Here is a 115,343-nt window from a genome sequence, read left to right on the forward strand (position 1 = left end):
GTGACTCCGACTTTCGCCAGAGCCACTGCCCTATTGCCTCACCCATGTCACAAGCCCGTTTCCGTAACAGTTACTTAGGCTTGCCTTGCCTATATTACTGAGCGTACAGAGAATTGCAATACCTAATTCAAGATTTTTTCGAGATTCTCTGCAGAAGGCTTTATTAGCGCCTCACTAACGCTTCTGTTCCTGGCGCAACCACCCACCCTCCACCCGACTGGTCAGCCCCTGTCCCTGCAGCTCCAGCAACAAATGTGTCGTAAGCGCCACGGCCAATCCCGCCTGCGCTGCGACTTCTCCCACCGGCGTTGGCTCCGCAGAATTCAGAGAGTCGTAGACAGCGAGCTCGTTTCGAGAAAGCTTCTGCACCGCCGACTTTTCCCACAACAATTCAAGCTGAGCATCCTCATTCACTGTGCCAACTGACCGATACAGCGACCGCACATTATCGGCACTACACACCAGGACAGCCTCGCCACTGCGGATTAGGTCATGACAGCCAGAGGTAGTTTGCAGCGTCACCGGTCCCGGCACTGCTCCCAAGGGCTTGTTTAGCCTCACTGCCCAGTGCGCTGTGTTGCGCGCCCCTGAACGCCAGCCCGCCTCGACGATTGTGGTTGCTCGCGATAGGGCCGCTACCAGACGATTCCTAGTCAAAAACCGATGCCGCGCAGGTCGCACCCCCAGTGGATACTCCGTAATCAGCGCACCCCGCTCTGCAATCCCGTCGAAGAGTTCTGCATGCGCCCGCGGATAGTCAACCCCTACACCACCGGCTCCGACCACAACCGTAGTGCCGCCAGCGTCGAGCGCAGCTCGATGCGCCGCGGCATCAATACCCAACGCACCACCACTGATGACACTAACCCCCGCATTCGCGAACTGCCCCGCGAATTGGGCCGCCACCTGTGTCCCGTAGCTGCTGGCCATCCGCGTTCCGACAATCGCCACCGCTTCACTGACCACGTCCCGCAAGTCACGGCCACGCACCCACAGCGCAAGTGGTGGTGCATCGGCGCGGTCACGGACTTCGAGCGTCGTAAAGCAGGACAGCAGCTCCCCCGGCCACTCTGGGTGCCCCGGATAAATAAGACGCCACCCCATCGCTGCCGCCAGCTCCAAATCGTGGCCGCTCTGGTCAACGTCGGCTCGCGCCTGCGTCGTATTGAGCAGACCTTCCGGCAGCCCGGCGCGAGCCTTGATCCTCTCTGCTACCTCTACCGGCCCAAACTCCGTCACGAGCCGCACAATCTGCGGATGCGTCGCCTCTATCACACGATTCAGGTAAGCCCACGCGTGAATTTCGTCCATTTTTCCCCCTTGATAATGGTTCGGTTGTATTAGCCGCTCTCGCGGTCATGCAGCTGGCAGGCACGTTGCACGTGCTCGAAGGTAAACGCGTCTACTCCCCCGAGATCTGCGAGCGTCCACGCCACTGCGATTACTTTGTCCACTCCCCGCTGGGTAATCTCTCCGTTCCTCAACTGGAAGTCCAATAACGCCATCGCTTCTTCGTCTAAGCCCGCGTGACGACGGAGAAGCGAGCGTGGCACACTCGCGTTGGTGACGGCTGCTTCGTCGGCAAGCCCCAGGGCCTGCCACCTATGGCGGGCACGGTCACGTGCGGCCTGTACCCGATCGCGAACGGCCGCGGAGGGCTCATTGTGTGCTTTGTTTTTAATTCCCAGCTTGGCCCCGGCAGGACTGAGCGTGACGTTGAGATCCATGCGATCGCGAAGCGGGCCCGATAATGCGCGACCATGCTTGGCTCGCTCGGTACTAGAACAGGTGCATTCGCTGGCATACGCCGCCCCACACCGACAGGGATTGGTCGCCATGACTAGTTGTGTTCTCGCCGGAAAGGTCACTCGATGGTGCGTACGCAGGTGGACGACCACCCCGTTTTCCATCGGCATCCGCAACGCATCCAATACCGCCGGGCGCATGAGGGTGATTTCGTCCAAGAACAGCACCCCATGGTGGGCAAGGCTAATCGCGCCGGGCTTGGGCACAGCACCGCCGCCGACTAGCGCTGCCACAGTCGCGCTGTGATGTGGAGCCACAAACGGCGGATGTTGGACAAGAGTGTCCGCAGTATCGAGCGCTCCGGCCACCGAATGCAGCGCGGTGACCTCCAGCTGCTGCCACTTCTGCAATGGCGGCAGAATTGTGGGCAAGCGCTCAGCGAGCATGGACTTCCCAGTTCCCGGAGAACCCTGCATGAACAGATTGTGCCCACCTGCTGCGGCTACCTCGAGGGCGAAGCGCGCCTCAGGTTGGCCATCGACATCGGCCAGGTCTACCGAGAAGGCTTGTTCGCTGGGGTCGTCGTTAAGCGCGGTCGTCAAACCTGAGCCGGTGAGTACCCAGCCCCATAGCTGTGTGAGGTCGGCTGCGGTGCAGACTGCGATGCCGTCGACGAGCGCGGCCTCGGCGGCGTTGGCGGCGGGGACGACAACCCAACGGGCACCTGCCTCGCGGGCGGCAAGGACCTGCGGCAGCACTCCACGCACCGGGCGAATGGAACCGTCGAGCCCAAGTTCGCCAATGAGAACCGTGTGGCGGAGACGACCTCGGGCCTCCATGTCATCGCTGGTTGCGATAAGGATGGCGCAGACGATGGCGAGGTCAAAGCTAGTGCCGTGCTTGCGGATATGCGCCGGAGACAGACTCACCACGACTTTTGTCTTCGGCCAGGGCAACTGCGAGTTAGCAACCGCCGTGCGCACGCGATGTTTGGCTTCTCCGACGGCGGCATCGCCGAGCCCACCGATATACATTCCTGGCAAGCCACGCCCAACATCGGCTTCCACCTGCACAATAGTTCCTTCAATGCCGCTGAGGCTGACTGCAAGAGCTGTACCGACAGTCATCTAGCAGTCCCACATGATCGCGTCGCTGATTGCGGGAATGTACGTAACTGCAACGACTGGAGGACCGGACGAAGGGCTGGACACTGTGACTTCTGCGCAGTCGATAACTACGGACTCTAACCAGTAGGTAGAACTCTCTGACAGCCACTGTGCCGCCGCCTTGCGCAAATGACGAAGCTTGGCTGCTGTGATGGACTCTCTGCCGTCCCCAAACTGACTACTTCGCGAGCTCCGCCGCGTTTTTACCTCCACAAAATGCAGCCTGCCGTCAACATCTTCAGCAATAAGATCGAGCTCATAGCGCCCCACCCGCTCATTCCGAGCAATAACTTCCCACCCCTGATCCTCCAACATCTCAGCAACGAAATCCTCCCCAAACGCGCCGAGCTGTCTTGTGGTTAGTTCTTCAAAGCTCTGTGTCATAGCCCCGGTCCCCCTGGTTCCCCGTTGAATTGTGCCTTGGCGGTTTACTGCCTAGACTTTTGCCGCCTTGGCGGTTCGGAAACACTCTTGCACAGCGGGCATGACAAAGGCCCTCCGATAAATGCTCAGAGGGCCCTAACTGTGGATAATTTTTCGACTGTGGATAACTGTTAGCAGCTAGCCATAACATGCGATGACAGGCGACGATAACCTACGGCAGTCGCAAGTCCGGCTTATCCAGTTCCTCGATATTGACATCCTTGAAAGTGATAACGCGCACGTAGCGGACAAACCGAGCCGGGCGATGGACATCCCACACCCACGCATCCGACATCCGCAGCTCGAAATAGACCTCGTTTTCGCTGTTGTGCGGAATCAGCTCCACAGCATTAGCAAGGTAGAACCTGCGCTCCGTCTCAACAACGTACGAAAACTGACTAACGACATCGCGGAACTCCTTGTACAGGGATAGTTCAACGTCGGCCTCGTAGTTTTCTAGATCTTCTGCGCTCACGACCGCGACGGCTCCTTCGAGTGTTTACATGTTGCTCTTTTTGTACATGTTGGTCTATTCGGGGTGCTCAAGATACTCCGCGTGTGCCAAGCGCACATTGCGGTATGACCACCGATGCTCCGGGGTTGCGCCATGGCGTGAAATCGCTTCCATATGCGATGACGTGCCGTAGCCCTTATGCCCCGCCAGACCATAATCCGGATACTTCTCCGATAGGTCAACCATAATGCGGTCGCGGGTGACTTTGGCTAAGACACTCGCAGCAGCAATACATCGGCAAGCGGAATCACCACCAATCACGGGCAAATAGGGTGCCGTGAAGCCAGACACTTTGAGTGCGTCGGTAAGCACATAGCCAGGACGCTGTCCCAACCCGGCTACCGCGCGGCGCATTCCAGTGACATTCGCGTCCTGAATGCCGAATTGGTCGATGTAGGACGCGGGAATCGTCGTCACGCAAAAAGAGGTAGCGAAGCGTTGGATGAGCGGAAAGAGCCGTTCACGTGCGGCCGGCGTGAGCTTTTTAGAATCGGTGAGCTTATCCAGCTCTGCGATAGGGCGTTCTGGAAGGCAGCAGGCGGCGATAACTATCGGGCCTGCACAGGCGCCGCGACCAGCCTCGTCGACCCCGGCTACAGGTCCAAAGCCGCGCTTTGCCAGCGCGACCTCTATCGTGCGCGACTGCTTCAGCCTCCGCAGTTTCGGCGCCGGCGGCGTGAGCAGACTGTGCTGACTAGTTGTGCTGGATGTCCGGATCATCGACGCCACCGATGCGGTTAAACGGCAGGATGATTGCCTGCACCTTGCCGACGACGTTATCCAGTGGCACAGTACCCTGCAGCTCGTCGCCCATGTGATAGCGAGAGTCCGCGGAGTTGGTGCGGTTATCACCCATGACCCACAGATGCCCCTCCGGCACTGTTACCGGCCCGAAGTACGGGCCACCACACTGCTCTGAGCCAAGATTATCCACCACCGGCTTGTCTGCTGGAGTTTTAATGAAATCCTGGTCTGTCATCTTGCCGTCAACCATGATGCCGGGATCTCCTGGGCGACACTGCACAGTCTGCCCACCCGTGGCAATCACACGCTTGACCAACGCATTTTCATCAGGGGCGACAAGGCCAATCCAGGAACCAACCGTCTGCAGCGAGTTTGCCACCGGGTTAGTAGAACGCTGTGACACGTAGTTACTATTCCAGGACTCCGGGCCATTAAAGACGACAACATCGCCGGGCTTGGGATCTGAGAACTGGTAGGAAACCTTATCCACCCAAATGCGGTCACCGGTGCACCCGACACATCCGTTGAGCGTCGGCTGCATCGACTCGGATGGAATCACGTAGACACGGCCGATAAAGGACTGCACACCAGCACTGATGAGCAGGGCAATCACGATAATGATTGGAATCTCGATGTACCACGGAGTGTGCTTTTCAGGCTCCTCGTCAAGTTTCCGGAAGCCTTTCAAGCCTTCAGTACGGTCTTCTTTTTGGCCGTCAGTCTGTTCGCGAGAATCGTCGTCGGTCATGGGAAAAGACTATACGCGATAGAAAAATCCCCACCGAGCTCAACACTCGATGGGGATTATTTTGCGCCAAAAGACTAGCGGCGCTCCTTGATGCGTGCAGCCTTACCGCGCAGGTTGCGCAGGTAGTACAGCTTCGCACGGCGAACGTCGCCCTTGAAGACAACGCGAATCTCGTCGATGTTCGGGGAGTGCACCGGGAAGGTACGCTCAACAGCGATACCGAAGGATACCTTGCGGACGGTGAAGGTCTCGCGGACGCCGCCGCCCTGACGACGGATAACGACGCCCTTGAAGACCTGAATACGCTCGGTCTTACCCTCGACAATCTTTACGTCGACCTCGACGGTGTCACCAGCGCGGAACTCCGGAATGTCGTCGCGCAGGTATGCTGCATCAACCTTGTCAAGAATGTTCATGGAAACTTATTCCTTTACTTTTTGCATAGACAGAGGACCCTGGCGGCGCTTTCCCACAGAGGGACGCTCGGCCGGTTCATGCCCGAAACAGGTAAAGCTGCCTATAAAGACAACCTGGAAATTATTACACACCCCCTGGTCAGAAACCAAACTCTTCCATGTTCGGCGGGTCTTGCGGGTCTTGGGGAGCTTCCGAGTCTTGGGGGTCTTGCGGGTTGGGAGTATCGGTGTCTTCTCCCCTGCGCGCTTCCTCGACCAGCTTCCGTGATTGCTCTATCAGCTCCTGGCGATACTCGTTATATTCTGCCAGCGCCTGCGTCATCCGCAGTCCCCGTTTGTCGAAAGTGTAGCGCCCGTGCCCGGCAAGCGGCCCGTCTTCCAGGCTCACCGCCTTTTTGCCCGTGCTTGACGACGTCCACAGTTCCACCCCATCCCGATCACGTGCAACATTCCACAGACCAGCTGTTTTCATGTTGTGGTGCCGGCGGCAGAGGCAGTGGAGGTTCGGCGTTTCTGTTGCCCCGCCCTCCTCTGGGTGCTCTTTGTCGTACGGCTCAATATGGTCAATGTCGCAGAGCTCCGCGGGTACATCACACCCCGGAAAGCGACACGTTCCGTCCCGACCTTTAACGAAGGCTCTCTGACTTTCGGTTGGGGCGTAGCCCTCCGCGGTTTCGTCGGCAAGCATACGAATATGCGTGACCTTATCAATCCACGCCTGCGTAGCTAACTGCGAGATCCAGCCAACGCCGCCAAGCCAGGCGGTGCGGGGACGCTCCTCTGTGGCAGGACAGTATAGGTTGAGTACGATTTTTGCCTCGGCGGTGCCGCGGATGAGGTGTGTCAAAGCTTCGACTCGAGTGCAGCCAGCTGAGCTGGAGATGGACTCGAGGGTGGTTTTGAATTCGAGAGCGCGGGTCTTTTCCAGCTCCATAAAAACTTCCGCGAAGTTGTCGCTCTCTTCAAAACCGATACTCTCTCCTACTATTTCGCGTTCTCCTGCAGGAAGCAGCGGATCGACATCACCCGGAAGGTTTTTGGGGCGAAGCTGAGGTTCAATTTCTTCGATAACCCGTTGCAGGAATTTATGTAGGCTGCGAACTCCCCGGAGTGCCTCGCCATGCTTTCGGGGAATGACAAAGCGGGCAATTTCTTCTTCAACAGCTGCACGCACCTCTGGATCGTGGAGCGGCGCTGTCGCGCGAGCAATGGTGATCAGATGCGCAAAGGGCAAATGAGCTCGAGCTTTAATAAAGGCACCCAGCCGGGGCATACGCGCTAACTGAATGCCGACCTCTACATACTCGAGCGCCTTACCGCGGGAAATACCCAACTCGGGTGCGATTTCAGCAATGTATGCATCCACATCAATCTCAAGCGACTTCGGCGTGCAACCGCAAGCTATACCCAGTTCCAGGCGATTGCGTTGGATACCCGCCACCGCCAACTGGTTCGTGGATGACTCGTGGAAAAACTGCGGCGCTTCAGGCAGCAGAGCCGCTTGGTAAACATCGGACGGTTGTTTGGCCGGACTATCTTTTTCAGACATTGTTCCCCCAAAGCCCCAACCCCGCTCAGTGTCGATAACCAGTGAATACCACTAGCCCAACGCCAAGAAGAGAAGCTCAAGCACTTTGTTCTTGATTCCTCCATTTTAGCACACCCATTCGATTGCGCAACCCCTTTAATAAAACTTTTTCGCTTGTACATTCGAGTGAATTGTTGAGCGTGTTATCAAATGTCACGAGGTGCATCTTCTGGCGAAACTCCGCGCACACTAAGACGGCACGCTACAACCGCTCGCTACAACGTCACGCTGATACAGCACTCCAATAACGACCGCTGCCGACCGTTGCTACAAAGCCCCCCCCCAACTGCTAGATTGTCTCCATGCAGCAGATTCCACGCTTTGACCCCTGGATTGTTCGAGGAACAATCATCGCCCCGTGCGTTCTGGCGATTGCACAGCTTCTGTGGGTAATTGCCATTTCCGACCGACTACCGGAGCAGTTAGCAACGCATTGGAGCGGTAGCGGCACTCCCAACGGTTTCATGCCGCCAATTCAAAGCACATTGATTATGGCCATCATCGTCATCGCATGTGCGCAGATCGGTTGGCTCGGTGCAAAGACCAGCACGCCGCTTGTCGTGCGCAAGCCAATTGCAATAACCAACCTCGCCCTCTGCGGCTTCTTAATCGGCATTGAATTCGCGATTATCATCCCGCAGATCGGCACGACGGACCCTACGACCGCCCGAATCGGCTGGATCTATGCAATAGCCGGCGTCATCATCGGCCTAGTAGCGGCCCTGCTCGTGACGCGCCGCCTCAAGGACTACTCCTCGCTTACCGACGCCACGGTCACCGAGCCGACATCGCCACAGTTGCCCCATCGAGAAGGAGCCCCGACTCCCATCGATGTCAGTGTGGCCATCTCTAAGGGGGTCAAGGTCACCCTCGCAGTCTGGTGCGTGGTGTCTGTAGCGCTCGCAGTGTTCCTGCCAAGCCTCGGCATTGTTTTTCTGCTGTGCACGCCGCTATTCCTCATCGCATATGAAACCGGCATGACACTAGACACGGACCCGAAGACAGATTCCATTACCGTTTTTAACGGCTGTGGACCGCTGAAGATGAAACACCCCATTGAGCTTCGAACCATCAAATATGCGAAGCCGGCCACTTATAACTGGGCCGACGGTGGCGGTATTGGGCTTCGACTTGGCAATGATGGCCGCATCACCGTGGCGGCACGGTCAGGCGAGGCAGTCAAGATTGAGACCTCGGGGTCCGATTACACCATCGTCGTACCGGATGGAATGGCTGCGGCTGTCGCGGGTGAGATCAACAGCCGCATCGACGCTATGCGCTAATAGGCTATGCGCTAATAAATCAAGCGCTAACAGATCAGGAGCTAAAAGCCTGCCCTGCGCAGCGCGTCGGCCATGGAACCGCCCTGCTTCTTGTTCTGGGAACCGCGCTTGCGCCCCTTGCCGCGACCATCACCACGACCATCACGGCGACCGCCGTCACGCTTTGGCTTGGCATCCGAGGCGTCGTCGTCAAGCCTGAGCGATAGACCGATGCGGTTGCGTTCGACATCAACGTCGAGAACCTTCACCTTGACCACCTCGCCCGAGCGGACGACCTCATGTGGGTCGGAGACGAAACCACGGGCCATGTTGGAGACGTGGACGAGGCCGTCCTGGTGGACTCCGACATCGACGAAGGCACCGAAGGCCGCGACGTTGGTGACGGTGCCCTCGAGAATCATGCCGGGCTGAAGATCGGAGACCTTCTCCACGCCTTCCTTGAAGGTGGCGGTGACGAACTCGGGACGCGGATCGCGGCCGGGCTTGTCCAGCTCGGTCAAGATGTCCTGGACTGTGGGAAGTCCGATACCTGCGGACTCGTCGACGAAGTCTGCAGCACGCACCTTGGACAGGACACGGGAGTTGCCGATGAGCTCCTGGACACTAACGCCGGTCGACGCGGCGATGGCATCGACGACGCGGTAGGACTCCGGGTGCACAGCGGAGGCATCGAGCGGGTTGTTAGCGCCGTGGATGCGCAGGAAGCCGGCGCACTGCTCGAAGGCCTTCGGGCCAAGACGCGGAACCTTCAGCAGCTCCTTGCGGGAGGTGAAAGCGCCGTTTTCGTCTCGGTAAGCGACGATGTTGTCCGCAACAGTCGAGGACACGCCAGCAACGCGACCGAGCAGCGGCGCGGAGGCGGTGTTGACCTCGACGCCGACAGCGTTGACGGCATCCTCGACCACGGCATCGAGAGAGTGCTCGAGCTTGGTCTGGGAAACGTCGTGCTGGTACTGGCCGACACCGATGGACTTCGGATCGATTTTGACGAGCTCAGCAAGCGGGTCCTGCAGGCGGCGGGCAATCGATACGGCACCGCGGAGAGATACATCCATGTCCGGGAACTCAGCTGCTGCCAGGGACGATGCGGAGTAGACGGAAGCACCGGCCTCAGAGACCACCACAGGGGTCGGCTTCTTGCCACCGGCCTGAGCAATCAGGTCAGCGATTTCGCGGGCCAGGGTTTCGGTCTCGCGGGAAGCGGTGCCGTTGCCGATGGCCATGAGCTCCACGCGGTGCGTGGCGCAGAGGGTGGCCAGTTGCTCCTTGGCGCCGGACCAGTCATTGCGCGGCTGGTGCGGGTAGACGATGGCAGTGTCGAGCACCTTGCCAGTGGAGTCGACAACGGCGCACTTCACACCATTGCGGTACCCCGGGTCCAAGCCGAGTGTGGCGCGCTGACCAGCGGGGGCAGCCAGCAACAGGTCGCGCAGATTGCGGGCGAAGACATCCACGGCTTCAGCCTCGGCGCGCTCCTTCAGGCGAGTACGCGCGTCGAGAGCAGCGGACACCTCCAACTTGGTACGCCAACCGAAACGAACGGCCTGGTCAATCCACTTTGAGGCACCGCCGTCGGGAAGCTCAAAGGCCTCACGAATCATGTGTTCGTAGGTCTCATCCTCACCCGCATCGATGTTAAGAGTCAGGATGCCCTCGGCCTCACCGCGAAGCACGGCCAGTACACGGTGGCTAGGCATGGTGTCCAGAGGTTCGTTGTGCTCGAAGTAGTCACGGTACTTCGCACCCGCAGTCTCCTTGCCCTCCACCACGGCAGCGGCGGCGGAACCGGAGGACCACACCTGCTCACGGACAGAGCCAACCAAATCAGCATCGGTAGCGAAGCGATCGACCAAGATGGCACGGGCACCGGTCAGAGCGTCCTTCGCATCCTTACCAGCTGCCTCGCCGTACTTAGTGGCTAGAGTCTCGGGGTCCGCGGCGGGGTCGGCCAGTAGCTCCTCCACCAGCGGTTCGTACCCGGCCTCACGTGCAATATCGGCCTTGGTCTTGCGCTTCTTCTTGTACGGCAGGTAGAGATCCTCCAACCGCGCCTTAGTGTCGCAGGCGAGGATGGCGGCCTTCAGGTCGTCGTTAAGCTTTCCCTGCTCTTCGATAGCGGCGAGAATCGTTTGCTTGCGCTCTTCTAGTTCGCGCAGGTAGACGACGCGTTCCTCGATGAAACGCAGCTGTGTGTCATCGAGTCCGCCGGTTACTTCCTTGCGATAGCGGGCGATGAAAGGCACGGTGTTGCCTTCGTCGAGAAGCTTGATAGCGGCGGCGACGGCACTTTCGGCAACGTCCGCACCAGTGGCGGCGAGTTCTCGGGCAATTACTGATGAAATCACCCGGGCAACTTTACTATCGTGGAAGTACCAATTGGCGAACGCCCCACAGAAGGCTCGCAGTAAACACCGGAAAAGGAGCCCCATGAAGCAGAAACTCTGTGCCGAATACCTGCGCATCTCCGATGAGGAGGCAGCGCGGTTAGTTGAGGTCGCAGCACCTGCGGCAACCAGCGACGGCGGCACGGCGGGGCTTGTTAACGACGGCGCGGAGAAGATTATCCTGCAGCACTTCGTCGACGTTCCGGACGAAGACGCCCTGGACATCGACACGGACTGGGAGTCCCTGCTGCGCACGTTGACCGGCAATCCCATCGACGGCCAAGCACTCGGCGACCCGCTGGCGGAGGCCATCCTCGGCGCCGACCGCGTCTGCCGCAAGCCGCTGTCTGCAGTCATCCGCGCCGATCGCGTCGGCGACGTGCACCAGACGCTGGCAAGCATCGATCTTGCCGCCCGCATCACGGACAATGGTTCGCTTATCGACGAAGCCACTGCGACACAGCGGTACCGCGAACTCGTGGCCTTCTACGAGGAGACTAAGGCAGCGCGTAGCGCCGTGCTCGTGGCCATCTCCTAAGAACTAGCAGCGCAACTGCTAAGCCGATAACTCCGGCGATGAGGCCGCCGATAACATCGGTGAGCCAGTGCGCCCCGACCCACACGCGCGACAGTGCCACAGCGCCGATAAGCGCGATGATGGCCAGGTCGAGCAGCTTGCGGGCTGTGCGGCGCAATACGGGGATGGCAAGCTGCATCGCGGCCATGCCACTGGAGGTAACCGCTGCCACATGTGCAGAAGGAAACGCCGCATCGTGCAGGTTGACCAGTGAGAACTCCTCTCCCGGTCGGTCGCGGTCCAAAAACCACTTCATGGCATAAGTCACCGCAATTGACGAACCGAATGACGCCGGCAATAGCAACGCCCACGCACGGAAGCGGAACCACAGGAGTGCCGCAGCAACAAGCGTGACCGGCGCGACGTAAATCGGCCGGATAATCTCGCTCAAAGCCAGCATCACACTATCGACGCGGCCATCCCGCGCCCCATGCAGGTCACTGACCCAACCCGCAAACGACTGATCCATACTCCCCGCCAGCTGCGTCTGAGTGAACCACGCCAGCGCCCCAAGGACAGCTAGCCAACCAATGACGTGCCGAGGTCGCGCAATTCGAACACGTGCCACTAGCAGTTCTCCTCGGTTACTTCCCCAATGACTCCCTGGATTATTTCCCGGTCACGGGCGCTGAGGTCGACGTCGGCAAGCAAATCGGGACGACGTTCGGCCGTGCGGATGAGCGATTGGTCGCGCCGCCAACGGTCCACCAGCGCGTGATTGCCGCTGAGGAGAACGTCCGGCACTGTCAGTCCACGCCACTCGCGCGGCTTGGTGTAGGACGGCCCTTCGAGCAGACCGTCAGAGAAAGAGTCCTCCTCGTGGCTTTTGCGATTGCCCAACACACCCGGGATCAACCGCACGACGGACTCCGCAATCACCAGCACCGCCACTTCCCCGCCGATAAGCACATAGTCGCCAATAGAGACCTCACGTACGCGGTAGCGGTTGGCAGCATCGTCAATAACGCGCTGGTCAATGCCCTCGTAGCGCCCGCACGCGAACACAATGTGCTCCTCGTGTGAGAACTCCTGCGCCATCTGCTGCGTAAACGGCTCGCCCGCCGGGGTCGGGACGATCAGCAGGGGCTTCGCTGAATCTTCTTCGCTTAACGACGGCACTTCCGCTGCAGCATAGGAAGATTCCTCGGCCAAACCCAATTTCTGATCATGGCGGACATTGTCCAAATGTGGCACCGCGGACGTGAGCGACTGCTCCGCTTTCAGCGCCGCTACCTCGTCGAGGGCGGGACCCCAGACATCCGGCTTCATAACCATGCCGGGGCCACCGCCGTAGGGTGAGTCATCCACGGCCTGGTGTACACCTGGCGCCCAGTCGCGCAGGTTGTGTACGCCGACGCTCAAAATGCCCTGCTCAATTGCCTTGCCCAGCAACGCATGACGCAGTGGCTCGAGGTACTCCGGGAAGATTGTGACTACATCGAGACGTAAGCTCACAGCTCCAACAGTCCTTCCGGCGGGGTGATGGTGACAGTAGAATTCTCAAGGTCAACTTCCGGAACGATGTCCTCTACCAGAGGGATGAGTACCTCCCGGGCCCCGTCGTCAAGCGTGACTTCAAGGAGACGATGAGCGGGCGCGCGGACGATAGAAGTGACCTCGCCTATATCCGTGCCGTTATGGACTACGCGCAGGCCTTCAAGTTCAAAGTCATAAAAGTCCTCGTCTTCGAAGACGGGCTCGGCATAAAACTTCATACCCCGATGACGCTCGGCCTCATTGCGGCCCGGAATCTCCTCGAAGCGAATCAGCAAACGCCCCTGGTGCGGGCGTGCCGTTTTCACAGTCAGCTGTTCCTCACGGCCGGCCTGTACACCCAACAGCGTGGCCCCGACTGCGAAACGCCCTTCCGGGTCATCCGTTGTCGCATCGACGACGACTTCCCCGCGCACACCGTGGGGCTTGATCACTCGGCCAATAAGCACCATGTCAGCTACCGACACGCGCACACTCCCTCTCTTATAAAGGCTCTGTAAAACACCCCGCGTAAAGCAAAAAGGCGCCACCCAACACTTCGTCTTGAAGTATAAGGTAGCGCCCGGATTAGCTAAGCGGCGTACTCAGCGTCCTTATTACTCGGCGTCCTCGGAAGCCTCGGACTCAGCAGCCTCAGCCTCGGCAGCCTTTGCGGCCTCCTCAGCTTCCTTAGCAGCCTTAGCTGCTTCCTTGGCCTCGCGGCGCTTAGCGGTGATGGCCTCAGCGGACGGGCCATTGTTGGCCTCTTCCAGAGCCTTGTTGAACAGCTCGAGCTTGGTCGGCTTCGGCTCAGCAACCTTCAGAGTGCCCTCTGCACCCTCGAGACCCTTGAACTTCTGCCAGTCGCCGGTGACCTTCAGCAGAGCCAGAACCGGCTCGGTCGGCTGTGCACCGACGCCCAGCCAGTACTGAACGCGCTCGGAGTCAATCTTGATGATCGACGGCTCTTCCTTCGGCTGGTAGATGCCCAGGTTCTCAATGACCGCACCGTTGCGACGGGTACGAGCATCAGCAACGACGACGCGGTACTGAGCAGTACGAATCTTACCCAGGCGCTGCAGCTTAATCTTGACTGCCATGAGGAGTTCCTCTTTCTTCTATGTCACTGGACAATACTTATGCATCCGAGCTCACGAGTAATTACTAACGAAGTACCTCGGACCGGTTTTGCCCTTGGGATATTTACACTGCGCGTGACCACCGGGCGGCCGTGGCCGGATCCGATGAATTCGCAGTCGTGCCTCAGTTGAGGATTCTCATTGAGACAACTCGAGGTATGTTACCAGCAGTTTTTGGAAATTAACAAAACTGCGCACTCGAAACGCTGCATACCCACTAAAGCTGAACGTCGTTGACAGTGCGGTAACGTAACATTCTATGAAAACCACCGGCACCCAATATAGGTATGACTTGGACGGACTACGGGGCATTTCGATTGCCCTCGTAGTCCTTTTCCATGTTTACGTCGGCCGCGTTTCCGGTGGTGTGGACGTATTCCTCTTGCTCTCCGGGTTTTTCTTCTTCGGCGCGCAGTACCGCAATGCCATCAATCCCCGGCAGTCCATCAATCCATGGTGGAGCATCTGGCGCACGCTGCGTCGCCTAATCCCGACACTAGTGCTGGTCCTCTTTGCGACAACCCTGTTTGTCATTTACTTCATTCCATCGCTTCGCACGATCGACATTGCCCAGCAACTCCGCGCCAGCCTGCTCTACTACCAAAATTATGAACTGGCACTCCAGGGCTCGGACTACGCAGCCGCAGAGAGCGAAACCTCCCCACTGCAGCACCTGTGGTCAATGTCGGTACAGGGCCAGTTTTATCTCGGCTCCATTTTGCTCATCTCCCTACTCGCCTGGATGACGCGCTCACCCCAGATTGTCGGCGCGGTTACCTCACCGGTGGAGGCGAAGCGCACCGACGCTACCGGCGGTAAACTCCGCCGAATCCTCACTCCGTTGCTGGCAGTTATCACTCTCGGCTCGATTGCCTATGCCTTCTATATGCACTCCGAGAACCAGGGGTGGAACTACTACTCCACTGTCAGCCGCCTCTGGGAACTCTGCCTCGGCGCACTACTCGGACTGATTCTTGTCCGGGGATCCATCCCCATGCCCAAGCCACTTCGAGTGCTGTTAGCCAGCATCGGCCTCGCACTGGTAGTCTCCACCGGTTTCATCTTCGACGGCGCCGCACAGTTCCCAGGCCCTTGGACCCTATGGCCCCTCGGTGGTGCTGCGCTGATTATTATCGCCGGCCCTGAGGCGGGCTGGATCTCCAAGTTCCTGGCCAGCCGCCCAATGCGCGAAGTAGGCCAGAGCGCCTACGCGCTCTACCTGTGGCACTGGCCTCTTCTCATCCTGGCCATAAACTACCTCAACCGCGATACTCCGGGGCTGAAGCTTGGCACCGCAGTGATCGTCGTTTCCTTTATTTTGGCCAAACTCACCAACAAGTATGTCGAGCTGCCGCTGGCTCAATCGACTCGCCGACCGACCCGGACTCAGCCCGTCGTCGGCGATGCAATCCACGCAATGAAGCATCGTCGCCCGGCTCGTCGTCTAGCGGTAGTCGGCACTGTTGTCGTCATTGCGTTGGTCGGCATGTCCAGCCTTGTCAACGTGCAACAGGTGCGCGTCGATCGCGCCTCCGCCACCAGCCTAGATCCAGAGGTCTATCCAGGTGCACTCGCGCTTACCGACGGGTACGAGGTCCCCAAGGCAGCCACAAAGCCGAATACCGATTTCATCACGGACCTTTGGCCGGAACCTGCCCTCGATGGCTGCCTTGCGACAGGCGGTGAGGACGTCGGATACTTCCCGCCGAATCGCCGTTGGCGCGATGAGACCCAGCCGTGTGTCTACGGTGATCCAGATGCTAGTGAATCGATTGTCATCGTCGGCGGCTCGCACATGGAACATTGGTTTGCCCCGATTGATGCCTACGGCAAAAACAACGGGTACCGAGTGGTGGTTCTTCTCCGACAAGGCTGTCCAGCGACCTTAGAACCGATCCACGGAGTCGGCGATATCTGCGTGGCCTGGACTTTCGAGGCTCTGCAGAAAATTGACGAGATTCAGCCAAAGATGGTTTTCACCACTTCAACCAGACCCTTGTTCCAGGCGGACCCACCGCAGCCGGGCGACTACACACCGGATGGTTACGTTTCGTTTTTCGCTGCTCTACAAGAACGCGGAATTGATTTCTTCGCCATCCGCGATAACCCATGGGCGCTACGGGAGGACTTGGACCAATTCTCCCCCAGCGTATGCGAAGAAGCGGAAGAAGACTGCACTATCCACCGCAAAACTGCCCTAAATGCAGAAAATCCCGCTGAGGAGATTCTTGCGAACTTCCCCAACGGGCACAGTCTAGATTTCTCCGACATCTTCTGCGGTCCGACCACCTGCCGTAAAGTTATTGGCAATATCTACGTCTACCGCGACAGCAATCACATCACCGATGAACTAGCGGCCACTTTCAGTCCTGAAATGGACCGCCAGATTCAGAAGGCTCTGCGGGACTAGCTACTTCTAGTCCCCGCTACTTCTTGCCCTGTCCGAAGTCGAGATTGTTGAGGTCAAAGTCCTCCATACCTTCTGGCAGCTGATTACCCATCTGCTTCTGCAGCTTCTGCAGTTCAGCCATGCTAGGCATACCCGGCATGCCCTGCATACCTGGCATTCCAGGCATACCGGGCATTCCGCCACCGCGCATTGCCTTCGGCGGCGTTGGACCACGGTTAGCGCCCTTGCGCTTATTCTTGCCCTTGCCCTTTCGACCACGCTTGGCCTTGCGGTTCGATGGGCGACCACCGCCCATACCAAATCGGCCGGCCATCTGCGCCATCATCTTCCGCGCCTCATTGAAACGCTCGATGAGCTGGTTAACCTCTGAAACGGACACACCGGAACCGTTGGCGATACGACGACGTCGTGAAGCATTCAGAATCTTCGGATTCTCGCGCTCTTCCGGAGTCATACCGCGGATAATCGCCTCGATGCGGTCAAGCTGCTTTTCGTCGACCATTTCCGCGGCCTTGGACATTTCCGCGCCGCCGGGGAGCATCTTGAGGATGTTGCCGATTGGGCCCATCTTGCGGACCATCATCATCTGCTCGAGGAAGTCCTCGAGAGTCAGCTCACCGGAACCAATCTTCTGGGCGGACTTGGCAGCCTGCTCATGATCGATTTCCTTGGAAGCGACCTCAACCAACGTCTTTAGGTCACCCATCCCCAGGATGCGGCTGGCCATACGGTCTGGGTGGAAGACGTCAAAGTCCTCCAACTTCTCGCCCGTGGAGGCGAACAGAATCGGCTTACCGGTGACCTCACGGATAGACAGTGCAGCGCCACCGCGCGCGTCGCCATCGAGCTTGGTCAGTACAACGCCGGTGAAGTCAACGCCGTCTCGGAAGGCCTTGGCGGTCTCTACCGCGTCCTGACCAATCATGGAGTCGATGACAAACAGAACTTCATGCGGGTTGATGGCATCGCGAATGTCGCGGGCCTGCTTCATCAGAACCTCATCGATACCCAGGCGACCTGCGGTATCGATAATCACCACATCGTGGCGATGCTGGCGAGCATAAGCGAGGCCACGGAACGCGGCGTCAACTGGATTGTCCTCGCTGGTGCCCATTTCATGGGTGGAATCGAGGCTGGTGCCCGGGAACGGTGCGAAGCACGGCACGCCTGCACGCTCAGCGACAATTTCCAGCTGCTGCACCGCGCCCGGACGCTGCAGGTCACAGGCGACGAGGACCGGGGTGTGCCCCTGATCCGTGAGGTACCTGGCCAATTTACCGGCCAAGGTGGTCTTACCAGCGCCCTGCAGACCGGCCAGCATGATGACCGTTGGTGGCTGCTTCGACATATTCAGCCGTCGAGTCTCGCCACCGAGGATGTTAATCAGTTCCTCATTGACGACCTCAATAATCTGGTTTGCCGGGTTGACAGTCTGGCTGCCAATAATTTCGTTAGCGCGTTCCTTGATGCGCTTGATGAAGGTACGGACAACCTCGAGGGAGACATCGGCTTCCAGAAGAGCCAGCCGAATCTCGCGGGCGGTGGCGTTAATATCCGCCTCAGTCAGGCGGCCCTTCCCGCCCAGCCCCCGCAGGGCACCCGTCAAACGATCGGAAAGAGACTCAAACAAGTTTCCAGCTCCCCTTTTGCCTTGTTTTTTCTTAACTGTTCTACCGTACCCGCTGGATACTCCATTTGGCACATATCTACAGCTTCGCCTATCGACAACGATTGCAGCCCACCCACCCTAAATGCCCCGATTCGGGTGTAAACAATAGGAAGTAAAAAATAGCAATAGGATGAAGCTCTTTTATTCTCAAGGACGTTAGATTACTGTTCGTTATTTTAACGTGACAATTAAACGAGCCTCCAGATATGAATGCCCTACTGCATAAAGAACGTTTATCCAACCCAGCTACCACCAGCTAGGTAACAGAAAGATAACGCCAGTGGCTAGCTTTTACTAAGGGCACCCTTAGTGAGAACCTCCCCCGGAATGGTGTAAGCCAAATAACAAACCGGCGGCATTGCAGCAGGTCAAAGCACGCCACTGCGCACCTGATGTTATTCCTATAACTACCTCCAATACGATTCATATATCAACCAGTTTATGGTTAATCATGAACCTAGTTAACCGCAGTTGGCCTGGTTTTATTTTCCGCCGTGCACGACGAGGGATGAACGGCGAAATCATATTCATTGGTCTCTGACCGTTTGACTCCTTGAGAGGTTTTCATGAAAAAGTTCACCACGGCTATCGCCGCCGCTGCCTTCTCCGCCAGCATGATTGCAAGCGCAGGCACCGCTACTGCACAGATTCCGGACTCAATGCCGACCGAGTGCCCCGCCGGCCAGCACTTTGAGAACGTCGGAGGCACTTTCCAGTGCGTCGCAGACCAGCCTGAGCAGGATTCCACTGACGGAATTCCGGCCCCAATGCCTGACAAGTGCCCAGACGGCCAGCACTTTGAGAACGTCGGCGGAACCTTCCAGTGCGTCGCGGACCAGGAAGCCCCTAAGCCCGAAACACCGGGCGACAATGAGTCCCAGCCGGGCGACCTGGGAAACCCAGGCATTTCTGATAAGCAGTGCCCGGAGGGCGAGCACTTCGACATGAGCAAGCCAGTCCCAGGCAACCCGAACGTCTTCGGTGTCTGCGTCAAGGACGAGGCGAAGCCGGACACTGACAAACCAGGCACGGACAAGCCGGACGCTGACAAGCCAGGCAAGGACGACGAGAAGCCGGGTAAGGACGGCAAGGACGGTAAGCCAGGTAAGGACGGCAAGGACGGTAAGCCAGGTAAGGACGGCAAGGACGGTAAGCCAGGTAAGGACGGCAAGGATGTCAAGGTAAACGTTGACATCAAGATCTCTGCTGAGTGCAAGAACGAAAACAAGTGCACGAAGGAAGAGAAGAAGGCCAAGGAAAAGGCCGAGATGAAGGCTTCCGAGTCCAAGAAGACGACCTCTTCCGAGAACGTAAAGAAGGTTTCGGACTCCAAGAAGTCTGAGCAGAATACCTCTGAGTCCAAGAAGGCTTCTTCGACTCAGAGCACTGGCCTGGCAGCCACCGGCGTTGACGCCACCACCCTGGGTGGAGCCGCTCTGGTTCTCCTGGTCGGCGGTGTCGCCGCTACCCGCATCGCCCGCAAGAACCGCTAAGAAGCTTAGGGTTCTACCCCGGTAACGAAATATAAAATGCTCCTGATGCCTATTTAGCATCGGGAGCATTTTTGTGCGCCATACCTCCGAAAAGTCATAACTCCCATAGCTCGAAGCATAAACCCCACAGGCACCGATTTTTTACCGAACCTCTACGCCCCATCCGCCTTTCACCACCCGACACGATCAGGTACCACGCTTCGCTAGCGAAGACAGGAAAATCTCCTGCTGAGTAAACAGTGGCGAGTTCTAAAGATGCTCCAACCACAACGGGTGTACACACTCAGCGTTGTAAATATAAGTTCCTACTTCCCCTTGCTGGGGTTTGGACAAGTCAACAATTTCTCTTTACCCCCTCCCCAAACCCATACCACCAAAGACTGTAATTAGTTATTAGAATCAAAAGTGTGAACAGTGTTCCCCCTTAAGTCCTTTGATTGCAGGGCTTTCCTATAGACATTGTGAGGTTTCCAAATGAAGAAGCTCTCTTCGACCATGGTGGCCGCTGCCGCTTCAGCCGGCATGCTCATCGGCGTTGGCGCTGCCACCGCACAGATTCCTGACCCCGCCCCGTCGGAATGCCCCGCCGGTCAACATTTTGAAAATGTTGACGGTACTTTCCAGTGTGTAGATGACGCTGCAAACCCGGATCCAGGAGGTTCATCTAACGATGGTATCCCACCGGGCGTTGAGGACACCCAGACCTGTCCCGACGGTTCCCCGCGTGACATGAGCAAGATTGACCCGGCAACCGGAGCTTACGGCGCTTGTGGCACTTCAGATGATTCCGGCCCAACTCCGGAGCCCGATGAAGATGCCCCAGAGAATGACGGAATTCCGCCGGGAGTCGATGACACCGCAACGTGCCCCGACGGTTCCCCGCGTGATATGAGCAAGATCGACCCGGCAACCGGAGTCTACGGCTACTGTCCGACCTCCGATGACGAAACTCCGGGCGACGATGAGAACCCAGGCGATGACACTCCGGGCGACGATGAAAACCCAGGTGACGAACAGCCCGGGGAGGACGAGAATCCTGGGGAGGAAAATCCAGGCGACAAGCCCGACAACCCTAAGAATTACGGTAAGAAAACCGGGACCAAGAACACTGGTCTAGCAGTCACTGGTGTTCAGGCGACTGCCCTCGGCGGTGCCGCTCTTGCACTCCTGGTCGGTGGCGTGGCAGCTACCCGCCTCGCACGCAAGAATTCAAAGGATTCCTAGCACAACTCTCCGCTAGATTCCTAGCACCTCAACACTAAAGGCCCCGGAGCCCCGCGTATCCTCTACAGAAATCTACGCGGTGGCTCCGAGGCCTTTATTTTTGCCGGGGGCAACGGGCGACGCTGTACTCACCAATCGATGGAAAATTCACTCATCGATGTTAGTTACTATTTGCGGCCGCCGAGCAGTGCGTCTACGAAGCTCTCCGGCTCAAACGGCGCCAGGTGGTCAGCACCTTCACCAAGGCCAACCAACTTCACCGGCACACCGAGCTCGTTTTGCACCTGGAATACAATGCCGCCCTTCGCGGTACCGTCCAGCTTGGTCAGGGCAACGCCGGTGATGTCTACTACATCCCGGAACGTACGAGCTTGCAGTAGACCATTTTGGCCAACCGTCGCGTCCAAAACCAGGATGACTTCGTCAACCTGAGCCTTCTTCTCCACCACGCGCTTAATCTTGTCCAGTTGGTCCATCAGACCGACCTTGGTGTGCAGGCGGCCGGCGGTGTCGATGAGCACCACATCAGCGCCGGACTCGATACCGTGAGCAACTGCCTCAAATGCAATAGAAGCAGGATCGGCGCCTTCAGCGCCGCGAACGGTCTCCGCGCCAACGCGTCGCCCCCAGGTTTCTAGCTGGTCGGCTGCAGCAGCACGGAAGGTATCCGCTGCGCCGAGAACAACACGGTGGCCACCGGCGACCAGTACACGAGCCAGCTTGCCCGTCGTCGTGGTCTTACCTGTGCCGTTGACACCGACTACCAGAATCACTGCGGGCTTGCCCTCGTGCGGAAGTGCGCGGATGGAGCGGTCCATCTCAGGCTTGCACTCCTCAATCAACACCTCACGCAGCAGGGCGCGCACTTGCTCTTCCGTGCTCACCTTCTGACTGGCAATACGCTCGCGCAGCTTATCGACGACACGCTGCGTCGCAGCCGCACCGAGGTCAGCCATAACCAGGATGTCTTCAACCTCTTCCCACGCGTCCTCATCAAGGTCACCCGCGCCCAAGATGCCGAGCACAGACTGGCCAATTGCATTCTGCGACCGTGACAGACGACCGCGCAGGCGGCCCAGACGTCCCTCAGCCGGGTCGATGGAGTCAATCTGCTGTTCTGCTTCTGGCTCTGGCGTCGGCTCCGGCGCAGCTTCCGGCTCCGGCTCTGGCGTCGGTTCTGGTTCGGGAGTCGGCTCCGGCTCCAGCTCCGGTTCAGGAGCAGGAACTACCTCTACCTCAGGCTCTGCTTCGGGCTCTGGTTGTGGTTCCGGCTCGGGCTCTGATTCCTCTTCCCCGGCCGTTGGCAAATCGATTGGGATTTCCCGCATTACGCGGTCATAATCCCCCTCCATTTCGGTGGGGTTATCCGGAATAACCAGTCGACCTTCTGGTTTCAGCAGTGAACCGTCCGGCTGATCGGCAGGTATATCAGCCTGCTTTTCCTCTGGCTCCGGGGCCTGCTTTTCAATCGGCTTTTCCGCCGGTTTCGGCATCGGTTTTTCAACCGGCTGCTTCTCGCGGGTATCAGTCCCACCACCGGCCGGAGCGAAGTTAAAACCACTAGTGGCCTGGTAATTTCCAGACTTCTCCTGCTGGGTGAGTTCCTTAGTATCTTCCTTCGCAAAGGAAATGCGCTGGTTCTTCCTGCGGACATAGCCCACAACAAAGAGCAGCGCGATAATAACGACAATCGCGACGACAAGGAGTATCCACTGAGTTGGAGTCATAACTCTCATTATGCAGTATCAACGACTCTTCCTCACTTACTCCGCGCTTACTCCGCTCCTGTCGACGGAGTTGCGGATGCCGGTGACATTCGCTGCGAGATTACTCGAGTCACACCATCGCCCCGCATGGTCACGCCGTAGAGCACATTCGCAACGTCCATTGTTGGCTTCTGGTGCGTAATGACAATCAGCTGACTGGTCGCGCGGAGTTCCTCGAGCAGCGCAATAAGGCGACGCAGGTTAACGTCGTCAAGCGCGGCTTCCACCTCGTCGAGTACGTAAAAGGGACTCGGGCGCGCGCGGAAAATAGCGACGAGCATTGCCAGCGCCGTCAGCGACTTCTCGCCGCCGGAGAGCAACGACAGCCGCTTAACCTTTTTGCCCGGCGGGCGGGCTTCAACCTCGATACCTGTCGTGAGCAGGTTGTCCGGCTCGGTGAGAACCAGTCGTCCGTCGCCGCCCGGGAAAAGCGTTTGAAAGACTGCGGGGAATTCTGCCTCGACATCGTTCCACGCGTCTGTGAAGAGCTGCAGGATCGTGGCATCGACTTCCTCGACAACATCGGTGAGGTCCTGGCGGGCCTTGAGGACATCATCGAGCTGCGTGGATAGGAAAGAGTAGCGCTCCTCCATCGCCTTATACTCCTCCAGCGCCAACGGGTTGACGCGGCCGAGCACACGCAGATCCTTCTCCGCCTGTTTGAGCTGCTTCGTCACGGCTGCGCGGTCGAAGTTCTCATCAGGAGCAAAGTCCGCGAGCAGGTCATCGACAGACAGCCCCAACTGGTCGACGATGCGCTCTGCGGCCTCGGTCACGCGGACCTGCGCCTGCGCACGGGCGATGTCGCCCTGGTGCGCGGAATCCGTTAGCTGTGCCAGCTCACGTTGCGCCGCATTTGCCTCCGTCCGGGCCGCTGATAGTGCCTGCGACACTGTCTTCTTCTGCGCCTCGGCATCGTCGCGATCGGCCTCTGCCCGCGCCAACGACACGTTGACCTTCGCATGCAAATCCTCAGCCAGCTCCGCGACAACTTCTGCCAATTCGCGCTGGGCAACCTTCGCCATCTGCGCCTGCTCATGGCGGGCCTTCGCTACGCGCTCCGATGCAGCCTGGCGACGGAGCCGCTCGGCCTTGCCTCGTACACTCGACAGTCGCTCCTCTGCCGTACGCAGCGACAGACGCGCCTCTGTTTCCATGGCGCGCACAGCCGTCAGCGCCTCCGAGGCACGGTCACGTTCGCTTGTCGACGGTTCCCCCTCCTCGGGGTCACGGTCAACGCGAGCTAAGCGGTCTGCGACCTCCGCCAACTCCTTCTGGAGCTTCGTTACTCGGTCCGCGGCTTCGGCTCCGCGCTGCTCAGCGCGTTCGGCATCATGCACCACGCCGGACAGCTGCGCTGTGGCCCGAGTTCGGGCATCCGTGAGGACCTTCATACGACTCTGGTGTTCACGCAGCGCAGCACGGGCGGCCGCCGCGTCCGTGCGGCGGTCCTCTTCTTCGGCCTGTGCACCGGAGAGCACACCACCGAGGTCACTCAAACGCACCTGTGCTTCTGCTAGTTCTTCGCGAGTCTTAGCAATGTCGGCGGCGATTTCCACACCTGATGCAGTGCCACCAGCACCGCCAGCTACCCAACCAGAGCCACGCAGCACACCATCGCGGTCAACAACGCGCAGTCGAGTATCCTGGGTCACCAGCTCACGGGCGACGTGCTCGTCGTCGCAGGCCACGACGTCAACGAGCAGAGAGGTCAACGAACCCGAAAGCTCCGCGGGCACTGTCACATGATCGAGCAGCCAGGATGCCTGTGCGGGCAGAGTGATGTCCAAGCGCCAAGAGTCGGATGCATCCGCAGAATTGATAACAACGGCACTGCCCTTGCCCGTGGCCACAAGCTCGTCGATAAGCGAATCTCCACTGCCCTCGCTGACCAGTGCTTCGGCGGCCGCGCCGAGGGCGGCAGTGAGCGCTTTTTCCCAGCCAGCGTCGACATCGATGACTTCAGAGAGAACGCCGAGTTCGTGTTTTTCACGTAGCCACGCGGTGCCGTCGTTGGCAGCGGCGGTGCGGGCGGTCTCCAGAGCTTCGATGCGGGCGGACAGACCTGAGACACTGCGTTCGAGGTCGCGCTCGTCAGCGCGGAGTTCTTTCAACCGTGTAGAGGCCAGCTCTGCTTCTCGGTTGGCCTGTTCATAAGCACTCTGCAGCTCGGGACCTTCGAATTCGGCCTCGGCTAGTTCCTGCGCGGCGTTTTCCACGGCTTCGGTGGCATCGGCACGGCGTTCGTCGGCCTCATTGGTTTGCTCGGCAAGGCGTGCAGCTTCGGCTTCGGCGGCTTCCAAGCGGGTGCGCAGAGATTCTTCTGCGGAAATGAGACGAACCACGCCTTCGCGACGGTCGGCGATTGCGCGAACGGCCGCGAGGTGCTCCGCTTCGGCTTCACGGAAAGTCTCCTCGGCGTCGAAGAGCGTTTCGCGGATTTCCTCCAGTTTTTCGCGGGCCTCTGCCTCAGCCTCAGCGAGCGTGGCTTCTTCGGTGGCGGCGTCGTCGGCCCTCTGCTCCAGGAAGTCCGGGTCTGGGCCTACCCACGGAGCGACGGAGTGGTCGGCCGCGCGATCGGCGGCGATGCGGGCCGTCGCTTGGATACGCTCACCGAGTGCGGAGAGACGAAACCACAAATCTCGGGCAGCATCGGCAGCTGGAGTGATGTCCTCCAGTTCGGCTTCGAGTTCTGCAGTGCGCTCAGCGGCAATCTCGGCTCGCTCCGTGGCGGCCTCCACCTTTTCCTCAATGAGCTTGGCTTGACCAGCAATGTCATTGAGGCTGTCCTGCAAATCCACGAAGTCCGCGGCAGCCAAACGCAACTTGGCGTCGCGCAGGTCTGCCTGCACAGTCTGGGCGCGAGAGGCGGCCTCAGCCTGACGCTTCAGCGGTTTGAGCTGACGGGAAAGCTCACCTGTCAGATCCTGCAGACGGTCGAGATTGGCCTGCATCGACTGCAGCTTGCGCTGCGCCTTTTCCTTGCGACGGCGGTGTTTGAGCACGCCTGCGGCTTCTTCGATAAACGCACGACGCTCCTCTGGCCGCGATTCCAGAATCTGCGAAAGCCGACCCTGGCCGACGATGATGTGCATCTCGCGGCCAATGCCGGTGTCGCTGAGGAGCTCTTGGACATCCATGAGGCGGACGCGAGAACCGTTGATTTCGTACTCACTTGCGCCGTCGCGGTACATGCGACGCGTGACAGAGACTTCCTTATATTGAATGGGAAGTGCCCCATCGGAATTGTCGATGGTAAGAGTGACCTCCGCGCGCCCCAAAGGCTTTCGCCCGGAGGTTCCCGCGAAGATGACATCTTCCATTTTGCCGCCACGGAGGGTCTTGGCGGAATGCTCACCCATAACCCACGCGAGGGCATCGACGACATTCGACTTACCAGATCCATTCGGGCCGACAACTGCGCAGATGCCGGGCTCGAATTTCATCGTCGTCGCCGAAGCGAAGGATTTAAAGCCCTTCAGAGTCAGCGATTTCAAATACATGGGGCAATATCTTACCCGTAGTTACGGTTTGGAGCTGAATTACCCCAAGCACGCACCCTGTTACACAAGATTGTTTACACAGCGTTGTTTACACCACTGCCTGCTTAGTTGACGCGTAGGCCGACTCACCGTGCTGAGCGACGTCGATACCAGAATGCTCCTGCTCGCCGTGGATACGCCAACCGACGGTTGCCTTCAGGACTCGGGCAATGATGTACGTCAGCACGCCTGAGAACACCGCTGCGACGACAGCAATAATGACCTGGATGGCAAACAACTTCAGGCCGTCGATGCCACCGCCGGTAAGCAGTCCGCGATCGTTGGCCAGCAGGCCAACACCAATCGTTCCCCACATAGCTGCAACCAGATGCAGACCAACCACATCCAGGGTGTCATCGAAGTTGAATTTGTACTTCAAGCCCACTCCCCAGCAACCCAGCGCACCGCCGATATAGCCCAGAATGATTGAGGTCACTGGGTTCATATCTCCTGCGGCCGGAGTAATAGTCACAAGCCCTGCGATGACACCCGAAGCGGCGCCCAGCGAGGTGGGATGCCCATCACGAATACGCTCGAGTGAAATCCAGCCGAGCATCCCCACGCACGCTGCCACCGTCGTATTCAGCCATGCCAGACCAGCGACACCGTCGGCCGCAAATGCCGAACCGCCGTTGAAGCCGAACCAGCCGAACCACAGCAGTGCAGCACCCAGCATGACGAGTGGCAGATTGTGCGGGCGATGCTGGCTGCCATCGATGGACTTGCGCTTACCGACGATAATCGCCAGCACCAAAGCGGCAGTACCAGCAGCAATGTGCACAACCGTACCGCCAGCGAAGTCAATTGGAGCGATCAATGCTTCACCGTCAGCGGTACCGAACAGCTTTGCCGACAGCCCCTCTGCCGAGTGGCTCAGCAGGCCACCGCCCCAGACCATGAAGGCCATTGGGAAGTACACCAGCGTCGTCCAGAAGCCGACGAAAATCAACCAGGTGGAGAACTTCACGCGTTCGGCCAGCGCCCCAGAGATCAGCGCTACAGAAATCGAGCAGAACGTGAGCTGGAACCCAATGTCGATGATGTTTGGGTAACCGTTCGCACTCGCAATGTAGTTGCCGTCGCCATCCGTGATTGAGTTACGCAGACCGAAGAACTCGAATGGGTTGGCAAAAACACCACCGATCGACTGCGATCCGTAGGACATCGACCAGCCCCACAGCACGTAAATGGCACCGACAACGCCGACAGCACCAAAGCTCATCATCATCATGTTGAGCACCGACTTCTGTCGCGACATGCCGCCATAGAACAGCGCGAGCGCCGGTGTCATCAGCAAAACCAACGAAGCCGAAATCAGCATCCACGCTGAGTTTCCAGACTGTGCAATTACTTCTTCAGGCGTCATATGTGCCTCCCCTGCCTGTCAGTAGGTAGTTATTAACTTAATCCACTCGCCTTTCGTATTTACGTATTCTTTTTCCCGGTTGCGTAGGTTTTTAGCGCTCTGAGACCTCTACAACGCACCAATCGACTACCTCAAGACACGAAAAATCCCCCGCCAACTGCGCAAAAACAATGACATAGAGCGAGGGATAGAACGTATTCGAATTTTTCGGATTCCTACACCGACATGGGGGGGGGGAGGAAGGCAGTTGGCACCCGCTTAACGACGGTCAAACGTGCTCAATGCACCCTTCGGTTCCTGCCATAACGGCACCACTGCCGTCACATCGCCCGGAGTATTCGGCCCCTCAAGCCAAGCGAGCAAACTCTCACAGTCTGCCCGTGGCCCTTCAGCAACAACTAACACCCGACCATCCGGGTAGTTCTGGGCGTAACCAACCAACCCCAACTCCAGAGCCGTCGCGCGGGTGTACCAGCGAAAACCAACACCTTGAACACGACCGTGTACCCACGCGGTGAGGCGGACGTCGTTAAGCAACATCGGACTCACGCACTGTCATCGGGTCGGAACCGTCCCAGCACTCAATCTTGTCGTGGCCGCGGACGTTAGGCAGATCATCGCGGTGGAATACCGGATTAAGCCCCTTGGACTTCTGCTCGGAGTAATTCTTTAGTAGGGCGACAGCTACGCCGCCCAGCGGCAGAATGGCGATGATATTGATGGTGGCCATGAGTGCGGAGAAAGTATCTGCAAGCGACCAGACGAGCGGCACGGAACCGACAGCTCCGCCAATCACGCACAGGATGACCAGGACACGCACGGTGTTCAGGACAGCCTTGCTCTTTGACAGGAACGGGATATTCGCCTCGGCGTAGTAGTAGTTACCCACCAGCGAGGAGAACGCGAGGAAGAAGATGATAACCGTGACCGCGTGGATGGCCCACGTACCCACCTGCGCCGACAGCGCAGCCTGAGTTAACGCGGTGCCCTCCGCATCGCCGCCGAAGGTCGGATCGGACAACAGGATGATAACTGCGGTGATAGTACAGACGACCCAGGTGTCGAAGTAGACGCCCATCGTCTGGATGAGGCCCTGTTTGACCGGGTGCGACACCGACGCCGTCGCCGCCGCATTTGGTGTGGAACCCATACCGGCCTCGTTGGAGAACAGACCACGGCGAATACCCTGCATCATGGCGGTACCGACAGCGGCACCAGCGATCTCACGGATACCGAAGGCGTGCTCGAAGATGAGCTTGATCATGCCCGGCACTTCAGTGATATTGAGAGCCAGCACAATCAGACCGAGGATGATGTAGGCCACGGCCATGATCGGTACGACAATTTGCGTCACCGCCGAAATGCGCTGCACACCACCGAAGATGATGACGCCGGCCAAGATTGCCAGCACAATGCCGACACCGAACTTAAAGATCGGCGTTCCCTGACCAGTCGACTCCGCCACAGCCGCCGTGATTGAGTTGGACTGCACCGCATTGAACACAAAACCGTAGGTCACCGTGATAGCGATGACGAAGAGCGACGCCATCCAGCGCCAGTTCTCTCCCAGCCCCTTGGTGATGTAGTACGCGGGCCCTCCTCGGTAAGAGTCCTTATCCCGCACCTTGTACAGCTGCGCCAGCGTCGACTCCACGAAGCTGGTAGCACCGCCAATCGCAGCGAGCAGCCACATCCAAAACACGGCACCTGGCCCACCCGTAGTGATTGCCACCGCCACACCTGCGACGTTACCGGTACCGACACGCGAGGCAGCAGAGATTGTGAAGGCCTTAAAGGCCGAGATGCCCTTGACCCCCTCGGAGATGTCAGACGGCTTTTCGGTAATTGCCTTGAACATCTCCGGGATGTACCGGAGCTGCACCACAATGGTCCGCCAGCAGAAGTACAGGCCTGCACCGCTGAGTAGCAGAATCATGAACAGCCAGTACTTGTCATTCCAGGCGTTGACCCAATCGGTCGCTTGTTCCATGAAGCTCATAAGGAAATTCTAGCGCTGACAGGTGGGACACAGATAACTCGATCTATTCCCAAATGGCAGACGGACAATTGCGCGCCCACACCTCGAGCACGGCTCCCCCGCTTGGCCATAGGCGTTCAAGCTCCGCTCGAAATAGCCACTTTCGCCGTTGACATGCACATATAACGCATCGAAGCTCGTGCCACCCGCCGCTAGCGCCCGCTGAAGTACCGATTGCCCCTCGCGCAAAAGTTTCGCTAAACGACGGACCGAAAGGTCACACGCCGGCACGCGACCATCGACCTTCGCCGCCCAAAGCATTTCGTCGGCATAGATGTTGCCGATACCCGACACAATGTTCTGGTTGAGCAATACGGCCTTGATCGGTGAACGCGACTTCATCATGCGGTGTGCAAGTGCAACCACATCGACGGTGGGCTCCAATAGATCGGGCGCGATCTTGGCTGCGGGTTCCGGAACCACGCGTCCATGGGATTCGACCATTTCACAGGCCCAGACCCAACCAAAGGTGCGCTGATCGTTGAAGTTGATTAGGTGCCGAGCGCCGTCCGGCAGGGCGATGTCGAAAGCGGCTCGGGTGTGACGGCCAGGCAGCGTATCGGGAGTGTACGGAGCTTCCACGCGCAATTGGCCGCTCATGCCCAGGTGGATGGCGATTGCGGAGTCGTCGTCAAGCGTGAGCCACATGAACTTGCCACGACGATCCGTAGCGACAACCGTCCGCCCGCGCATACGACCGATAAACTCCGCGGCGCCACCGGGTTGGCGCCGCACGGCACGAGCGTTGTAGACGAAGGAATCGTCGATGCGGCCACCGACGACGTAAGTGTCGAGACCGCGGCGTACGGACTCGACTTCAGGAAGCTCGGGCATTAGGCCAGTGCGGTATGCGCCTGATGCGCGGCGTGCATTTCAGCTTCCTTCTTCGTGGCGCCGGTACCGCTGCCCTTAACCACGCCGTCAACCAGCACGTCGACGTAGAAAGTTAGGTCATGGTCGGGGCCGGTGGTGCGCACGGTGTACTCAGCAGCCGGTAGTTGCTTGGCCGCCAGGCGTTCCTGCAGCAGCGTCTTCCAGTCACGGCCGCGGGACTCAGTCGGGGCATCGTCAATCATCTGGTTGAACAGGCGAAGCACGGTCTCGCGGGCAACCTCGAAGCCATGCTGCAGGTAAATAGCACCCAGCAGCGCCTCGGTGGTGTCAGCGAGAATCGAGTGCTTATCCGCGCCACCGGTGGCCTTCTCACCGCGGCCGAGGAGAATGTGCTCTCCCAGCCCGATACTGCGGGCCAGGTCAGCCAGCGCGTACATGTTCACGACACCTGCACGCATCTTGGAAATATCCTGCTCAGCGCGGTCCGGGAAGCGACGGTAGAGTTCTTCAGCAACGCACATGCCCAGCACGGCGTCGCCCAGGAACTCTAGCCGCTCGTTATTGGTCAGCATGCCATTTTCATTCGCGAAACTGCGGTGGGTCAAAGCGAGCTTCAGGGACTCCTCTGGTAGCTCAACACCGAGTTTTTCCAGCAGCGGGGCGTGATCGACGGCCTCGAAAGCCGCCTTTCTAGCCGCCTCACCGGTTAGCCGACGCTTGCGGCTCATCCGTTATATCTCCTTTAAAGTCTTCGTCTAAGTCGTCGTCGATTACTTCTCGTCGCCGAGCGAGCCAAACTTTTCCGCCAGGCCAGCCCAACGCGGATCAATGCGCTCCTCTTCACCCGAGATGCCGTCTGGCTCCGGCACTTCCGAATCCGATTCAGCACAGCTGGAATCGAAATCCAGACAGGTCGGATTGAAGGGCAGATTCAAGCCCGCCTCATCGATGACGGCTTGAGTGATATCCACCGTATTGTCGACGATCTGGCCAACTTCGTCCTCAAGGTCTTCTTCCTCGGCATCGTCGCCTGTGATGAAGTCCTCGTTGTTGGAAAAGACAGCCGAAATGTGGAAGCTGAGCTCCGGATTCAGCGGGGCTAGGCAGCGCACGCACTCGCCAGTGGCCTTGGCAGTCACAGTCGCGTCAACCATGACACCGCTGCCGAGGTTCGTGACAATGCCGTCAACGACAACCTCCTCGCCAGCGGCGATGCCAATCATCTCGACACCAACGCGGACAGGGCTATCGCCTACCTTGCGGAACTGCTCGGGCATGCCACCCTGCAGACATGTCGAAACGTCCAGAACAAATGGGGATGAGTCAGTCATGATAGACCTCAGTCTACCCCGAAGATGCGCTAACGCTCGTACCGGCGGCGTTCCTGCCCCTCGGAGAAGGAAGACGGCGCGCTCTGTGCCCCTGCACCACCGCCGACGGCACCGGCTCCCGAACGCAGTACAGAGCGATTGCGACCGACATTACGCAGGGTCTCTTGGAGAGTCTGTTCAAACTCGGCGAGCTTGGAATCGACGTAGCGGTCACACTCTTCACGGAGGCGAGAGGAATCCGCGTGTGCGTCGGAAAGCAGACGATTCGCCTCGTCGTTGGCTTCGCGGACGACCGTCGACTCAGCGACCAGGCGAGCCTGCTCTTCGCGGCCTTCCGCAACGGAACGCTCGTAGGATTCGTTACCAGCGTGAATCAGGCGATCGGACTCGGCAGAAGCACGATCCACAATGCTGTCGTACTCGTGCTGAGCATCCTCGCGGAGGCGACGGGCGTCGTCCTCAGCGGCCGCGACGGTGCCAGCTGCGTGGGCATTGGCATCCTCGACGGTGTGGTTAGCGCGGGCCTCGGCCTCGTCGACAATGCGATGGGCTTCTTCATCCGCAGTCGAAATGGTGTTGTTCGCCCGGGCTTCAGCATCGTTGATAATCTCATCCCGCTGGTCCAAGACGTCCTGCGCGTCATCGAGCTCAGCCGGGAAAGCATCCCTCAGCTCATCGAGCAACTCGAGAACACGCTGACGCGGAACCATACAATTGGCCGACAGTGGCACGCCGTGTGCCTCTTCTAGGATCTGGACCAGTTCATCAAGAGATTCGAAGACGCGAAACATGACTTACATGCTACTTCAGTCGGCGCTGCAGGGCGTGCAAGACAGGCTCAGGAACTAGCCCTTCCACCGAACCGCCGTAGCGAACAACTTCCTTCATCAGTGTCGACGACACATGACCGTACTTCGGATCAGCTTCCACAAAGAGAGTCTCAATGCCCGTCATGCGCCGATTCATCTGCGCCATGGGCGCCTCGTACTCGTAGTCCGCCGCCGAGCGCAGACCCTTGACCAGGCAGGTGATACCCTGCGCGGAGGTGTAGTCAACCAACAGCTTCGACCAGGAGTCCACCTGCACATTGTCCAAGTGCTGCGTGCACTGCCGAATGAGGTCCATGCGCTCTTCGACGTTGAACATGCCCTGCTTATTCGGGTTGTGGGTAACCAGCACGGTCACCTGATCGAATTGGCGCGCGGCACGCTCAATCACATCGAGGTGACCAGAGGTCATGGGATCGTAGGAACCGGGGCAGCATGCGTGAGTCATAGAGGTCAAACCACCTTTGGCCGTCGTAAAGCGTAAAGAAGAACGTTAAGCGTTGTAGATAGCGGTGTCGAAGCGCGCCAAACCGTGAATGCGACGCTTCAGCTTCTGCTGGAGCTGTTCGTAGCCCTCGGGCCACTGCGTCTCCTCGTCATCGCGGTGACGCTCCACAGTCACGACCGCGCCCGGCGCGAGGAAACTGCGCAGCGCCTCCAGCATCTCTGTAACGGCCTCCCCCGCCAGCTCATAGGGCGGATCCGCAATAACGCGGTCAAAAGGCTCGCCCGGCGCGCCCGCAAGGTACGACGACACTTTCATCGGAGACACGGCCACATCAGGATGCCCCACGGTGCGAATGTTCTTTTCAATAGCGGCAATGGCGTTCGGATCGTTTTCCACCAACACGACGGAACGCGCGCCGCGAGAAGCCGCTTCCAAACCGAGCGCGCCCGAGCCAGCAAACAGGTCGAGAACGCGAGTTCCCTCTAGCCCAAAGCGTGTGGACCAGGAAGAAAAGATGGCTTCCTTCGCGCGGTCACTAGTTGGCCGAGTGGTCTCTCCCTTAGGCGCGACTAGCCTACGACCGCGTGCCTCACCTGCAATAATGCGGGTCATCTACTTCCCTTCGTGCGATGTGTTCTCGTTGCCGTTGTGCTGTGCCGTGGCGCTGTGAGTTGCTGGCGTGATTCGTGCCAGCAGCTGACCGCCTTCGACATCCACAAATTGATCTGCCGCCGCCTCCGCGACCGTGCCCGGGCAGGGCGCTAAAACCGGCGCTTCTAGCTTGACGGCCTCCACGACCGCAATGACCTGACCGGTCGTCACCGAGTCTTTCTCGGCGACCTCCCAGCGGACTACTCCTGCAAAAGGTGCACAGACATCTACCATGCCCAACAGTCTACTTTGGTCTTACTAGGAGCGGTCCAGGTAGTTCGACTGCTCTTCATCGATATCGGATATGAGCTCCCCCACAAGCCTTTCATCACTGTCGAGGAGAGGCGTGGCATCGTGTCGGGTGCGCTCGATGATCTCGCCGTCGGTGGTGAGGTCCACCAGGCCGAGGCCTGTTGCCAGTCCCGATTGGTCATCGCCGAGCAGATCGCCGAAACTACGCGTGGCCAGGTCCAACTCCGCCAGTTGAATGCCGTCGGTGGTGGCGGCAATGCGGTCTAGCCGGGTGCGCTCTGGTGTCTGTGAATGCGTGTGTGTACACAGGAAGCACAGTCCACCACGGTCACCACGGCCGACACGACCGCGCAGCTGGTGGATCTGCGAGATGCCGTAGCTCTCGGCGCGGCGAATCATCATGATCGTGGCCTCTGGTACATCCACGCCGACTTCGATAACTGTGGTGGACACCAGCACATCCAGCTGTCCTGTGGCAAAGGCCTGCATCACGCGGTCTTTGTCCTCCGGTGCCATATTGCCGTGCAACTGACTGATACGTACACCGGGCAGTTTTTTCCTCGCTCGGTCGAACACCGCCTCCACGGACTCGTCGAGGAACTGTTCCTCATCGCGGGTAATGCGGGGACAGACAATGAAGGCGCGGTTGCCCTTGGCCACTTCTTCCCCAATGCGCTCCCAGGTTCGTGCCTCCCAGCGGGGTTTCTCCAGCGTCGGTACGACAAAGGATTGGATTTCCTGACGTCCCCGTGGCAATTCCGTCAACTGCGAAACTGCGAGGTCGCCAAAAATGGTCATCGCTACCGTGCGCGGAATCGGGGTTGCCGACATCACCAACAGATGCGGTGTCATTCCACCCCGTCCCCTGCTTCGCAGCTGATCGCGCTGGCGCACACCAAAGCGGTGCTGCTCATCGACGACCACCAGCCCGAGATCGAAGAACTCCACGCCCTCACTGAGCAGGGCATGCGTGCCGACGACAATGTCAGCCTCCCCGTTGACTGCCTCCAACAGGGTTGCCCGGCGCTCCTTCGTCGACATCGATCCCGTCAACAGTCGTACAGTCACTGCTACTCCGGCTTGCTCCAGCATCGCTGTCAGCGATCGGTAGTGCTGTTGGGCCAGGACTTCCGTCGGCGCCAGCATCGCGCACTGCCTGCTGGAATCGACTGCTTGCAGCATTCCCAGTAGGGCCACCACGGTCTTACCCGAGCCGACTTCACCTGCTAGCAGGCGGTTCATCGGGTTAGACCTCGCTATATCCTGCGCGATATCGGCTGCGACCGCGACCTGACCGTCGGTAAGCGAAAACGGCAACCCCCGGCGTAGCTCGTCGCGAAGTCCCCCGGCGACTTCCATGCAGGCCGGAGCGGTGAGACTCGCTTGAGTACGCTTGCGTGCACCAACGGCGAGCTGGAGCTCAAGCGCTTCGTCGTACTTCAGTCGGGCAAGCGCGATGTCGGGGCCCGCGATGGAGGGAAAGTGTGCGCCACGCAGTGCGGAGTCGAAATCGGTAAGTCCCTCCGGCGTGGCGGGCAATGGGTCTGGCTGCAGCGGTAACCATTCGAGGATGCGCTGCATGTACAGAGCCAGGTGAATACCCGCTACTCCTTTACGGCCACGGTAAATGGGCAGATAGGGGCGCGTGAGCAGCCGCTGCATCTCCGCAATCCCCTTGGCTGTCTTCGTCAGTGTGGCCAGCTTGCCAGTGGCTGCGCCTACCGAACCATCGGCTTTAAGCACCATGCAATCAACATTTTTCAGCTGTAGCTCATTGCGGAACTCGCTGAGCGTGCCAACAATGAGTAGACGCACACCGGGGTGCAGCATATTGCGCAGCCATTCGGCACCGAAAATCGCGGCCGGAAGAATGCGCACGCCGTCGCTGACATAGATTTTCAGTGGCTTGCGTCGGTCGGCGAAGGCGGGCGCTGGCGAAATGCTGTGCACCTCCACGACTGTGGTGATGGTGTCGCCAATGTCGGAAAATGACACATCTAAGCTCTTACCCTGCGCCACGTAGCGCTTCGGGAAATTCGTCAGCGCATCCGAGACGGTCTCCATACCAAAAGCCGTATGCAGCTTCTTTGCAGTCTTTGGCCCCACCACGATATTCAGGGGCGTGCGCGCATAATCCGAGCCGAGCCATCCGAGCATCGCGCTACTCGATTCCTACCTGCACCAGCTCATCGATGCCGGTCGCATCATAGGCTACGACCTCCACAGGCTTGTCCAGCCGCGCCCGCACTTGCGCTATGTCCACGCCCTCAGCTCCGCGCCCGAGCAGCAGAGTCACTAGTTCCCCGCCGCCAGCCAACAGGTCTGAGATGGTCTCTGTGAGCGCGTCAGTCAGGGGCTTATCGACGTCCGCAGCGACTACAGCCGTTCGCGTGCCATTGGCAGCCTCTCCCATCGCATACGCAGCAACCGCCAGCGGCAGCTCAGCCGAATGCACGGCCAAGGCAGCAAGGCCAGCCGGAATGGAGTCTGTGGACACTACCGCGAGAGTCGGATTAGCCGCAGCAGCAGCGAATTCGATATCCGCCAATTCCTGGTCGCTGACCAGCCCATTTGGCAGCAGGATAACCTCGTCCGCGCCCCTCATGGCAGTCAGTGCCTTGGTGACCACATTGTCAGCGAACTCCTGGTCGGCGATGGCTGCGCGATCTGTGGGAGTGGATGTGGGAGTCGGAGCGGGGGTCGGGCTGATAGCAATCGCCCCAGAGGAGGTGATGAGATCATTCAGCGGACCATCCGGCACTACCGCAATGAGGATGCGAGTGGAGTCAGGTGTTGTCTCCGGCTCATCGAGCACCTCGATACGGATGCGTTCCGGACGACCGAAGTCAAGTGCTGCCTCGATAACCGCGCCCGGCTCCACTGTGTGGATATGCACCATGTACTGCGCGGTCTCCGCATTACCAGCATCACCTGCGATGATGAGCGAATTGCCCAGCGGGTTCAACCGCTCTCGCAGCGCTTCCACCGCCTGGGTATCCGCCAAGGAAATCAGGTACATGACCTCCATCTCAACGGTGGCTACGTGTGGCGCGTCGACATGCAAATCGACCGGTGCGGCTGCGCGGCCGCTGACTTCGTCGGCAAGCGCGTCGAGCAGAATGACCAACCCCGCGCCGCCGGCGTCGACCACGCCCGCCTGCTGCAGTGCCGGGAGCTGGCTGGGGGTTTTCGCCAGCGCATCGCGAGCGGCATCCGCGATCGTGTCGGCGAGCTCCTCAATCGAGTCGCCCTCAAATTCCTCCGCGGCAATCGCGGCGTGCCGCAGGACTGTCAGAATCGTGCCCTCCACCGGATTGGCAATCGCTTGGGAAACATGTTGCACAGCTAGCTTTAGCGAGTGTTGTACCGACTCAACGCCAATGCCACTACCGGAGGCAGCCTCAGCCACCGCGCGAAAAACCTGCGAGAGCACAGTGCCCGAATTACCGCGGGCACCGCGCACTGCACCGGCAGCTAGGGCCGCGGTGACTGCGCGAACATCGGAAGCGTCAGCCTTTTGCGCTTCCTCATAGGCCGAACTCAACGTCGCGAGCATATTCGACCCGGTATCGGAATCCGGTACTGGGAAGACATTGAGACTGTTGATCTCATCGCGGCGGGATTGAAGCGCGTCAATCCCCCGGGCAACCCAGCCGACGATGGCGGCAGAACCAATCTGCAAAGACATGAATTCCTATTCTAGCGTCCAGTCGATAGGGGTAGCTCCCTGACGAATCAGCGACTCATTGGCCCGGCTGAACGGACGCGACCCAAAGAACCCACGGGATGCCGACAGCGGTGACGGGTGCGGCGAACAGATGCAGTCCACGCCGGGGAGCCAACGCTGCAAACTCTGCGCGTCGCGTCCCCACAGAATGGCCACGAGAGGCTGATCACGGGCGACCAATGCTTTGATGGCATGCTCCGTGATTGCCTCCCAGCCCTTACCGCGGTGCGAGGCAGCAGCACCCGGACGTACGGTCAACACACGGTTGAACAGAGCTACGCCCTGCCTACTCCACGGAGTGAGGTCACCGTTGGAGGGAGTCGGGAGCCCCAGGTCGGAGGAATACTCCTTAAAAATATTCGCCAACGACCGCGGTACCGGCTTCACATCCGGCTGGACCGAGAAGCTAAGCCCCATCGCATGCCCCGGGGTCGGGTACGGGTCCTGACCGATAATGAGCACCTTGACCTCATCGAATGGATAAGTAAAGGCGCGCAGCACATCGGTGCCCGCGGGCAGGTAACCGTAGCCGGCCGCGTTCTCCTCGCGCAGGAACTGCCCCATCCGGTGGATGTCATCGGCCACTGGCTCCAGCGCCTTCTGCCACCCTTCTTCGACCGGCAACGGATCCATGTCATGCAGCCTTTCTTCTCAAAACCTCTTCGAACTCTTAAAAGGAAACCCAACCGGCATCGCGGGCAGGAGGTTGGCCGTCGATAAGCACCGAATCGAACTTTTCCTTCGACACCGTGCCGATAGCGCGGAACCCCGTCGGAGGCTCCCCCGGCGTCGAACCGATCAGTGTGTGGTCCTCCCCGCCGGTGAGCACCCACTCCCACGGGTCGATGCCCAGGTATTCACCAGCGGCAATCTGCAACTCATCGGGCGCAATGGCACTGCTGTCAACTTCCAAAGTAACCCTGGAGGCCTGCGCAATAGCGCGGAGATCCACGACCAGTCCATCGGAATTGTCCGTCAGTGAACGCACACCTGTGGCTCGCGCCGTAGCACCCCTGCGATATTCAAATTCGGGCGTACAGTGTGCGGCCACCAGCTGCGCAAACTCGCTTGGAATTTTTGCCGGGCTTCCGCAGTGCTGCAGCAGCGCAAGGCCCGCAGCAGAGTAGCCGATGCGTCCCGACGCAATCACCGTATCCCCCGCGCGTGCTGCTGAGCGCAGCAGCGGCCGCCCAAGCCCACCGAGTTCGCCCATCGCACTGATGGAAATCACCAGAGAATCTCCGCTGACCATGTCACCACCGACGAGTTCCGCCGGACATTGCTTGCCTTCCTGCCACAATCCCTCGGCGATACCGGTGACCACACTCACCGGAGTATGCAACGGTGCTGAGATGGCGAAAAGCATGGCCGTTGGACGCGCACCCATCGATTCGATATCGGCGAAATTCTGTACTGCGGCCTTAGCTCCAACTTGCTGAGGTGTCGACCAGTCCAGGCGGAAGTGGCGCCCTTCCACCAACATGTCGGTGGAAGTGACAAAACGGGCGTTGGGGGTTGTCTGCGTCAAGACGGCGGCATCGTCGCCATTGCGTGCCGACGGGGCGATAGCCCGGATGGCCTCAATGACCCCAAACTCGCCAATATCGCCAATGGTCAATTCAGTCACAGTGTCGAGTCACATTCCTAATAGTCGATGGTTAACCGTTAATAGCGGAACCCGTCTCGGTATTGCCCCCAACCAATTGGAGTTGGTACCGGACAACGTAGAATCAGGCCCATGGTAGACGCACCCCCATCGGGAGAAACAGTTCAGTCCAAGGGTAGCCGGACACGCGCGGGCATCGCACTCGCTATCGCCATTATCGCTATCCTCGGCATTATTTTTGCCGCAAAGATTTACCAGGATAATCAGGCGACAAAGCCAGTCGCGATTTCCAATCCGGAGCTTCCCGCCAATGACTCGCCCGAGTGTGCGGAACTGCTCGACCGACTGCCAGATCGCGCCGCAGGTCTGGTTCGCGCCGACATTGCAGAGCCGGCTCCAGAAGGCGCCGCTGTGTACCGAAACTTGGAACAAGACCGCATCACGCTGCGCTGTGGCGCGAACGTACCTAGCCAGTACAACGAACTGGCTAAGACCGAAGAGGTCAAGGGCATTTCGTGGCTGCGCGTGGTCGACAGTACCGACGAGTCTTTGGCGACTTGGTTCACCGTCGGGCGCGAACCGGTTGTTGCGATTACCGCCGAAGGAAATGCAGAGGCGGAGGATGCCCTGAGTGACCTCGCCGAGGCGCTGCGCCCGGACTCCGAGTACAAGAACAAGCCGGAGCGCGGCGGCGTCCCACTGGTAGAACTGGCAGCTCCGGAAGCTGATAAGCGCTGCAGCGGCTTGGAGGCTGCCCTCCCCCGCGAGCTTGGCAACCGTCACCGTCTGAGCGCAGAGGAAATGCCGGCTGACATGCCGAAGGACATGGTCATTTGGGGCGGCACCCCAGCAGATCCGGTGGTGCTGCGCTGTGGTGTCGACGAGCCGGCTGGCTATAGCACCACCACGCAGCAGCTGACGCAGGTTGGCGACATTGTCTGGTTCAACGAACCAACGCTTTCCTCCGGTACCTCCGCCACCTGGTACGCCATGGGCCGGGAGCGCTTCGTCGCCGTTGAAATGCCGATGTCGGAGGCCAGCTCACTAATGCCGGTGCTCTCCTCGGTCATCGCGGACAACCTGGAGAACATCTCGCCGAGCGAAGAAAAGTAAGAACCAACTTCTATCGACGAGCTACCAGCGCCCGCTCAATCAGGGCGCTGAGCAGCTCCTCGTAGGCAACACCGGAAGCCGCAAACATCTGCGGGTACATCGAAATCGGGGTAAAGCCCGGCATGGTGTTGACCTCATTGATAATCGGGCCATTATCCGTGACAAAAAAGTCCACGCGAGTCAGCCCATCAGAGCCTAGTGCCCTGAACGCCCGACGAGCATCCGTGTCCAGTGCCTTCAAAACATCCTCCGGCAGCTCAGCCGGGATCTGCGCCGAGACGACATCATCCAAGTACTTGGTCTCAAAACCGTAGAAGCCCTCGTCGGAGTCCTCCGTGCCACGCAGCAGGGACGGGACAGAGACCTGAAGGCTGCCGTCAGCGCGCTGCAGCACGCCAATCTCCACCTCGGCGCCGTCTACACCGGCCTCTACAATGACCTTCCAGTCGTGCTCTCGGGCCAGCTCTACCGCCGCATCCAGATTCGCCCAATCATCCACGCGGGAAATGCCAATCGACGATCCACCACGGGCAGGTTTAACGAACACCGGCAGGCCAAGGGTCTCCTTGTCCTCGTCGGAAAGCGACTCGCCAACATGCAAAACAACCTGCTTGCCAATAGGAAGCCCCGCTGCCTGCAAGAGATTCTTCGTGCGTTCCTTATCCATTCCCGCAGCGGAAGCGAGCACGCCCGGGCCGACATAAGCAATGCCGGAAAGCTCAAAGAGCCCCTGAATCGTGCCGTCCTCGCCGTGCGGACCGTGGAGGACCGGGAAGATAACGTCGACGGTGTCGAAAACCTCGCCGGCGCGATCACCGGTGACGAAGCGGAATTCACCGCGGCGTGACGGCGAGGTGCTCAGCGCAACCTCCTCGCCCGGGATGACCTCAGGCATCGTACGCCCCTGCGTGCGCAGCGTATCCGTCTCACGCGTCCCGACGGTCCAGACACCATCCTTGGTAATACCAATGGGAACCACTCGGAAGCGGTCCTCATCCAGGTGATCCATAATTGCGCCGGCCGAGACACAGGAGACGCTGTGCTCAGGGCTTGCGCCACCGTAGATGACGGCGACGGAAATGCGATCTGCAGACGAGCTATTCGACGAAGTCATGGTGACTTAGTTTAGCCCCGACCTCGTTGAAGTGGTTACTCCGACTTGCGGCTTCGCCCCATCAGCTTGCGAATTGTCTCATCGACCTTCGCGCCTTCGTGGCAGACGGCGTAAACGGCCTCAGTAATTGGCATTTCCACGCCATTGCGACGAGCGAGGTCACGGACCGAGATTGAAGAAATCACACCCTCAGCCACCTGACCGCGCGTAGCGTGCTGCGCCTGCTCCATCGTGTCACCGCGACCGAGACGGTCACCGAAGGTGCGGTTACGCGACAGCGGCGAGGAACAAGTGGCCACCAAGTCACCGAGGCCCGCCAATCCCGCGAAAGTCTTATCTTCTGCGCCGACGGCATTACCCAGACGAGTGATTTCCGCCAAGCCACGGGTGATAATGGTTGCCAGCGTGTTCTCACCCAATCCTTGACCAGCGGCCATACCGCAGGCCAACGCAATGACGTTCTTGCAGGCACCGCCGATTTCGCAGCCGATCACATCGGTGTTGGTGTACGGGCGGAAGTAATTAGTGGCAACTGCCGCCTGAATCATCTTGGCATTGTTCTCATCAGCGCAAGCAATGACCGTTGCCGCTGGCTGCTCCATCGCAACCTCGCGGGCGAGGTTCGGGCCGGACAGCACCGCAATACGCTCTGCTGGCAGGTCTGTGACCTCCGCAATGACCTCACTCATGCGCAGATGTGTCTCGCGCTCCACACCCTTGGCCAGGCTGAGCAGAATCGTCTCCGGCCCGATGAAGTCCTTCCAGACCTTGAGGTTGTCACGCAGAGTCTGCGAGGGCACGCCCAGCACCACCACATCCGCGCCCTTCAGCGCGGCCTCTGCATCCGAGGTGGCTTCGATGTTGCGCGGCAGCCCCAGACCAGGCAGGTAGTCGTGGTTTTCGCGGCTGATCTGAATACGCTGTGCCTGCTCCGCACGTCGCGACCACAGCCGTACAGGATTGCCCGCATCAGCAAAAACCTTGGCGAGCGTCGTGCCCCACGAGCCCGCACCCATCACTGAAACTTGCACCATCGCCGCGACCTTCCTCCGTTAGCCTCTAATCTCCAACAAGTCTAGCGAGACGTTCTCACACTGCGATACTAAACTAGGTCGGCGACAAAGGATTGAAAGGGAATTCACGATGATGCACGAAGAGGACAAGGACCTCAAGGGCGATACCTCCGTGACCGGTCGCCTGCGCCAGATTCCGACGAAGCCAGGTCAGGATATCACCAAGCCGACCTTCGCGGCCGGCGCGGTTCTATGGCGCGGCGATGTCCATAACCCTGAAATCTGCGTGATTCACCGTCCTTCCTACGACGACTGGTCGCTGCCGAAAGGCAAGCTCGACGCCGGCGAGAACCTCATTGCCACCGCCGTCCGCGAAATCTGGGAAGAGACCGGCTACCGCGTCCGTCTGGGCAAGCTCGTCGGCAACGTCTCTTACCCTGTCGCCGGACGAACGAAGCTGGTCTGGTACTGGACCGCTGAGGTTCTAGACGGCGAATTCGAACAGAACTCCGAGGTCAACGAGCTTCGTTGGGTCTCCTGGGACGAAGCCGAGGAGCTGCTGTCCTACGACCTCGACCGCGACGTGCTGGTCAAGGCCCGCAAGCGCATGAACAAGGAACCGGACACCCGTCTCATTCTGGTTCGCCATGGGCGTGCGCACCGTCGCACCAACTGGAACGGCAATGATGCACTGCGGCCACTGGATAAGAAGGGACGTCGTCAAGCGGAACTGCTCGTCTCTGCCCTGGAAGGCTTCCGCCCCGAGCGGATCTACTCCGCCGAGCCCGTGCGTTGCCAGGACACCGTCGCGCCACTCGCCGCAGAGCTGGGAATGCAGGTCACAGTCGACGAACGGCTTGGCGACGAGCACTGGATTGCCAACCAGGTTGAGTCCAAGAAGGCATTCGAAGACATTGTCGCGCTAGGCGGAGTCAGCGTCATCTGCTCTCAGGGCATCACCATCCCAGACCTGCTTGCCGCCTGGTCCGCTGAGGGCACCCTGCCCTTCGACGAGGAAATCCTGTGCAAGAAGGGCTCTGCCTGGGTGCTGGGCTTCAACGACGGTGTGATGACCACGGCTGATTACTACGCCTCGGCGCTGCCGGTGAAGTAGTTTGTGAGGATTTTGACCTACAGCGTCTTAGGCTTGTGGGCCGGACGACTCTCCTCGTAGGCCACAATGTCCGCTTCGTTGCGCAGGGTCAGGGAGACGTCGTCAAGCCCTTCCATCAGACGCCAGCGGGTGTAGTCGTCGACCTCGAACGGGAAGACCTGCTCACCGGCCTCGACGGTGCGGGTCTCCAGGTTGACGGTGAGCTCCATGCCAGGGTTAGCCTCCAGCAGCTTCCACAGCAGCTCGACATCGGACTGCTGCATCTGTGCGGCGAGCAGCCCCGCCTTGCCGGCATTGCCACGGAAGATATCGGCGAAGCGGGAGGAGATGACGACGCGGAAACCGTAGTCCATCAGGGCCCACACGGCGTGCTCGCGGGAAGAACCGGTACCGAAGTCCGGCCCTGCTACGAGGACGGAGCCCTTTGCGTATTCCGGACGGTTGAGCACGAAGTCGGACTCGTTGTTGCGCCAGTTGCTGAACAGGCCATCCTCGAATCCGGTGCGGGTGACGCGCTTTAGGTAGACAGCCGGGATGATCTGGTCAGTGTCGACGTTGGATCGCTGCAGGGGAACGCCGACGCCGGTGTGAGTATCAAACTTTTCCATAGTGAAAGGTCCTTAGAAGTTCTGCTTGGGTCTGTTGTACAAAGATCGGCAGTGAGAGTCAGTTAGAGATCAGCCGGTGCTGCGAAGTGACCGGCGACGGCAGTGGCTGCGGCGACAGCCGGGCTGACCAGGTGGGTACGACCACCCTTGCCCTGACGGCCCTCGAAGTTGCGGTTGGAGGTCGAAGCGCAACGCTGGCCCGGGGTCAGCTGATCCGGGTTCATGCCCAGGCACATGGAGCAGCCCGGCATACGCCATTCGGCGCCTGCCTCTTCGAAGATCTTGCCCAGTCCCTCTTCCTCAGCCTGCGCACGGACCTTTGCGGAGCCCGGCACGATGAGCATCTGGACGCCGTCGGCAACCTTGCGGTCCTTCAGCACGTCGGCGACGGCGCGCATGTCCTCGATGCGGCCGTTGGTGCAGGAACCTACGAAGACCACGTCGACCTTGACGTCGCGCATCGGGGTGCCCGGCTTCAGATCCATGTACTCCAGTGCGCGTTCGGCCGCGATGCGGTCGGAGTCCTCAGCGATGAACTCCGGATCTGGCACGGTCTCCCCCAGCGGCACGCCCTGGCCAGGGTTAGTACCCCAGGTAACGAATGGAGTCAGCGCGGAACCGTCGATTTCAACGACCTTGTCGAACTTCGCGTCCTCGTCAGTAACCAGGGACTTCCAGTATTCGACTGCCTCGTCCCACTGCTCGCCCTGCGGCGCGTGCGGGCGGTCCTTCAGGTATTCGAAGGTGGTCTCGTCCGGAGCAATCATGCCGGCACGGGCACCGGCTTCGATGGACATGTTGCAAATGGTCATGCGGGCTTCCATCGACAGCTTCTCGATGGCCTCGCCGCGGTACTCAATAACGTGGCCCTGACCACCGCCGGTGCCAATCTTGGCGATAATCGCCAGAATCAAATCCTTGGCGGTAACACCATCCTGCAGTTCGCCGGTGACGTTGACCGCCATGGTCTTGAAAGGCTTCAGCGGCAGGGTCTGGGTAGCCAGAACGTGCTCAACCTCCGAGGTACCGATACCGAAGGCCATAGCACCGAAAGCACCGTGGGTTGCGGTATGCGAGTCACCACAGACGACGGTGGTGCCCGGCTGAGTCAGGCCCAGCTGTGGGCCGACGACGTGCACGATACCCTGTTCGCGGTCGCCCATCGGATGCAGGCGGATACCGAACTCCTCGGCGTTCTTGCGCAGTGTGGCAATCTGGGTACGAGAGGTCGGCTCCTCAATCAGATTGATTTTGCCGCCGGCGACAGTGGTCGGAACGTTGTGGTCCTCGGTTGCGATGGTCAAATCCGGGCGGCGTACCTTGCGCCCTGCCAGACGGAGGCCATCAAAAGCCTGCGGCGAGGTAACCTCGTGGACGAGGTGCAGATCGATATAAATCAGATCTGGTTCGCCGTTGTCGCCTTGCTTGACTACGTGGTCATGCCAGACTTTCTCGGCCAGAGTCTTCGGGCTGGTGTCCGTGGTGCGCATAGTGGGTGAGCCGCCTTCCGGATATATCTCTTTTATCTCAAGGAATGAGATGTTAATATCATGGCATGGGACAGATTAGCACATCCGAGACGCCAGCTCTAAGTGGCATTAAGGTTCTCGACCGTTCGGTACTCATTCTCAAGTCTGTTGCAGAAACTCCACGCACCCTCGCCGAGCTCTGTGACGACACCGGCCTGCCCCGCGCCACCGCCCATCGGCTGGCCACGGCGTTGGAAGTACACCGCCTTGTCACCCGCACTCCGGACGGCCGCTGGACGACGGGCCCCGGCCTCACCGAGATCACGCCTGTCACCACCGACCTGCTTGCCGACGCCGCAGCGCACATCCTGCCGAAGCTAGTAGAGGTAACCGGAGAGTCCGTGCAGCTCTACCGTCTCACCGGCGATACCCGCACCTGTATTGCCTCCATGGAGCCCGCCACCGGACTGCGCAACACCGTGCCAGTTGGCTCTCGCATGCCGCTAACCGCCGGCTCCGCCGCACGTGTTCTCCTGGCCTTTGGCCCGGCCAACCTCGCTGAGCGAATGCTTCCCGACGCCGACTTCAACCAACAGGACCTCGACGACTGCCGACGTCTCGGCTGGTCCGAGTCCATGGGTGAGCGCGACCCCGCACTTGCCTCCGTCTCCGCCCCGGTTTTCGACAGCAACCAGCGCATGATTGCAGTCCTATCCGTCTCCGGCCCCGTGGAGCGCATGACTCCGTCGCCCTACGAATGCTGGGGCGCAAAGGTTCTCGGCGCCGCTGAAGAGATGAGCTCCCGACTGTAATGCCCGCTTACCGTCACCTTGTCCTTCTTCTGTCCATGTTCGCGGCGGTCGGTTCGTCCGTCGTTCACATGGGTGTGCCTTTTCTCATCCCATCCCTACAGGAAAACGGCTTAAGCCTCTCCGCCGCCGGCCTCGTCGCAGCAATGCCGGCGGCCGGTATTGTCTTCACGCTCATCGCCTGGGGCTGGTTTGTCGACCGCTATGGCGAACGCGCAGCTCTGTTCGCCGGCCTGACCTCTACTGCCTTAACGACGGGGCTTGCGGCGCTAGCTTCGTCGTCAAGCCCGGCTCTGCTCGGGGCCACGCTCTTTCTCGCCGGGTGTGCGGCGGCGAGCGTGAATTCGGCATCCGGCCGCGTGGTGTCGGGCTGGTACCCACCGCATCAGCGCGGCACTGCGATGGGCATTCGCCAAATGGCTCAGCCCCTCGGCGCTGCACTATCAGCGGTAACCCTGCACCCTCTCGCGCAGAATTACAGCATCGGAGTCGCACTCGCGATGCCCGCAATCCTGTGCGCCGTGCTGGCGTTGCTTGTACTGATAGGCGTGAAGAATCCCCCTCGCCCTGATGCCTCGAACCCCACCGTCACGGCCAGCCCCTACCGGGACGGCAAGTACCTCGTGCGCATCCACATCGCCTCGGCGCTGCTGTCCTGGCCGCAGTCGATGATGGGTGCCTACATTCTGGTGTGGTTGCTGTCTGTGGGGTACTCCGATGGCACGGCGGGCACAATTGTGATGGTCTCGCAGCTGCTCGGTGCCGGATCGCGAGCACTGATGGGTGTGGTCTCTGACCGAGTGCGATCTCGCATCCGCCCCTACCGCTGGGTCTCGGGTGCGACCTTTGTTTTGGCTGTCGCAATGATGATTGCCAGCTGGGCTGATTGGCGCACGCTTGGAACTTTGCTGGTCTGCGCACTGGCCGTTGCTGTGGTCAGCCCGAATGGACTCGCCTTCACCGCAGTTGCTGAATACGCAGGCCCCTTCTGGTCCGGACGCGCTATGGGTACGCAGAACACGTTCCAGAACATTATCTACGCTGCAACGCCTCCGGTTTCGGGTGCGATTGTGGCCGCTGCGGGCTTCCCCGCGCTGTTTGCCGTCACGGCTCTGTTCCCCGCCGCCGCGCTGGGTATTGCGCCACGAGAAGACCAGAACCGCAACGGGCGGGTGCGGGTCGAGCTTGACTAGCTAGCTCCGCGCCCACCAAACAAATCGAGCCACGCACGCGCACCAGTGCACAGCCAGCAAACACAGCAGCCCAGCGCTGGCCACGTATAGCCACTGCACGCCGGTAATGTCACCCAGGCTGTGCGTACCAAGACTCAGAGTGCCCACGGGGAAGGTTGCACCCCACCAACCAGGGCTGTATCCGGCCCAACTGATTACGGCGCGGGTGAATCGTCGTAAAGCGATGGCGGCGAGGAAGACACCGACAATGAGCACAGCGGTGCCGTAAGCGACAGCGGAGGTTCGGTTGAAAAGCAGCTGCGCAGCGGCCGTGGACTGACCGACCAGCCCGAGCGGAATCCAGGCAGTACCGGCGATGGAATCGGGGATGCGCATGGCGCCAGAGAACAGCGCGACGTAGCAGCGTACGAAAACCGGCAGAACCGTAATCAGCGCCATCCAAAAGAGTATTTGTGCGCAGACGTGATAGAACGTGCCGTAGTCAACGCTCAGCTGTGCGCCACTTGTCGCCGCCACCATCGGGGCGACTAGCGCGAGGCCCCACTGAAAAGTTGGTTCGCCTTCGAATCCTCGCAGTTGGCGAAGGCTGACGTAGATTGCCAGCGGCGCACCGATCCACCAGGACATCAGCTGCCACGATGAGTTACTAGCTAGCGCAGTCGCAGCACTACCGAGAGCCATGATGCCCATCGAGAGCATGCCCCACGGCGCCATCAGCTTCGAGTGGAAAGGCGGGTTTCGAAGGCGCAGCCAGCCGACCACCATAAAGCCGAGAATGCCCACCGCCATGACTAGAAGAAGCTCCGGAATCACCGGCACCTCATGGATGTGCGCAAGTGTGGCGAAGATGGACGTACCCATCAGAGATCCTGCCCACGCGGGCCCGGCGGGTGCCAGCACATCACGGCGAGAAGAGTTGGTCATGCTCATACCGTATTTGTTCTTGCCACAGCTACAGCTATCACCAAACTCTGTGAGGGGTACCATAAATGCATGTACCCCTCCGCTGTGGCCGAACTCGAAGCACTTCTCACCGCCGCCCGTGCAGGCTCGATCTCCAAGGCCGCGCGTGAGCTAGGCATCAATCAGCAGACCATGTCCGCACGCATCGCGCGGGCGGAAAAAGCGCTGGGAATCACCGTCTTCGAACGCTCCCCCTACGGCGTATCTCCCACGGAAAACGGGCAAGTGCTTATCGACGCACTCCCAGACCTCCTCGCCGCCTGCCACAGGTTTTCGGGCATTGCCGCCAGCTTGCGTTCCGACGATGTTCCCCGCCACCTCACCCTTGCGGTGTCCAATACTGTCGCTGAGCTCTACTACCCCGGCTGGGCCGCCGAGTTCCACCGGCAACATCCCGCAGTCAAACTGTCAATGGTGCAGGCAAACTCCCGTGAGGTGCGGCAACTAGTGGCCAACAGTGCGGTGGACTTCGGCCTGGTAGAGGGCGAGGCTGGTCGACACGACCTCGAAGAGCGGATCATCGGCACCGATGAGCTGGTCCTCGCTGTGCCGACGGGGCATCCGTGGACTGAGCGGGCCGAGATATTCATCGAGGAACTGCGCACTACCCCGCTGGTTATTCGCGAACCCGGTTCCGGCAGTAGAAAGGTCGTGGAAGATACACTGGGGAATCTCGCCGAACCCGCGGGAGAATTTGGTTCCCTTTCGGCACAGCGTGCTGGCATGATTGCGCTGGCAGCGCCAACAATCATCGCCCGCGGCGCAATTCGCGATCAGGTAACGCTCGGGCGCATCGTCATCGTCCCCACCCGCACCCGTTTTACTCGCAATCTCAGCGTAGTTATGCGTCGCGGCAGTGAAGCTAGTGGGGACATTTCGGAATTTATCCGCATTGCAAGTCCTATACTTAGCAAGCATGAGCAATCCCAATGATGAACTCTTTTCCTCTGACCGCTATGATGCCGGCATCCAAATTCGCCGCGAGGTGATGGGCGACGAATTCGTCGATGCCGCCCTCTCTCGCAACGCCGGCTCCGACGGAGAGACCCTGCAGAAGCACATCACCGCCACCGTCTGGGGCTCCGTCTGGAGCCGTGAAGGACTGGCCAAGCGTGATCGCTCCCTGCTCAACATTGGAATGCTCGTCGCTCTGCGCGCCACCGAAGAATTGCGCGGCCACATCAAGGGTGCCCTCGCCAACGGCCTGACCCGCACCGAGATCACCGAAGCCATCGTCCACGCTTCCGGCTACTGCGGCGCACCGGCCGCACTGTCCGCGATGAAGGTCGCGCAGGAAGTGCTCGTTGCTGAGCTCGGACCGCTTGACGACGACGATCGGTAGGTAGCCCACGGGCTCGCAGGCCCCGGTCGCCGCGTAAGCACATCAGTGATGCGGCGCAGCAGCCACGACAGCGGCAGGGCAAAGGCAGCGGTGACGATTGCCACTGCCAACATCGAGCCTTGGAAGGTCTGATAGCCCATCAACGTCATCACCCAGTCCATGACCAGCACGTGGACGAGGAAGAACTCGTATGAGACCTCTCCCAACCAAATCATGGCTGGATGACGAAGCCACCTGACCTCCGTACCCAGCGCAATCGGGGCCACGAATGCACCAGCGGACAGGCCATACAGCGTGGTCTTCCACAACGCCTGGTCGACATCATCCGGCACCAAGGTTGCTGGCCCCACGTGGGTGGTTGTGGATAGGAAAAACAGGACTAGCGCTATCAGCCAGCTGGCCGCCAAATTGACGCGCCAGCCAACTTTTCGCCCGTAGGCCAGCAGCATACCGATGGCGAACCAGTCGAAATACGCCATCGGCCACAGCCGTGCCACTACCGGCAGCAGCTCTTCTTGATGCGACAGCACAGTCCAGACCGGGCCAATGAGACCAAAACCAATAATGATGGCCAACGTTGGGCCAGGTCGCAGGCGCCCCTTAGTAATCGTCCAGATGCCAAGTCCCACCAGTGGCAACACCAGGTAGAAGCCGACTTCCACCACCATCGACCACATCTGCGGCAAGCCCGGGTGGATCCAGCCGAATTGGAGCGTCTGAGTAAAAGACATCGACCGCAGCCAGCCCTGCAAACCCCCACCCGATGGTGGCGGGTCATCTGCGGCATGAATGAGGAATGCCGCAGTAACCACAATCCAGTAGGCCGGCAGAACTCTCTTCGCGCGACTGGTGAAGTACTTCCGCAAGTCCGGTCGATTCGCAGGGACGTCGTCAGGCGAACCGAGCCAACGCCCTGTGAGCAGAAACGCACTGAGCACGAAGAAGATGGTGACGCCAATTTCGAATCGACCGTTGAGACGCCCCCCACCAATCGTCCGTGTAATGTCCAGTCCAGAACGCGGCATGCGTAAGCAGGACACCGAACGCACCGATGGCTCGAATGCTGGTCAGCTCCGGAACGTAGGAGGACTTGGCCGAATTCATGCCAATATTTTATGACTGCAAACTACTTGGCGTGCTCGTTTTGGCACAAGCCCGGTCTACAAAATCTTGCTACCTCAGTACACACCCCGGAAACTGTTCTGTGACCAGCGAGGTTCAAATATTGATGCGGAAGGTCTGGTTCCCCTACCGTGCTCAGCAATCCTATCCAGCTAGCGGGGGCATTGTCCCAATCGCGAGTTGGAAATAAAAGTCGAAGTGCTTCTGCTTCTCGTAGAAGCGGAGGAAACACTCATGCTGAAAGCGGGTTACTTTTTGGGTATCCGTATGTCTATATACGGTAACGGGAATTGGGTTCTTGCCGTTTTTAAGACAGATCTAGACGATCATCATGTGAAGAAAGATTATGGTTTTTCCCATATTTTCTCTCGATAAGAACCATCGCTTCGAGAATTTTTACGATAACTCTATTAGTCGAGATGGAAGCGCATTTTTCTTCAGCTCGTCTTAGCTCTGGAAGGGTAGACTTTATCCATACTTTTGCTGCTGGAGCATTGTCTATCTCTTCTTCACGGAGAACTGACTCCAGGATGTCAATGACATCGTGGAGCGACAAGTCCGTTTCAGGAGGAAATTTTGCCATTGCATCTCTCCAGAGTTCGTGTTTCTTTAATGGTGAACCTAGTTGAGGGAAAAGCATGAAGAGAATAGCAGTTGCATCTATCGCTTCCTTTTTTCGCTGTGTTTTGGCCTAAGCGGAGTTGCTGCGGCATCGCCTTCTGCCGAAACAGCAAATGGCATGGCTGCCACTACTCTAGCCGGGAATGACCTATACGGAAGAGTAATCAGTGTGCACTTATCAGCGAACGACTGTGAGACGGCTAAGTTTCGGTACTGGCTTGTAACCGATGCATTTGGCTCAGTTACGTGCATCCCAGACCCTAATAACGATGGAGATTGGTTACTCATCACTACGTAAGCACGTTATACGCGTTATACGCGAGATTCTTCACTCGCGTATCTATGAACTGTGCCAACGAAGTACCCAGTTTCCTGTGCTATCGCTCGGATGGTTAGGCTCCTGGCACGTAGCTCGCGTACGCGTTGGCGTTTTTCAACTGCTCGAGCGAGATAGCTCGCTCTTGGCTCGCTTGTACAATTAGAAATTGCACGGGTAAATACTCCGGTTTTTCAGCAAGTTCCCGAACTGACCACCCCTTTCGTGGATAACCCGGATATCTATTTCTTGGATCCCTACTCATGGCCAGCCTCAATCCATTTGTCGGTTTCAGCTCTTCTTCCTTGACGTTTGCTACGAGATTCTCTCCCTCGTGCGCTTTGGATGGTGCTAAAGGTTTCTTCGTAGATTGCTGAGCCGTCTGCTCACATGCGTGAGCGGTTGACGATCCATCAGTGGATAGATCGGGCAATCTGGTCGACTTCGCGTGTGGAAAGTGGTCCGCTGAAGAGTTCTGGTTCATGGATTGCGCTGCGGTTTGGATAGCGAGACCAAGCCCATCGGGGTCGCCGAGGTGGTGGCGGATTTCGAGATAGGCTCAGGTGCGTGCTGATTCGAATAGTGCGCAGTTGCGGCCTAGCCCGACCAGATTTTGCAGCGGGTTTTCTTCCAGGACTTCGGTGGCATGAAGCCGGTTTCGGTCAGCCAGAAGGCTAGTTCATCAAGTGTGTAGAGTTCGACAGCGCTCAGAATATACTGCGCAAATGCGTGCACCGGCTGCAATCTCAGAGTCGAAGGTCGGACAAGAAGTACTCCTCGCTGAGCTCAGCTCATTTGAAGACAGCAATGAGTAGTGAGTCCACGGACTCGTAAGTTGACCTTCACATGCACGGTGCTACAGAAAAATCATCCGTGAAATTCACCGTCGGGGAACGCGTCAGCCCACGTGCTTTCATCCCTGCCAAGCGCATCAATAATCTTTTCAATGAGCCCGGCATGAGCCTTGATGTCGAGCGCAGGTGGATCCGGCATCGTAATACAGTCTCTCGGATTGAACGTATCGAGATACTTCTCAGCCCACGAGATCCACGGGCTGTCAGGCTCAATTCGCTTCACATATTCGAGATAGGAACACACCGCTTCAAACTTTTTTAACTCCTGAGAGCGCTGATACAACGCGTTGAAATAGAAATCCTTCGCGACAGTCTTCGCAGCGATTGGCTTAGCGAACTCATATTGCTTCGCTCGGAGCGCCCTCTCTCTGCCCGCAATCTCATAATCTGTCTTCTTCCAGAATTCTCGAATTTGATGCCACTTGAAATAGGCCTCAATGCCGTCGGCAAACGCTTCTGAGTTCTTCTTCGAATCACGAGCGGACATCCCTCGAAATTCAAGGACAAGTTGACCATTCGGGATTTTTTCCCAGAAGCGCCTCATCTTTTCGCCCTCGTGCCAACGGTTGTGATAATCGATTTCATCTTGTGTTGGCTCACGCTGCACACGGTTATATCTCTCGCGGAACTTGAGATCTTGAAGATCGAAATCAAAGCCGAGCTTAACTGCACGAAGCACTTTCTCTTTAGACCATGAGTCGTACCAAGTCTCTAGTTCTATCCGGCCACCGTTCAGTTCAATCTCTGTGAAGAGCACATGCAAAACTCGCTTAATCCGCAATTGCACATCGGAACTAAACTGCCTCTTGTAGTATCCAAACGCTTCGACAGCTTTCTTATTGTATTTCGCCACGCGTTTATCGCCACGTAAAATCTCCCTCCACCCAACCAGTTTCATTGGCTCAATAGAGATAACAGCGGCCTTGAATCGGGGCTTCTCCTGGCCATATACGTAGGTACTTCCTGCGTAGTCAAAAACGTGGCCATCTTCCAACCAAGACCTATCACGGGATAGTTTCGCCGCCGCCGGTAACCAGAAGTCGCGAATCTCACCGGCCGAGGCCACGATTGTGAAAACGTCGAGGTCTGACTCTCCAATACCATGGCGTATTCGAGCCATGTAAGGAGTTAAATCAACTTCAGGCTCGTCGGGTTTTGGCGTTGGTTTTGGTTTTCTCAATGTGGAGGGTACCGGTGGCTCCTTCGCCGCCGTGTTCTTCCGCCGCTTCTTATTGACTACAAGCGCTTCGGTACCGGCGTAAACCCTCTCACCACGTTTTGTAGCTACAGCCTTCCACTTATCACCGTGACCTGAAATCTTGACTAACTTGTGCCCCTCTAGCATGCGCGCTGTATTCTTATAAAATTCATGCGGAGGGTCACCGGCGCAACCATCCACGATCCATCCAAGAATCTTCTTCTGTCTGCTGGTTAGCTCTTTCGCAGCCATACCTCTATTGTCACCCACCCCAATAGCAGCGAAAAAGAGTTTCTTGCTGCTAACCCTGTAATTGTCATGGAATAGGGTTGAAGGACATTTGAAAAGGCAAAATCCCGATTCGCATTCAGCCGAATCGGGATCCCGTGTCGCAAATTCCGTTTTCATGAACTGTCTAGGTCAGAAAAGCGAAACTGCCACTTTGTACCCCGTACGGGATTTGAACCCGTGTTACCGCCGTGAGAGGGCGGCGTCCTAGGCCGCTAGACGAACGGGGCTTAGAACTTTTCATCCGCGCGCTGCGGACTTGTTAAACAATACACTAGACGTGGATAGTAACTGCAAATCCGCAGGTTAAGGCATTAAATCCCTAGCGTTTTCGCATTGTTGGCCAGCTCGTTTGCAAGCTCCGCTTCATCCATTTTTCGCAAGGCCGCAACCTCGGCGACAGTTTCCCGCAACGCAGCGACTACCTCTGCAGCGACCGCTTCCACCGCGTCACCGCTTCCAGGCTCGCGCGGAAGGTCTGTCTCCAGCAAGAGCCTATCGACGGGCACCTGCGACACATAGGCCCGTCCGCGCTTTGTCCGCAACATGAGCGGGTTGACGGAGATATAACCACCGGCGCGGATCAGCCGCGTCAGTTCATCGCTAGTGCCACCGAAGCGGTGAAAGATGGGCACGAAGGTCTCGCCTGGTGCGACGCTGGAGCTGGTGTCCAAACGTGGTTCGATTAGGCCAAGCACCACACCAGCACTCCGAACCGTGTGAATGGACAGGATATGTGACAGGCTCGAGGCTTGGACAGCATCCAGGATGCTGGTAAAGACATGGATTTGAGTCTCGGCAGAAACGTCGTCAAGCCTGCGGGGCGCGAAGTCCAAGCCAATCTCGCCGATGAAGCGAGCGCGAGGGAGGGCCGCGCGAAAAATCTCGAGCTCTCGCTCATAGTTGCCATCGATGTACCACGGGTGATAGCCCACGGCGGCCATGGGCAAGCTTTCACTCTCTAGCTCGACAAAGCCGGAGGGCCGGACCGTCTGCGCGATAATCTCTACACCCTCCCGTGCAAGATCAGCCTTAAAACGCTCGCGCGAATCCTGTGGCAGGAAGTCGTAGTGAAAGTGGGTATCGATGAGCCGCATCATTTTTCCGTTGGTGGCTGGTTTTCGTCGGCCGGACCGCCGATGCGCGGGGCCAGCGGGGTTTCCTCGAACCCGAGCAAACGGCGAATGACCTTTCCGGCCAGCATCTGCCCCATGATTGGCGGTATGTAGCTCATAGTACCGAGGGTTTCCGCTTTGGTGCCGCTGCCTTTATCTGTAATTCGCACTGGTTCTTCAGAGGAGTACAGCACCTCAAGACCGCGAATGCGTCGGCGGATACACACCTGACGGACGACCTTCGCCAGCGGACAGACCTTAGTCTTATTGATTTTCGAGAAAGTCAGCCGAGCTGGGTCGAGCTTATTTCCGCCACCCATAGCGGAAATGAGGTGGATGCGATTTTCCGCGCACCACTGCGCGATCTCAATCTTGCCGGTGACATCGTCGATAGCGTCGATGATGTAATCCGGACGCGGGAACTGCTCGAAGGCCTCCGCCAGGTTTTCGCGTGTAAGAAAAATCTGACGGGCATAGGTCGTACAATCCGGGTTGATATCGGCAACCATCGCCTCCATAACCTCGGCTTTGACCCGGCCAATCGTGGAGACAAAAGCCAGCGCCTGACGGTTGAGATTGCTCGGCTCCACGACATCACCGTCGATCAAGATGAGGTTGCCCACGCCGCCTCGGGCGAGAGCTTCGGCACAACTCGACCCCACGCCTCCGAGTCCGACAACCATGACGGTAGATTCAGCCAACGTTTCTAGCCCCTCCTCCCCTAGGAGAAGCTTCAGTCGTGCGAAACGTTCACTGGTCATAGTCGCCCCTGGTCATAGTCGCCTCGATGCTTAAAAAACAAAAACTCCCCAGCCGACTGACTGGGGAGTAACTTTGTACCCCGTACGGGATTTGAACCCGTGTTACCGCCGTGAGAGGGCGGCGTCCTAGGCCGCTAGACGAACGGGGCTTAGAACTGAATCCAACTCAACTGAGTGAGCGAATTCCGCTGGCCTACCAGGACTCGAACCTAGAATGACGGTACCAGAAACCGTAGTGTTGCCAATTACACCATAGGCCAATAAAGACTGGCGCTTTCACGCTGCCTTTGTACCCCGTACGGGATTTGAACCCGTGTTACCGCCGTGAGAGGGCGGCGTCCTAGGCCGCTAGACGAACGGGGCTTAGAACTTTGCAGTTAGTGAATACATTCAACAATGAACTTCTTCACTGCTGGCCTACCAGGACTCGAACCTAGAATGACGGTACCAGAAACCGTAGTGTTGCCAATTACACCATAGGCCATCGCTGCTGAACGCAACGAGGAATAATATAGCCAATTCGCGCCAACAAGAGCAAATCACCTGGTCAAAGGCTCGTTTAAATTCGCGAGTTCCCCACAGCCCACCTCAGCAGTGCGCATAACTAATGCGTAACTAATGCAGTGCATATAACTAACGCAGTCCCAGATCGAAAGCCCATTCGATCGCAGCTCAAAGCTGATCCGCCCTTCAGGAGACACTTCGTGGTGAAGCGGCTGGTAAACAGCCGACACACACCAAAAAACCAGACCTGAAAGGCAGGCATCATGACTTCCCCAACAACGACGGCAACAACCGCCCCCATCACGCTCGAGCTGGAGTTCTCCGACATCACGGAGCAAATGAACGGCACCATCGGTCGCGTCATCGGCACTGTCACTATCCGTCAGTTCGCAAAAATCATCTCGGCCCTCAACCTCGACGCCAACCCACGCGTGTCCCGCACCGGCCGCATCACCGATGCCATCATGGAAACCATCGACACCACGCCGGAGCTCTTCGCCTACAAGTCCAAGGGTGTGCTCCTGGCCTCCACTCAGTTCACCAGTGAAGACAATCTCTACCGCTTCACCTTCAGCAACCGTCGCATCGAAGGCATCCTCGACGGCGGTCACAACTCGCTGGCTATCGCACTGTTCGTTCTGGGCAAGCTCACTCCACCACCTAGCCGCAAAATCAAGACGTGGTCCGAAATGAAGGAGGTCTGGTCGGAGCGTACGGAAGAAATTGAGGAATTGCTTGCCGACGAAAGCCTCACCGAGCTCGATGCCCGTGTTCCGGTAGAGGTACTCGTGCCAGGTGCTCGGGACGAGGACACTGTGCAGGAATTCTCCGATGCACTGCTCGATATCTGTGCCGCCCGCAACAACAATGCGGAGCTCAAGGCGGAAGCAAAGCTCAATCGCGCCGGCTACTTTGACGATCTGAAGCATGCCCTGCCTCAGGGAATTAGCGACAACGTGCAGTGGCGCACCAACGATACTGGTCGACTAAAGGTGGGCGATGTCATCGCTATGGCGTGGATTCCACTGTCTTGTATTGACCTGCCGAAGGATGCCGACGGCAAGCAGATTGAAGCACCGACCCCCACCAGCCTCTACTCCGGCAAGGCCAAGCTGCTTGACCGCTTCGAGGATGTCATGAGCTCACCGGAGGTCACTAAGCCCAGCACTGAAAGCATCAATGAGCGCACCGAAGAGGTCGTTCTCTACAACGAGAAGGTCCGCAGCGCATTGAACCTCACGCGTGACTTCATCGATATTTTCGAGCGCATCAACGCAGAGCTACCCGATCTCTACAACAAGAGCGGCGGTAAATTCGGCGGCATTGATGCTGTTGACAAGGCCAATAAGAAGAATCCGCGGACCGGCAAGACTCCACAGAAGTACTCGAAGTTCTACCGCCAGCCCATCGGCTACGCGATTCCAGACGGGTTCATCTACCCGCTCGTGTACGCCTTTGCCGCACTACTCAAGCGAAACGAGGACGGCACGGTCCACTGGGGAACCGACTGGCACGAGTTCTTCAACAACCACATGGGGTCGCTGGTCAAGGACTACCGCGAAACCTCCATGAATATGCTGAACCGCGACCCGCAGAAGGTGGGCAAGGAAGCGGGCTCTTACACGAACCTGCTTCGCTCAGCCCAGCTCGCGCTCTTTACTGAGCAGCAGTAAAAGGAGTGACCTCGAGCGCCTTGCGCAGTCGGCCCAGGCTGCGGCTGCGACCAAGCAGCTCCATGGACTCGAACAGCGGCGGCGAAACCTGAGCGCCAGTCACGGCCACGCGCACCGGGCCAAAAGCCTTGCGTGGCTTCAGCTCCAGGTCCTCGATGAGGGCCTTCTGAAGTGCAGCTTCAAGCTTCTCGGTGACGAAGTCCTCTTCGCTGAGCGGCTCCACAGCTGCAATGGTGGCCTCCAGGACAGCGACGGCGTCTTCCTTGAAGTTACGGCGTGCCGAGCGCTCATCGAAGGTGAACCCGTCCTCTTCCACAACCAGGAACTTCGAGAGGTCCCAGGCGTCGGAAAGCGTCTTCACACGGGTCTGCAGCAGCGTTGCCAGGAAAGCGAACTTATCCGCCGGGTAGTCGGCCGGGAAGTCAAAGTGGCTTTCCAGGTACGTGCGCAGACGCTGCTCGAAGTCCTTCGGATCGAGCATGCGGATGTGGTCCGCGTTGATAGCGTCGGCCTTCTTCTGATCGAAGCGAGCCGGGTTGGACAGCACATCGTGGATATCGAAGGCCTTGACCATCTCGTCCATCGTGAAGATGTCCTGGTCGCCGTCCATAGACCACCCCAGCAGTGCCAGGTAGTTCAGCAGACCCTCGCGGATGAAACCGTTATCGCGGTGGATGAAGAGATTGGACTGCGGGTCACGCTTGGACAGCTTCTTATTACCCTCGCCCATAACGAACGGCAGGTGACCGAACTCCGGGGTGAACTTGGCGACACCGATGCGCTTCAGCGACTCGTAGAGAGCGATCTGGCGCGGCGTCGATGGCAGCAGGTCCTCACCACGCAGGACGTGAGTAATCTCCATCAGAGCGTCATCGACCGGGTTAACCAGGGTGTAGAGCGGTTCACCGTTGGAGCGGGCAATAACGAAGTCCGGAACCAGGCCGGCCTTGAACTCGATACGACCGCGAACGAGGTCATCGAAGACAATGTCCTCGTCCGGCATACGCAGGCGAATCACCGGCTTGCGCCCCTCTGCACGGAAGGCTTCCTTCTGCTCCTCGGTGAGGTTGCGGTCATAGTTGTCGTAGCCCAGCTTCGGGTCACGGCCGGCGGCCTTGTGGCGCTCCTCAACCTCTTCAGCGGTGGAAAAGGCCTCGTACGCTTCACCGGCGTCAATGAGACGCTGCAATACATCGGCGTAGATGTCCTTGCGCTGCGACTGGCGGTACGGGCCGTGCGGACCGCCGACATCGATGCCCTCGTCCCAGTCAATACCGAGCCAATTCAGGGCCTCGATGATTGCCTGATAAGACTCTTCGGAGTCGCGAGCGGCATCGGTATCTTCGATGCGGAAGACCAGCTTGCCACCAGTGTGACGGGCATATGCCCAGTTGAACAGGGCAGTGCGGATGAGGCCAACGTGCGGGGTACCGGTTGGCGACGGGCAAAAGCGTACGCGAACATCTGACATGCTTTCCCACGATACCCGCCCTCCCACCTGCAGGCATGCATAGGGTTTGCATAGGGTTACAGAGTCCACTCCCCAGCCACTTCGCCTGCATATCCTGCGGCGCGCAGCCGCTCAACCCAGCTGCGCAGTGGCGCCTCACCGGTGCCCGGCGCGCCGCGGCCTGGGAAATCGGCAATCTGGACGTGCGCCGGCAGGCTCACTCTTCCGGTCTCCACATCAGTGAGCCAGGCATCCACGTCGACTCCATTAGCCGCAAAATGGTAAAAGTCCGCGAGCACACCAGCACCAGTCTGTTGCGCTAGCTCGTCGGCTTGCCAGGGATCTGTAATGGGATAATCGCTCATCCCGGACAGTGGCTCAATCAATGCGCGAACTCCGCTGAGCTCCAGCTGCGCGGTAATCTCAGTCAGCCTTTGCACCTGCAAGTTCGTTAGCTCCCCCGAGCGCCCCAGCAGCACGTTCGAGCATTTCAGCCCAGTCGCCCGCGCAATCTGGCTCACTGCCTCCAGATGCCCCGCGGGCAGCCCATCCGTATCGAGCACTCCTCGCTGCCCCGCTGCCATGTCCCCTCCCCACAGATTCATGGCATAAAGACCGAGGCTGTCGTCAAAGAGGTCACAAAAAGCGGAAACCTCATCGGGTGCGGGCACTGCGAGGTCAAATGGCCACCAGAATTCCACGGCCGCGTAGCCGTCGTCACGCGCGGCGTTGACGGCGTCGTGCGGGGACATGTGTGCGTAGACCGTAGAACAGTTAATAATAGTGCTCATGACCAAAACGGTAGTAGTAACTGGTGGCGGCGCGGGCATTGGTCGCGAAATTGCTCTGGCTTTCGCCGCCGATGGCTGGCACGTGCATATCTGCGGCAGGCGTATCGACGCGCTCGAGGCCGTTGCCGCCGAAGCGGACAACATCACTTACTCCAAGTGTGACATCACTGACCCCGAGCAGGTCCGTGCGATGTTTGAGGACGCGCAGGTGGCTACGGGAACCATTGATGTTGCGGTACTCAATGCGGGGCTGCCCGGCACGCCCGCAGAGTTCGGAGAGACCGACATTGAGGACTTTCGCGCGGTCATCGATACGAATGTGGTCGGCTCGTACCTATGCGCACGCGAGGCGTTCGCTCGGATGAAGCCGGGGCGTGATGGGAAGGCGGACCAAGCAGGCGGCCGAATCCTGGTCAACTGCTCTATCGCGGCGCAGGTGCCGAGAGCCCATACGGCGGCGTACGCGACGTCGAAAAGCGCGCTTGCCGGAATGACCCATGTGCTTGCCCTGGACGGACGCGAGTATGGCATTACGGCAACGCGCATTGACATTGGCAATGCGCAGACTGACCTGTTGGGGACGTTCACAGGCAGCGAGCCAATGTTCGATGCCAAGCAGGCTGCGGAGACCTTCCTCTACGCCGCGAATCTGCCGGCGAGTGCAGTCATTGATCAGCTGACGATTACCGCTGCGGGTATGCCCTTTTTGGGTAGGGGTTAGCCTGCCCCTTAAACTGGAGCACAACTGGGTTTAGATTGAGGAGGCGGGTTAGGGCTATGTCCATGGAAAACCACCCCTCTCTGGGCGGCGGAAACGAGGAAGAAAAGCAGGAGAATTCTCACCCGTCGAACGAGCCTGCAGCGACTCCGAAGCGTTCGACGCGCTGGGATACGTCCCGCCCAACTACCGCTCCGGACTTTTTGCTCTCCCGGGCACACGGCTCCATCCGCACGCAAGGCATTGAGGAGCAGCTTTCCGACCCCTGGCTTGCGGCCGAGGGACTGCACTCGGGCATTCACAAGATGGTGGTCGGCGCATTGCCCTTCGACTTGGACAAGCCCGCCGCCCTGACCGTTCCCCGGGAAGTCATCCGCTCCTCGCAGCCGCTGGAGCCACCCGCGCACTACCGTTGGAACGCACCGAAGCCCCACGCCAACATCGTCGCTTACGATCCCCCGCTCGACGAGCACGCTGAGCGCATCGCCGCAGCCATCCGCACAATCGAGTACTCGGCGCTGGAAAAGGTCGTGCTCGCGCGCGCTGTGGAACTCGAAATCGATCCCCCGATTGACCCGCTCCTACTCGCATCGCGGCTTATCGACGGATCCCCCAACCGCGATGGCTTTGTCGTGGATCTCTCCCCCGCCGGTTCCGATTATGAGGGCAAGTTGCTCATCGGTTCCTCCCCGGAGATGCTGGTCCGCCGTACGGGCGACATCGTTGAGGCGTTTCCCTTGGCCGGGTCGCTGCCGAGGTCCCGGAATGAAGAGGTGGACCGGGCGTCGGCTCGTCGTTTAGCGGACTCGCGCAAGAACCTGGACGAGCATGCCTTCGTCGTCGACGACATCGCCGACAACTTGGCGCCACTGTGCAGTTCGCTGGATGTTCCGGACAGCCCCGAGCTGATGAGCACCGCCGAGATGTGGCACTTGGCCACGCATATCCGCGGTCGGTTGAAGGATCCGTCGCTGTCCGCGCTGGATTTGGCGCTGGTGGTGCACCCGACACCAGCCATTTGTGGCACGCCGACGGAATCCGCCTTCGGCGTTATTCAGGCCGTAGAGACCAACCGCGGCTTCTACTCGGGCGCTGTCGGCTGGTGCGATGAGAATGGCGACGGCGAGTTCGTGGTCTCCATTCGCTGTGCCGAGATCGACACTGAGGGGTCCGTGGCACGGCTATGGGCCGGAGGCGGCATTGTGTCGCACTCCGACCCAGAAGAAGAAGTCACGGAGACCAGCGCCAAGATGGGCACTGTGCTCCGCGCTTTTGGAGTTAAGGGCGCTTAAGCCAGGGCGCGTAAGCCCTAGCAGCTTAAGCCCGCTCCACCGGGTTGGCCAGCTTGCCGATACCCGGGATCTCAATCTCGATGCGGTCACCCGGGAACATCGCAGCGGTACCGGCCGGGGAGCCGGTGCAGATGACATCACCCGGCAGCAGCGTAATCGAGGCAGTGATGAACTCGATGATTTCCGGGATGGACATAATCATCTGGTTGGAGTTGGAGTCCTGCTTGGTCTCGGTAACACCCTCGTGAGTCAGGTGTGCCTTGATTGGCAGCTCGTTGTAGTCCAGCTCCGTCTGGATCCACGGACCAAGCGGGCAGAAGGTATCGATGCCCTTTGCGCGCGCCCACTGACCATCGGCAAACTGCAGGTCACGGGAAGAAACATCATTGACGATGGTGTATCCGAAGATCACATCGTGAGCGTTTTCCTTCTTGACGTTCTTGCACGGCTTACCAATAACCAGTGCCAGCTCGCCCTCAAACTCGACGTTGGTGGCGAAATCCGGAATGCGAATCGGCGCTTCCGGGCCAATGACGGCCGTCGGCGGCTTAATGAACATCGTCGGCGGCAGCGATTCTGCCGACTTCTTGAACACCTCGGCGACGTGGTCAGCGTAGTTACGACCAATAGCGATGACCTTCGACGGCAGCATTGGGGCGAGCAGACGTACGTCGGCAAGCGGCCAGGAACGGCCTGTCTTATTCAGCTGACCGAAAGGGTGGCCTTCGATTTCGTGCAAAGTAACTTCATTGCCTTCGCCCTCAACGAGCGCGAAGCACATGCCCTCTGGGTGGGCGATTCGAGCAATACGCATAAAAATAGGGTACACGTCACATTGCGATAATTATGCAACGACCCCCACTCTCTATACTCTGCGCTCTAAACTCCGCGGGATTCCTGCGCAAGCCACACCAGCGCACAGGCCAGCGCATCGTTGAACGCGTGATGGGCCTTAAAACGGGGAATGCCGTACTTGTCGCACAGTGACCACAACCGCAGCTCATCACGGACCGGCTCGCGGTTGGCTCGCAGAATCGCGTCGTACTCGCGTGTCATAGTGTCCGCCACCGGCACATCAAAGCGCGCATCGAAGTACTTCCGGCACAACGGATCTAAGAACCCAACTTCCATCCGCGCGTAGTGCGCCAGCAACTTCCGTCCCCGTAGAGCTTCTAACAGCTTGCCGACGGCCACCTCTGCCTCTACCCCGGTTGCGACCATGTCGTCGGTAAGCCCATGCACCGTCGCCGACTCGCCGACGCTCACCTCCTCGCGCTCTGGGCGAATGAGAAGGTGTCCCGATTCTTCCAGTACGATGTCGCGGCCTTCGACGGCAACCCAACCGATGGAAAGCAGCTGATCCTTGGAAGGATCCAGACCGGTGGTTTCCACATCGACCGCGAGCCAAGCATTGTCGCGGATAGGTGCGTCCAAGAGTTTCTTGCGGGGTTTGAAAAACTTCAACATTGCGCGCTCACGACATCGCCCGGATGGGATACTTCGCCCCGAGACTCTGCTGCAACTTGCGGATAACTCCAAACGCATCGCGCAGGTGCTCGCGTTCCAGGCTGGAGAGACGCTTCGGGTAGATGTGGTTATTCGGCTGCTCGCCAGCGTTGAACTGGGCCTGCTGGTGATGAAGCTGCACCGTGCACAGGAACTCGAACGCATCCGCCAGATCCTGCGCACCCTGGCGGCTCACGCTTCCGGCACCTGCACTAGCCGCCAAGCGTTCACGCGTCGACAGCTGCGGCAGGCCAGCTGCCACAGTAAATAGCCGCGCCATCTGCACCACAGCAGCAGTTCCCCCCTTCTTGATGTCCAGGGTCTCTGCGTGATCGCCGCCCTTTTCCAGCACTAGGCCCCGGAAGAAGCCGAGCGGCGGCTCCCGCCAGGCCGCGAGCTTGGCCAAGTGCGCATGCAGGCGCTGCGACCCCTGAGCCAGCGGCAGGTAGGCCGCACGAAGGCTCTCTACCAGTTGCACGTCGCCCGCTACCCCACGCATGTCGAAGAAGGTCTGTGCATGTAACAGGGCCTCTGCCTCCGGTGCCGTAATCCACCCGTGGAAAGTGCGCAGCCACTGCGACTTGGTCATCCGCCACGCAGGATTGCTGGCCATCATGTCCCCTGGACAGAGCGGATAACCGACTCGGTCGAGGTTGGTGCAAATCTCGTCGCTAAGCGCGGCGAAATAGTCAGCATGAGCGTCGGCGTCGTAATCGTCGGCGAGGACCAGCGCATTGTCCTGATCGGACGCGAGCCCCATCTCTCCGCGCCCATGCGAGCCCAGTACTGCAAAGGCATAGCTAACCGGTGGCGGCCCAAGCTTTTCCTCCGCAAGCGCCACCAGGCGTCGGGTGACAGCATCGGCCACGGCGGTCAGCAGCTTGGCGACCTCCTCCCCCGAATCACCTCGGTCAATGAAGCGGCCGACGATTCGCCGTGCGTTCTGAGCAATCTCCGCAATCTCGGAGATATCGCTCTTTCGCGACAGCGTCGCCGTCGCGTACACGGGATCGGTGTGCAGACTGCGCAGGAGGTCGCCAATGACAATCATGCCGACCACCCGCGTCCCATCGTGCACCGGCAGATGATGGTAACCGCGCTCGGCCATCAGCAGCATGGCCTCGAAGACCAGCAGGTCGGGACTGATGGTTTCCGGGTTCCCGGTCATCACTTCGCTTACGAGACTCTCCGCCGGCTTGGCTTCTGCCAGCACTCGACGACGGAGGTCACGGTCAGTGATGATGCCGACGAGCGGGCTCTGGTTGGCGCCTGCAGACTCCATTACGAGCAAACTGGAGACATTCCGCTCCGTCATAATCTGCGCCGCCTCTTGTACTGTCGCATCAGCGCTGCAAGTAACCAGCGATGTTTCCATCAGGTCCGCAACCCGTGTGCGCAATGACTCCGATGCCGCAGTACTCCGCAGCTTCGATGCCACTGCGCGAATGCGCGCGTTCTCACCGCCGTAATAGCGCCGGACCTCTACGAACTGGTCATTGAGCTGGTCAAAGACCTCCTTGGAGATCACCAGGAATACGCAGTCCTCCACTGCCGTCATCGTGTACAGCGAGGGGTCACTGCTGAGAAGCGTCGAATAGCCGAAGTGATCGCCCACATCGCGCCTGTCCAACAGCGTGCCCGCTGGATCAAAGAGATCCACCATGCCCGAGCGGATAATGAAACAACTGTTATTATCCGCACCCGCCCGGATAACCTCAGTGCCGCGACGCGCATACCGCATGGTCAAAAGCGGTGGAATGGTCGCGCGCTCTTCATCGTTGAGGTCCGAAAAGGGGCGAGTATGGCTGAGGAAGTCTGCGATTTCCGCAAGCTCGACGGTCATGGGGTCAATTATCCCCTATTTTTGCTCCCAATAGGACTGATTTGCGGGAATACTCGACCTTATGACCAATTCCACACACAGCGCTTCAATAAATCCCGAATGGCCGCTCGACGCCCACATCCTCGGCAGGATGGACAAGCTCGCGGCACTCGTCGCGACGCTTGACGACGACACCTTCAACGCAACCCTCCCCATCCCAGCCATTAACTCCCTGGCCGTGCTGTTACGACATGTGACCGGATCCGCGAGGTACTGGCTCGAGCGCGTCTGCCTTGGGCGTGATTATGTCCGTGATCGCGATGGGGAGTTTTCTGCTCATTGCAGTGTTTCGGAAGGGCTGGAGATTTACCACCGTGACCGCGCGGCCATTGAATCCGCGCTGGTGGAGTTGCAAGGCGTGGACCGCGCTGGTGCTCCTGCTGTTATTCCTACCGATAAGGACCGTTGGTGGTGCGGCAGCATCGAAGGCGTGATTGTGCATGTCTTCCACGAGGCGGCTCAGCACCTGGGACATGCGGAGATTACGAGGGATGCGCTAGTGGCAGGACTGGGAGGGGATGATTCCGATAACGGCGCAGGAAGCTCATCCCCATACCCCCTTGACACCATCATCGATGTACTTCGCCAGGTCGGACATGCGTCGGACTTCATCGAGCACACCGCCGACGGTAAGACTCACATCACTACCGTCGATGGCAAAACTGTGATTGCCTAGCCCTCTCCCCCCCCTATTTTTTACTGCGCTACTTCAAAGCAGCAGCAATGCGGTCGCCAACCTCAGCGGTCTTGATCGGGCCACTACCGCGAGTAGCCATGTCAGCTTCCACAGCAGCCTCGATGCGCTGGGCGTCTTCCTCACGACCCAGGTGGCGCAGCATCATGGCACCCGACAGAATGGCTGCCGTCGGGTCCGCGATCCCCTTGCCAGCAATGTCTGGCGCGGAGCCGTGAACGGGCTCGAACATGGACGGGTTGGCATTGGAGGCGTCAATGTTGCCGGACGCCGCCAGGCCGATACCGCCCGACACTGCACCAGCCTCATCAGTAATGATGTCGCCAAAGAGGTTGTCGGTGACGATGACGTCGAAACGCGAAGGATTAGTGACGAGGTAGATCGTCGCAGCGTCGATATGCGAGTAATCGACATCTACCTCTGGGTATTCCTTAGCGACCTCATCGACCGTGCGCTGCCACATACCGCCACCGTGCACCAACACATTGGTCTTGTGGACAAGGGTCAGCTTCTTACGACGGGTCATAGCCAGCTCGAAGGCATAGCGGACGACGCGCTCAGCACCGAAGCGGGTATTGACGGAGGTCTCGTTGGCAACCTCGTGTGGCGTGCCAACGCGAATTGCACCGCCGTTACCTGTGTAGGCACCTTCGGTTCCCTCGCGGACGACCACGAAATCAATTTCGCCCGGGTTCTTCAGCGGTGACTCGACACCCGGGAAGAGCTTGGAAGGACGCAGGTTGACATGGTGATCCAGCGCGAAGCGCATTTTCAGCAGCAGGCCGCGCTCGAGAACACCCGGAGGTACGTTCGCCGGGTCACCGATGGCACCGAGCAGGATTGCGTCGTGCTCACGCAGGGAGTCAAGGTCAGCGTCGGTAAGCAGTTCGCCATTGCGCAAGTAGCGACGCGAGCCGAGGTCGTACTCGGTAGTGTCGAACTCGCCGATAGCAGCCTTGAGCACCTTCAGCGCCTCTGCCGTAACTTCCGTGCCGATGCCATCACCCGGGATGACGGCGATCTTCAGCTTTCCTACCTCAGTCATTTTTGAGATACCCTTCTCACTATATGGACACAAATGAGTGTAGCAGAACCTAGCGCTCACTCCCCGTCACTGTCTGCGCGATTTTTAACATCTCCATCGTTTTCACAATCCACCCCGCCTACTGCTCTCTCCTTTTCCAAATCCCGCCGCACCTTATCCACTAGGCCGCGGAGACTGTCATGCAATTTGCGACGTTTCTCATTGTGCTCAGCCAGCGCAGCGGTCTTCTTTTCAGTCTGCGAGGCAAAGGTGTAACGACCATGCCCAGTGTGCTCTTTCTCCGACTGCGCAAACGGCCCTTCATCACAAGAGAGGAACGTCCAAGCTTCGATCCCATCATCACCTCGAACAACTCGCCACATACCGGCAGTTTTGAGGTTGTGGTGCCTTCGACAGAGACAATGGAGATTATCTGTGTGCGTGACCCCTTCCTTTTGCCGCTCACCACCGGAAAGGCTGTGATCAAATTCCACAATATGGTCGATATCGCACTTTTCCGCGGGGACATCGCATCCAGGAAAACTACACACACCGTCACGGGCACGCACGAATGCACGCTGAGACTCGGAGGGCCGATACCCCTCAACCGCACTATCCCCCAGCACCCGCAATGTCGATACCCGCTTCAGCCAAGACTCGGCCACCAGCGAAGAAAGCCAACCTGCGCCAGCGAGCCACACTGGAGTGTTTTCCGGTTCGCCATCCTCCCCGGGAGAGAGCACTCGGAAGAGTTCCAGATTCACCTCCACCTCACAAGTACCGCGTAACGCATGCATGAAAGCTGCCGCGCGACTCACTTTCATCTTCTTAGCCACTGCGTCGATAATTGCAAGGGCTTCCACTGCATGATGCCGCTCGAGTACAGTAGTCAGTGTCGTAACTCCAGCGTCACCATGTTCATCAACTGCGATAAACTCCTTAGCCGTCATACGATCGCCGAAGTAGTCGAGAGCCGCAGCTTGAACCTCCCGTACCTCCTCCGACTCCACGGGATTATCCGCCGACCCTCCATCCGCCTCGACCTGGTATGCCGCCGCATCAATTGCAGCATCTACGGTCGCCTCCACATTCCGGGCCAGGACCCTATCAGCCTGCAACCCAGCGACATCCACATCACGTGGCCGCACTTCCGGAGCACACTCACCAATCACTCGCTGCACCCGCGTTGCCATCGCACGCACGCCACGGAGTGCCTCCCCGTCGCGCCTAGGCTTAACGACGTCCACGAGACCCGACTCCACTGCGTCAACCTTGTCATCGGCTACAGGTCGGGTATGTTTACCAAGCATTGCTAAATGCCTCATCGACAAATGCCCGCGCTCCTGACACATTTCCGCTAGTTGCGGCATACGTCCAAGCATGTAGCCAATTTCCATATATTTGTTCACTTCGGCGCGTGAGATTCCAAGCACCACCGACCAATAAGCCAAATGAGCTTCGACATCGCCATCATCTGGTGGTGCGACCCGCTGAGCGATAACCATCTCCAGACGATTAATCTCGCGCATCACTTCAGCGAGCGAATGAGCCCTCACCTCATGGCTGAACCGAAATTCCCCACACGATTCCAACTCTGACATTGCACTGTCCCCTCCCTAACGAGGTCCCCTAACGAACAGTTCTTTATCAATTCGCCCACACCATATCCCCCACCCCGGATTCAAACCGCTGCGCACCCCAAAAATCTCCACATTACTCGAACACTATTTCGAACTAAAGCCGAAAGAAAATCCCGCCCTACGACGCAAACTTCGTCGTAAAGCGGGAACCGCACTAGAAACCTAGTCGACCGGCTTCATGGAACCGTTTTCGAGGAAACGACGGTGGAAGTCATAAGAAGTACCCAGGTCATGCGGAGTATGCAGGTACGGGGTGACCCTCTCAGCACGCTCAACGTATTCGAGCAGCGCCTCCTTGTACATCGGGTGCGCACACTTCTCAATGACAACACGGGAACGCTGACGCGGCGCCAGCCCACGGAGGTCAGCCAGACCCTGCTCAGTGATGATGACCATCACGTCATGCTCAGTGTGGTCAACGTGAGAGACCATCGGCACGATTGCGGAAATGTCGCCATTCTTAGCCAGCGACGGGGACACAAACGTAGAGATGTAGGCGTTTCGGGTGAAGTCACCGGAACCGCCAATGCCGTTCATCATGCGGGAGCCAGCCACGTGAGTGGAGTTGACGTTGCCGTAGATGTCAGCCTCAATCATGCCGTTGGTGGTAATCAGCCCCATGCGGCGGACCAGACCCGGGTTGTTGGAGATGTCCTGCGGACGCAGAACAATCTTCTCGCGGTAGTCAGCAGCATTCTCATTCATACGAGCTGCGTACTCCGGGGACAGCGAGAATGCGGTACCGGAAGCCACGGTCAGCTTGCCAGCATCCATCAGGTCGACCATGCCGTCCTGGATAACCTCAGTGAAGGAGGTCAGGTTCTCATACTTGGAGTCGAGCAGGCCTGCGAGCACAGCGTTCGGAATGTTACCGACACCCGACTGCATCGGCAGCAGGTTCTCCGGCAGACGACCGGCCTTGACCTCCCCATCGAGGAAGTCGAGCAGGTAGCCGGCAATGGCCTTAGAGTCATCGTCCAGCGGCTTGAACGGCGAGTTACGGTCCTCGGCGTTCGTCTCGACGACAGCGACAACCTTATCGACATCGATCTGAACATCCGGAGTGCCGATGCGGTCCCCCGGGTTCACAATCGGAATCTCCTTACGGTTCGGAGGCAGCCCAACACTGTAGATGTCGTGCATACCCTCGAGATCCTCGGACTGCCAGGAGTTGACCTCAATAATGATCTTCTCTGCAGCATTCAAGTAAGAAATGCTGTTACCAACCGAAGAGGAAAGAATCAGGGATCCATCGGCCTTAATGCGAACAGCTTCGACCACAGCAACATTGACCGGGCCAAAGAAGCCCTGCTCAGTCATCGGGCCAGAGTGCGACAGGTGAATATCACTATAGAAGGCATCGCCTGCATTAATACGGTTACGCATTCCCGGGTCGGACTGGTACGGCATACGCCACTCAACACCATTGGCCTTCGCCAGCGCACCATCAAGTTCCGGAGCGGTAGACGCGCCGGTCAAGACCTTAATCTTGAACTCGTCGCCACGCTCGTGAGCGGCCTCCATGCGCTCAGCGAGAGCCGGCGGGACAACCTTCGGGTAGCCAGCACCGGTAAATCCGGCAAAGCCCACCATGTCTCCGTGGTTAATGAACTGCGCCGCCTCCTGCGCGGTCATCACCTTGGATTTGAGACCAGCATGGGCAATACGATCTGACATGAATTCACCTTTCTATATCCCCCAACGCGACTATCGGGGGTAGTGCCTCGAACACCAAAGCACACCCCCAACCCTATCAACGAAGCGGTTAGTGCCTTTCATTCAGATGCCCGAAAGCGCCCCCATTTTAGGCACACTTCACGCGACACTAAAGCCGACTACAACACCGTTTTATGCCCTACGTCACAACTGTCTGACAATAAGCCGTACGACACATTTACGACCCCTCGCCTAGCTCAATTCGCGCAGTAGTTATTGATAATCATTTTCAGTACGCTAATCTTGTCGGGTGACTTCTACCGAATTTTCTGATAGCACCACCGAGACCACTCCCGTCACCGTCCTGTCCGGATTCCTGGGCGCCGGCAAGACCACCCTCCTCAACAACCTCCTGGCAAACTCACAGGGGCGCAAAATCGCGGTCATCGTCAACGACTTCTCGGAAGTCAACGTCGACGCCGCCCTCATCGAGCAAGGCACATATCTCGAGCGCGGCGAGGACCGTTTCATCGAAATGTCCAACGGCTGCATCTGCTGCACGCTGCGAGATGACCTCGTTGAAAACGTCGGCAAGCTCGCGCGCAGCGGCAAGTTCGAGCACATCGTCATCGAATCCACCGGCATCTCCGAGCCCATGCCAGTCGCCGCTACCTTCGAGTGGGAATTCGACGACGGCCGTCGCCTCGCCGACATCGCCCCCATCGACACGATGGTCACGCTCGTCGACGCCTCTACATTCCTCGACAGTCTCCGCCAGGGACGCGCACTGCCTGACGACGAACGCACGGTCGCCGACCTCCTCGTCGACCAGGTGGAATTCGCCGATCTCATCCTCATCACCAAATCCGACCTCGCCGGCGAAAAGCTCACCGGCGGTACCGAGGAAACGATCCGCGCAATGAACCCCCGCGCACGCATCGTCCGCGTGACTAACGGCGAAATCGCCACCTCTGCCATTCTCGACGCATCGCTTTACGACGAAGGTACCGCGGCCACTTTCCACGGATATGCAGAAGAACTTGCGAATCCCCACACGCCGGAGACTGAAGAATACGGCATTTCTTCGGTTGTTTTCCGAGGCAATCGACCCTTCGACCGCGAACGACTAATCAAGGCTCTCCGCGGCACAAAGGGGCTCGTACGATCCAAGGGGCACTGCTGGATTTCCGACCGCCTCGAAGTCGCCCACGTGTGGAGTCAGGCGGGGCCGAACCTGAAAATCACCCCTGCCGTCATGTGGGCGCAGACCGATGTCCCACCATCCAATGAGGTCGTACTCATCGGTGTGAAATTTAACCCAGAGGCCACACTGCAAGCGTTCGAGGATGCCATGCTGACCGACGAAGAAGTGCGGGAATTGCTGTAACAAAGCCCCTGGAAGAGCGCCGATAAACGACCCGCTGAAGCGATCAGAGTGTCATAAATCACTTCTCAACCTGCGGGTGTGGCAACACACTGTTAGCGCATGCTAGGTTAGGCGACAAAACTAAAGTCGAACAGTCTATCTAGGAGATGACATGTCTGATCGCATCGCACATGCCGGTTTGCGCGGCAAGGTAATGACCGCCGACGAGGCTGCACAGTTTATCAATCATGGTGATGCCCTCGGCATCTCTGGCTTCACCGGTGCTGGCTACCCGAAGGCTCTGCCGACTGCGCTGGCAAACCGCGGCAAGGAACTCCACGCCAAGGGTGAAGAGTTCGCTGTCGACATCTACACTGGCGCTTCCACTGCCCCGGACTGTGACGGCGTGATGGCAGAAGCTGACATCATCCGCTACCGCATGCCGTACCAGGGCGATCCGGCACTGCGTAAGTCCATCAACTCGGGCAAGGCGAAGTACCAGGACATCCATCTCTCCCACTCCGCGCTGTACATCGAGCAGGGCTTCCTGCCGATTGACGCCGCAATTGTTGAGGTCACTCGTATTACGGAAGATGGACACCTCGTTCCGTCGTCAAGCGTTGGCAACAACGTCGAGTGGATGGACAACGCTGACAAGATCATCATTGAGGTCAACTCGTGGCAGTCCGAGGAACTCGAGGGCATGCACGACATCTACCGCATTCAGCACCTGCCTAACCGCACGCCGGTGCCGATCAACGCTCCGGGTGACCGCATTGGCACCCCTTACATCGACATCAACCTGGACAAGGTTGTCGCAGTTGTCGAGACCAACGCGCCGGACCGCAACTCCCCGTTCAAGCCGTTGGATGAGACCTCGAAGGCCATTGCCGGCCACTTCCTCGACTTCCTCGAGGGCGAAGTTCGCGCGGGTCGCCTGGCTTACGACCAGTACATCATGCAGTCGGGCGTCGGTAACGTTCCGAACGCCGTGATGGCGGGTCTGTTGGACTCCAAGTTTGAGAACATCAAGGCCTACACCGAGGTTATTCAGGACGGCATGATTGACCTGATTGACGCAGGTAAGATGACCGTCGCTTCGGCTACCTCCTTCTCCCTGTCTCCGGAAGCTGCCGAGCGTATGAACAACGAGGCTGCTCGCTACCGCGAGAACATCATTCTGCGCCCGCAGCAGATTTCTAACCACCCGGAGGTTGTCCGTCGCGTCGGCCTGATCGCCACCAACGGCATGATTGAGGCCGACATCTACGGCAACGTCAACTCCACCCACATCAACGGCTCCCGAATGATGAACGGCATCGGTGGTTCCGGTGACTTCACCCGTAACGCCTTCGTTTCTTCGTTCATCTCGCCGTCGCTGGCGAAGGACGGTGCGATTTCGACTATCGTTCCGTTCGCTTCGCACATTGACCACACCGAGCACGACGCCATGGTCATCATCACCGAGCGTGGATTCGCTGACCTGCGTGGCCTGGCACCACGTGACCGCGTGGCGAAGTTGATTTCCGTTGCACACCCGGAGTACCAGCCACTGCTGGAGGAGTACTACGAGCGCGCGCTGAAGACCGCTCCGGGCATGTCTACCCCGCACGATCTGCGTACTGCTTTCGACTTCCACGTCAACATGATTGAGAAGGGCTCGATGAAGGGCTAGGCAGTAGGGCTACGGCTGCATAGATCAGCTGGGAAACAAAAATCCCCTCCATGCGGAGGGGATTTTTCATGCAGTAGAAGCTGCGCTAGAGACTAGCTCTAAAACGTCTAGGCGCTCAGAACTAGTCCAGCTCAAGCTGCAGAGCGTGGGTAGCGGAGATCTCCTCGGTAATCTTTTCGACGAGCTCCTCCGGAACCTCCTTGGAAACGCGCAGCACCAGGATGGCAGTCTGATCTGCTTCCTGCGGAGACAGAGCAGCAGCCTCGATGTTGATGCCGGACTCACCCAGGGTGGTAGCAACGCAACCCAGAGCGCCCGGAACGTCCTTGTACAGCAGGAAGAGGTTACGGCCCTGAGCACGCATGTCGATGCCGCGGCCATTGATACGGACAATCTTCTCGACGCGGTTCAGGCCAGTGAGAGCACCAACGACGGTAGCGGTGGAGCCATCAGCACCGATGACCTTGACTTCGAGAACGGAGCGGTGGGAGACGGACTCCGGCTCGGTCTCGACAGTGAAGGTCACACCACGCTCTTCTGCGATACGCGGAGCGTTGACGAAAGTGACCGGCTCTTCCACCATGAGGGAGAACAGTCCACGGATTGCTGCCATACCCAGAACGTTAACGTCCTCAGTGTGCAGCTCACCGCGAGCGGTGACCTCAACAGCGGCCGGAGCGCCCTCGAGCAGACCGCCAGCAACCAGCCCCAGCTCACGAGCCAGCTCGAGCCACAGGGCCACCTCTTCACCGACAGCGCCACCGGAAACGTTGACAGCATCCGGGACGAACTCGCCAGCCAGTGCCAGCAGCACGGACTTAGCGACATCGGTACCCGCACGGTCCTGAGCCTCAACGGTGGAGGCACCCAGGTGCGGAGCACAAACAGTTTCCGGCAGACCAAACAGCGGGGAATCCGTGCACGGCTCGGTCGCGTATACGTCGAAGCCAGCACCGCGGATGTTGCCTGCCTTGATCGCGTCGGCAAGCGCCTGCTCGTCGACGAGACCGCCGCGGGCAGCGTTGATGATGATCTGGCCCTTCTTGGCCTTGCCCAGGAGCTCAGCATCGAACATGCCAGCGGTTTCCTTGGTCTTCGGCAGGTGGATGGTCACGAAATCAGCGCGAGCCATCAGGTCTTCCAGCTCAACCAGCTCAACACCGAGCTGAGCAGCACGAGCCGGGTTCGCGTACGGATCGTACGCAATGATGTTGGTCTCGAAAGCAGCGAGACGCTGCGCAAACAGCTGGCCGATGTGACCGAAACCGACGATACCGACGGTCTTGCCGAAGATTTCGACACCCTTGAAGGAAGAGCGCTTCCACTCTCCCTCACGCAGGGACGCGTCCGCAGCCGGCAACTGGCGAGCGGTGGCCAGCAGCAGTGCGATTGCGTGCTCACATGCAGAGTGAATATTAGAGGTCGGAGCGTTGACAACCATGACGCCGCGCTTGGTAGCGGTATCGATGTCGACGTTATCCAGGCCAACGCCGGCGCGACCGACGATCTTCAGATTCGGAGCAGCCTCGAGGACTTCCTGATCCACGGTGGTAGCGGAGCGGACGAGAAGTGCGTCAGCATCACCAACCGCAGCCAGGAGCTCAGCGCGGTTCGGGCCATCTACCCAACGGACCTCAACGGAATCCCCCAATGCGTCCACAGTGGACTGTGCCAGCTTGTCGGCGATGAGGACAACGGGGCGAGCGTTCTGGCTCACAAGCATCTCCTGGTTTGTCTCGAAAAGTTTATGCAGTATGTGCGGTGTCACTTAAGAAAACTACTAAAGCGTGCACGCGCATTACGTCTCATCATAAACTCTGGGGGTGAGACACGGGGGGACTTACCTAAGCAAAACGGCGCTTACTACCCTTTGTTTAGGGAGTAAGCGCCGTTGCCCCCGACATTCAAGTCGGCAAATATTTCGCGTTATATTTTTATTTCTGCTGGTCTATAACCTACTGGTACGTAACCAACCACGGACGCGGCTCGATGTTCATGGTCTCCTCAGGAGTAAACATCGGCTGATCCTCGTCGATGAAGTTCTTCCACGCCTCGAAAATCTCCGGCTGCAAATCCTGCAACATGACGTTCCAGGTCTCAAACTTCTCCTGCGCGGTGCCATGGCCGTCGGCATGCAGAACGAATGCGAGCTCCGGGTGCGACAGATCCAGCGTCTCGCGGTCGCGAATCATCTGTAGCTGGAACTGGTGCAGCATCAGCATCTTCTGCGGAAGGTTGTTCTTACGAGTCAGCTCAGCCAGCCAATCAGCAACGCGGTTGACTTCTTCAGCCTTAACGTGACCAACCTGAGTCGCCGGAACCTGCCCCGGTTCCATCTTCCACTCCGGGTCCAGCGCCAGACCGACGTTTGGCATCTTCAGCAGTTCTTCGTAGAACTTGGCCTGGTCCAGGAAGTCTGCACTACCCGGCTGCAGGTCGATGATGACGTAGCCGCCGGCCTTGGTCATGGCCTCGACGTACGGCTTCAGAGTCTCAACCGGAGCTGGCTCGGAGTAGTCACCGCGTGGACCCGGGTCAGCCTGCGCGACCGAAGCGATAATCTCGAAGGCCGGCAGTACCGGGTCATCAGCGAACTTCTCGTACTGCTTCACGTAGTCCTTCGCACGTGCGACGGCATCCTCCGGATCATCCTCACCCATCACACCCAATGGAGCGACACCAGGGTGACCATACGTTGCAATCAGATGACGACCGGGGAACAGCAGTGTGCCTCCACCTGGCAGCTCCTTGACCTTGTCATCTTTGGCAAGCTCGATGGACTGATCAAACTTGTCCTTATCGCCGAAAACCTTACCCAGAGCAATCAGGGACTCGCCGTCGCGAGCAGCGGAAATCGACTCAGAGGTAGCACGCGCGTCGCCCACCGGCAACCAACTGACCTTCAGGCCAGCGGCGCGGGCCGTAGCAATGGAGGCCAAACCGGTACCCGGTGCGGCCAGTGCCAATGTGTCCTTGACCTCCTTCGGAGATCCCTTCGGCAGGGTGACGCTCTCCTGTCCCTTGTCGTCCTGCCCATCGCTGGCGCGATCCTGAGCCTCTTGGTTGGCTGCCCCATCCTTCGTTGCATCGCCCTCGACGACAGTTGGCTTCTCCGGATCCATCTCAACGACAGCGCGAGTCGGCTTCGACTCCGTCTCCTTGAGAACCTTAAACTCGGTACCGACGAGCTCCTTAAGGCCATCGGTCGTACCCGGATCCGCAATGATCTGACGGCCCTCTTCGCCAGTCAGGTCAACTGCCCCCACAGTAAGGACTGTCTTTGCGCCCAGGCGGTCAATCTCTTTTTCCACATCGGCGATATCGGCGCCAGTATCACGGCCACGAGCATCCTTCTTCGGGCTCTTGGCAGTAGTGTCATCTTCCGCATCTTCGGCAGAACCAGCCACTAGCATCGGCAGACCAGCAGCAACCGCGATGCCTGCCGCCCTACGCTGCTCAGCAGAGCCAGCCGAGGAAACGACAACCGCTTCCGAACTGTCGATCAGACTTTCCGACGCTGCGATGTCGTCGCTAAGCACCGTCGATTCAGCGTCCACCTTCTTCGTGGAAACAGCGCTGTCGGAATTTCCACACGCGACCAAGGCGCTTGACCCCAACGCCAGGCTGACCGTCAGGGCAACGGTTGCCGTCACGCGCCGCGTCATTGCGGATACTCGCACATTTACCTCCGTGAAATGATTTGATTTCAACGATTAGACTATCGAACGTCTTTGTTGAGGGAGACCTTTCACCCCAGATTAGAACCCCGGATAGGACTGGGGCTACACCCGTTTGGCAGTAGTTGCTTTTAGCTCAGACGTTTATTCCACACGTCTACCCCACACGGTTCAGTGAAAGAAAACTAGTAAAAGAGATACGAAAAGGGCCTCATCACGGCGGTGAAGCTCAGTGATGAAGCCCTACTTCGCGAACAAGCGAGGGATTCGCTTAAGCAACAAACTTAGGCAGTCTCAGCGCGAGCGTCGACCTTAACCCAGCTCATCAGGTCGCGCAGCTTGGAGCCGACCTCTTCAATCTGGTGGTTGTTGTAGGAAGCGCGCAGGTCCTCGAGCTCCTTGTTGCCGCCCTCGACGTTGGCAATCAGGCGCTTGGTGAAGGTGCCGTCCTGAATGTCAGACAAAATCTCGCGCATGTGCTGCTTGGTATCAGCGGTAATAACGCGCGGGCCAGACAGGTAGCCACCGAACTCAGCGGTGTCGGAGACCGAGTAGTTCATGTTGGCAATACCGCCCTCGAACATCAGGTCAACAATCAGCTTCAGCTCGTGCAGGCACTCGAAGTATGCCATCTCCGGCTCGTAGCCAGCTTCAACCAGAACCTCGAAACCGACCTTGACCAGTTCCTCGGTGCCACCACAGAGAACAGCCTGCTCACCGAAGAGGTCGGTCACAGTCTCTGCCTCGAAGGTGGTCGGGATAACGCCAGCGCGGGCGCCACCGATAGCTGCAGCGTAGGACAGAGCCAGGTCGCGGCCCTCGCCCTTCGGGTCCTGGTCAACGGCAATCAGGCACGGAACGCCCTTGCCATCGACGAACTGACGACGAACCAGGTGCCCCGGGCCCTTCGGAGCAACCATACCGACGGTGATGTTGTCAGCCGGCTTGATGAGGTCGAAGTGGATGTTCAGACCGTGGCCGAAGAACAGCGCGTCGCCGTCCTTCAGGTTCGGCTCGATGTCCTCGCTGTAAACCTTTGCCTGGGTGGTGTCCGGAACCAGCACCATAATGACGTCTGCCCATGCAGCGGCATCTGCGTTGGACTTAACCTCGAAGCCAGCTTCCTGAGCCTTCACAGCGGACTTGGAGCCTTCACGCAGACCGATAACAACCTCGACACCGGACTCGCGCAGGTTCTGAGCGTGAGCGTGGCCCTGGGAACCGTAGCCCAGGATGGCAACCTTACGTCCCTGGATGATGGACAGATCAGCATCGTCGTCGTACAGCAGTTCAATAGCCATTAAAGTTAGCCTCTTTTCGAATCGGATTCGTTAAAAATCTTAGCGTTTAGTTGTTAGCGGGCCTGGAGCATCGGCTTCGGCCCACGTGCCATTGCGACGGTACCGGACTGAATGAGCTCACGGATACCAAACGGCTCGAGGACCTCCAGCAGGGCTACAAGCTTCGAGCGCTCACCCGTCGCCTCAATGATGACAGACTCTTGAGAAACGTCCACCACACGGGCACGGAAGAGATTGGCGGCATCGACTACCTGCGGACGATTGGTGTTGTCGCAGGAAACCTTCACCATCAGCAGTCCGCGCGACACCATGGTCTCTGGGGGCTGGCGGACCACTTTCAGCACGGGCACCAGCTTGTTCAGCTGCTTAGTAATCTGTTCGATCGGCAGCGTCTCCGTCTCAACCACGACGGTGATGCGGTTGACTCCCTCGGTCTCAGTTTCACCCGAGGTAATCGACTGGATGCTGAAACCTCGGCGGGTGAACATGCCCGCAATGCGGACCAGAATACCCGGCTCATCGAGGGTCAACACGGATAGAGTGTGCAGTTCAGCCATTTTGGGACTCACTTCCTGTTGCTTCGGATCCCGATTAGCGGGTCTTCATGGACGGGTGGTTAGCGTCGGGCTGCTTCGCGGCGTCCTCGGAGTTGTCCACAACAGTGCCGTGGATGTCAGCCGGGGCCTCAGCTGCTGAATTCTCATCGTTGAACAGCGGGCGCAGACCGCGGGCGTATTCGACCTCATCATTGGACTTGCCAGCTGCCACCATCGGCCACACCTGAGCATCCTCACCGACAATGAAGTCAATAACCACCGGTCGGTCATTAATCTCGCGTGCCTTCTTAATCGCCGCCGCGACATCTTCCTTCTTGGTCACGCGGATCGCCACGCAGCCAAGCCCCTCGGAGAGCTGGACGAAGTCCGGCAGGTAGGAGTTGTCCTCCGGGCGCAGCTTGGTGTTGGAGTAGCGCTGATCGTAGAACAGCGTCTGCCACTGACGAACCATGCCCAGATTACCGTTGTTAATCAAGGCAACCTTGATGGGAAAACCTTCCATTGCACAGGTGGTCAGCTCTTGATTGGTCATCTGGAAGCAACCATCACCGTCGATGGCCCAGACTTCCTTTTCTGGAGCAGCCGCCTTGGCACCCATCGCAGCCGGGATTGAGTAGCCCATCGTGCCGGCACCACCGGAGTTAAGCCAGGTGCGCGGGTTCTCGTACTGGACGAACTGCGCTGCCCACATCTGGTGCTGGCCGACGCCAGCGGCATAGATGGCCTCTGGACCAACGATGTCGGACAGAGTCTGAATTACAAACTGCGGAGCGATTGCACCATCAGCGGGCTCTTCCCACCCGAGGGGGAACTCGTCGCGGAGACCGTCGAGAAGCTTCAGCCAGTCGGCAATCTGCGGGCGACTAAGACCGAGCTTGGTGTAGGACTCGCTAAGTGCGGCAAGGACCTCGCGGGCATCGCCGACGATGGGAACATCAACTTCGCGGAGCTTGCCAATCTCTGCCGGGTCAATGTCGGCGTGGATTACCTTCGCGTTCGGCGCGAAGGAATTCAGATCACCGGTAACACGGTCGTCGAAACGCGCGCCAATAGTGATGAGCAGGTCGGACTTCTGCAGAGCAGCGACGGCTGACACCTTGCCGTGCATGCCCGGCATACCCATGTGCAGCGGGTGCGAGTCCGGGAATGCGCCGCGAGCCATCAGCGTGGTCACGACCGGAACCCCAGTCTGCTCGGCGAACTCGACCAGCTCCTTGGAAGCATCGGCCTTAATGACGCCACCACCGATGTAGAGCACCGGACGCTTTGCCGCAGCAATCATCTCAGCGGCTTCGTCGATCTGTCGCTGGTGCGGGGTTGTCACCGGACGGTAACCCGGCAGGTTGATCTCCGGTGGCCAGGTGAAGTCGATCATCGTGTTCTGGAGGTCCTTCGGGACATCGACCAGAACCGGACCTGGACGACCAGAAGAAGCCAGGTGGAATGCCTCAGCGAGCGCGCGCGGGATGTCCTCAGCTTCGGTGACCATGAAGTTGTGCTTCGTAATCGGCATGGTCACACCGCGGATGTCAGCCTCCTGGAAAGCGTCAGTACCCAGCAGCGGGCGACCGACCTGACCAGTGATAGCGACAACCGGAACGGAGTCCATCTGAGCATCCGCGAGCGGGGTCACCAGGTTAGTAGCACCCGGGCCGGAAGTCGCGATACAGACACCAACCTTGCCGGAAACCTGCGCGTAACCAGTGGCAGCGTGGCCAGCTCCCTGCTCGTGGCGCACCAGGACGTGACGAAGCTTCTCCGAGTCATAAATCGGATCGTAGAGCGGAAGCACTGCACCACCGGGAATACCGAAGGCTACCTCGACACCAAGCTCTTCAAGGGATCGGACAATGGCTTGTGCACCAGAAATTCGCTCGGGGGCGCTGGTGCGCGCCTTAGCCGCGAATTGGGCGGGCGATGGGGTGTGCTGCTCGTGCGCGTTCACGATTTCGCTCCTGGATCATGGTGGGCAACTACTCAACACACATTCACGCAAAGAAGCTACGAATGTGGCGTTGGCTACAACCCTAACGTCCACATAGTGAGAAGTCAATCCCGTCAATTGGACACGCCATCCGTATCACACCCCGAGCACCCACCCGATTCCAACGAGAACCCCGCCCCAACTTTGGGAATCACTCTACCCAGAAACTCCCCGACCACGACCCCGGGGACACCCAAGCCTGCACACCCAAGCCTGCACACCCGAGCCCTACACGCCCGAGCCCCGCAAGCCCCAAGTCCAAAGCTCGTCTTTATGCATAATTCTTTACCTTTAAACTCAGCGCATATTAAGGCGAACGACCTACGGTGGATGGCATGGAATTCTTGCAATACATGTTGTTACGGACATGGCAATGGGTGGCCAATAACGGCCTTGCCATCGCATGTCTGGCCATTCTGCTAATTCTTGTTCCCCGTATCCGACGTTTCGTTCTGGCAATTGCGGACGGAAACATCTCCTCTTCAGAGGAGCAGTCCAAGGGACGGCGCGCACTGATTGGCGCTGTGGTTTACATCGTCGAAGTCATTGCATACTTCGTCTTAATCATCGCGATTCTGTCGAAATTCGGAATCTCACTGACCGCCGCCGCTATCCCCGCGACGGTCGTTTCCGCCGCTGTTGGTTTTGGCGCACAGGGAGTCATCGCCGACTTCCTTGGCGGACTGTTCATCATTGCCGAGAAGCAGTACGGCATTGGCGACTGGGTTGAGTTCCACGCCCCTTCGGGGACCGTGCAGGGTGACGTGGTCAATATGACATTGCGCGCCACCACCATCCGAACCCTTAACGGCGAGGAAATCATCGTTCCGAACTCCGAGGCACGTATGTGTATCAACTACTCCTCACAGTGGTCCCGTGCTGTCGTTGAAGTTCCCGTACCGATGACCGCCGGTGGCTCCATTAAGGATTTGGAAGAGCGCACTGTCGCCGCCGCCAAGCGTGCAATCACACTGGACTCCGTCAAGGACGCAGTTCTCTCCGAGATCAAGCTGCAGTCCTCCACGGAACTCAACCCGCCAACGGTTATGGGCCTGCCGTGGACCGTCACTATGCGCTTGATTGTCGACTGCAAACCGGGCGACCAATGGCTCATCGAGCGCGCCATCCGCGCCGCAGTCATCGACACTTGGTGGGATGACTACGGCGAGCGCGCCCAACAGACTCCGTTTGCCCCCGCCGAAGAAATCACCGGCCACGTCCGTGATGACACGATGATCGAACAGCTTAGACAGGCCGATGCTAAGCAAGAGAAAAAACAACAGCTTGACGACGGCGACAGTGCTCCAACCGAAATTGTCGAAGCGGTAGCGAACACTACTGTCCAGCCGGATACCGCAGAAACCAAGCTGATGGAAACTCAGACCGTCGACAAGCAAGTCGGGAACGAGCGATCCGACCTGCCACATGCAGGTGCCAACCTCGATGATGCCCGACGCGAGCAGGAAGACAGCGGAAGCAACAATGTCATCCGCAAACTGGCTAGCCACCCTGACTGGAAGACACTCACGACGCGCCAGAAGGTTCGTCGAATCCTCTCCGCAGGTGGACGCGCTCGCGTTTCGACGATTGTGCTCTTGGTAGCCTTACTGATCCTCTTCATTTTGAACCTGATGACAGTCGAAACTGAGGACGGCCCATCTGGATGGTTGGCACCGAGCAGGTGGAGCGATCGGGTAACGACACAGGAAGAGGACCCGGAAGAGTCGTCAGCTCCGCAGTCATCGAACCAGCCGACTAGCACTACACAGAGTGTGCAGCCCACCGAGACTTCGCAGCAGACTCAGACGCCACAGAATCAGCCGTCCGAGACTTCACAGCAGCCTCAGAGCACGCAGAACCGCGCACCTTCGACCGCCACCTCCACCGAGCCGGACTCTGACCAGAGCAACACCGACAACGAGAGCTCTGGCGGATCACAGTCGACAGACTCCACTAACAACGCGGAACCGAACTCCGCTGATACGCAATAACGCGCAACCGCCCACCGTGCATTGGCGAATCCGAACTACCCGCTACAATCAAAGGCCATGACTGACTCGACTCCACAGCCAAAAATTGCGACGCAGCGATTTCGCCCACAGAAGACGCATCTGTTCATCGTTGCGTTCATGCTCGTGCTGTGTGTAATTGCCACCGGTTTTGCCCCGTGGCTGGCCGTTACCTTCCTGGCACCGTTGATTTATACGCTTTGGATTTTCCGAGTACGCACCACTGTGGGACCACGCGGTATCACCGCGGTGTACCTATTGGCCAAGCGCCGCTCGGTGCCCTGGAGCGAATTTGCGGGCATCTTCTTCAACAAGGGCGGTCGCGCCTTTGCAGTGACCAAGTCCGATGAGCGCATCGCCCTGCCGGCCATCTCTTTTAATTCGCTACCGGAGTTGAAGGAAGCCACCGGCGGTCTGATTCCAGATCCGATTGCTTCGGCTCGCATGGCGGAAAATGACAAGGTCGAGGTTTTCGACCGCGATGGCTACTCGGTAATGAAGAAGGTCAGTGAGGTTGAGGCCGATGCCAAGGCTAAAAGCGCTAAAGCCAAAGGTGCCAAGCCTAAAAGTGACACCACTGCCGAGTAACATATAAGCAGTCCACAAAGCCCCTAAATCTCATTATGCGGACACTAGTGACCACGAAATGAGACATTAGGGGCTTTTTGTGATTAATATGGATAATTAATTACCTTGCACCCTATCTAGGAAGGGCAGCCCCCATGATTCCCCTTCGCTCTAAAGTCACCACTGCCGGCCGTAATGCTGCAGGTGCGCGTTCCCTATGGCGCGCAACTGGCATGACCGATAGCGACTTCGGCAAGCCGATTATCGCAATTGCAAACTCTTACACTCAGTTCGTTCCGGGGCACGTGCACCTGAAGGACGTTGGCGACATCGTCGCAGAAGCTGTGACCGCAGCAGGCGGTGTCCCCCGTGAGTTCAACACCATTGCTGTCGATGACGGAATTGCGATGGGGCACGACGGCATGCTCTACTCGCTGCCGTCCCGTGAGATTATTGCTGACTCTGTGGAGTACATGGTCAACGCTCACACCGCTGACGCATTGGTCTGTATTTCCAACTGTGACAAGATCACGCCGGGCATGCTCAATGCGGCTCTGCGTCTGAATATCCCGGTGGTCTTCGTTTCCGGCGGGCCGATGGAATCGGGATCTTCGGTTGTTATCGATGGCGTCGTCAAGCCCGGCTCTGACCTCATCTCGGCTATTTCTGCATCCGCGAACGACAAGGTCGATGACAAGAATCTGCTCGACATCGAGCGCTCGGCGTGCCCGACCTGCGGATCGTGCTCGGGTATGTTCACCGCAAACTCGATGAACTGCCTGACCGAGGCCCTCGGCCTGTCCCTGCCGGGCAACGGTTCTACCTTGGCGACTCAGCAGGCCCGTCGCGATTTGTTCACCCGCGCCGGTGAACTGATTGTGGACTTGGCGAAGAGCTACTACCACGATGGTGACGAGTCCGTGCTGCCGCGCAACATCGCCAACCGCGATGCCTTTGTCAACGCAATGACGCTCGACGTTGCCATGGGCGGTTCCACCAACACCGTGCTGCACATTCTCGCTGCCGCACAGGAGGGCGAGATCGACTTCAATCTCTCTGACATCGACGCCATTTCCCGCCGCGTGCCTTGTCTGTCCAAGGTGGCACCGAACTCGGACTACTACATGGAGGACGTCCACCGCGCCGGCGGTATTCCAGCCATCCTCGGCGAACTGCGCCGCGCGGGCCTGCTGCAAATGAATGTCCGCTCCGTTCACTCCCCATCTCTGGAGGAACACCTGGACAACTGGGATATCCGCGGCGGCAAGGCCACTGACGAGGCGATTGAGCTGTTCCACGCAGCCCCTGGCGGTGTCCGCACCACCGAGCCGTTCTCCACGTCCAACCGCTGGGAGAGCCTAGATACGGACTCCGTAAATGGTTGCATTCGCGACTTCGACCACGCCTACACGAAGGAAGGCGGTCTGTGTGTCCTGCGCGGCAACATCGCCGAAGACGGTGCTGTCCTGAAGACCGCGGGTATCGGCGAGGATCAGTTCCACTTCGAAGGCACCGCTCGTGTCGTAGAGAGCCAGGAAGAGGCTGTCTCGGTCATCTTGAACCGCACCTTGCAGCCGGGCGAAGTTCTCTTTGTCATCTACGAGGGTCCTTCCGGTGGCCCGGGCATGCAGGAGATGCTGCACCCGACCGCATTCATCAAGGGCGCTGGCCTGGGTAAGGTCTGTGCACTGGTCACCGATGGTCGCTTCTCCGGCGGTTCCTCCGGACTGTCTATCGGCCACGTTTCCCCGGAGGCCGCTGCCGGCGGTGCAATCGGTCTCGTCCGCAACGGCGACCCGGTGTACATCGATGTCGCTGAACGACGCCTCGAAATTCAGGTGTCCGACGAGGAGCTGGCCGCTCGCCGCGATGAGGAGCTCAAGCGCGACAAGCCGTTTACTCCGCACAAGCCGCGTCCGCGCAAGGTGTCCAAGGCGCTGCGCGCATACGCCAAGATGGCGTCCAGTGCGGATAAGGGCGCGGTCCGCATTGTCGACTAGCTAGATCAAACCCGCTTAAAGGCCTGTGCTTACCGCACGGGCCTTTGGCGTTTCTAGGGTAGCTTTGCGCCCAGTCTTCCGCGTGGGCTTCACCAAATCCCGGCACTCGACGTCGGCAATCCCCTCAGCGACGTCCTCGGTGTGTGCATTTTTGCCACCCTCGGTAATGGCCGCCATTACATATCCGGGGCCAAAAACAACGGAAGAGTGCCACGAACGCCGGTTGGACCAGCCCATCTTCGCGCCTTCAGAACCGGGCAGGCCGGCAAGACCAAAATTCTGTCGATAGCCATCGGCAGCAATCGGCGACCAGTGTCGCATCGCCTCAAGCACCTCAGAATTAGGATGCTTCAGACGGAGCTGGGAAATAAAAGACACCACATCTTCCGCGGTGGTCCTCGATACTCCCCACTTTTCTCCGCCGGAGGTGTTGAACAGGCCGTACTCGGTCGCAACGGAATCGACCGATTCCGGGTACTTCCGGTAGAAGTCGGCTGCCAAATCGTCGTCGGAACGCGAAATCATCTTTTCGACGCGCTCGGCATCGTCGGCAGTGCCGTGTTCGAGCACATACTGACCGATATACAACTTAATCAGGGATAGCGCCGGCAGCGGGCGTTGCGATGCCTGGCTGCTGTACCCCACGCCCACCGGTTCGTAGCTCACCGCCATTTGCGTGCGTGGGTCAACCTCAATCAACCCTTCGGCGTTGAGGTCCATGCGTGGCAGACTCACCTGATGTGTCGGCCAGACGCTTGCCGACGAGACGGAGGCTGCAACCTCACTGTGCTCGTCGGCAGCAGCTGTCGACGGTGAGTGGATCGACGTTGTCGCGCCTATCGAAGACATGAAAAAGACCACCGCGAGGGTGGTCTTTAGTGCGTGTCTCGACTTTGGCATAGGGGGCATTGTACCCCGCCCCTAACCGAGAACCTAGTTTAGGCCGCTCGACTGTTTGTGTAGCTGCGAACTGCCTTAGCCAACAAACGGCAGCGTGCTGGTCGTCAGCCACCACAGGCCAATTGCTGCAGCGATGGACAGAATTCCGAAGATCCAAGACGATGCCAGTGGGCGACGAGCCCAGCCGCGTCCGAAGTCGATACCGATGCGGCCCGGACCGGTGAACTGCAAGCCAAGTGCCATGGCGGTCATCAACAGTTGTAGCTGAAGGTTGCTGGAATCCTGGCCGACGATATTCACGCCATTGGCAGAGGTAGCCACATCAAACATGCTGAGGTAGGCGGACAATGCCAGCGCCAATGCTGCGGCCAGCGGTGTCGCAAGCCCTAAGATGAGCAGGGCACCCGCGATGAGCTGAACCGTTGGGATGGCAGTGGCCATCACAGGGCCGAGGGCGAAGTTGTTCTGGCTAAACTGTGTCTCCAGCGCAGTGGTGCCACCGGAGTTACCCCAGCCGAGCAGCGTTGTCAGGCCATGGACCAACAACAGCGCACCCAATCCAAGACGCAGCAGCAGAAGGCCGAAATCGGTGGTGCCGCGACGGTGCTCCGGTTCGTTGTCGTCGTAAAAGTCCGTGTCTTCATCGTCGTCAGCAGCGGCGGTAGTCGTAGCAGCAGTTGCCCCGGCGGCCCCTACGCCTGCTCCTGCAACACCAGCGGCACCAGCGGTATCGCGAGAGGCAGCCGGTTCAGCGAAATCCGATTCATCGAAATACTGAGTCTCAGCTGCGGAATTGCGTGCAGAGCCATAGGTTGACTCCGCCTCATCGTCGAATGCTGACTGTGCTTCCGACTTATTTGCGGCAGTTCCCGCTGCGGACGCTGCTGCTGCTTCAGAAGCCGAGAAGGCTTGCGTCGGCTGACTGAAATCCTCATCTGAATCAACGCGCTCGCTACGGGCCGGCTGCTCAAAGATTTCGGTCGCCTCCGACTCCGGGGCTACCTCCGACTCTTTATCGGCCGCGGGTGCCAATTCAGTTTCGGCCTGTTCATCCCGCGGCGAAGGCTTACCGGCAGGGCTAATCACCTGAGGTGCCGTGCGGCCTGCAGCGGCGTAGGCGTCGTAGCGCTTCTTCGGGGCTTCCTGAACTTCAGGCTCCGGCTCGGGGCTCGGCTCAGTCACTGTTTCTGTTTCAGACTCGGTTTCCACCTCGGCTTCAGCACCGCTATCGGTCTCGGCTTCCGGCGGCAGGTTTTCTTGGTCTACCTCCGCCTCCGACTCCTCCTCTACGCGCTTTTCCGGCACACCCGGAAAAATCTGCGTTGCGGTGTTGTCGCTGTCGTCACGGTTTGTTTCTTCGTTCATTGGCTCAGCGAGCTTGCGGTAGGTCGGGACGTCGAGATCGTCATCGAATCCGTCCTCCACATTCTCGAGGGCGCGGTCGTTCGGGTACTTCTCTGAGTCGCTCACATCGTCCACATTAAATCTACTGCCTCACTTTTGGTCGCAGGCGTGGCCGTGAAACGAGGCTGTATTGTGTATGCCTATGGGATTCCACCTCGTCCACACCAGCAGTGCACAGGCTCGCGCTCGCGGGCGGCGTCGTCGTGCTGCGCTCGCCGCTGGTGTCATCGGGATGGTCTCTCTTTCCGGCTGCATGAGTGCCTCGAACGCGCTTGAGTTGCCGTTTACGGAAGACAAGTCAGAGCCGACGGGCATTGCCATGCCGAAGTTTTCCTCCCCTGATTTGCCCTCTACCCCGGTCCCAACCACGGAAAGCAAAGCCAAAGACAAAGGTCCCTGCGACCTCGACGATGTCACTCTCGCGGCCTGCCTACCGCTTACCACCGCGCTAGCCTCAACCGGCCCTGGGGAGGCTCTCGTCGCCACCGACGACGGTGCACTCACCGTTGTCGCACCGGGTAAGACACCGCGTGAGGTCGCACGGCTCGGCGCCCCTGCAAAACAACTGCTGCCCAGTCCCTCGGTTGAAGAGGACCGTCAGGTCTTTGTTTTGCGTAACGACGACACCATTGCGCGCGTCACCCTCGTGGAGGGCAGCACCGCTGATGTGCGCGAACTTCCGGACCTCAGCGAGCCCGGCATTCTCGGAATCTATTTTGACCGAACTTCGGACACCCTGTCCCCGCGCAAATTGCTCGTGGGAGATCCAGGCATTGAGTTTCAGCAGTTCTGCCATGGTCCGGACGGAATGCCGCCGTTGGCAACCGCCATTCTCGACGGCACCCCACAGCTGGTTCAGCTCACCGGCCCTGTGATTAACCCCCTCGGCGGTGTGGACCTGAACGATTCCATCGGTGGATGCGCAGTGATGGGTGACCGCGTGGTCATTGCCATCCCAGACGCGCAGAAGGTCATCTCCATGCCGGTGGGTCCGAAGTCAAGTGGGCCCGACGCGGCGTGGGAGGTCAAGGGTTCCCCTGAAGTGCTTGTCGACGGCGACTTCGGCCACATCTCGTATGTAGCGGCTGTCGCAGCGAATCAGGGTATTGAAGTTTGGGGTGCCACGACCAACAAAACCGCCGGGGCACAACCGTCGGAGTCCGACGAACGCGTCGTCAGACTGCCGAGCGATGGTGCCGCCGGCGGTTCCCCGGATTAGCTTTCAGGGAGGCTAGCTCAGCTTCTTCGCAATCAGCTGGTTGACCTGAGCCGGGTCTGCCTTGCCGCGGGTGGCCTTCATGACCTGCCCCACGATGGCACCGACGACCTTCTTGTTGCCAGCTCGGTACTTCTCGACGATGTCCGGGTTAGCAGCCAGTGCATCGTCGACGGCCTTCTCAATAGCACCGTCGTCGCGAACGACCTCCAGGCCACGGGCAGCAACGACCTCATCAACATCGCCCTCGCCTGCGAGCACGCCGTCGACGGCCTTACGGGCCAGCTTGTTGGTCAGCTTGCCCTCTTCAATCAGTGCAATCACACGTGCAACCTGTGCCGGGGTAATCGCGAGCTCAGCCAGCTCCACGCCTGCCTCGTTGGCCTTCTGTGCCAGGTAAGCGACCCACCAGGAACGAGCCTCAGCCGGGCCGGCACCAGCCTCAACGGTGTCGACAATCAGGTCGAGAGCGCCGGCGTTAACCAAGTCGCGCATTTCCTCGTCCTTCAGACCCCACTCTTCCTGAATACGGGCACGACGCACCCACGGCAGCTCCGGCAGAGTTGCGCGGATTTCCTCCACCCACTCACGCGGCGCAATCACAGGTGGCAGATCCGGGTCGTTGAAGTAGCGGTAATCCGACTGCGATTCCTTCGGGCGGCCCTTGGAGGTCGTGCCGTCGGTCTCCTGGTAGTGGCGGGTTTCCTGAACGATCTCCTCGCCATTAGTAATCGCAGCAGCCTGGCGCTGCATCTCGTAGCGAACAGCCTGTTCAACCGACTTCAGGGAGTTGATGTTCTTAGTCTCGGTACGAGTGCCGAACTCCTCCTGGCCGATTGGGCGCAGGGAAACGTTGGAGTCCACACGCATCGAGCCCTGGTCCATGCGGGCATCGGAGACACCGAGGGACTTCACCAGGTCACGCAGCGCAGAAACGTACGCACGAGCAACCTCTGGGGCACGCTCCCCTGCACCGAGAATTGGCTTAGTAACGATCTCAATCAGCGGAATACCTGCGCGGTTGCAGTCCACCAGCGAACGCGTGGCGCCGTGAATACGACCATCGGCACCGCCCAAGTGCGTCAGCTTGCCGGTGTCTTCTTCCATGTGAGCGCGCTCGATTTCGACACGGAACTCCGTGCCGTCGTCAAGCTGAACGTCAAGATATCCGTCGTAGGCGATTGGTTCGTCGTACTGCGAAATCTGGTAGTTCTTCGGCTGGTCCGGGTAGAAGTAGTTCTTGCGCGCGAAGCGGGAGGACTCAGCAATCTCGCAGTTCAGCGCCAGGCCAATCTTGATGGCCCACTCAACGCCCTGACGGTTAACCACAGGCAGCGCGCCAGGTAGGCCGAGGCTGCAGGGATCGACGTTGCTATTCGGCTCGGCACCAAAGTGCGCCGAGGAGGAGGAGAACATCTTGGTATTCGTCGAGAGCTCGACGTGAACCTCCATGCCCATTACCGGGTCAAAACGTTCGAGGACCTCATCAAAGTCCATCAAGTCATCAGCGTATGCAGCGGTCATGTTTGTAGAGTCTACTAGCGATGGCCCCGCAGGCGTGCCCTAGGGTATAAGTCGTGCCCGGAGTTAACGAACACCCACCGATTCCACCGACGTCAGCACGCGATACGCCAACGTTCCGCGACGCCGCTGACCGCCACCGCGCAGGCGCTACTTTCGACAACGACCTGCAGGAAAGCGCCGACGGAGCCACGGGCTACCACCGCGTGCGCCCCGGATATCCTCCAACCGTCATCGAAGCGCTTACCCGTCTCGCACCGCACCCACAGGTAGTCGCCGATATCGGCGCCGGCACTGGGAAGCTCACCGCCTCGCTTGCCGACGTCTACCGCGATGCCACCCTGCTGGCACTCGATCCCTCCACCGCGATGCGGCAAGCACTGATGCACAATGTGCCAGCGGCGGAATGCCTGGAAGGCACTGCGGAGCGCACGGGACTGGAGTCCAACAGCGTCGATGTAGCAACATGTGCGCAGACATGGCACTGGGTGGACCCGACAGCTGCAAGTAAAGAACTCACTCGGGTGCTACGCGCGGATAGCGTGGCTATGTTGGTGTGGAACACCTTGGATGTTTCCGTACCGTGGGTGCATCGGCTCAGCCGCATAATGCACGCCGGCGACGTGTTGCGTCCCGGCTTCTACCCCGAGGTTGGCCCGGAGCTGGAGCTAGTCGATGAGGTGCGTCTGGCCTGGGAGCAGACACTGACCATCGAGGACATCGTGCTGCTGGCACGAACCCGTTCCTATTGGCTTCGTTCCAAGCCCGCCACTCGCGCCAAGGTGGAGGCGAACTTGCATTGGTATCTCCACGAACACTTGGGGCACACATACGAAGAAGGCATCGCCCTTCCCTACCGGTGCGATGCCTTCTATTTTCGAGCTGCCTAAATTTTCGAGCTGCCTAGTCGCGCTAGTTACTTTTCTTTCTTCGGCTTAGGGTGAGCCACGCGCTTGAATGCATTCTTAGTCTGTCCGGCAAGCTTCTTCGGCGCAGTGGCTGTGGCCTCGCCTGGGAAGGAGTCCCTCGCGGTCTCGCGAGGATTGTCATCATCGGAGGCTTCCTCGATTTCGGAAAGTTTCTCCAGGCGCTCATTATCCTTTTCTACGATGCGCTCGGCGTCATCCTCGGTGAATTCAACATTATCGTCGCTGACCAGTTCCTCGACGATGTCGTCGCGGACGCTCTCCTGAAGATCGACGTTGGAAATGTTGGAGTTGGCCAAAGCGCGGTCGAGCTTCTTCTGATCGGCGGTGGTGAACTTCTTGTTCGGGTGCATCTTCCGGCGTGCGAGCTTACGGATACGGCCGCGACGCTTCGACTCCTCCATCAGCTTGTTACGTCCAGCCAGGTACGCACCACACAGAATCACGATAAGAGCGATACCGACGTAGCCAAGGGCCGGGTAGATGGAGCCAACCAGGGCCTTGAACCCAAAGAAACTTAGGCCAAAACCAATCAGCACCGTCACGATGAATACCAGGCGGAAACGCTGCGGGGTATTGCGTGTTAGGCGGCGGCCCAGCGCGTAGAACATGCCAATGGCCGTGTTGAAAATCATGGCGTAGATGATGATTGCCATCACGGTACCCAGGACCGGGTGGATGTCATTGACGATTGCCAGGGTCGGCATATCTTCGTGGCCAACATCCTTGACCTTGAAGAAGAGGGCAAAGGTCACCAGCGTCAGCAGACCTGCATAGATGCTCCCGCCCATGAGACCACCGATGCCAGCTTCACGCGGGTTCAGGTAGCTACCGCCGATGACAATCGACATCGATACGGCCACCATCACACAGAAACCGACATAGTTCAGGGCAGAAATAGACCAGTGTGGCAGCGATGTCGACAGTTCATTGGTGTACTGCGCGGCCTCCGACATCGACGTGTCGGTGGTGAACAAAGTGTAGATACCGGCTCCAAGCAGGAACACGATAATGAATGGAGTGATCATGCCAATCACGCGGCTGACCTTGTCGGCATCCAGCATGCCTACACCCAAAGTCAGGGCAACCATGATGACGGCGCCAATCCACACCTCAAGTCCGAACTGCTGGTTCAAGTTCGCACCGGCACCGGCGAACATGACGAAGCCGGTACAGAACAGCGTGATCATCACGGCGATATCCAAAATCTTCGAAACCCAACTGCGGGTGATTACGTCGAAGACCTCGGAGTGCTCATCAGCCTGCAAGTAGCTGGCAATTGACAGCACTGCCAGGCCACTGGCAATCATCACGACGGAGGCAAGTACCACGCCCCACAAGCCGTTAGTGCCAAATGCCACGAAGTACTGCATCATTTCCTGGCCGGATGCGAATCCGGCACCGACAGTTAGGCCGACAAAGGCCATCGCGATTGTTGTGGCTCTTTTCCACATAACGAGAAAATCCTAAATATAAGTCTATTTTTCAAAAACCGGAACCTTACAAAGCATACTGCCCGAGCTGGTGATTGATACACCAGCTCGGGCAGTATGCCTATTTTGTTACGAAGATGTGCCTAAATGTTTAGCAACGCGTGCTTAACCGACGCGTTTAACCAAACAGCGCAGCAGCTGCGCGGTAACGGCCATCCGGCACAACCTTCAACTCAGCAACCGCATCGTCGATGTCGATACGCTCGATGTTCTCACCGTGCAGAGCGACGATCTTGCCGAAGTCCCCCTCGTGTACTGCTCGGGTGGCGTGGACACCGTAGCGGGTAGCAAGCACGCGGTCGTACGCAGTCGGCGTACCGCCACGCTGAATGTGACCCAGCACCGTGGTGCGAACGTCGTACCCGGTGCGCTTCTTAATCTCCGCACCAATAACCTGACCAATGCCGTTGAAGGTTTGGTGGCCGAACTGGTCGACACCGCCCTCTTCGTACTCCATGGTGCCCGGCTTCGGGGTGGCGCCCTCAGCGACGACGATAATGCCGTACTTCTCACCCATCTGGAAACGGCGCTCCATCGACTTCACAATCTCGTTGATGTCGAATGGCTTTTCCGGAATGACAATGTGGTGAGCACCGCCGGCCATACCCGCATGCAAAGCGATCCAGCCCACGTGTCGACCCATGACCTCAACAATCATGACGCGCTGGTGGGATTCCGCAGTGGTGTGCAGACGGTCAACCGCGTCGGTGGCAACAGCCACAGCCGTGTCGAAACCGAAGGTGTAGTCCGTACCGTTGACGTCATTATCAATAGTCTTCGGAACACCGACGACCGGCACCCCATTGTCCGAAAGCCACTTGCCGGCCTTCAGCGTACCTTCGCCACCGATTGGGATCAGGGCATCGATGCCCGCATCAGAGAGATTTTCCTTGATGCGGTCGAGGTTAGACATGAGAATGTCCGGATGCACGCGGCCGGTGCCCAGCATCGTGCCGCCACGCAGCAGCATACGGTCAATCCGCTCATCGTCGTAAAGCTGGACCCTACGGTCTTCCATAAGACCAATCCAACCGTCCTCAAAACCGACGACGGTTGAGCCGTACTCGCTCGAGCTGGTACGGACAATTGCACGGATAACGGCATTCAGACCGGGACAATCTCCACCGGAGGTAAGGGTCGCAATTCGCATGATGCCCACCTTAGTCGCGTTAGTCAGTTCGTGCTTGACGGCCTTGGTCGAAACTACTTCTGCAGGTACTCCTGCCCTGGTAGCTCAGACGGTAGCTCCATCTTCGTCGTCACCTCCGACGCCGGCACAAGACCATATTCCTCGAGCGCCTTGCGCACGTACTCTGCGGCATCGACGTTCAGCGGAGACTCCGTCCACAATGCAATCGGCAGGTTAATAAAGCGGTTCTCCTTGACCGCCTCGAGATCCTTCGTTGCCGGATTCGTGCGCAAAACCTTGATTTTCTCTTCGAAGGTCTGACCTGGGTAGTCCACAAGCGCGATGAAGTCAGGATTCATCTCCGCGACATGCTCCCAGGAGGTCGTAGTCCAAGTGTCCTTAATCGACTCGGTCGCATTAATTGCACCGGCCTTTTCCAGGATGCCCTGCGGTGCGCCAAAGGAACCCGAGGTAATTGGTGCTTCACCGACAGAATCAAAGAGGAAGCCCACTGGCTTCTTATCTCCCTTTGGCGCGGCATCCAGGGCTTGCAGTCGGTTATCAATATCTGCAATAACCTTGTCGCCCTCACCGTCGTGTCCGGTCAAGGTAGCGATATTCTTCAAATCAATTTTGACAGCTTCCCACGGATCCACCAGACCACGAGTATGCCCCGGGTCGCCACTGCCTTCCTTGCCCGCCGAGGCTGCGTCACCAGTACGGCAAGATTCCGTCAGGGTGTAGGCACCGATACCGTGCTCGGAAAGCGATTCCGGGGTAATGCCCTTGTCTTCACTAAAGCCATAGCCCCAGCCCGCCAGCATCACATCCGGTTCGGCCGCAATGACCTGCTCCAGATTCGGGTATTCCTTCGCAACTTCTGGCTTCTGCGCAATTGCATCGCCATAAGCTGCGGTCAACACCGGCAGATGCGAGGCCATAGAGCTCACCGCTGTGATCTCATCCGCAGCACCGACAGCCAGCGCCAGCGAAGCAATATTGCCGTCATTAATCAGCAGCTTTTTAGCTACACCCGGGTAGTTGACTTCTTCACCGCAGTTGGTGAGGGTAAGGCCTGACGACGAGGCCTGCGTTCCCTCATCAGAGCCACAGGCGGCGGCTCCGAATGCCAGAGCAGCCACAGCGATACCGGCTGCTGAGGCACGAAGGGGACGTCGGAAAGCATGTGCGTTATTCAAGGGAGTACTCCTAGTTGATGGTGGCAGCATTCAGCTCGCTATCGATTGCGAGATGACGGCGGCCAGAGGGGGAATTGAGCTGACAGGATTCAACCTGAAAGATTTGGGCGACAAAGTCGCGGGTAAGCACTTCTGCGGGAATGCCGTCGGCCGCGATACCGCCGTCCGCGACCACGATGACGCGGTCGAAGTGGTTCATCACCAGGTCCAAGTCGTGGATCGCGGCAATGACACACGCTCCGCTGGAGCGGGCCAGGCGGAGGACGGATTGTTGATGGCGCACGTCGAGGTGGTTAGTGGGCTCGTCGAGAAGCATGATTGGCGAGTCCTGGGCGATGGCACGCGCCAGACACACGCGACGACGTTGCCCACCCGAGAGTTGCCCACACAGGCGTTGCGCGACCGTTTCCAGACCTACGAGCTCCAGCGCACGGTCGACGTGGGAATTGTCCTCGGCAGTGTTGCCACCAAAAAGGCGCTGGTAGGGCAAGCGCCCCAGGGAGACAAAGTCGCGCACGCGCATTTCGGCGGGTGGAACCTCGTTTTGCGCGACGAAAGCCAAATCGCGGGCGCGGTGCTTCGAGCTGATTGAGCTCATCGATTTGCCGTTAATCTCGACCTCGCCCGTGGCCGGTTTCGTGATTCCACCGAGCGCACGCAGCAACGTGGATTTACCCGCGCCGTTAACACCAATGATGGCGGTCATGGGTTCTGCACCGAAGTTGAGGTTGACTCCGCTGACAATCGTGCGCCCAGCGATATCACAGCGCACATCTTTAGCGGCGAGTACAGATTTTTGTGGGGCGCTCATCTATTCGGCACCTCCGTAGCTGTAGTGCGAGCGGCTCATGAGGTAGAGGAAAAGTGGTGCGCCAACCAATCCCGTGACTACTCCCAGCGGCATTTCCTGGCTTCCGCCCACTACGCGCGCGATGATGTCCACCCAGATGAGAAACAGTCCACCCATGAGGGCAGCAACCGGTAGGACAACGCGGTGCGTGGCCCCTACCAAGATGCGGGTCAAGTGTGGAATCACCAGGCCGACAAACCCGATGCCGCCAGAGACCGCAACGAGCGTGCCAACGAGGACAGCCTGGAGCACAAATACCTGTGTGCGTAGCCGAGAAACATCAATACCTACGGCCGCTGCGGTGCTCTCACCAGTTGCCAGCGCATCCAGATGACGGGCTTTGACCAGGAAAAACAACAGTACTGCGATGAGGACAATGAGCGGGAAGAGCGTCTTCAGCCATGTCGCACCGGCAACAGAGCCCAGCATCCAAAACATCACGGACTGCGCGGCCCTCGGGTCTGGCCCAGCGAAGACCATGAAGCTACTCAGCGCGGAAAACGCAGCGGAGAGCACAACGCCAGAGAGCACCAAACGCAGCGGGGTTAGTCCTCCCCCGGCCCTGGCGAAGGCGCCGACTGCGAGGGTGGCCATGACTGCACCGAGGAGTGCGCCGAATGTCAGCGGCGCGATGGGGCTACCGGAGAAAGCACCAAAGATGATCACCGCGGTCGCACCGGCTCCGGCACCCGCGGAAATACCTAGCAGATACGGGTCTGCCAACGGGTTACGGACCAATGTTTGCATAGCCACACCGGAGACAGCTAGCCCCGCCCCTACAATCGCTGCGAGAATTCCCCGGGGAGCGCGGAGATTCCAGATGATGGTGTCCGAACTGGCGGGCACAGACTCATCGAGCCCAGTGCCGAAAAGGTGATGCGAAATGACCTGTATCGTGGTGGACCAGGTGATATCCGCCGAGCCGAAGACCACCGCAGCGACCAGACTGATGGCAATGGCTATGACAATGACCAGCCCATAAATCCACGGCATAAACCGCGGCGGGTTTTTAATTCTGACTCTCTCCATGCTTGCGTTCCTGCGCATGTATGAAATTTCCCCCGACACGACAACAACCGCCGCTCTCCCACTTCGGTGAGAAAACGACGGTTGAAGAAAACCGACTAACGCTTATTGAGCGATTTTATGCAATCGGGCCACGAACCTTTTCGTAGGCCGCGCCGACCTTGTACAGACGATCATCACCGTGGCGCGGAGCCATAATCTGCAGGCCCACCGGCAGGCCGGTGTCTTCAGCCAGGCCCGACGGCACGGACATGCCACACATGCCAGCCAGGTTGAGCGGCAGAGTACACAGGTCGAACATGTACATGCTCAGCGGGTCGTCAACCTTCTCGCCCAACTTAAACGCAGTGGTCGGAGTGGTCGGCGAGATCAGGACATCCACCTGTTCGAAGGCCCGCTCGAAGTCCTGCTGAATCAGGGTACGGACGCGCTGTGCCTGGATGTAGTAGGCGTCGTAGTAACCGACCGATAGCGCGTAGGTACCGATGATGATGCGTCGCTTAACCTCATCGCCGAAACCAGCGGCACGGGTCATAGCCATGACCTCATCGGCCGAGTGCGAACCGTCATCACCAACACGCTGGCCGTAACGCATGCCGTCGAAACGAGCCAGGTTGGAGCTGACCTCACACGGCAGAATCAGGTAGTACGCGCTCAGTGCGTGGTCGAAGTTCGGGCAATCGACCTCGACCACCTCTGCGCCAGCTTCCTTAAGCTTGTCGACGGCCTCGTGGAAGCTGTCCAGTACGCCGGCCTGGTAACCCTCGGTGCGGTCGAACTGCTTGACGATGCCGACCTTAACCCCCGTGAGGTCACCGGTAGCACCTTCCTTGGCAGCAGCAACCACATCGGCAATCGGCTGCTCCGTGGAAGTCGAGTCATTCTCGTCGTGACCAGCAATGATTTCGTGCAGCAGCGCGGTGTCCAGAACGGTTCGCGCGGTCGGCCCACCCTGATCCAACGAGGAGGCACAAGCGACCAGGCCATAGCGGGATACCGTGCCATAGGTCGGCTTCACACCGACCGTTGCGGTCAGAGCTGCTGGCTGACGAATCGAGCCACCGGTGTCAGTACCGATAGCCAGCGGAGCCATACCGGAGGCCAGCGCCGCGGAAGAGCCACCGCCGGAACCGCCTGCGGTGCGCTCAACATCCCACGGGTTGTGAGTCGGGCCGTAAGCGGAGTTTTCAGTCGACGAGCCCATGGCGAACTCATCCATGTTGGTCTTACCCAGGATTGGGATGCCAGCTGCACGCAGCTTGGCAGTAACCGTTGCGTCGTAAGGGCTCATGTAGCCCTCGAGCATCTTGGAAGCGCAGGTGGTCGGCGCATCGGTGGTAGTGAAGACATCCTTCAGCGCCAGCGGAACACCGGCCAGCGCGGAGGCCGGCTCCTCGCCAGCATCCAGCGACTCATCGACCTTGCGAGCTGCAGCCAGGGCCTCTTCGGCACCGACGTGCAGGAATGCGTGAATGTCCTCATCAATTGCCGCGATACGGTCGAGGAACGCCTGGGTGACCTCTACCGAGGTCAGCTCACGAGCGTGAATCTTCTGTGCGAGCTCGAAAGCGCTCAGCCCCAGAATCGGGTCCTCAGCAACAGCGGCATGCAGATTCGGGTTAGCTGCAGTCATTTCTTCCACGTACTCCTACTCGCCAAGAATCTGGGGAACTTCAAAGCGCTGGCGGTCCTGCGACGGCGCCTGGTCCAGCGCCTGCTCCGCAGTCAGCGTCGGCTTGACGACGTCCTCGCGCATCACACCGGACAGCGAAGAGGGGTGACTCATCGGTTCAACGTCATCCGCAGCCACCTTTTGAACGGCCTGGACGTGGTTAATAATGCCGCCGATCTGACCGGCGAACTCGTCGAGTTCCGCGTCAGTCAGAGCCAGACGGGACAATCGCGCTAGGTGGGCGACCTCATCGCGTGAGATAGCTGGCACGCTAGTACCCCTTTCATTTCTTCGTACGAAGCTAGTGCACAGAAGTTTAGTTGAAACTGATTTTGAACCGCGCGAGCGGGCTGTACTTGCCAACAGTAGTCGTTATCGTTGAGTCGTTGTCCGCAGGGTCTTACATTTCAGAGGTTTACCCTGTAACCTAAATCACTACTTCTATAGTTACACCGCAAGAATCACTCTCAATTATTCGAAAGGTTGTACACACAGCCATGAGTTACCTCCTTCGCATCCAGCTTCCCGACGAACCAGGCTCGCTTGGCTACGTCGCGGCTGCCCTGGGCGAAGTAGAAGGTGATATTCGCAGTGTCGACGTCGTAGATTACGGCGCTAATGGCGTTGTTGTCGACGACATCGTGGTTGACCTGCCTATGGGCCTGCTCCCAGACACACTGATTACAGCGGCTCAGTCCATTAGCGGAGTGGAAGTCGATTCAATTAGACCTTTCTCCGGCTCGGTTGACCGCCGCGGACAGATTGCGCTGCTGGCCAAGTTCTCACAGCACACGAAGAACTTGGATCGTACCCTCGGAGATGTCGTCGACGGCCTGCCTCAGACTATGACTGCAGGCTGGGCTATCGTCCTCGGCGAACAGAGCGATGGCCACTGGGTGCGTCGCGCTTCCTCTACCGCTGCTCCAGAGGATAACGGCCGGACTCTGCCGGAAGCCCCGATTGACTCGCCACGAAACCTGGATCCGGACGAAGAAACGTGGCTGCCGGAGGACTGGACGGTTATGGACTCCTCCATTGCCGCTACTCCAATGGGCGAGGGTCTGGTTCTCGTTATTGGCCGGCCCGGCGGGCCGGACTTCCTGCCAAGTGAGGTTGAGCACTTGGGACGTATTGGCACGATTGTCGGCGCGATTATCGACTAGCAGCGACTAGTGGGCTGCTCCCTTCTGTGGGCTGCTCCCTTCTGCTCGAAGCTCTTACCCTATGGCTCCTCCCCTATGGAGCGCAGTGATTCACGCTTAGCGGTAAAGTCTGGAAATGATACCAGTCAAAAAGGAGCTTCTTTGATGTCGAACTTGAGTGACCTCGTCGGATCCCACGTTCGTGCCGAATCCGGCCGTGTCCCCCAGTCGTCCACTGAGATGGAATTCTGGTCCGGTCTGTCACGGGTTGTTGTCGATGACCTAGCGGACAACTGGCAGCGCACCACCGAGGCATACGCTGCTACCCGCCAGCAGCACTACTTCTCCGCCGAGTTCCTCATGGGTCGCGCCCTGCTGAACAACCTGCTCAATGCAGGCCTGGTGGATGAGGCCTCCGCTGCGGTGGAAAAGTACGGCAAGAATCTGACAGACGTGCTCGAGGCCGAACACGACGCCGCTCTCGGTAACGGTGGCCTGGGGCGTCTGGCCGCCTGCTTCCTGGATTCCTGTGCCACGCAGAATCTGCCGGTGACCGGTTATGGCATCCTCTACCGCTACGGTCTGTTCAAGCAGAGCTTTGAAAACGGCTTCCAGGATGAGCACCCGGATCCGTGGATGGAAGAGGGCTACCCCTTCGTCATTCGTCGCGAGGAACTGTCCAAGATTGTCACCTTTGATGACCTGGTCGTGCGCGCTGTTCCATATGACATGCCAATTACCGGCTATGGCACCGATAACGTCGGCACGCTGCGCCTGTGGCACTCGGAGCCAATGCGTGAGTTCGACTATGACGCCTTCAACTCGCAGCGTTTCACCGACGCCATTGTCGAACGGGAGCGCGTCCATGACCTGTGCCGCGTGCTCTACCCGAATGACTCGACCTATGACGGCAAGGTCCTGCGCGTTCGCCAGCAGTACTTCTTCGTCTCGGCTTCGCTGCAGACGATGATTGATTCTTACATCGAGAATCACGGCGAGGACCTGCGCGATTTCCACAAGTACAACTCCATTCAGCTCAATGACACCCACCCGGTGCTCGCGATCCCAGAGCTGATGCGTCTACTCCTGGATGAACACGATATGAGCTGGGACGACGCCTGGAACGTCGTTTCCAACACTTTCGCCTACACCAACCACACCGTTCTGGCAGAAGCGTTGGAGACCTGGGAATACTCCATTTTTGACCGTCTCTTCGGCCGCGTTCTGGAGATCACCCGTGAGATCGACCGCCGGTTCCGCGAAGACCTGGCAGAGCGCGGTTTCGACCAGGGCAAGATTGACTACATGGCGCCGATTTCCCACGGCCGCATCCACATGGCGTGGATCGCCTGCTACGCCGCGTACTCCATCAACGGTGTTGCCGCTCTGCACACGGAAATCATTAAGCGCGAAACGTTGAAGGACTGGCACGATATCTGGCCGGAGCGCTTCAACAACAAGACCAACGGAGTCACCCCGCGCCGCTGGCTCAACCAGTGCAACCCGCGCCTGTCGGCACTGCTGACTCGCCTGTCGGGTTCGGATGCCTGGGTCACCGACCTGGACAAGCTCGCTGAGCTCGAAAAGTTTGCTGACGACGAGGCCGTGTTGCGTGAGATTCTCGACATCAAGCACGAGAACAAGAAGGACTTCGCCACCTGGCTGGAGCACCGTCAGGGTATTTCGGTGAACCCGGACGCCATCTTCGATACCCAGATTAAGCGTCTGCACGAGTACAAGCGCCAGCTTCTCAACGCGCTCTACATCCTGGATCTCTACTACCGCATCAAGGAAGACCCAGCGCTGGACGTGCCACCGCGCGTGTTCATCTTCGGTGCCAAGGCCGCCCCAGGCTACGTTCGCGCGAAGGCCATCATTAAATTCATCAACGCTATCGCGGACAAGGTCAATAACGATCCGGACATGGACGGTCGCCTGCAGGTCGCTTTCGTTGAGAATTACAACGTCACCCCGGCAGAGCACATCATCCCGGCCACCGACGTCTCCGAGCAGATTTCCACTGCCGGTAAGGAGGCTTCGGGTACCTCGAACATGAAGTTCATGATGAACGGCGCACTGACGCTGGGCACCATGGACGGCGCAAACGTCGAAATCGTCGACGCCGCCGGCGAAGAGAACGCCTACATCTTCGGTGCGCTGGAAGAGGAACTGCCGGAGCTGCGCCGCACCTACAGCCCGCGTGGCACTTACGAAACGGTGCCGGGGCTCAAGCGCGCTGTCGATTCGCTTGTCGACGGCACTTTTGCTGACGGTGGCAGCGGAATGTTCCACGACCTGCACTTCTCGCTGCTGGAGTCCAACGGGTACGAGCCAGCCGATGTCTACTACGTCCTCGGCGACTTCGCTGACTACCGCGAGACCCGCGACCGCATGGCCGAGGACTACCGCGACGAGCTGGCGTGGGCCAAGAAGTGCTTCCTGAACATCATCCGTTCGGGCCGCTTCTCCTCCGACCGCACTATCCGCGATTACGCCAATGAGGTCTGGAAGCTGGAAGAGACCAAGATTTAGGCCCGGCTGGGTCAAATCCTGGCTGGGCTAGCCCCAGCTAGGCCTGACCAGTTTCCAGCAACCGCTTGAACCCATCCTCATCCAGGATGGACAAGCCCAGTTCCTCGGCCTTTGTGGCCTTGGAGCCGGCGTTTTCGCCAACCACCACGTAGTCGGTCTTCTTCGACACCGACCCTGCGGCCTTACCGCCACGGGAGATAATGGCTTCCTTCGCGCTGTCGCGAGTGAAGTCCTCCAAAGAGCCGGTGACTACCACGGTCAATCCCTCTAGCACCTGATCTGGACGATCGGCGACCTCATCGGCCATACGCACACCGGCAGCTTCCCAGCGCTCGACAACCTCGCGGTGCCAGTCCACCTCGAACCAGTCAGCCACGGAATCGCCGATGATCTCGCCAATGCCATCGATGGCCGAAATCTCCTCGCGGCTCGCAGCTCGCAGTGCCTCCATCGAGCCGAACTTCTGCGCCAAGGTCCGCGCCACTGTTGGACCCACATGACGAATGGACAGGCTGACCAATACGCGCCACAGCTCTTTATCCTTAGCTGCCTCGATATTGGCCAACAGCTTCTTACCATTGGCATTCAGCGTTTTCCGCGAAGCCGTAGTGTAGACCTCAGTGCCGAGCAAATCTTCCTCGGTGAGGTCGAAGAGGCGGGACTCGTCGTCAAGCACGCCGCGATGAATCAAATCGGCAGCGCCCCTCTCCCCCAGGTTTTCGATATCAAACCCGGAGCGGGAGGCGAGGAATTCAATTCGACGACGCAGCTGACCTGGGCAGTAGCGGGTATTGGGGCAACGCCAATCGGCATCGCTGTCCTTTGCCGGAGCCAAACGAGTACCGCACTCGGGGCAGAGAGTCGGGTAAATGTACTTTCGCTCGCTACCATCTCGGAGATCGGCCACGGGGCCGAGTACCTCTGGAATCACGTCACCGGCCTTGCGGATGGTCACGCGGTCACCGATGAGCACTCCCTTTCGGTGCACCTCGGAAGGGTTGTGCAGCGTCGCCATTTCGACAGTTGACCCGGCCACGAAGACCGGCTTCATCACGGCATATGGCGTCGCACGACCAGTTCGGCCAATGGAGACTCTAATGTCCAGCAGATCAGTCGTGACCTCTTCCGGCGGATACTTGTAGGCAATCGCCCAGCGCGGCGCCCGCGAGGTCGCGCCCAGCGCGCGCTGCTCGGAAAGGGAATCAACCTTGACCACAAGCCCGTCCATCTCGTGGATGGCGTCGTGGCGGTGCTCGCCCCAGTACTGCATCTGCTTAACGACGTCATCCGCGGAATGAACCTGCTTTGAATACGGCGACACGTGAAAACCCCACTCGTCCAAGGCACGATAGGCCTCGTGCTGAGACTGTGGACGCCAGCCCTCGATATGACCAATTCCATGGCAAATCATGGACAAGCGACGCTTCGCCACTTCTGCAACATCCTTCTGTCGCAGGGAACCGGCGGCGGCGTTACGGGGGTTGGCAAACGGCTTCTGACCCGCTTCGACGCGATCGGCGTTGATGCGTTCGAACTCTTCCAACGAGATAAAGACTTCACCACGTACCTCAAGCACGTCGGGGATGTTCTCGCCGCTGATTTCATGCGGAATATCTTCGATGGTGCGCGCATTGGCGGTGACGTTCTCCCCCACGCGGCCGTCTCCGCGGGTGGCCGCCCGGACAAGGCGGCCATTCTCATAGACCAGGTCGATAGACAGGCCATCGATTTTCAGCTCGGTCAGATACGTGCTGGCCGGGGTGCGAGCCAGCCAGCCGCGCAACTCCTGCTCATCGAAAACATTGTCCAAGCTGTAGAGGCGTTCGAGGTGCTCAACGGGCTCGAACACTTCCCCGTCGGCAGGCGTGTCGACCTGCGCACCGACCTGCTGCGTGGGGCTGTCCGGCACCACCAGATCGGGCCACTGCTCCTCTAACCGCTGCAGTTGACGGAACATCTCGTCATACTCAGCATCGGAGATAACCGGCTGCGCGGTGTAGTACAGCGCAGCGTTCTCACGAATGCGAGTTGCTAGATCTTGCCACTTCTCCCGGACGTCCGCCGGCGCTGGCTCGGAGGCGGGGGCGCTGGAAAACGAAGACAAATCGGAGGTTGACAGGTCGGAGTTCTCATCGGTCGAGGAAGTCACGTCGCTCATTCTATGTCATTGCCCGGATGCGCCGGGGGACACGGAAATTCTCTTGACCTTGTTCCTGCCCCTCAGCGAATCCGCACTCTCCGCTACAGTTGAGACATGCATAATTTCGATCCGCGACGCATGCTCGCGTTTGATCTGGAGACTACCGGCACGGATCCTCGCACCTGCAAGATTGTCACTTCCGCACTGGTCCGACTAACTGAGCAGGGCAAAGATTCCACCATCATGCTCGCTAATCCCGGTGTCGAAATTCCGCAAGCTGCGTCTGATGTGCATGGCATCACCACTGAAAAAGCTCGCGCGGAGGGGCGCCCGCACGATGAAGTGCTAGCGGATACCATTGCCGGCCTTCGAGCTGCCTGGCGCGATGGTCTGACCGTAGTGGCCTATAACGCGGCTTATGATCTGACGGTACTGCGCTCGAAGGATCCCAGTTTTACTGTTGACGGCCTCGTCGTCGACCCCTTTGTGCTGGATAATTACTTCGACCCGGAACGTCGTGAAAAACGCACTTTGACTGATGTCTCCCGCCATTATCAGGTGCGCCTGGACGGGGCACATGATGCCACCGAAGATGCTCTGGCGGCTGCGCGCATCGCATGGGTGATGGCGCGCCACTACCGGGAGCTAACCGAAAAATCAGGGGAAGAGCTGATGGAGCTGCAGGCCGTCGCGTACTACCAGTACAAGAAGAACCTGCAGCAGTACCTGACCGAAAAGGGTAAGGATACGTCGGACTTCACCTTCGGGTGGCCGATGGACTGAGCAGCGACCCCTTCACCCTCCCCGGCTCTCCCAATATCCAGATTTTTGTGATTATCCAACGGAAACCGAATATCCAAATTTCGGCGGGATATCCAAGTTATCCAAGTCGATGTGGATTATCCATTGCTATTATTGATGCGTGACCACTCGCAGCGACAAGGCCATCTCCATCCCACGCAATCCTTTCCACCCCACATTCGGCCGATCCCCGGCCATCATCGGTGGGCGCGATGTCGAGCTGGACTCGTTTGAGCTGGCTCTGGCGGAAGGCCCCGGTAATCCCTGGCGAACCGCGCTAATTTCCGGTACCCGCGGAATCGGCAAGACGGTACTTCTCAACGAGTTTGAAGCCGCAGCAAAGCAACTGGGATGGATTGTGCTGCGTGCTCACATCGGCTCTGAAATGATTTCTGAACTCACCGATGTCACCATTCCGCGCGCTTTCAGTGCCATTGACAGTGCACCGACGGGCAAGGGCCGTCACCTCACCGGCCTGTCCATCGCCGGCATTGGCGGGTTTAAGACGGAAGTCAGCACTTCTCAGCCCGAGCCCGGCAGGAATCTGCTCAGCCAACTTCAGGATCTCTCGGCTCTCCTCATGCCACAGGGATCCGGCATCTTGCTCACTCTCGACGAGGTGCAAAGTGCAGACCCCGCACAGCTCAACGAAATTGCCCATGCAATCCAGGACCTAAATCGCGACGATGCGGAGATTGCCTTTGTCGCAGCCGGGCTGCCCAGCGGTATCGAAGACTTGCTCCAGCTAGAGGGCGCAACATTCTTACGCCGTGCCGAACGCGTGACTCTGGGTCGATTGGACGTGGATACCACCAAGGACATCATTCGCAGAACTGCAGAACTCGGCGAACGCGCGATGACCGAGGATGCCGTCGAGCTGGCCGCTGAACTCAGCCACGGCTACCCGTATCTCATACAGACCATTGGCTCAGTCGCTTGGGCTAAGGCCAGGTTGGCCCACTCGGACACCATTACCGCTCAGCATGCCTCGGATGCCACAGCGGAATCCATCCGCCGCATCGGGCTGCAAGTTCATGCGCCCAGCCTGCGGAAAGTGCCACCTCGCCAGATTGATTTTCTCAAAGCGATGGCGAGCCTCTCCGCCAATGGAAAGCCCGTGGCCACGAGCGCCATCGCAGAGACCATGGGACGCAAACTCTCTGGCATCTCACAGCTTCGCCATGACCTGATTTACCGCGAGTTGATTGTGTCAGCGTCGACGGGATACGTGGAATTCACACTTCCCTACTTCGCCGACTACCTCAATACGCTGGTGGAATAAGGTCACTATTCGTCGCGAGCCAAGTCACCGGCTGCCCGACGAAGAAGCCCCGTGGCATTGCGGCCTGCGCCGAGTTGCGCCTGTGCTTCTTCATTGGAGCTGGCAGCAAAGCCGCCCATCGGCGCCAGATTCAGGCTCTCAGCAATCTGTAGGCGCGAATAGCCCAGCTCATCCCAGAACAGCGCTGCTTGCTCAGCGAGTGCTCGAGCCGGTGTCGCCACCGGGACGCCCGTGTGCTCTTCTCGCTCCGTGACCGTCACTGGCACAATACCCAGCTCCAGGGACATATCGGCACCGACCACGGCAGCCGCAAAATCCAGTTGCTGCGTGGTGGTCAGTTCTTTGCGAGGTAGCCACACTCCGGCCGCACCGGAATCCGCCAAGGCCTGAACAGCCAGGCCATCGGGGCTCGACAGCGCGATGGTCACTTCGATTTCGTCGTCACGCAGCGGCCCCGTGACTTCGAGGAAGATCTCCGCGATCTCGCGGTGCCCCTGGGCGGGGAGATAACCCGCGTTGCCCATCAGCATGGACGGAGCCTTGATTTTGCCCTGTGCGACTGCGCCGAGTGCGGGTTCTGCCAGAAGTACCTCGATGTCGCTGTCGAAACGCTGACGGACATCGACGATGCGGGAAGCCAATCCCGCGGCCAGCGACTGCGCGAAGTACTTCACGGCGCCGCGGTCAACGGCGATGAGATGGCCTGCGGCATTTTCCACCGAAGTCGCCATCGTCCATGGGCCGAGAGAGGTCAGGCGAATCTTCTGCGGGGTGCGTCCCCACGCTTCCTCGCACGCGTCGATGTCGCGGTGGAGATAATCAGTGGCCAAGGCACTCGCGCGACCACGACTGTCGGCGACTTTCCAGGAGCGCGCTCCCCTATCCACGACGAGGTCAGCCATGAGGGCGGCCGTGCGCCCCACGGCATCGGCGCCGAGCCCACGGGCGGGCAACGTCGGTAGCGTGACGTGACCTTCCAGACATTCGCCAATGACAATCTCTGCCGCCTCGTGTGGATTGCGGCCCGGCATCGGGCCAAGGCCGACAAATGAGGTCACGACAAGTCCTCTTCACGGGCGGTCGAGACAATCGTGCCAGAACCGAGCACGTAGTCGCCCGCAGTGTCAGTGTGGTACAAAACAGCGGCCTGACCAGGCGCGACACCACGAAGCGGATCGCTCAGGTGCAGCCGGAAGGCGCCACCGCGTCCGGTGACGTCATCGTCAGGTCCTGCCAGCACTTCAATGCGGCAGTCGATGGGGCGACCGTGCGCACGCACCTGCACCTGCAGCTTGCCGGCCTCCGAGGCAGCGAGTACCTCATCCGGGTTGGCCAGCCAGATGGCACGGTCGGCCTCGAGCACGTTGACATTCAAGTCCGCAGCCGTGCCGATTGTCACCGTGCCGGTCTCTGCATCAATGCCGGTGACATAGCGCGGCTTGCCATCCGGCATCGGCCCCGCCAGGCCAATCCCCTTGCGCTGACCAATGGTGAAACCGTAGACACCGTCGTGCTCAGCGACGGTGTCGCCAGTTTCCTTATCCACAATGGTGCCCGGGCGACGGCCAATCTTCGCGCCCAGGAACGCCTTGGTATTGCCATCCGGGATGAAGCAGATGTCGTAAGAGTCCGGCTTGTTGGCAGTGCCTAGTCCCATCCCGCGGGCTTCTTCACGAATCTCTGGCTTCTCGGTGTTTCCTACCGGGAACATCGAGCGCTGCAGCTGCTCGCGATCCAGCACGCCCAGGACATAGGACTGGTCCTTCTTCGCATCGCGGCCGCGGCGCAACAGGCCGTCGTCGCCAAGCAAAGCGTAGTGCCCCGTGACCACAGCGTCGAAGCCGAGCGCGATGCCGCGCTCTAGTAGAGCGGCGAACTTGATGCGTTCATTGCAGCGCAGGCATGGGTTCGGCGTCTCGCCGCGCTCGTAGGAGTCGTAGAAGTCATCCATGACCTCTTCCTTGAAGCGCTCGGAGAAATCCCAGACGTAGAAAGGAATGCCCAGCTCATCGCAGACGCGGCGGGCATCGCCGGAGTCCTCTAGCGAACAGCAGCCGCGGGATCCAGCGCGAACGGACTGCGGATCTTTCGACAGCGCCAAGTGCACGCCGACGACCTCGTGACCTGCGGCCAATGCACGCGCCGCAGCCACGGAAGAATCCACACCACCGCTCATTGCTGCAAGAACTCGCATTGCGTTGCAACCTTTCCCCTCTAGATTTTGTGCACGTGTCACCGTACCACCACGGGGCAAAAACTAAGCCATGCCCGCACGCCGCGCCCGCTCGACCGTTTCCGGCAGCGCCGAAATGACGGCGTCGGCATCCGCCTGCGTCGAGGTGTACCCCAGCGTAAAACGAATCGACGACCGCGCTTCCGGCTCCGAAACGCCCATCGCCATCAGCACGTGCGAGGGACGGTTAACGCCCGCGCTACATGCCGATCCCGTAGAGCAGTCAATTCCCGCCGCATCGAACAGCATAATCAAACTATCGGCCTCCGCGCCCGGGAAGCTAGCGTAGACGTGCCCCGGCAAAGCGAGCTCGCTGGTGTGGATAATCGCACCGTCGATGTGCACGATTGCCCTGATGAGCTGCTGCGTCAGACCGCGGATTCGTTCATTGTCCGTCGCCATCGCGTCCACCGCCGCGCGCAGTCCTGCCGCCATGCCCGCCGCCGACGCCACGTCCTGCGTGCCCGAACGCAGTCCGCGTTCCTGCCCGCCGCCGTTGTTATGCGGGGTAAGTTTCGCTTCACGACGAACAAGCAGCGCCCCAATCCCACGGGGACCGCCGAACTTGTGCGCGGAGATGGCCATTGTAGTGGCGCCACTTGCGTGGAAATCAATTGGCAGATGTCCGGCTGCCTGCACAGCATCGATATGGAAAGGCACGCGAGCCTCCTTCGCCCGCTTGGCAATCTCCTCCACCGGCTGGATGGTGCCGGTCTCATTGTTCGCCCACATGCACGTCACCAGCGCGGTGTTCTGCCGACTAATCTCCGGGAACTGCACCATGTCAACGCGACCATCAGCACCTACAGGAGCCTCAACAATCTTGGCCCAGTGTTCCTTTTCCAGATGGTGACATGTCTTCAACACTGCATCGTGCTCGATTGGTGGAACCACAATGTCCGAGCCAGAGGCCTTGAAGTACAGGCCTGAAATCGCTAGATTGTCGGCCTCAGTTCCACCGGAAGTAAAAACTACCTCGATGGGATCGGCACCGAGCAGCTCTGCAATTTCTTCTCGGGACTCTTCCAGAACCTTTTTCGCAATGCGTGCGGTGGCGTACTGCCCCGAGGGGTTGGCCAGACCTAGGTTCTCGACCATTGCCGTGCGCGCTTCTGGGCGCAATGGTGTAGTCGCGGCATGATCCACAAAGTGACGGGTCTTCGCAGCAGACTTCATTTCACTCTTCTCGTCCGGAGCGGCAACGATGTGGTCATTAAGCATGCAGGCAGTATAACGCTGCGTGCGCCTTATGCTCACTATCCGCCATAGTTAAACCTCACTGTCTGCACGAACAGATGAGTAGGACCAAAAAAATGCTCGGAGCGGGAACAGACAGGAAATCTGTGCCCACCCCGAGCGGGTAGTTGCTAGCCGAGTTGACTCTCGGCCAGCAGCCTTACGCAACTAGCAGCCTTAAGGCAAGTGCGTATTACTTCAGGTTCTCGATAGCCTGCGGGACAACGTCGAACAGGTCACCGACGACACCGAAGTCAGCAATCTCGAACAGCGGAGCCTCTTCGTCCTTGTTGACCACAACGATGGTCTTGGAGGTCTGCATACCTGCCTTGTGCTGGATAGCACCGGAAATACCCAGAGCAACGTAGAGGTCCGGGGAAACGGTCTTACCGGTCTGGCCAACCTGGAACTGACCCGGGTAGTAGCCAGCGTCAACAGCAGCACGGGAAGCACCAACAGCTGCGCCGAGAACGTCTGCCAGCGGCTCAACAACGTTCTTGAAGCCATCCTCGGATGCGACACCGCGGCCACCGGAAACAACCAGCTTAGCCTCGGTCAGCTCCGGACGGTCGCCGCCCTCAGCCGGCGCAAAGGAAACGATCTCGACAGCGTTGTTGCCGATCTCTGGGAATGCAATCTCGGTAACGTCAGCGGAACCGGACTTCTCCTCCGGGTCAACGGAGCCCGGACGCAGAGCGTAGACCGGGGATGCGCCGTAGCCGACACCGTCAACGATGTACTCGCCACCGAAGATGGAGTACTTAACGGAAGCGTCATCGTTGATAGCAACAACGTCGGACAGCAGACCGGAACCGGTCAGCGCAGCGACGCGGCCAGCGATTTCCTTGCCGGTTGCGGAAGCGGAAACCAGCACCGGAACCTCACGCTCGGAGGCCAGGCCGACGAGAACGTCAACCTCAGGGGTGATCAGGTACTTGTCGGCATCGTCGGACTCAGCAGCGAGAATCTCGCCAGCGCCGTAGGAGGCCAGGGTGTCTGCGAAGCCAGCAGCGGTACCCGGGGTACCCACGACAACTGCGGCCGGGGTGCCGAATGCGGAAGCAGCGGTCAGCAGTTCAGCGGTGGTGTTCTTCAGCTCGCCATTTGCGTGCTCGACGAGAACGAGGACGTCGGTCATAGTGATCTTTCTCCTACTTGTATCTCTATTTGTCTTCTATTCGCGTCAAGCGCCTTAGATGAACTTCTGGGCCTTGAGGTACTCGGCCAGCTTGGCGCCGCCGTCTCCCTCATCGTTAATGCGCTCACCAGCGGTCTTAGCCGGCTTCGGAGTGGAGCCAGTGACACCGGTAGCAGCGTTTTCGAGACCAACCTGCTCTGCCTCAGCAGCAACATCGTCCAGAGTCAGCTCGGTGACCGGCTTCTTCTTAGCGGCCATGATGCCCTTGAAGGATGCGAAGCGCGGGCTATTAGCCTTCTCAGTGACGGAGACGACTGCCGGCAGGGATGCCTTGAGCTGGTAGATACCGTCTTCGACCTCACGCTCACCGGTGATGGAGTCACCTTCGATAGCGACAGAGCGCAGGTGAGTCAGAACCGGCAGGTCGCGGTAGACACCGAGGATAGCCGGGACGGAGCCGGTGCCACCGTCAGTGGAGGCATTGCCGGTGACGATGAGGTCAACATCCTCGAGAGTGTCGATGACGTTGGACAGAGCCCATGCGGTCTGAACAGCGTCGGAACCTTCAAGTGCGTCGTCCGAAAGAATGACGGCGTCGTCTGCACCCATGGACAGAGCCTTGCGCAGTGCCTCGATGGCACGATCCGGGCCAACAGTTGCGACGGTAACGTTTCCGCCGTGCTCTTCCTTCAGCTGCAGGGCAGCCTCAACAGCGTTCTCATTAATTTCGTCGAGAACTGCGTCTGCAGACTCACGATCGAGGACAAACTTGTCATCGGTGAGCTTACGCTCGGACCAGGTGTCCGGAACCTGCTTGACCAGAACCACGATGTTCGGCATTTTTCTGTCGTCCTTACTGGTTGATTACTGGTGAACGTTTATCTGACCTTACTTCGCAAGCCGCCTCACAATAAAGTGAACCAGGCCACGCTCTAGGTCGTCTGTGTTGAAGATAACAGAACCTGTCGCCAATGCGAAGGTGATCCAGATAACAATGTCGTTATTTTTTTAAATTTTTTTCTACACCACGAGCACAGCCCGCCCGCCAACATGCTATTTCCGCATGTCAGACGTTAATAGTACGCAATCAACTGCAGCTGTCTCCGCAGTATTCGCCAACAGCAAACACCGATCCCCAACGGGCTACCCCCACCAGTTTTCCGTCGTAAAGCGGTCCTTAACCGATCTCCCGGGGCTGACAGATAAACGCCGTCGCGCTCCTTCCGATGCGCGTGACCACCACCGCCAATGCCCTGGAGCCCTTAAGTTTCCACTGCTTGCGCAACGCGTCGGGGTTGACGTCTACGCCGCGCACGAGAATTTCCACCGATCCGCAATCCAACGCTGCCAGTGCCTTGCGAACCTGCTTCAACCCCACTTGCTCAATAACTTCGAACCCGGCAATCCCCTGCGGCAAAACATCGCCACTGACGTGCGCAATCCGCTCATCGAGCTGCCACAGCCCATGCGCCGCCGCAAAATGCCGCACCAGCCCGGCGCGCACAATCGCCCCATCCGGATCAATGATGTACCGACCGGCAGCGCGCACATCGACGTCGTCAGGCATGGTGTCGTCGTAGGTCTGCACGTCCACCGCCGACAACTCTAACGGCCTGTGCTTATCGACGGTCCGGATAACCATCGCCGATCGCGTTACGGATTGCCCATCGGTAACTCCGGCCAACCCCGGCGTATATAGACATGCCTCCTTGACCGCACCGTCCACCGAAGTGACAGCCACTTCCCCGCTCCACTCGCTGAAGTCGAGGCCCGGCGCACATTTGATAGCTAGTTCTTTGTCGGGCCAGGCGGCTATGAGCGCCGGCAGCGATGGGAGCAAGTCCTCCGGGTTGGTGATCCTGCGACCACCGGAGCGGCGTGCAGGGTCAGCGACAATGACGGGTGCGTCAAAGGTCGGTTGCAAAGCATCGGCCTGCGCGAAAATGTTCTTGCCGACGTTATGCCGCGCCATGGCCAGCCGCGCAAGGTCGAGATCAGACCCGACAACGGTCAGGCCCTCGTGGTCAATTGCTGCCACCTCAGTACCAATGGAGCAGGTCACATCGGCCACTGATTCGACACCGAGATGCGCAAGCCTACGAGCGCGAGCCAGCGCGACGACAAAGGGCGTGGCCTGTTGCGCTGCTTCGGAAGAGAAGATCCAGTCCCCTGGCAGTTTGCTGACCGCAGAACGCCGAGCTGCCGCGACTTCAATGACCGCGCGACCAAACTCGCCACAGTGTTGGCGTAGATGCGCGGAGTCTGCAATCAGAGACTTTTTAGTGAGCGCGAGCTGGTCGGCCTCATCTAGCCACTCCGGGTGAGCAGCAACAGCGGCCACCTCTGCAGCGGACAGGGACACTCGTTATCTCCTTCCAACTAGGGATCAGCCGGTTAACGGGGGTTGAGTAGTCGGCTAACGGTTCATACCTTTGCGCAAATGCCCCATGTGGGTGGCAACGGCAAAGTACTCATCCATAAAAGGTTCCCCGAGGAAGTCACTACTGGTGCGTCGCACCGGAGTGTTTCTGGCCGCCTCGAGAGCCTCCGCCACAGTACTGACACCGTCCAAGCGAGTCAGTTGCGCCCAGGTCGGAGGCATGAGGCCAAGTAGCCCACGGCGCCATCCATCCAAAATCGTAGTCGGTCGGAACCAACCTGAAGATGATGCCTCAGAGGTGTCACCGTCGGCTCTTTGACCGTCGGGAAGCGCGGCGAGGAAGAAATAGGTGTCGTAACGAATGGGGTTGGATTCGGGTGTCACCCAGTTAGCCCAAGGACTGACGAGTTCGGCATCGAGCGCCAGATTTTCATTGCTAAGAAAATCCGTCAATGACAACTCGTGGGCTTCCAACTGTCGTCGCTGACGGTGGAAGCGGTGGGCATCTGCGACAATCTCACCGCCAGCATCGCGAACCAACAGAGTGCCTGTTTCCTCAAAGGTCTCACGCACGGCCGCGCAGGTGAGCGCGTGCGCCCGCACGCGGTCGACGTTAAAAGCCTGCGCGATCCGCGACTCGGGGTCGGCTTCCGACGGCTCGGTCACGGCCATGCCCTCATTCGCGACAGCGGGGAAATCACGCCGGTCTACTCCACCGCCGGGGAACACGGTCATGTTGGCCGCAAAACGCATTGAGGA

The 115,343-nt window shown here is 59.0% G+C and carries 97 protein-coding genes and 5 tRNA genes (1 of these 102 only partly in view); 26 read left to right on the top strand and 76 right to left on the bottom strand.

Going from position 1 to position 115,343, the window contains the following annotated elements; genetic code table 11:
- Window positions 1–174 precede the first annotated feature (174 nt).
- The 8 genes from dprA to QKE19_RS00545 all read right to left on the bottom strand — a co-directional run bounded on the left by dprA (window position 175) and on the right by QKE19_RS00545 (window position 7,306).
- Window positions 175–1,311, bottom strand: coding sequence for a DNA-processing protein DprA (dprA, locus tag QKE19_RS00510; RefSeq protein WP_049189671.1), 1,137 nt, complete (start codon window positions 1,309–1,311; stop codon window positions 175–177).
- 29 nt (window positions 1,312–1,340) lie between these two features.
- Window positions 1,341–2,873, bottom strand: coding sequence for a YifB family Mg chelatase-like AAA ATPase (locus tag QKE19_RS00515; RefSeq protein ID WP_284807126.1), 1,533 nt, complete (start codon window positions 2,871–2,873; stop codon window positions 1,341–1,343).
- Complete coding sequence (locus tag QKE19_RS00520) at window positions 2,874–3,296, bottom strand: YraN family protein (protein WP_065421646.1); 423 nt, start codon at window positions 3,294–3,296, stop codon at window positions 2,874–2,876.
- A 211-nt stretch (window positions 3,297–3,507) separates the two neighbouring features.
- Window positions 3,508–3,810 (bottom strand): DUF2469 domain-containing protein, encoded by a 303-nt coding sequence (locus QKE19_RS00525; protein ID WP_005509529.1) that lies wholly within the window; start codon window positions 3,808–3,810, stop codon window positions 3,508–3,510.
- A 54-nt stretch (window positions 3,811–3,864) separates the two neighbouring features.
- Window positions 3,865–4,569, bottom strand: coding sequence for a ribonuclease HII (locus tag QKE19_RS00530; protein ID WP_224783775.1), 705 nt, complete (start codon window positions 4,567–4,569; stop codon window positions 3,865–3,867).
- Window positions 4,544–5,341, bottom strand: coding sequence for a signal peptidase I (gene lepB / locus QKE19_RS00535; protein ID WP_048735525.1), 798 nt, complete (start codon window positions 5,339–5,341; stop codon window positions 4,544–4,546). Before lepB ends, QKE19_RS00530 begins: the two co-directional genes overlap by 26 nt.
- A 74-nt stretch (window positions 5,342–5,415) precedes the next feature.
- Complete coding sequence (rplS, locus tag QKE19_RS00540) at window positions 5,416–5,757, bottom strand: 50S ribosomal protein L19 (protein ID WP_048761860.1); 342 nt, start codon at window positions 5,755–5,757, stop codon at window positions 5,416–5,418.
- Window positions 5,758–5,896: 139 nt separating this feature from the next.
- A complete protein-coding gene (locus QKE19_RS00545) occupies window positions 5,897–7,306 on the bottom strand; it encodes an HNH endonuclease signature motif containing protein (RefSeq protein WP_049170763.1) in 1,410 nt (469 codons plus the stop codon).
- A gap of 341 nt (window positions 7,307–7,647) precedes the next feature.
- On the opposite strand from QKE19_RS00545, the gene QKE19_RS00550 reads away from it, so the two are divergent.
- The gene (locus QKE19_RS00550) at window positions 7,648–8,628 is read left to right on the top strand and encodes a DUF1648 domain-containing protein (RefSeq protein WP_347890102.1); all 981 of its coding nucleotides are present in this window, start codon (window positions 7,648–7,650) and stop codon (window positions 8,626–8,628) included.
- Window positions 8,629–8,669: 41 nt separating this feature from the next.
- On the opposite strand, the gene QKE19_RS00555 is transcribed toward QKE19_RS00550, so the two are convergent.
- Window positions 8,670–10,973, bottom strand: a complete 2,304-nt coding sequence (locus QKE19_RS00555) for a Tex family protein (protein WP_347890104.1) — start codon at window positions 10,971–10,973, stop codon at window positions 8,670–8,672.
- Between the two features lie 82 nt (window positions 10,974–11,055).
- Here QKE19_RS00555 and QKE19_RS00560 point away from each other — a divergent pair, with 82 nt between their 5' ends.
- Complete coding sequence (locus tag QKE19_RS00560) at window positions 11,056–11,550, top strand: DUF1877 family protein (RefSeq protein WP_016422552.1); 495 nt, start codon at window positions 11,056–11,058, stop codon at window positions 11,548–11,550.
- Here QKE19_RS00560 and QKE19_RS00565 read toward each other — a convergent pair.
- The 4 genes from QKE19_RS00565 to rpsP all read right to left on the bottom strand — a co-directional run bounded on the left by QKE19_RS00565 (window position 11,510) and on the right by rpsP (window position 14,162).
- Window positions 11,510–12,157, bottom strand: coding sequence for a phosphatase PAP2 family protein (locus QKE19_RS00565; RefSeq protein WP_070439622.1), 648 nt, complete (start codon window positions 12,155–12,157; stop codon window positions 11,510–11,512). The genes QKE19_RS00560 and QKE19_RS00565 overlap by 41 nt on opposite strands.
- Complete coding sequence (trmD, locus tag QKE19_RS00570; RefSeq protein WP_187405330.1) at window positions 12,157–13,044, bottom strand: tRNA (guanosine(37)-N1)-methyltransferase TrmD; 888 nt, start codon at window positions 13,042–13,044, stop codon at window positions 12,157–12,159. Before trmD ends, QKE19_RS00565 begins: the two co-directional genes overlap by 1 nt.
- On the bottom strand, window positions 13,041–13,535 hold the full coding sequence (gene rimM, locus QKE19_RS00575; RefSeq protein ID WP_049171609.1) for a ribosome maturation factor RimM: 495 nt from the start codon (window positions 13,533–13,535) through the stop codon (window positions 13,041–13,043). Before rimM ends, trmD begins: the two co-directional genes overlap by 4 nt.
- Before the next feature lie 144 nt (window positions 13,536–13,679).
- Window positions 13,680–14,162: a 30S ribosomal protein S16 gene (rpsP, locus tag QKE19_RS00580; protein ID WP_038628648.1), complete on the bottom strand. Its 483-nt coding sequence runs from the start codon at window positions 14,160–14,162 to the stop codon at window positions 13,680–13,682.
- Between the two features lie 298 nt (window positions 14,163–14,460).
- Here rpsP and QKE19_RS00585 point away from each other — a divergent pair, with 298 nt between their 5' ends.
- Window positions 14,461–16,611: an acyltransferase family protein gene (locus tag QKE19_RS00585; protein WP_347890108.1), complete on the top strand. Its 2,151-nt coding sequence runs from the start codon at window positions 14,461–14,463 to the stop codon at window positions 16,609–16,611.
- Window positions 16,612–16,627: 16 nt separating this feature from the next.
- Here QKE19_RS00585 and ffh read toward each other — a convergent pair whose 3' ends face one another.
- Window positions 16,628–18,241: a signal recognition particle protein gene (gene ffh, locus QKE19_RS00590; RefSeq protein WP_048735500.1), complete on the bottom strand. Its 1,614-nt coding sequence runs from the start codon at window positions 18,239–18,241 to the stop codon at window positions 16,628–16,630.
- A gap of 605 nt (window positions 18,242–18,846) precedes the next feature.
- Here ffh and QKE19_RS00595 point away from each other — a divergent pair.
- Entirely contained in the window at window positions 18,847–19,773 is a 927-nt protein-coding gene (locus QKE19_RS00595; protein WP_187401194.1) for a hypothetical protein, read from the top strand.
- Between the two features lie 474 nt (window positions 19,774–20,247).
- Complete coding sequence (locus QKE19_RS00600; protein WP_070767140.1) at window positions 20,248–20,997, top strand: intestinal mucin; 750 nt, start codon at window positions 20,248–20,250, stop codon at window positions 20,995–20,997.
- A gap of 167 nt (window positions 20,998–21,164) precedes the next feature.
- Here the strand turns inward: QKE19_RS00600 and ftsY are convergent, their stop codons facing one another.
- From ftsY to QKE19_RS00680, 16 genes are all read right to left on the bottom strand, one after another.
- The gene (gene ftsY / locus QKE19_RS00605; protein WP_049171536.1) at window positions 21,165–22,724 is read right to left on the bottom strand and encodes a signal recognition particle-docking protein FtsY; all 1,560 of its coding nucleotides are present in this window, start codon (window positions 22,722–22,724) and stop codon (window positions 21,165–21,167) included.
- Window positions 22,725–22,771: 47 nt separating this feature from the next.
- On the bottom strand, window positions 22,772–26,266 hold the full coding sequence (smc, locus tag QKE19_RS00610) for a chromosome segregation protein SMC (protein ID WP_187405518.1): 3,495 nt from the start codon (window positions 26,264–26,266) through the stop codon (window positions 22,772–22,774).
- Between the two features lie 88 nt (window positions 26,267–26,354).
- Window positions 26,355–27,671 carry an ammonium transporter gene (locus QKE19_RS00615; protein WP_347890112.1) on the bottom strand — a complete coding sequence of 439 codons (1,317 nt, stop codon included), beginning with the start codon at window positions 27,669–27,671 and terminating at the stop codon, window positions 26,355–26,357.
- A 258-nt stretch (window positions 27,672–27,929) separates the two neighbouring features.
- Window positions 27,930–28,211: an acylphosphatase gene (locus QKE19_RS00620; RefSeq protein ID WP_049171546.1), complete on the bottom strand. Its 282-nt coding sequence runs from the start codon at window positions 28,209–28,211 to the stop codon at window positions 27,930–27,932.
- Window positions 28,201–29,661, bottom strand: coding sequence for an alanine/glycine:cation symporter family protein (locus QKE19_RS00625; RefSeq protein WP_347890177.1), 1,461 nt, complete (start codon window positions 29,659–29,661; stop codon window positions 28,201–28,203). The genes QKE19_RS00620 and QKE19_RS00625 overlap by 11 nt, the downstream gene beginning before the upstream one ends.
- 18 nt (window positions 29,662–29,679) lie before the next feature.
- Window positions 29,680–30,543, bottom strand: a complete 864-nt coding sequence (mutM, locus tag QKE19_RS00630) for a bifunctional DNA-formamidopyrimidine glycosylase/DNA-(apurinic or apyrimidinic site) lyase (RefSeq protein WP_347890114.1) — start codon at window positions 30,541–30,543, stop codon at window positions 29,680–29,682.
- Window positions 30,543–31,271 (bottom strand): ribonuclease III, encoded by a 729-nt coding sequence (gene rnc, locus QKE19_RS00635; protein WP_038628630.1) that lies wholly within the window; start codon window positions 31,269–31,271, stop codon window positions 30,543–30,545. Before rnc ends, mutM begins: the two co-directional genes overlap by 1 nt.
- A 42-nt stretch (window positions 31,272–31,313) precedes the next feature.
- Window positions 31,314–31,874 (bottom strand): YceD family protein, encoded by a 561-nt coding sequence (locus QKE19_RS00640; protein ID WP_048735478.1) that lies wholly within the window; start codon window positions 31,872–31,874, stop codon window positions 31,314–31,316.
- Window positions 31,875–31,903: 29 nt separating this feature from the next.
- Window positions 31,904–32,665 (bottom strand): DivIVA domain-containing protein, encoded by a 762-nt coding sequence (locus QKE19_RS00645; RefSeq protein WP_049171555.1) that lies wholly within the window; start codon window positions 32,663–32,665, stop codon window positions 31,904–31,906.
- Between the two features lie 10 nt (window positions 32,666–32,675).
- Window positions 32,676–33,149 carry a pantetheine-phosphate adenylyltransferase gene (gene coaD / locus QKE19_RS00650; RefSeq protein ID WP_016422540.1) on the bottom strand — a complete coding sequence of 158 codons (474 nt, stop codon included), beginning with the start codon at window positions 33,147–33,149 and terminating at the stop codon, window positions 32,676–32,678.
- A 45-nt stretch (window positions 33,150–33,194) separates the two neighbouring features.
- The gene (gene rsmD, locus QKE19_RS00655) at window positions 33,195–33,761 is read right to left on the bottom strand and encodes a 16S rRNA (guanine(966)-N(2))-methyltransferase RsmD (RefSeq protein ID WP_048735471.1); all 567 of its coding nucleotides are present in this window, start codon (window positions 33,759–33,761) and stop codon (window positions 33,195–33,197) included.
- Window positions 33,762–34,034 (bottom strand): acetyl-CoA carboxylase biotin carboxyl carrier protein subunit, encoded by a 273-nt coding sequence (locus tag QKE19_RS00660; RefSeq protein WP_224433157.1) that lies wholly within the window; start codon window positions 34,032–34,034, stop codon window positions 33,762–33,764.
- A gap of 24 nt (window positions 34,035–34,058) precedes the next feature.
- Window positions 34,059–36,209, bottom strand: coding sequence for an ATP-dependent DNA helicase RecG (locus QKE19_RS00665; protein WP_347890119.1), 2,151 nt, complete (start codon window positions 36,207–36,209; stop codon window positions 34,059–34,061).
- A gap of 4 nt (window positions 36,210–36,213) precedes the next feature.
- Window positions 36,214–37,740, bottom strand: coding sequence for a DAK2 domain-containing protein (locus QKE19_RS00670; protein WP_048735464.1), 1,527 nt, complete (start codon window positions 37,738–37,740; stop codon window positions 36,214–36,216).
- A gap of 6 nt (window positions 37,741–37,746) precedes the next feature.
- Window positions 37,747–38,412, bottom strand: coding sequence for a uracil-DNA glycosylase (locus tag QKE19_RS00675; protein ID WP_048735462.1), 666 nt, complete (start codon window positions 38,410–38,412; stop codon window positions 37,747–37,749).
- 37 nt (window positions 38,413–38,449) lie between these two features.
- A complete protein-coding gene (locus QKE19_RS00680) occupies window positions 38,450–39,406 on the bottom strand; it encodes a thiamine-phosphate kinase (RefSeq protein ID WP_049189538.1) in 957 nt (318 codons plus the stop codon).
- A 111-nt stretch (window positions 39,407–39,517) separates the two neighbouring features.
- On the opposite strand from QKE19_RS00680, the gene QKE19_RS00685 reads away from it, so the two are divergent.
- Window positions 39,518–40,498, top strand: coding sequence for a DUF3515 domain-containing protein (locus tag QKE19_RS00685; RefSeq protein WP_070429308.1), 981 nt, complete (start codon window positions 39,518–39,520; stop codon window positions 40,496–40,498).
- A gap of 10 nt (window positions 40,499–40,508) precedes the next feature.
- On the opposite strand, the gene QKE19_RS00690 is transcribed toward QKE19_RS00685, so the two are convergent.
- Together QKE19_RS00690 and QKE19_RS00695 are read right to left on the bottom strand one after the other, a co-directional pair.
- Window positions 40,509–41,612 (bottom strand): D-alanine--D-alanine ligase family protein, encoded by a 1,104-nt coding sequence (locus QKE19_RS00690; protein WP_049171570.1) that lies wholly within the window; start codon window positions 41,610–41,612, stop codon window positions 40,509–40,511.
- A gap of 35 nt (window positions 41,613–41,647) precedes the next feature.
- On the bottom strand, window positions 41,648–42,646 hold the full coding sequence (locus QKE19_RS00695) for an NAD(P)H-dependent glycerol-3-phosphate dehydrogenase (protein WP_049189540.1): 999 nt from the start codon (window positions 42,644–42,646) through the stop codon (window positions 41,648–41,650).
- A 112-nt stretch (window positions 42,647–42,758) separates the two neighbouring features.
- Between QKE19_RS00695 and QKE19_RS00700 the strand changes: the two genes are divergently transcribed.
- Window positions 42,759–43,739, top strand: a complete 981-nt coding sequence (locus QKE19_RS00700; protein WP_347890178.1) for an NUDIX hydrolase — start codon at window positions 42,759–42,761, stop codon at window positions 43,737–43,739.
- Between the two features lie 17 nt (window positions 43,740–43,756).
- Here QKE19_RS00700 and leuD read toward each other — a convergent pair whose 3' ends face one another.
- Entirely contained in the window at window positions 43,757–44,347 is a 591-nt protein-coding gene (gene leuD, locus QKE19_RS00705; protein WP_049189541.1) for a 3-isopropylmalate dehydratase small subunit, read from the bottom strand.
- Window positions 44,348–44,409: 62 nt separating this feature from the next.
- Window positions 44,410–45,837, bottom strand: coding sequence for a 3-isopropylmalate dehydratase large subunit (leuC, locus tag QKE19_RS00710; protein ID WP_049189542.1), 1,428 nt, complete (start codon window positions 45,835–45,837; stop codon window positions 44,410–44,412).
- A 65-nt stretch (window positions 45,838–45,902) separates the two neighbouring features.
- On the opposite strand from leuC, the gene QKE19_RS00715 reads away from it, so the two are divergent.
- Both QKE19_RS00715 and QKE19_RS00720 read left to right on the top strand, forming a co-directional pair.
- The gene (locus tag QKE19_RS00715) at window positions 45,903–46,628 is read left to right on the top strand and encodes an IclR family transcriptional regulator (protein ID WP_049171587.1); all 726 of its coding nucleotides are present in this window, start codon (window positions 45,903–45,905) and stop codon (window positions 46,626–46,628) included.
- Window positions 46,628–47,818: an MFS transporter gene (locus QKE19_RS00720; protein WP_049189543.1), complete on the top strand. Its 1,191-nt coding sequence runs from the start codon at window positions 46,628–46,630 to the stop codon at window positions 47,816–47,818. The genes QKE19_RS00715 and QKE19_RS00720 overlap by 1 nt, the downstream gene beginning before the upstream one ends.
- Here the strand turns inward: QKE19_RS00720 and QKE19_RS00725 are convergent, their stop codons facing one another.
- Window positions 47,819–48,742, bottom strand: a complete 924-nt coding sequence (locus QKE19_RS00725; RefSeq protein WP_224433164.1) for a TDT family transporter — start codon at window positions 48,740–48,742, stop codon at window positions 47,819–47,821.
- 69 nt (window positions 48,743–48,811) lie between these two features.
- Here QKE19_RS00725 and QKE19_RS00730 point away from each other — a divergent pair, with 69 nt between their 5' ends.
- Window positions 48,812–49,714, top strand: a complete 903-nt coding sequence (locus tag QKE19_RS00730) for a LysR family transcriptional regulator (protein ID WP_070546711.1) — start codon at window positions 48,812–48,814, stop codon at window positions 49,712–49,714.
- The gene (locus QKE19_RS00735) at window positions 49,698–50,123 is read left to right on the top strand and encodes a carboxymuconolactone decarboxylase family protein (RefSeq protein ID WP_070546713.1); all 426 of its coding nucleotides are present in this window, start codon (window positions 49,698–49,700) and stop codon (window positions 50,121–50,123) included. The genes QKE19_RS00730 and QKE19_RS00735 overlap by 17 nt, the downstream gene beginning before the upstream one ends.
- Here the strand turns inward: QKE19_RS00735 and QKE19_RS00740 are convergent.
- From QKE19_RS00740 to QKE19_RS00785, 10 genes are all read right to left on the bottom strand, one after another.
- Window positions 50,030–51,148 carry an acyltransferase gene (locus QKE19_RS00740; protein WP_224784311.1) on the bottom strand — a complete coding sequence of 373 codons (1,119 nt, stop codon included), beginning with the start codon at window positions 51,146–51,148 and terminating at the stop codon, window positions 50,030–50,032. The two genes, QKE19_RS00735 and QKE19_RS00740, sit on opposite strands and share 94 nt — an antisense overlap.
- A 404-nt stretch (window positions 51,149–51,552) precedes the next feature.
- Window positions 51,553–51,885, bottom strand: a complete 333-nt coding sequence (locus QKE19_RS00745) for a hypothetical protein (RefSeq protein WP_126107984.1) — start codon at window positions 51,883–51,885, stop codon at window positions 51,553–51,555.
- A 1,164-nt stretch (window positions 51,886–53,049) separates the two neighbouring features.
- Window positions 53,050–54,486, bottom strand: coding sequence for a hypothetical protein (locus QKE19_RS00750; RefSeq protein WP_049171601.1), 1,437 nt, complete (start codon window positions 54,484–54,486; stop codon window positions 53,050–53,052).
- Between the two features lie 193 nt (window positions 54,487–54,679).
- A tRNA-Glu gene (locus tag QKE19_RS00755) sits at window positions 54,680–54,752 on the bottom strand.
- Window positions 54,753–54,836: 84 nt separating this feature from the next.
- Window positions 54,837–55,622, bottom strand: coding sequence for a TatD family hydrolase (locus QKE19_RS00760; protein WP_347890124.1), 786 nt, complete (start codon window positions 55,620–55,622; stop codon window positions 54,837–54,839).
- Window positions 55,619–56,398 carry a ThiF family adenylyltransferase gene (locus tag QKE19_RS00765; protein ID WP_070603775.1) on the bottom strand — a complete coding sequence of 260 codons (780 nt, stop codon included), beginning with the start codon at window positions 56,396–56,398 and terminating at the stop codon, window positions 55,619–55,621. Before QKE19_RS00765 ends, QKE19_RS00760 begins: the two co-directional genes overlap by 4 nt.
- Window positions 56,399–56,474: 76 nt before the next feature.
- Window positions 56,475–56,547 (bottom strand) — tRNA-Glu (locus QKE19_RS00770).
- A gap of 39 nt (window positions 56,548–56,586) precedes the next feature.
- Window positions 56,587–56,658, bottom strand: a tRNA-Gln gene (locus QKE19_RS00775).
- A 30-nt stretch (window positions 56,659–56,688) separates the two neighbouring features.
- Window positions 56,689–56,761 (bottom strand) — tRNA-Glu (locus QKE19_RS00780).
- Between the two features lie 49 nt (window positions 56,762–56,810).
- A tRNA-Gln gene (locus tag QKE19_RS00785) sits at window positions 56,811–56,882 on the bottom strand.
- Between the two features lie 283 nt (window positions 56,883–57,165).
- Here QKE19_RS00785 and QKE19_RS00790 point away from each other — a divergent pair.
- On the top strand, window positions 57,166–58,575 hold the full coding sequence (locus QKE19_RS00790; RefSeq protein WP_255468815.1) for a hypothetical protein: 1,410 nt from the start codon (window positions 57,166–57,168) through the stop codon (window positions 58,573–58,575).
- Here the strand turns inward: QKE19_RS00790 and gltX are convergent.
- Together gltX and QKE19_RS00800 are read right to left on the bottom strand one after the other, a co-directional pair.
- Window positions 58,559–60,046: a glutamate--tRNA ligase gene (gene gltX, locus QKE19_RS00795; protein ID WP_101687602.1), complete on the bottom strand. Its 1,488-nt coding sequence runs from the start codon at window positions 60,044–60,046 to the stop codon at window positions 58,559–58,561. The two genes, QKE19_RS00790 and gltX, sit on opposite strands and share 17 nt — an antisense overlap.
- 56 nt (window positions 60,047–60,102) lie before the next feature.
- Window positions 60,103–60,816 carry a TIM barrel protein gene (locus tag QKE19_RS00800; RefSeq protein ID WP_258225176.1) on the bottom strand — a complete coding sequence of 238 codons (714 nt, stop codon included), beginning with the start codon at window positions 60,814–60,816 and terminating at the stop codon, window positions 60,103–60,105.
- Here QKE19_RS00800 and QKE19_RS00805 point away from each other — a divergent pair.
- Together QKE19_RS00805 and QKE19_RS00810 are read left to right on the top strand one after the other, a co-directional pair.
- On the top strand, window positions 60,815–61,537 hold the full coding sequence (locus QKE19_RS00805) for an SDR family oxidoreductase (RefSeq protein ID WP_070437845.1): 723 nt from the start codon (window positions 60,815–60,817) through the stop codon (window positions 61,535–61,537). The two genes, QKE19_RS00800 and QKE19_RS00805, sit on opposite strands and share 2 nt — an antisense overlap.
- 56 nt (window positions 61,538–61,593) lie before the next feature.
- Complete coding sequence (locus QKE19_RS00810; protein ID WP_070566860.1) at window positions 61,594–62,826, top strand: isochorismate synthase; 1,233 nt, start codon at window positions 61,594–61,596, stop codon at window positions 62,824–62,826.
- Between the two features lie 25 nt (window positions 62,827–62,851).
- Here the strand turns inward: QKE19_RS00810 and QKE19_RS00815 are convergent, their stop codons facing one another.
- The 3 genes from QKE19_RS00815 to QKE19_RS00825 all read right to left on the bottom strand — a co-directional run bounded on the left by QKE19_RS00815 (window position 62,852) and on the right by QKE19_RS00825 (window position 66,175).
- The gene (locus QKE19_RS00815) at window positions 62,852–63,640 is read right to left on the bottom strand and encodes a fumarylacetoacetate hydrolase family protein (protein ID WP_005509430.1); all 789 of its coding nucleotides are present in this window, start codon (window positions 63,638–63,640) and stop codon (window positions 62,852–62,854) included.
- Between the two features lie 65 nt (window positions 63,641–63,705).
- The gene (locus QKE19_RS00820; protein WP_048735364.1) at window positions 63,706–64,293 is read right to left on the bottom strand and encodes a 3'-5' exonuclease; all 588 of its coding nucleotides are present in this window, start codon (window positions 64,291–64,293) and stop codon (window positions 63,706–63,708) included.
- Window positions 64,294–64,300: 7 nt separating this feature from the next.
- A complete protein-coding gene (locus QKE19_RS00825) occupies window positions 64,301–66,175 on the bottom strand; it encodes a DUF294 nucleotidyltransferase-like domain-containing protein (protein WP_347890125.1) in 1,875 nt (624 codons plus the stop codon).
- A 61-nt stretch (window positions 66,176–66,236) separates the two neighbouring features.
- On the opposite strand from QKE19_RS00825, the gene QKE19_RS00830 reads away from it, so the two are divergent.
- Entirely contained in the window at window positions 66,237–66,890 is a 654-nt protein-coding gene (locus QKE19_RS00830) for a DUF664 domain-containing protein (RefSeq protein ID WP_049172112.1), read from the top strand.
- A 28-nt stretch (window positions 66,891–66,918) separates the two neighbouring features.
- Here the strand turns inward: QKE19_RS00830 and QKE19_RS00835 are convergent, their stop codons facing one another.
- From QKE19_RS00835 to QKE19_RS00845, 3 genes are all read right to left on the bottom strand, one after another.
- Window positions 66,919–67,935, bottom strand: a complete 1,017-nt coding sequence (locus QKE19_RS00835) for a 3-isopropylmalate dehydrogenase (protein ID WP_141744336.1) — start codon at window positions 67,933–67,935, stop codon at window positions 66,919–66,921.
- A gap of 74 nt (window positions 67,936–68,009) precedes the next feature.
- Window positions 68,010–69,533, bottom strand: a complete 1,524-nt coding sequence (locus tag QKE19_RS00840) for an HNH endonuclease signature motif containing protein (RefSeq protein ID WP_070652914.1) — start codon at window positions 69,531–69,533, stop codon at window positions 68,010–68,012.
- A 201-nt stretch (window positions 69,534–69,734) separates the two neighbouring features.
- The gene (locus tag QKE19_RS00845) at window positions 69,735–71,249 is read right to left on the bottom strand and encodes an acetyl-CoA hydrolase/transferase family protein (protein WP_070605060.1); all 1,515 of its coding nucleotides are present in this window, start codon (window positions 71,247–71,249) and stop codon (window positions 69,735–69,737) included.
- Between the two features lie 289 nt (window positions 71,250–71,538).
- Between QKE19_RS00845 and QKE19_RS00850 the strand changes: the two genes are divergently transcribed.
- Entirely contained in the window at window positions 71,539–72,615 is a 1,077-nt protein-coding gene (locus tag QKE19_RS00850) for a GTP-binding protein (RefSeq protein WP_049172106.1), read from the top strand.
- Window positions 72,616–72,766: 151 nt separating this feature from the next.
- On the top strand, window positions 72,767–74,269 hold the full coding sequence (locus QKE19_RS00855; protein WP_049172105.1) for an acetyl-CoA hydrolase/transferase family protein: 1,503 nt from the start codon (window positions 72,767–72,769) through the stop codon (window positions 74,267–74,269).
- A gap of 121 nt (window positions 74,270–74,390) precedes the next feature.
- Here QKE19_RS00855 and serA read toward each other — a convergent pair whose 3' ends face one another.
- From serA to QKE19_RS00880, 5 genes are all read right to left on the bottom strand, one after another.
- On the bottom strand, window positions 74,391–75,986 hold the full coding sequence (gene serA / locus QKE19_RS00860) for a phosphoglycerate dehydrogenase (protein WP_049194134.1): 1,596 nt from the start codon (window positions 75,984–75,986) through the stop codon (window positions 74,391–74,393).
- Window positions 75,987–76,224: 238 nt separating this feature from the next.
- On the bottom strand, window positions 76,225–77,949 hold the full coding sequence (locus QKE19_RS00865) for a hypothetical protein (protein WP_049172104.1): 1,725 nt from the start codon (window positions 77,947–77,949) through the stop codon (window positions 76,225–76,227).
- 281 nt (window positions 77,950–78,230) lie between these two features.
- Window positions 78,231–79,247 (bottom strand): ketol-acid reductoisomerase, encoded by a 1,017-nt coding sequence (ilvC, locus tag QKE19_RS00870; RefSeq protein WP_038628558.1) that lies wholly within the window; start codon window positions 79,245–79,247, stop codon window positions 78,231–78,233.
- A gap of 53 nt (window positions 79,248–79,300) precedes the next feature.
- On the bottom strand, window positions 79,301–79,804 hold the full coding sequence (gene ilvN, locus QKE19_RS00875; RefSeq protein WP_048735338.1) for an acetolactate synthase small subunit: 504 nt from the start codon (window positions 79,802–79,804) through the stop codon (window positions 79,301–79,303).
- Between the two features lie 34 nt (window positions 79,805–79,838).
- A complete protein-coding gene (locus tag QKE19_RS00880; protein WP_049172103.1) occupies window positions 79,839–81,749 on the bottom strand; it encodes an acetolactate synthase large subunit in 1,911 nt (636 codons plus the stop codon).
- Between the two features lie 374 nt (window positions 81,750–82,123).
- Between QKE19_RS00880 and QKE19_RS00885 the strand changes: the two genes are divergently transcribed.
- From QKE19_RS00885 to ilvD, 3 genes are all read left to right on the top strand, one after another.
- Window positions 82,124–83,779, top strand: a complete 1,656-nt coding sequence (locus QKE19_RS00885; RefSeq protein ID WP_070546847.1) for a mechanosensitive ion channel family protein — start codon at window positions 82,124–82,126, stop codon at window positions 83,777–83,779.
- 57 nt (window positions 83,780–83,836) lie between these two features.
- A complete protein-coding gene (locus QKE19_RS00890; protein ID WP_070437865.1) occupies window positions 83,837–84,385 on the top strand; it encodes a PH domain-containing protein in 549 nt (182 codons plus the stop codon).
- 134 nt (window positions 84,386–84,519) lie between these two features.
- Window positions 84,520–86,364 carry a dihydroxy-acid dehydratase gene (gene ilvD / locus QKE19_RS00895; protein ID WP_070546729.1) on the top strand — a complete coding sequence of 615 codons (1,845 nt, stop codon included), beginning with the start codon at window positions 84,520–84,522 and terminating at the stop codon, window positions 86,362–86,364.
- A 15-nt stretch (window positions 86,365–86,379) separates the two neighbouring features.
- Here the strand turns inward: ilvD and QKE19_RS00900 are convergent, their stop codons facing one another.
- Together QKE19_RS00900 and QKE19_RS00905 are read right to left on the bottom strand one after the other, a co-directional pair.
- Window positions 86,380–87,264 carry a hypothetical protein gene (locus QKE19_RS00900; protein ID WP_239271932.1) on the bottom strand — a complete coding sequence of 295 codons (885 nt, stop codon included), beginning with the start codon at window positions 87,262–87,264 and terminating at the stop codon, window positions 86,380–86,382.
- A gap of 75 nt (window positions 87,265–87,339) precedes the next feature.
- The gene (locus QKE19_RS00905) at window positions 87,340–88,734 is read right to left on the bottom strand and encodes a DoxX family membrane protein (RefSeq protein ID WP_239271930.1); all 1,395 of its coding nucleotides are present in this window, start codon (window positions 88,732–88,734) and stop codon (window positions 87,340–87,342) included.
- Window positions 88,735–88,810: 76 nt separating this feature from the next.
- Here QKE19_RS00905 and QKE19_RS00910 point away from each other — a divergent pair, with 76 nt between their 5' ends.
- Window positions 88,811–89,887 carry a glucose dehydrogenase gene (locus tag QKE19_RS00910; protein WP_224433177.1) on the top strand — a complete coding sequence of 359 codons (1,077 nt, stop codon included), beginning with the start codon at window positions 88,811–88,813 and terminating at the stop codon, window positions 89,885–89,887.
- Window positions 89,888–89,899: 12 nt separating this feature from the next.
- On the opposite strand, the gene gatB is transcribed toward QKE19_RS00910, so the two are convergent.
- Complete coding sequence (gene gatB / locus QKE19_RS00915) at window positions 89,900–91,408, bottom strand: Asp-tRNA(Asn)/Glu-tRNA(Gln) amidotransferase subunit GatB (protein ID WP_016422487.1); 1,509 nt, start codon at window positions 91,406–91,408, stop codon at window positions 89,900–89,902.
- A gap of 53 nt (window positions 91,409–91,461) precedes the next feature.
- Here gatB and QKE19_RS00920 point away from each other — a divergent pair, with 53 nt between their 5' ends.
- Window positions 91,462–92,295 (top strand): class I SAM-dependent methyltransferase, encoded by an 834-nt coding sequence (locus tag QKE19_RS00920; RefSeq protein WP_049194081.1) that lies wholly within the window; start codon window positions 91,462–91,464, stop codon window positions 92,293–92,295.
- Between the two features lie 26 nt (window positions 92,296–92,321).
- Here the strand turns inward: QKE19_RS00920 and QKE19_RS00925 are convergent, their stop codons facing one another.
- The 7 genes from QKE19_RS00925 to gatC all read right to left on the bottom strand — a co-directional run bounded on the left by QKE19_RS00925 (window position 92,322) and on the right by gatC (window position 99,970).
- The gene (locus QKE19_RS00925) at window positions 92,322–93,785 is read right to left on the bottom strand and encodes a membrane protein (RefSeq protein ID WP_049172094.1); all 1,464 of its coding nucleotides are present in this window, start codon (window positions 93,783–93,785) and stop codon (window positions 92,322–92,324) included.
- A gap of 157 nt (window positions 93,786–93,942) precedes the next feature.
- The gene (locus QKE19_RS00930) at window positions 93,943–94,974 is read right to left on the bottom strand and encodes an ATP-dependent 6-phosphofructokinase (protein ID WP_038628534.1); all 1,032 of its coding nucleotides are present in this window, start codon (window positions 94,972–94,974) and stop codon (window positions 93,943–93,945) included.
- A 53-nt stretch (window positions 94,975–95,027) separates the two neighbouring features.
- A complete protein-coding gene (locus tag QKE19_RS00935) occupies window positions 95,028–96,152 on the bottom strand; it encodes an ABC transporter substrate-binding protein (protein WP_347890127.1) in 1,125 nt (374 codons plus the stop codon).
- A 10-nt stretch (window positions 96,153–96,162) separates the two neighbouring features.
- Window positions 96,163–96,963, bottom strand: a complete 801-nt coding sequence (locus QKE19_RS00940) for an ABC transporter ATP-binding protein (RefSeq protein ID WP_347890128.1) — start codon at window positions 96,961–96,963, stop codon at window positions 96,163–96,165.
- On the bottom strand, window positions 96,964–97,995 hold the full coding sequence (locus tag QKE19_RS00945; RefSeq protein WP_347890180.1) for an iron ABC transporter permease: 1,032 nt from the start codon (window positions 97,993–97,995) through the stop codon (window positions 96,964–96,966).
- Between the two features lie 151 nt (window positions 97,996–98,146).
- Window positions 98,147–99,661 carry an Asp-tRNA(Asn)/Glu-tRNA(Gln) amidotransferase subunit GatA gene (gatA, locus tag QKE19_RS00950; protein WP_347890129.1) on the bottom strand — a complete coding sequence of 505 codons (1,515 nt, stop codon included), beginning with the start codon at window positions 99,659–99,661 and terminating at the stop codon, window positions 98,147–98,149.
- Window positions 99,662–99,676: 15 nt separating this feature from the next.
- Window positions 99,677–99,970 (bottom strand): Asp-tRNA(Asn)/Glu-tRNA(Gln) amidotransferase subunit GatC, encoded by a 294-nt coding sequence (gene gatC, locus QKE19_RS00955; RefSeq protein ID WP_347890130.1) that lies wholly within the window; start codon window positions 99,968–99,970, stop codon window positions 99,677–99,679.
- 227 nt (window positions 99,971–100,197) lie between these two features.
- Between gatC and QKE19_RS00960 the strand changes: the two genes are divergently transcribed.
- Window positions 100,198–100,863 carry an amino acid-binding ACT domain protein gene (locus QKE19_RS00960; protein WP_347890131.1) on the top strand — a complete coding sequence of 222 codons (666 nt, stop codon included), beginning with the start codon at window positions 100,198–100,200 and terminating at the stop codon, window positions 100,861–100,863.
- 144 nt (window positions 100,864–101,007) lie between these two features.
- Window positions 101,008–103,374, top strand: a complete 2,367-nt coding sequence (locus tag QKE19_RS00965) for a glycogen/starch/alpha-glucan phosphorylase (RefSeq protein ID WP_049172083.1) — start codon at window positions 101,008–101,010, stop codon at window positions 103,372–103,374.
- A 37-nt stretch (window positions 103,375–103,411) separates the two neighbouring features.
- Here the strand turns inward: QKE19_RS00965 and ligA are convergent, their stop codons facing one another.
- Window positions 103,412–105,532 (bottom strand): NAD-dependent DNA ligase LigA, encoded by a 2,121-nt coding sequence (ligA, locus tag QKE19_RS00970; protein WP_141751997.1) that lies wholly within the window; start codon window positions 105,530–105,532, stop codon window positions 103,412–103,414.
- 96 nt (window positions 105,533–105,628) lie between these two features.
- Here ligA and QKE19_RS00975 point away from each other — a divergent pair, with 96 nt between their 5' ends.
- Both QKE19_RS00975 and QKE19_RS00980 read left to right on the top strand, forming a co-directional pair.
- Window positions 105,629–106,297: a 3'-5' exonuclease gene (locus QKE19_RS00975; RefSeq protein WP_070603742.1), complete on the top strand. Its 669-nt coding sequence runs from the start codon at window positions 105,629–105,631 to the stop codon at window positions 106,295–106,297.
- Between the two features lie 139 nt (window positions 106,298–106,436).
- Window positions 106,437–107,597: an ATP-binding protein gene (locus QKE19_RS00980; protein ID WP_070603740.1), complete on the top strand. Its 1,161-nt coding sequence runs from the start codon at window positions 106,437–106,439 to the stop codon at window positions 107,595–107,597.
- Between the two features lie 5 nt (window positions 107,598–107,602).
- Here QKE19_RS00980 and QKE19_RS00985 read toward each other — a convergent pair whose 3' ends face one another.
- From QKE19_RS00985 to QKE19_RS01015, 7 genes are all read right to left on the bottom strand, one after another.
- On the bottom strand, window positions 107,603–108,655 hold the full coding sequence (locus QKE19_RS00985; RefSeq protein ID WP_347890132.1) for a methionine synthase: 1,053 nt from the start codon (window positions 108,653–108,655) through the stop codon (window positions 107,603–107,605).
- Window positions 108,652–109,791: a tRNA 2-thiouridine(34) synthase MnmA gene (mnmA, locus tag QKE19_RS00990; protein WP_048735286.1), complete on the bottom strand. Its 1,140-nt coding sequence runs from the start codon at window positions 109,789–109,791 to the stop codon at window positions 108,652–108,654. The genes QKE19_RS00985 and mnmA overlap by 4 nt, the downstream gene beginning before the upstream one ends.
- Window positions 109,792–109,854: 63 nt before the next feature.
- A complete protein-coding gene (locus QKE19_RS00995) occupies window positions 109,855–111,006 on the bottom strand; it encodes a cysteine desulfurase family protein (protein ID WP_347890181.1) in 1,152 nt (383 codons plus the stop codon).
- A gap of 253 nt (window positions 111,007–111,259) precedes the next feature.
- Entirely contained in the window at window positions 111,260–112,204 is a 945-nt protein-coding gene (locus tag QKE19_RS01000) for an electron transfer flavoprotein subunit alpha/FixB family protein (RefSeq protein ID WP_016422471.1), read from the bottom strand.
- A 54-nt stretch (window positions 112,205–112,258) separates the two neighbouring features.
- On the bottom strand, window positions 112,259–113,044 hold the full coding sequence (locus tag QKE19_RS01005; RefSeq protein ID WP_048735284.1) for an electron transfer flavoprotein subunit beta/FixA family protein: 786 nt from the start codon (window positions 113,042–113,044) through the stop codon (window positions 112,259–112,261).
- Between the two features lie 337 nt (window positions 113,045–113,381).
- A complete protein-coding gene (locus QKE19_RS01010; protein WP_070605070.1) occupies window positions 113,382–114,566 on the bottom strand; it encodes an SAM-dependent methyltransferase in 1,185 nt (394 codons plus the stop codon).
- Between the two features lie 54 nt (window positions 114,567–114,620).
- On the bottom strand, window positions 114,621–115,343 hold the 3' portion of the coding sequence (locus QKE19_RS01015) for an NUDIX hydrolase (protein ID WP_070546741.1). It continues 117 nt past the right edge of the window; only the last 723 of its 840 coding nucleotides appear in the window; its start codon lies beyond the right edge, outside the window — the gene reads right to left on this strand; it ends in the stop codon at window positions 114,621–114,623.

Source organism: Corynebacterium sp. c8Ua_99 (assembly GCF_039907185.1).
Classification (GTDB): Bacteria; Actinomycetota; Actinomycetes; order Mycobacteriales; family Mycobacteriaceae; genus Corynebacterium; species Corynebacterium jeikeium_D.

Bases quoted from the DNA above. Each gene is read 5' to 3' on its own strand.
- dprA (WP_049189671.1), bottom strand. From the start codon at position 1,311: ATGGACGAAATTCACGCGTGGGCTTACCTGAATCGTGTGATAGAGGCG.
- QKE19_RS00515 (WP_284807126.1), bottom strand. From the start codon at position 2,873: ATGACTGTCGGTACAGCTCTTGCAGTCAGCCTCAGCGGCATTGAAGGA.
- QKE19_RS00520 (WP_065421646.1), bottom strand. From the start codon at position 3,296: ATGACACAGAGCTTTGAAGAACTAACCACAAGACAGCTCGGCGCGTTT.
- QKE19_RS00530 (WP_224783775.1), bottom strand. From the start codon at position 4,569: ATGATCCGGACATCCAGCACAACTAGTCAGCACAGTCTGCTCACGCCG.
- lepB (WP_048735525.1), bottom strand. From the start codon at position 5,341: ATGACCGACGACGATTCTCGCGAACAGACTGACGGCCAAAAAGAAGAC.
- rplS (WP_048761860.1), bottom strand. From the start codon at position 5,757: ATGAACATTCTTGACAAGGTTGATGCAGCATACCTGCGCGACGACATT.
- QKE19_RS00545 (WP_049170763.1), bottom strand. From the start codon at position 7,306: ATGTCTGAAAAAGATAGTCCGGCCAAACAACCGTCCGATGTTTACCAA.
- QKE19_RS00550 (WP_347890102.1), top strand. From the start codon at position 7,648: ATGCAGCAGATTCCACGCTTTGACCCCTGGATTGTTCGAGGAACAATC.
- QKE19_RS00560 (WP_016422552.1), top strand. From the start codon at position 11,056: ATGAAGCAGAAACTCTGTGCCGAATACCTGCGCATCTCCGATGAGGAG.
- rimM (WP_049171609.1), bottom strand. From the start codon at position 13,535: ATGGTGCTTATTGGCCGAGTGATCAAGCCCCACGGTGTGCGCGGGGAA.
- rpsP (WP_038628648.1), bottom strand. From the start codon at position 14,162: ATGGCAGTCAAGATTAAGCTGCAGCGCCTGGGTAAGATTCGTACTGCT.
- QKE19_RS00585 (WP_347890108.1), top strand. From the start codon at position 14,461: ATGAAAACCACCGGCACCCAATATAGGTATGACTTGGACGGACTACGG.
- QKE19_RS00595 (WP_187401194.1), top strand. From the start codon at position 18,847: ATGAAAAAGTTCACCACGGCTATCGCCGCCGCTGCCTTCTCCGCCAGC.
- QKE19_RS00600 (WP_070767140.1), top strand. From the start codon at position 20,248: ATGAAGAAGCTCTCTTCGACCATGGTGGCCGCTGCCGCTTCAGCCGGC.
- ftsY (WP_049171536.1), bottom strand. From the start codon at position 22,724: ATGACTCCAACTCAGTGGATACTCCTTGTCGTCGCGATTGTCGTTATT.
- smc (WP_187405518.1), bottom strand. From the start codon at position 26,266: ATGTATTTGAAATCGCTGACTCTGAAGGGCTTTAAATCCTTCGCTTCG.
- QKE19_RS00615 (WP_347890112.1), bottom strand. From the start codon at position 27,671: ATGACGCCTGAAGAAGTAATTGCACAGTCTGGAAACTCAGCGTGGATG.
- QKE19_RS00620 (WP_049171546.1), bottom strand. From the start codon at position 28,211: ATGTTGCTTAACGACGTCCGCCTCACCGCGTGGGTACACGGTCGTGTT.
- QKE19_RS00625 (WP_347890177.1), bottom strand. From the start codon at position 29,661: ATGGAACAAGCGACCGATTGGGTCAACGCCTGGAATGACAAGTACTGG.
- mutM (WP_347890114.1), bottom strand. From the start codon at position 30,543: ATGCCCGAGCTTCCTGAAGTCGAGTCCGTACGCCGCGGTCTCGACACT.
- rnc (WP_038628630.1), bottom strand. From the start codon at position 31,271: ATGAGCCGCAAGCGTCGGCTAACCGGTGAGGCGGCTAGAAAGGCGGCT.
- QKE19_RS00640 (WP_048735478.1), bottom strand. From the start codon at position 31,874: ATGACTGACTCATCCCCATTTGTTCTGGACGTTTCGACATGTCTGCAG.
- QKE19_RS00645 (WP_049171555.1), bottom strand. From the start codon at position 32,665: ATGTTTCGCGTCTTCGAATCTCTTGATGAACTGGTCCAGATCCTAGAA.
- coaD (WP_016422540.1), bottom strand. From the start codon at position 33,149: ATGACTCACGCATGCTGCCCCGGTTCCTACGATCCCATGACCTCTGGT.
- rsmD (WP_048735471.1), bottom strand. From the start codon at position 33,761: ATGACCCGCATTATTGCAGGTGAGGCACGCGGTCGTAGGCTAGTCGCG.
- QKE19_RS00660 (WP_224433157.1), bottom strand. From the start codon at position 34,034: ATGGTAGATGTCTGTGCACCTTTTGCAGGAGTAGTCCGCTGGGAGGTC.
- QKE19_RS00665 (WP_347890119.1), bottom strand. From the start codon at position 36,209: ATGCTCGGATGGCTCGGCTCGGATTATGCGCGCACGCCCCTGAATATC.
- QKE19_RS00670 (WP_048735464.1), bottom strand. From the start codon at position 37,740: ATGTCTTTGCAGATTGGTTCTGCCGCCATCGTCGGCTGGGTTGCCCGG.
- QKE19_RS00675 (WP_048735462.1), bottom strand. From the start codon at position 38,412: ATGGATCCGTTGCCGGTCGAAGAAGGGTGGCAGAAGGCGCTGGAGCCA.
- QKE19_RS00685 (WP_070429308.1), top strand. From the start codon at position 39,518: ATGGTAGACGCACCCCCATCGGGAGAAACAGTTCAGTCCAAGGGTAGC.
- QKE19_RS00690 (WP_049171570.1), bottom strand. From the start codon at position 41,612: ATGACTTCGTCGAATAGCTCGTCTGCAGATCGCATTTCCGTCGCCGTC.
- QKE19_RS00695 (WP_049189540.1), bottom strand. From the start codon at position 42,646: ATGGTGCAAGTTTCAGTGATGGGTGCGGGCTCGTGGGGCACGACGCTC.
- QKE19_RS00700 (WP_347890178.1), top strand. From the start codon at position 42,759: ATGCACGAAGAGGACAAGGACCTCAAGGGCGATACCTCCGTGACCGGT.
- leuD (WP_049189541.1), bottom strand. From the start codon at position 44,347: ATGGAAAAGTTTGATACTCACACCGGCGTCGGCGTTCCCCTGCAGCGA.
- leuC (WP_049189542.1), bottom strand. From the start codon at position 45,837: ATGCGCACCACGGACACCAGCCCGAAGACTCTGGCCGAGAAAGTCTGG.
- QKE19_RS00715 (WP_049171587.1), top strand. From the start codon at position 45,903: ATGGGACAGATTAGCACATCCGAGACGCCAGCTCTAAGTGGCATTAAG.
- QKE19_RS00720 (WP_049189543.1), top strand. From the start codon at position 46,628: ATGCCCGCTTACCGTCACCTTGTCCTTCTTCTGTCCATGTTCGCGGCG.
- QKE19_RS00725 (WP_224433164.1), bottom strand. From the start codon at position 48,742: ATGACCAACTCTTCTCGCCGTGATGTGCTGGCACCCGCCGGGCCCGCG.
- QKE19_RS00730 (WP_070546711.1), top strand. From the start codon at position 48,812: ATGTACCCCTCCGCTGTGGCCGAACTCGAAGCACTTCTCACCGCCGCC.
- QKE19_RS00735 (WP_070546713.1), top strand. From the start codon at position 49,698: ATGAGCAATCCCAATGATGAACTCTTTTCCTCTGACCGCTATGATGCC.
- QKE19_RS00740 (WP_224784311.1), bottom strand. From the start codon at position 51,148: ATGCCGCGTTCTGGACTGGACATTACACGGACGATTGGTGGGGGGCGT.
- QKE19_RS00745 (WP_126107984.1), bottom strand. From the start codon at position 51,885: ATGCTTTTCCCTCAACTAGGTTCACCATTAAAGAAACACGAACTCTGG.
- QKE19_RS00750 (WP_049171601.1), bottom strand. From the start codon at position 54,486: ATGGCTGCGAAAGAGCTAACCAGCAGACAGAAGAAGATTCTTGGATGG.
- QKE19_RS00760 (WP_347890124.1), bottom strand. From the start codon at position 55,622: ATGATGCGGCTCATCGATACCCACTTTCACTACGACTTCCTGCCACAG.
- QKE19_RS00765 (WP_070603775.1), bottom strand. From the start codon at position 56,398: ATGACCAGTGAACGTTTCGCACGACTGAAGCTTCTCCTAGGGGAGGAG.
- QKE19_RS00790 (WP_255468815.1), top strand. From the start codon at position 57,166: ATGACTTCCCCAACAACGACGGCAACAACCGCCCCCATCACGCTCGAG.
- gltX (WP_101687602.1), bottom strand. From the start codon at position 60,046: ATGTCAGATGTTCGCGTACGCTTTTGCCCGTCGCCAACCGGTACCCCG.
- QKE19_RS00805 (WP_070437845.1), top strand. From the start codon at position 60,815: ATGACCAAAACGGTAGTAGTAACTGGTGGCGGCGCGGGCATTGGTCGC.
- QKE19_RS00800 (WP_258225176.1), bottom strand. From the start codon at position 60,816: ATGAGCACTATTATTAACTGTTCTACGGTCTACGCACACATGTCCCCG.
- QKE19_RS00810 (WP_070566860.1), top strand. From the start codon at position 61,594: ATGTCCATGGAAAACCACCCCTCTCTGGGCGGCGGAAACGAGGAAGAA.
- QKE19_RS00815 (WP_005509430.1), bottom strand. From the start codon at position 63,640: ATGCGTATTGCTCGAATCGCCCACCCAGAGGGCATGTGCTTCGCGCTC.
- QKE19_RS00820 (WP_048735364.1), bottom strand. From the start codon at position 64,293: ATGTTGAAGTTTTTCAAACCCCGCAAGAAACTCTTGGACGCACCTATC.
- QKE19_RS00825 (WP_347890125.1), bottom strand. From the start codon at position 66,175: ATGACCGTCGAGCTTGCGGAAATCGCAGACTTCCTCAGCCATACTCGC.
- QKE19_RS00830 (WP_049172112.1), top strand. From the start codon at position 66,237: ATGACCAATTCCACACACAGCGCTTCAATAAATCCCGAATGGCCGCTC.
- QKE19_RS00840 (WP_070652914.1), bottom strand. From the start codon at position 69,533: ATGTCAGAGTTGGAATCGTGTGGGGAATTTCGGTTCAGCCATGAGGTG.
- QKE19_RS00845 (WP_070605060.1), bottom strand. From the start codon at position 71,249: ATGTCAGATCGTATTGCCCATGCTGGTCTCAAATCCAAGGTGATGACC.
- QKE19_RS00855 (WP_049172105.1), top strand. From the start codon at position 72,767: ATGTCTGATCGCATCGCACATGCCGGTTTGCGCGGCAAGGTAATGACC.
- ilvC (WP_038628558.1), bottom strand. From the start codon at position 79,247: ATGGCTATTGAACTGCTGTACGACGACGATGCTGATCTGTCCATCATC.
- ilvN (WP_048735338.1), bottom strand. From the start codon at position 79,804: ATGGCTGAACTGCACACTCTATCCGTGTTGACCCTCGATGAGCCGGGT.
- QKE19_RS00885 (WP_070546847.1), top strand. From the start codon at position 82,124: ATGGAATTCTTGCAATACATGTTGTTACGGACATGGCAATGGGTGGCC.
- QKE19_RS00890 (WP_070437865.1), top strand. From the start codon at position 83,837: ATGACTGACTCGACTCCACAGCCAAAAATTGCGACGCAGCGATTTCGC.
- ilvD (WP_070546729.1), top strand. From the start codon at position 84,520: ATGATTCCCCTTCGCTCTAAAGTCACCACTGCCGGCCGTAATGCTGCA.
- QKE19_RS00900 (WP_239271932.1), bottom strand. From the start codon at position 87,264: ATGCCAAAGTCGAGACACGCACTAAAGACCACCCTCGCGGTGGTCTTT.
- QKE19_RS00910 (WP_224433177.1), top strand. From the start codon at position 88,811: ATGGGATTCCACCTCGTCCACACCAGCAGTGCACAGGCTCGCGCTCGC.
- gatB (WP_016422487.1), bottom strand. From the start codon at position 91,408: ATGACCGCTGCATACGCTGATGACTTGATGGACTTTGATGAGGTCCTC.
- QKE19_RS00925 (WP_049172094.1), bottom strand. From the start codon at position 93,785: ATGTGGAAAAGAGCCACAACAATCGCGATGGCCTTTGTCGGCCTAACT.
- QKE19_RS00930 (WP_038628534.1), bottom strand. From the start codon at position 94,974: ATGCGAATTGCGACCCTTACCTCCGGTGGAGATTGTCCCGGTCTGAAT.
- QKE19_RS00940 (WP_347890128.1), bottom strand. From the start codon at position 96,963: ATGAGCGCCCCACAAAAATCTGTACTCGCCGCTAAAGATGTGCGCTGT.
- QKE19_RS00945 (WP_347890180.1), bottom strand. From the start codon at position 97,995: ATGCCGTGGATTTATGGGCTGGTCATTGTCATAGCCATTGCCATCAGT.
- gatA (WP_347890129.1), bottom strand. From the start codon at position 99,661: ATGACTGCAGCTAACCCGAATCTGCATGCCGCTGTTGCTGAGGACCCG.
- QKE19_RS00960 (WP_347890131.1), top strand. From the start codon at position 100,198: ATGAGTTACCTCCTTCGCATCCAGCTTCCCGACGAACCAGGCTCGCTT.
- QKE19_RS00965 (WP_049172083.1), top strand. From the start codon at position 101,008: ATGTCGAACTTGAGTGACCTCGTCGGATCCCACGTTCGTGCCGAATCC.
- ligA (WP_141751997.1), bottom strand. From the start codon at position 105,532: ATGAGCGACGTGACTTCCTCGACCGATGAGAACTCCGACCTGTCAACC.
- QKE19_RS00975 (WP_070603742.1), top strand. From the start codon at position 105,629: ATGCATAATTTCGATCCGCGACGCATGCTCGCGTTTGATCTGGAGACT.
- mnmA (WP_048735286.1), bottom strand. From the start codon at position 109,791: ATGCGAGTTCTTGCAGCAATGAGCGGTGGTGTGGATTCTTCCGTGGCT.
- QKE19_RS00995 (WP_347890181.1), bottom strand. From the start codon at position 111,006: ATGAAGTCTGCTGCGAAGACCCGTCACTTTGTGGATCATGCCGCGACT.
- QKE19_RS01000 (WP_016422471.1), bottom strand. From the start codon at position 112,204: ATGACCGACGTCCTCGTTCTCGTCGAGCACGCAAATGGCGAGCTGAAG.
- QKE19_RS01005 (WP_048735284.1), bottom strand. From the start codon at position 113,044: ATGCCGAACATCGTGGTTCTGGTCAAGCAGGTTCCGGACACCTGGTCC.